At 41.5% G+C, this 115,343-nt stretch carries 113 protein-coding genes, 5 pseudogenes and 1 other annotated feature (1 of these 119 only partly in view); of the genes and pseudogenes, 34 read left to right on the top strand and 84 right to left on the bottom strand.

Annotation, left to right across the window (positions count from 1 at the left end):
* Positions 1 to 1,198, bottom strand: partial view of a sensor histidine kinase gene (locus A6755_RS06395; RefSeq protein ID WP_063592463.1) — the 5' portion only. 560 nt of this gene lie to the left of the window's left edge; 1,198 of the gene's 1,758 nt are visible here — the first part of the coding sequence; it begins with the start codon at positions 1,196 to 1,198; its stop codon lies beyond the left edge, outside the window.
* A 479-nt stretch (positions 1,199 to 1,677) separates the two neighbouring features.
* Between A6755_RS06395 and A6755_RS28225 the strand changes: the two genes are divergently transcribed.
* From A6755_RS28225 to A6755_RS06380, 3 genes are all read left to right on the top strand, one after another.
* Positions 1,678 to 1,890, top strand: coding sequence for a response regulator transcription factor (locus A6755_RS28225; protein WP_343929401.1), 213 nt, complete (start codon positions 1,678 to 1,680; stop codon positions 1,888 to 1,890).
* 251 nt (positions 1,891 to 2,141) lie between these two features.
* A complete protein-coding gene (locus A6755_RS06385) occupies positions 2,142 to 2,462 on the top strand; it encodes a YbjQ family protein (protein WP_034304199.1) in 321 nt (106 codons plus the stop codon).
* Complete coding sequence (locus A6755_RS06380; RefSeq protein WP_034304201.1) at positions 2,462 to 2,689, top strand: hypothetical protein; 228 nt, start codon at positions 2,462 to 2,464, stop codon at positions 2,687 to 2,689. The genes A6755_RS06385 and A6755_RS06380 overlap by 1 nt, the downstream gene beginning before the upstream one ends.
* Before the next feature lie 280 nt (positions 2,690 to 2,969).
* On the opposite strand, the gene A6755_RS06375 is transcribed toward A6755_RS06380, so the two are convergent.
* The 5 genes from A6755_RS06375 to A6755_RS06360 all read right to left on the bottom strand — a co-directional run bounded on the left by A6755_RS06375 (position 2,970) and on the right by A6755_RS06360 (position 7,092).
* A complete protein-coding gene (locus tag A6755_RS06375; protein ID WP_063590141.1) occupies positions 2,970 to 3,431 on the bottom strand; it encodes a carboxymuconolactone decarboxylase family protein in 462 nt (153 codons plus the stop codon).
* 83 nt (positions 3,432 to 3,514) lie between these two features.
* Positions 3,515 to 4,384 carry an RNA polymerase sigma-70 factor gene (locus A6755_RS06370; RefSeq protein ID WP_084737491.1) on the bottom strand — a complete coding sequence of 290 codons (870 nt, stop codon included), beginning with the start codon at positions 4,382 to 4,384 and terminating at the stop codon, positions 3,515 to 3,517.
* 232 nt (positions 4,385 to 4,616) lie between these two features.
* Entirely contained in the window at positions 4,617 to 5,321 is a 705-nt protein-coding gene (locus tag A6755_RS06365; protein ID WP_063590140.1) for a hypothetical protein, read from the bottom strand.
* 319 nt (positions 5,322 to 5,640) lie between these two features.
* On the bottom strand, positions 5,641 to 5,817 hold the full coding sequence (locus A6755_RS26950) for a hypothetical protein (RefSeq protein ID WP_164468801.1): 177 nt from the start codon (positions 5,815 to 5,817) through the stop codon (positions 5,641 to 5,643).
* Between the two features lie 378 nt (positions 5,818 to 6,195).
* Positions 6,196 to 7,092 carry a LysR family transcriptional regulator gene (locus A6755_RS06360; RefSeq protein ID WP_052137140.1) on the bottom strand — a complete coding sequence of 299 codons (897 nt, stop codon included), beginning with the start codon at positions 7,090 to 7,092 and terminating at the stop codon, positions 6,196 to 6,198.
* Between the two features lie 134 nt (positions 7,093 to 7,226).
* Between A6755_RS06360 and A6755_RS06355 the strand changes: the two genes are divergently transcribed.
* Together A6755_RS06355 and A6755_RS26560 are read left to right on the top strand one after the other, a co-directional pair.
* Positions 7,227 to 8,210 (top strand): DMT family transporter, encoded by a 984-nt coding sequence (locus A6755_RS06355; protein ID WP_063590139.1) that lies wholly within the window; start codon positions 7,227 to 7,229, stop codon positions 8,208 to 8,210.
* Between the two features lie 10 nt (positions 8,211 to 8,220).
* Positions 8,221 to 8,364 carry a YrzO family protein gene (locus A6755_RS26560; RefSeq protein ID WP_134402094.1) on the top strand — a complete coding sequence of 48 codons (144 nt, stop codon included), beginning with the start codon at positions 8,221 to 8,223 and terminating at the stop codon, positions 8,362 to 8,364.
* A gap of 440 nt (positions 8,365 to 8,804) precedes the next feature.
* Here the strand turns inward: A6755_RS26560 and A6755_RS06350 are convergent, their stop codons facing one another.
* The 4 genes from A6755_RS06350 to A6755_RS06335 all read right to left on the bottom strand — a co-directional run bounded on the left by A6755_RS06350 (position 8,805) and on the right by A6755_RS06335 (position 11,453).
* A complete protein-coding gene (locus A6755_RS06350; RefSeq protein WP_063590138.1) occupies positions 8,805 to 9,431 on the bottom strand; it encodes a class I SAM-dependent methyltransferase in 627 nt (208 codons plus the stop codon).
* A gap of 46 nt (positions 9,432 to 9,477) precedes the next feature.
* Positions 9,478 to 10,383 carry an NAD(P)/FAD-dependent oxidoreductase gene (locus A6755_RS06345; RefSeq protein WP_084737488.1) on the bottom strand — a complete coding sequence of 302 codons (906 nt, stop codon included), beginning with the start codon at positions 10,381 to 10,383 and terminating at the stop codon, positions 9,478 to 9,480.
* Between the two features lie 68 nt (positions 10,384 to 10,451).
* Positions 10,452 to 10,865 carry an Rrf2 family transcriptional regulator gene (locus A6755_RS06340; protein WP_063590137.1) on the bottom strand — a complete coding sequence of 138 codons (414 nt, stop codon included), beginning with the start codon at positions 10,863 to 10,865 and terminating at the stop codon, positions 10,452 to 10,454.
* Positions 10,866 to 11,207: 342 nt separating this feature from the next.
* On the bottom strand, positions 11,208 to 11,453 hold the full coding sequence (locus A6755_RS06335; RefSeq protein ID WP_063590136.1) for a hypothetical protein: 246 nt from the start codon (positions 11,451 to 11,453) through the stop codon (positions 11,208 to 11,210).
* Between the two features lie 165 nt (positions 11,454 to 11,618).
* Between A6755_RS06335 and A6755_RS06330 the strand changes: the two genes are divergently transcribed.
* Together A6755_RS06330 and A6755_RS06325 are read left to right on the top strand one after the other, a co-directional pair.
* A complete protein-coding gene (locus tag A6755_RS06330; RefSeq protein ID WP_063590135.1) occupies positions 11,619 to 11,960 on the top strand; it encodes a hypothetical protein in 342 nt (113 codons plus the stop codon).
* Entirely contained in the window at positions 11,911 to 12,426 is a 516-nt protein-coding gene (locus tag A6755_RS06325) for a hypothetical protein (RefSeq protein ID WP_244889639.1), read from the top strand. Before A6755_RS06330 ends, A6755_RS06325 begins: the two co-directional genes overlap by 50 nt.
* Before the next feature lie 490 nt (positions 12,427 to 12,916).
* Here A6755_RS06325 and A6755_RS06320 read toward each other — a convergent pair whose 3' ends face one another.
* The 4 genes and pseudogenes from A6755_RS06320 to A6755_RS06305 form a co-directional block, all read right to left on the bottom strand.
* Positions 12,917 to 14,821 carry an endonuclease MutS2 gene (locus A6755_RS06320; RefSeq protein WP_063590134.1) on the bottom strand — a complete coding sequence of 635 codons (1,905 nt, stop codon included), beginning with the start codon at positions 14,819 to 14,821 and terminating at the stop codon, positions 12,917 to 12,919.
* 1,020 nt (positions 14,822 to 15,841) lie between these two features.
* Positions 15,842 to 16,060 (bottom strand): annotated as a pseudogene (locus tag A6755_RS06315) (adenosine deaminase); the annotation flags it as partial.
* Between the two features lie 16 nt (positions 16,061 to 16,076).
* Entirely contained in the window at positions 16,077 to 17,141 is a 1,065-nt protein-coding gene (locus A6755_RS06310; protein ID WP_063590132.1) for an ABC transporter ATP-binding protein, read from the bottom strand.
* Positions 17,142 to 17,156: 15 nt separating this feature from the next.
* Positions 17,157 to 17,720, bottom strand: a pseudogene (locus tag A6755_RS06305) (ABC transporter permease); the annotation flags it as partial.
* Positions 17,721 to 17,887: 167 nt separating this feature from the next.
* Between A6755_RS06305 and A6755_RS06300 the strand changes: the two are divergent.
* The 3 genes from A6755_RS06300 to A6755_RS06290 all read left to right on the top strand — a co-directional run bounded on the left by A6755_RS06300 (position 17,888) and on the right by A6755_RS06290 (position 21,144).
* Positions 17,888 to 19,423, top strand: coding sequence for a maltose/glucose-specific PTS transporter subunit IIC (locus A6755_RS06300; protein ID WP_063590131.1), 1,536 nt, complete (start codon positions 17,888 to 17,890; stop codon positions 19,421 to 19,423).
* A 31-nt stretch (positions 19,424 to 19,454) separates the two neighbouring features.
* Complete coding sequence (locus A6755_RS06295; protein WP_063590130.1) at positions 19,455 to 20,147, top strand: N-acetylmannosamine-6-phosphate 2-epimerase; 693 nt, start codon at positions 19,455 to 19,457, stop codon at positions 20,145 to 20,147.
* A gap of 154 nt (positions 20,148 to 20,301) precedes the next feature.
* The gene (locus A6755_RS06290) at positions 20,302 to 21,144 is read left to right on the top strand and encodes a MurR/RpiR family transcriptional regulator (RefSeq protein ID WP_063592459.1); all 843 of its coding nucleotides are present in this window, start codon (positions 20,302 to 20,304) and stop codon (positions 21,142 to 21,144) included.
* Positions 21,145 to 21,261: 117 nt separating this feature from the next.
* Here the strand turns inward: A6755_RS06290 and A6755_RS06285 are convergent, their stop codons facing one another.
* From A6755_RS06285 to A6755_RS06205, 15 genes are all read right to left on the bottom strand, one after another.
* A complete protein-coding gene (locus tag A6755_RS06285; RefSeq protein WP_063590129.1) occupies positions 21,262 to 21,711 on the bottom strand; it encodes a YfmQ family protein in 450 nt (149 codons plus the stop codon).
* A 210-nt stretch (positions 21,712 to 21,921) separates the two neighbouring features.
* Entirely contained in the window at positions 21,922 to 22,116 is a 195-nt protein-coding gene (locus tag A6755_RS06280; protein ID WP_063590128.1) for a hypothetical protein, read from the bottom strand.
* A 1,098-nt stretch (positions 22,117 to 23,214) separates the two neighbouring features.
* The gene (gene pdxR / locus A6755_RS06270) at positions 23,215 to 24,645 is read right to left on the bottom strand and encodes a MocR-like pyridoxine biosynthesis transcription factor PdxR (protein WP_034304232.1); all 1,431 of its coding nucleotides are present in this window, start codon (positions 24,643 to 24,645) and stop codon (positions 23,215 to 23,217) included.
* A gap of 167 nt (positions 24,646 to 24,812) precedes the next feature.
* Complete coding sequence (locus A6755_RS06265) at positions 24,813 to 26,381, bottom strand: SagB family peptide dehydrogenase (protein ID WP_063590126.1); 1,569 nt, start codon at positions 26,379 to 26,381, stop codon at positions 24,813 to 24,815.
* A 23-nt stretch (positions 26,382 to 26,404) separates the two neighbouring features.
* Positions 26,405 to 28,348, bottom strand: coding sequence for a TOMM precursor leader peptide-binding protein (locus tag A6755_RS06260; RefSeq protein WP_063590125.1), 1,944 nt, complete (start codon positions 28,346 to 28,348; stop codon positions 26,405 to 26,407).
* Positions 28,345 to 30,288 (bottom strand): putative thiazole-containing bacteriocin maturation protein, encoded by a 1,944-nt coding sequence (locus A6755_RS06255; protein ID WP_063590124.1) that lies wholly within the window; start codon positions 30,286 to 30,288, stop codon positions 28,345 to 28,347. Before A6755_RS06255 ends, A6755_RS06260 begins: the two co-directional genes overlap by 4 nt.
* Before the next feature lie 152 nt (positions 30,289 to 30,440).
* A complete protein-coding gene (locus tag A6755_RS25890) occupies positions 30,441 to 30,704 on the bottom strand; it encodes a heterocycloanthracin/sonorensin family bacteriocin (RefSeq protein WP_082854532.1) in 264 nt (87 codons plus the stop codon).
* Between the two features lie 277 nt (positions 30,705 to 30,981).
* Positions 30,982 to 32,277 carry a uracil/xanthine transporter gene (locus A6755_RS06245; RefSeq protein WP_063590122.1) on the bottom strand — a complete coding sequence of 432 codons (1,296 nt, stop codon included), beginning with the start codon at positions 32,275 to 32,277 and terminating at the stop codon, positions 30,982 to 30,984.
* A gap of 424 nt (positions 32,278 to 32,701) precedes the next feature.
* Complete coding sequence (locus A6755_RS06240; RefSeq protein ID WP_063590121.1) at positions 32,702 to 33,949, bottom strand: amidohydrolase; 1,248 nt, start codon at positions 33,947 to 33,949, stop codon at positions 32,702 to 32,704.
* Positions 33,950 to 33,976: 27 nt separating this feature from the next.
* Complete coding sequence (locus A6755_RS06235; protein WP_063590120.1) at positions 33,977 to 35,227, bottom strand: amidohydrolase family protein; 1,251 nt, start codon at positions 35,225 to 35,227, stop codon at positions 33,977 to 33,979.
* Between the two features lie 24 nt (positions 35,228 to 35,251).
* On the bottom strand, positions 35,252 to 36,499 hold the full coding sequence (locus tag A6755_RS06230; RefSeq protein ID WP_084737482.1) for an amidohydrolase family protein: 1,248 nt from the start codon (positions 36,497 to 36,499) through the stop codon (positions 35,252 to 35,254).
* Positions 36,500 to 36,922: 423 nt separating this feature from the next.
* On the bottom strand, positions 36,923 to 38,488 hold the full coding sequence (locus tag A6755_RS06220) for a glutathione ABC transporter substrate-binding protein (RefSeq protein ID WP_063590117.1): 1,566 nt from the start codon (positions 38,486 to 38,488) through the stop codon (positions 36,923 to 36,925).
* 100 nt (positions 38,489 to 38,588) lie between these two features.
* Positions 38,589 to 40,088: a chlorohydrolase family protein gene (locus A6755_RS06215; RefSeq protein WP_063590116.1), complete on the bottom strand. Its 1,500-nt coding sequence runs from the start codon at positions 40,086 to 40,088 to the stop codon at positions 38,589 to 38,591.
* 1 nt (position 40,089) lies between these two features.
* On the bottom strand, positions 40,090 to 41,598 hold the full coding sequence (locus tag A6755_RS06210) for an amidohydrolase family protein (RefSeq protein ID WP_063590115.1): 1,509 nt from the start codon (positions 41,596 to 41,598) through the stop codon (positions 40,090 to 40,092).
* 65 nt (positions 41,599 to 41,663) lie between these two features.
* Positions 41,664 to 43,220 (bottom strand): glutathione ABC transporter substrate-binding protein, encoded by a 1,557-nt coding sequence (locus A6755_RS06205; protein WP_063590114.1) that lies wholly within the window; start codon positions 43,218 to 43,220, stop codon positions 41,664 to 41,666.
* 210 nt (positions 43,221 to 43,430) lie between these two features.
* Here A6755_RS06205 and nikC point away from each other — a divergent pair, with 210 nt between their 5' ends.
* The 7 genes from nikC to A6755_RS06170 all read left to right on the top strand — a co-directional run bounded on the left by nikC (position 43,431) and on the right by A6755_RS06170 (position 50,167).
* Complete coding sequence (gene nikC, locus A6755_RS06200; protein ID WP_063590113.1) at positions 43,431 to 44,333, top strand: nickel transporter permease; 903 nt, start codon at positions 43,431 to 43,433, stop codon at positions 44,331 to 44,333.
* Between the two features lie 12 nt (positions 44,334 to 44,345).
* Positions 44,346 to 45,266: a nickel ABC transporter permease gene (gene nikB / locus A6755_RS06195; protein WP_034304259.1), complete on the top strand. Its 921-nt coding sequence runs from the start codon at positions 44,346 to 44,348 to the stop codon at positions 45,264 to 45,266.
* A gap of 12 nt (positions 45,267 to 45,278) precedes the next feature.
* On the top strand, positions 45,279 to 46,301 hold the full coding sequence (locus A6755_RS06190) for an ABC transporter ATP-binding protein (RefSeq protein ID WP_034304261.1): 1,023 nt from the start codon (positions 45,279 to 45,281) through the stop codon (positions 46,299 to 46,301).
* Positions 46,301 to 47,290, top strand: coding sequence for an ABC transporter ATP-binding protein (locus tag A6755_RS06185; protein ID WP_063590112.1), 990 nt, complete (start codon positions 46,301 to 46,303; stop codon positions 47,288 to 47,290). The genes A6755_RS06190 and A6755_RS06185 overlap by 1 nt, the downstream gene beginning before the upstream one ends.
* A gap of 88 nt (positions 47,291 to 47,378) precedes the next feature.
* Complete coding sequence (locus tag A6755_RS06180) at positions 47,379 to 48,143, top strand: sensor histidine kinase (RefSeq protein WP_034304264.1); 765 nt, start codon at positions 47,379 to 47,381, stop codon at positions 48,141 to 48,143.
* Positions 48,140 to 48,838: a response regulator transcription factor gene (locus A6755_RS06175; RefSeq protein ID WP_063590111.1), complete on the top strand. Its 699-nt coding sequence runs from the start codon at positions 48,140 to 48,142 to the stop codon at positions 48,836 to 48,838. The genes A6755_RS06180 and A6755_RS06175 overlap by 4 nt, the downstream gene beginning before the upstream one ends.
* Positions 48,839 to 48,841: 3 nt before the next feature.
* Positions 48,842 to 50,167 carry an SLC5/6 family protein gene (locus A6755_RS06170; RefSeq protein WP_134402093.1) on the top strand — a complete coding sequence of 442 codons (1,326 nt, stop codon included), beginning with the start codon at positions 48,842 to 48,844 and terminating at the stop codon, positions 50,165 to 50,167.
* Positions 50,168 to 50,225: 58 nt separating this feature from the next.
* Here the strand turns inward: A6755_RS06170 and A6755_RS06165 are convergent, their stop codons facing one another.
* Positions 50,226 to 50,813: an NAD(P)H-dependent oxidoreductase gene (locus tag A6755_RS06165; protein ID WP_063590110.1), complete on the bottom strand. Its 588-nt coding sequence runs from the start codon at positions 50,811 to 50,813 to the stop codon at positions 50,226 to 50,228.
* Between the two features lie 122 nt (positions 50,814 to 50,935).
* Here A6755_RS06165 and A6755_RS06160 point away from each other — a divergent pair, with 122 nt between their 5' ends.
* Positions 50,936 to 51,364: a MarR family winged helix-turn-helix transcriptional regulator gene (locus A6755_RS06160; RefSeq protein ID WP_063590109.1), complete on the top strand. Its 429-nt coding sequence runs from the start codon at positions 50,936 to 50,938 to the stop codon at positions 51,362 to 51,364.
* A 91-nt stretch (positions 51,365 to 51,455) separates the two neighbouring features.
* Here the strand turns inward: A6755_RS06160 and A6755_RS06155 are convergent, their stop codons facing one another.
* Complete coding sequence (locus tag A6755_RS06155) at positions 51,456 to 52,913, bottom strand: protein adenylyltransferase SelO (RefSeq protein ID WP_063590108.1); 1,458 nt, start codon at positions 52,911 to 52,913, stop codon at positions 51,456 to 51,458.
* A 1,015-nt stretch (positions 52,914 to 53,928) separates the two neighbouring features.
* Between A6755_RS06155 and A6755_RS06150 the strand changes: the two genes are divergently transcribed.
* Positions 53,929 to 54,624 carry an FHA domain-containing protein gene (locus tag A6755_RS06150; protein ID WP_084737479.1) on the top strand — a complete coding sequence of 232 codons (696 nt, stop codon included), beginning with the start codon at positions 53,929 to 53,931 and terminating at the stop codon, positions 54,622 to 54,624.
* A 96-nt stretch (positions 54,625 to 54,720) separates the two neighbouring features.
* Here A6755_RS06150 and A6755_RS06145 read toward each other — a convergent pair whose 3' ends face one another.
* Entirely contained in the window at positions 54,721 to 56,523 is a 1,803-nt protein-coding gene (locus A6755_RS06145) for a hypothetical protein (RefSeq protein WP_063590107.1), read from the bottom strand.
* A 190-nt stretch (positions 56,524 to 56,713) separates the two neighbouring features.
* On the opposite strand from A6755_RS06145, the gene A6755_RS06140 reads away from it, so the two are divergent.
* Positions 56,714 to 58,102 carry a hypothetical protein gene (locus A6755_RS06140; protein ID WP_063590106.1) on the top strand — a complete coding sequence of 463 codons (1,389 nt, stop codon included), beginning with the start codon at positions 56,714 to 56,716 and terminating at the stop codon, positions 58,100 to 58,102.
* Positions 58,103 to 58,459: 357 nt separating this feature from the next.
* On the opposite strand, the gene A6755_RS06135 is transcribed toward A6755_RS06140, so the two are convergent.
* Both A6755_RS06135 and A6755_RS26555 read right to left on the bottom strand, forming a co-directional pair.
* Positions 58,460 to 59,425 carry a quinone oxidoreductase family protein gene (locus tag A6755_RS06135; RefSeq protein WP_063590105.1) on the bottom strand — a complete coding sequence of 322 codons (966 nt, stop codon included), beginning with the start codon at positions 59,423 to 59,425 and terminating at the stop codon, positions 58,460 to 58,462.
* Positions 59,426 to 59,541: 116 nt separating this feature from the next.
* Positions 59,542 to 59,688, bottom strand: a complete 147-nt coding sequence (locus tag A6755_RS26555; RefSeq protein WP_100298038.1) for a hypothetical protein — start codon at positions 59,686 to 59,688, stop codon at positions 59,542 to 59,544.
* A 158-nt stretch (positions 59,689 to 59,846) separates the two neighbouring features.
* On the opposite strand from A6755_RS26555, the gene A6755_RS06130 reads away from it, so the two are divergent.
* Positions 59,847 to 60,371 (top strand): GNAT family N-acetyltransferase, encoded by a 525-nt coding sequence (locus A6755_RS06130; RefSeq protein WP_063590104.1) that lies wholly within the window; start codon positions 59,847 to 59,849, stop codon positions 60,369 to 60,371.
* 208 nt (positions 60,372 to 60,579) lie between these two features.
* Here the strand turns inward: A6755_RS06130 and A6755_RS06125 are convergent, their stop codons facing one another.
* Together A6755_RS06125 and A6755_RS06120 are read right to left on the bottom strand one after the other, a co-directional pair.
* Complete coding sequence (locus A6755_RS06125; RefSeq protein WP_134402091.1) at positions 60,580 to 61,410, bottom strand: STAS domain-containing protein; 831 nt, start codon at positions 61,408 to 61,410, stop codon at positions 60,580 to 60,582.
* Between the two features lie 128 nt (positions 61,411 to 61,538).
* Positions 61,539 to 61,970: an Lrp/AsnC family transcriptional regulator gene (locus tag A6755_RS06120; RefSeq protein ID WP_034304284.1), complete on the bottom strand. Its 432-nt coding sequence runs from the start codon at positions 61,968 to 61,970 to the stop codon at positions 61,539 to 61,541.
* Positions 61,971 to 62,119: 149 nt separating this feature from the next.
* Between A6755_RS06120 and A6755_RS06115 the strand changes: the two genes are divergently transcribed.
* Complete coding sequence (locus A6755_RS06115) at positions 62,120 to 62,704, top strand: DJ-1/PfpI family protein (RefSeq protein WP_063590103.1); 585 nt, start codon at positions 62,120 to 62,122, stop codon at positions 62,702 to 62,704.
* Between the two features lie 512 nt (positions 62,705 to 63,216).
* Here the strand turns inward: A6755_RS06115 and A6755_RS26945 are convergent.
* Both A6755_RS26945 and A6755_RS26940 read right to left on the bottom strand, forming a co-directional pair.
* On the bottom strand, positions 63,217 to 63,363 hold the full coding sequence (locus tag A6755_RS26945; RefSeq protein ID WP_174878701.1) for a hypothetical protein: 147 nt from the start codon (positions 63,361 to 63,363) through the stop codon (positions 63,217 to 63,219).
* Between the two features lie 61 nt (positions 63,364 to 63,424).
* Positions 63,425 to 63,595, bottom strand: a complete 171-nt coding sequence (locus A6755_RS26940; protein ID WP_161784817.1) for a hypothetical protein — start codon at positions 63,593 to 63,595, stop codon at positions 63,425 to 63,427.
* 321 nt (positions 63,596 to 63,916) lie between these two features.
* Between A6755_RS26940 and A6755_RS06105 the strand changes: the two genes are divergently transcribed.
* Together A6755_RS06105 and A6755_RS06100 are read left to right on the top strand one after the other, a co-directional pair.
* Entirely contained in the window at positions 63,917 to 64,348 is a 432-nt protein-coding gene (locus A6755_RS06105) for a DUF1641 domain-containing protein (protein WP_063590101.1), read from the top strand.
* A gap of 39 nt (positions 64,349 to 64,387) precedes the next feature.
* Positions 64,388 to 65,569: an NAD(P)/FAD-dependent oxidoreductase gene (locus A6755_RS06100; RefSeq protein ID WP_063590100.1), complete on the top strand. Its 1,182-nt coding sequence runs from the start codon at positions 64,388 to 64,390 to the stop codon at positions 65,567 to 65,569.
* Positions 65,570 to 65,681: 112 nt separating this feature from the next.
* On the opposite strand, the gene hxlB is transcribed toward A6755_RS06100, so the two are convergent.
* The 10 genes from hxlB to A6755_RS06050 form a co-directional block, all read right to left on the bottom strand.
* Entirely contained in the window at positions 65,682 to 66,233 is a 552-nt protein-coding gene (hxlB, locus tag A6755_RS06095) for a 6-phospho-3-hexuloisomerase (RefSeq protein WP_244645310.1), read from the bottom strand.
* On the bottom strand, positions 66,230 to 66,862 hold the full coding sequence (hxlA, locus tag A6755_RS06090) for a 3-hexulose-6-phosphate synthase (RefSeq protein ID WP_063590099.1): 633 nt from the start codon (positions 66,860 to 66,862) through the stop codon (positions 66,230 to 66,232). Before hxlA ends, hxlB begins: the two co-directional genes overlap by 4 nt.
* On the bottom strand, positions 66,859 to 68,142 hold the full coding sequence (locus A6755_RS06085; RefSeq protein ID WP_063590098.1) for an MFS transporter: 1,284 nt from the start codon (positions 68,140 to 68,142) through the stop codon (positions 66,859 to 66,861). Before A6755_RS06085 ends, hxlA begins: the two co-directional genes overlap by 4 nt.
* A complete protein-coding gene (locus A6755_RS06080; RefSeq protein ID WP_063590097.1) occupies positions 68,124 to 69,095 on the bottom strand; it encodes a sugar kinase in 972 nt (323 codons plus the stop codon). The genes A6755_RS06085 and A6755_RS06080 overlap by 19 nt, the downstream gene beginning before the upstream one ends.
* Positions 69,082 to 69,852, bottom strand: a complete 771-nt coding sequence (locus A6755_RS06075; RefSeq protein WP_063590096.1) for a sugar phosphate isomerase/epimerase family protein — start codon at positions 69,850 to 69,852, stop codon at positions 69,082 to 69,084. The genes A6755_RS06080 and A6755_RS06075 overlap by 14 nt, the downstream gene beginning before the upstream one ends.
* Positions 69,853 to 69,924: 72 nt before the next feature.
* A complete protein-coding gene (locus A6755_RS06070; RefSeq protein ID WP_063590095.1) occupies positions 69,925 to 70,962 on the bottom strand; it encodes a LacI family DNA-binding transcriptional regulator in 1,038 nt (345 codons plus the stop codon).
* 588 nt (positions 70,963 to 71,550) lie between these two features.
* The gene (gene argS, locus A6755_RS06065) at positions 71,551 to 73,230 is read right to left on the bottom strand and encodes an arginine--tRNA ligase (protein WP_244889638.1); all 1,680 of its coding nucleotides are present in this window, start codon (positions 73,228 to 73,230) and stop codon (positions 71,551 to 71,553) included.
* Between the two features lie 35 nt (positions 73,231 to 73,265).
* Positions 73,266 to 73,484: a binding site (T-box leader), on the bottom strand.
* A 67-nt stretch (positions 73,485 to 73,551) separates the two neighbouring features.
* A complete protein-coding gene (locus A6755_RS06060; protein WP_063590094.1) occupies positions 73,552 to 74,094 on the bottom strand; it encodes a response regulator in 543 nt (180 codons plus the stop codon).
* Between the two features lie 93 nt (positions 74,095 to 74,187).
* Positions 74,188 to 75,219 carry a Delta(5) desaturase DesA gene (gene desA / locus A6755_RS06055; protein WP_063590093.1) on the bottom strand — a complete coding sequence of 344 codons (1,032 nt, stop codon included), beginning with the start codon at positions 75,217 to 75,219 and terminating at the stop codon, positions 74,188 to 74,190.
* Positions 75,220 to 75,484: 265 nt separating this feature from the next.
* A complete protein-coding gene (locus A6755_RS06050) occupies positions 75,485 to 75,994 on the bottom strand; it encodes a DinB family protein (RefSeq protein WP_063590092.1) in 510 nt (169 codons plus the stop codon).
* A 270-nt stretch (positions 75,995 to 76,264) separates the two neighbouring features.
* Here A6755_RS06050 and A6755_RS06045 point away from each other — a divergent pair, with 270 nt between their 5' ends.
* Complete coding sequence (locus A6755_RS06045; protein ID WP_244889637.1) at positions 76,265 to 77,674, top strand: LysM peptidoglycan-binding domain-containing protein; 1,410 nt, start codon at positions 76,265 to 76,267, stop codon at positions 77,672 to 77,674.
* 24 nt (positions 77,675 to 77,698) lie between these two features.
* Here the strand turns inward: A6755_RS06045 and A6755_RS06040 are convergent, their stop codons facing one another.
* The 9 genes from A6755_RS06040 to A6755_RS06000 all read right to left on the bottom strand — a co-directional run bounded on the left by A6755_RS06040 (position 77,699) and on the right by A6755_RS06000 (position 84,102).
* Positions 77,699 to 78,595 (bottom strand): DMT family transporter, encoded by an 897-nt coding sequence (locus A6755_RS06040; protein WP_063590091.1) that lies wholly within the window; start codon positions 78,593 to 78,595, stop codon positions 77,699 to 77,701.
* Between the two features lie 43 nt (positions 78,596 to 78,638).
* Positions 78,639 to 78,785 (bottom strand): hypothetical protein, encoded by a 147-nt coding sequence (locus tag A6755_RS26935; RefSeq protein ID WP_174878700.1) that lies wholly within the window; start codon positions 78,783 to 78,785, stop codon positions 78,639 to 78,641.
* Positions 78,786 to 78,858: 73 nt separating this feature from the next.
* Positions 78,859 to 79,062, bottom strand: coding sequence for a zinc ribbon domain-containing protein (locus A6755_RS06035; RefSeq protein ID WP_054399555.1), 204 nt, complete (start codon positions 79,060 to 79,062; stop codon positions 78,859 to 78,861).
* A 431-nt stretch (positions 79,063 to 79,493) separates the two neighbouring features.
* Complete coding sequence (locus tag A6755_RS06025) at positions 79,494 to 80,036, bottom strand: hypothetical protein (RefSeq protein WP_063590089.1); 543 nt, start codon at positions 80,034 to 80,036, stop codon at positions 79,494 to 79,496.
* A 370-nt stretch (positions 80,037 to 80,406) separates the two neighbouring features.
* Positions 80,407 to 81,360, bottom strand: coding sequence for an ABC transporter permease (locus tag A6755_RS06020; RefSeq protein ID WP_174878699.1), 954 nt, complete (start codon positions 81,358 to 81,360; stop codon positions 80,407 to 80,409).
* Complete coding sequence (locus A6755_RS06015; RefSeq protein ID WP_034304310.1) at positions 81,360 to 82,292, bottom strand: ABC transporter ATP-binding protein; 933 nt, start codon at positions 82,290 to 82,292, stop codon at positions 81,360 to 81,362. The genes A6755_RS06020 and A6755_RS06015 overlap by 1 nt, the downstream gene beginning before the upstream one ends.
* A gap of 265 nt (positions 82,293 to 82,557) precedes the next feature.
* Positions 82,558 to 82,791: a hypothetical protein gene (locus tag A6755_RS06010; protein WP_053536344.1), complete on the bottom strand. Its 234-nt coding sequence runs from the start codon at positions 82,789 to 82,791 to the stop codon at positions 82,558 to 82,560.
* A gap of 49 nt (positions 82,792 to 82,840) precedes the next feature.
* Positions 82,841 to 83,335 (bottom strand): GNAT family N-acetyltransferase, encoded by a 495-nt coding sequence (locus A6755_RS06005; RefSeq protein ID WP_063590087.1) that lies wholly within the window; start codon positions 83,333 to 83,335, stop codon positions 82,841 to 82,843.
* A 113-nt stretch (positions 83,336 to 83,448) separates the two neighbouring features.
* Positions 83,449 to 84,102 carry an HAD family hydrolase gene (locus tag A6755_RS06000; protein ID WP_063590086.1) on the bottom strand — a complete coding sequence of 218 codons (654 nt, stop codon included), beginning with the start codon at positions 84,100 to 84,102 and terminating at the stop codon, positions 83,449 to 83,451.
* 290 nt (positions 84,103 to 84,392) lie between these two features.
* Here A6755_RS06000 and A6755_RS27890 point away from each other — a divergent pair, with 290 nt between their 5' ends.
* Entirely contained in the window at positions 84,393 to 85,190 is a 798-nt protein-coding gene (locus tag A6755_RS27890) for a peptidoglycan-binding protein (protein WP_063590085.1), read from the top strand.
* A gap of 84 nt (positions 85,191 to 85,274) precedes the next feature.
* Here the strand turns inward: A6755_RS27890 and A6755_RS05990 are convergent, their stop codons facing one another.
* The 4 genes from A6755_RS05990 to A6755_RS05975 form a co-directional block, all read right to left on the bottom strand.
* Positions 85,275 to 85,808 (bottom strand): GNAT family N-acetyltransferase, encoded by a 534-nt coding sequence (locus tag A6755_RS05990; protein ID WP_063590084.1) that lies wholly within the window; start codon positions 85,806 to 85,808, stop codon positions 85,275 to 85,277.
* Between the two features lie 11 nt (positions 85,809 to 85,819).
* A complete protein-coding gene (locus tag A6755_RS05985) occupies positions 85,820 to 86,824 on the bottom strand; it encodes a phosphotransferase enzyme family protein (protein ID WP_063590083.1) in 1,005 nt (334 codons plus the stop codon).
* 419 nt (positions 86,825 to 87,243) lie between these two features.
* A complete protein-coding gene (locus A6755_RS05980) occupies positions 87,244 to 87,438 on the bottom strand; it encodes a hypothetical protein (protein WP_063590082.1) in 195 nt (64 codons plus the stop codon).
* A 63-nt stretch (positions 87,439 to 87,501) separates the two neighbouring features.
* Positions 87,502 to 87,765 carry a hypothetical protein gene (locus tag A6755_RS05975; RefSeq protein ID WP_063590081.1) on the bottom strand — a complete coding sequence of 88 codons (264 nt, stop codon included), beginning with the start codon at positions 87,763 to 87,765 and terminating at the stop codon, positions 87,502 to 87,504.
* Positions 87,766 to 88,234: 469 nt separating this feature from the next.
* Between A6755_RS05975 and A6755_RS25885 the strand changes: the two are divergent.
* Positions 88,235 to 88,465 (top strand): annotated as a pseudogene (locus A6755_RS25885) (SDR family oxidoreductase); the annotation flags it as partial.
* A gap of 3 nt (positions 88,466 to 88,468) precedes the next feature.
* On the opposite strand, the gene A6755_RS05970 reads toward A6755_RS25885, so the two are convergent.
* From A6755_RS05970 to A6755_RS05945, 6 genes and pseudogenes are all read right to left on the bottom strand, one after another.
* On the bottom strand, positions 88,469 to 88,888 hold the full coding sequence (locus A6755_RS05970) for a VOC family protein (protein ID WP_095679082.1): 420 nt from the start codon (positions 88,886 to 88,888) through the stop codon (positions 88,469 to 88,471).
* Positions 88,878 to 89,253 (bottom strand): annotated as a pseudogene (locus A6755_RS05965) (DMT family transporter); the annotation flags it as partial. The gene A6755_RS05970 and the pseudogene A6755_RS05965, both read right to left, overlap by 11 nt.
* A 97-nt stretch (positions 89,254 to 89,350) precedes the next feature.
* The gene (locus tag A6755_RS05960; RefSeq protein WP_063590079.1) at positions 89,351 to 89,848 is read right to left on the bottom strand and encodes an SRPBCC family protein; all 498 of its coding nucleotides are present in this window, start codon (positions 89,846 to 89,848) and stop codon (positions 89,351 to 89,353) included.
* A 16-nt stretch (positions 89,849 to 89,864) separates the two neighbouring features.
* Positions 89,865 to 90,182: a hypothetical protein gene (locus A6755_RS05955; protein WP_063590078.1), complete on the bottom strand. Its 318-nt coding sequence runs from the start codon at positions 90,180 to 90,182 to the stop codon at positions 89,865 to 89,867.
* 70 nt (positions 90,183 to 90,252) lie between these two features.
* Positions 90,253 to 90,897, bottom strand: coding sequence for a Type 1 glutamine amidotransferase-like domain-containing protein (locus A6755_RS05950; protein WP_063590077.1), 645 nt, complete (start codon positions 90,895 to 90,897; stop codon positions 90,253 to 90,255).
* Between the two features lie 92 nt (positions 90,898 to 90,989).
* The gene (locus A6755_RS05945; protein WP_063590076.1) at positions 90,990 to 92,192 is read right to left on the bottom strand and encodes a macrolide family glycosyltransferase; all 1,203 of its coding nucleotides are present in this window, start codon (positions 92,190 to 92,192) and stop codon (positions 90,990 to 90,992) included.
* A 289-nt stretch (positions 92,193 to 92,481) separates the two neighbouring features.
* On the opposite strand from A6755_RS05945, the gene A6755_RS05940 reads away from it, so the two are divergent.
* Positions 92,482 to 93,057 (top strand): pyridoxamine 5'-phosphate oxidase family protein, encoded by a 576-nt coding sequence (locus tag A6755_RS05940; protein ID WP_063590075.1) that lies wholly within the window; start codon positions 92,482 to 92,484, stop codon positions 93,055 to 93,057.
* A 669-nt stretch (positions 93,058 to 93,726) separates the two neighbouring features.
* Here A6755_RS05940 and map read toward each other — a convergent pair.
* From map to A6755_RS05915, 4 genes are all read right to left on the bottom strand, one after another.
* Positions 93,727 to 94,467, bottom strand: a complete 741-nt coding sequence (gene map, locus A6755_RS05935; protein WP_063590074.1) for a type I methionyl aminopeptidase — start codon at positions 94,465 to 94,467, stop codon at positions 93,727 to 93,729.
* Between the two features lie 169 nt (positions 94,468 to 94,636).
* Entirely contained in the window at positions 94,637 to 95,992 is a 1,356-nt protein-coding gene (locus A6755_RS05930) for a TrkH family potassium uptake protein (protein WP_063590073.1), read from the bottom strand.
* A 447-nt stretch (positions 95,993 to 96,439) separates the two neighbouring features.
* Positions 96,440 to 96,997, bottom strand: a complete 558-nt coding sequence (locus A6755_RS05920) for a cysteine hydrolase family protein (protein ID WP_063590071.1) — start codon at positions 96,995 to 96,997, stop codon at positions 96,440 to 96,442.
* Positions 96,998 to 97,196: 199 nt separating this feature from the next.
* Entirely contained in the window at positions 97,197 to 97,430 is a 234-nt protein-coding gene (locus A6755_RS05915) for a hypothetical protein (RefSeq protein WP_063590070.1), read from the bottom strand.
* 267 nt (positions 97,431 to 97,697) lie between these two features.
* Here A6755_RS05915 and A6755_RS05910 point away from each other — a divergent pair, with 267 nt between their 5' ends.
* Positions 97,698 to 99,155 carry a S8 family serine peptidase gene (locus tag A6755_RS05910; RefSeq protein WP_063590069.1) on the top strand — a complete coding sequence of 486 codons (1,458 nt, stop codon included), beginning with the start codon at positions 97,698 to 97,700 and terminating at the stop codon, positions 99,153 to 99,155.
* A 789-nt stretch (positions 99,156 to 99,944) separates the two neighbouring features.
* Here A6755_RS05910 and catA read toward each other — a convergent pair.
* On the bottom strand, positions 99,945 to 100,592 hold the full coding sequence (catA, locus tag A6755_RS05905; RefSeq protein ID WP_063590068.1) for a type A chloramphenicol O-acetyltransferase: 648 nt from the start codon (positions 100,590 to 100,592) through the stop codon (positions 99,945 to 99,947).
* Positions 100,593 to 101,395: 803 nt separating this feature from the next.
* Between catA and A6755_RS26930 the strand changes: the two genes are divergently transcribed.
* Positions 101,396 to 101,551: a hypothetical protein gene (locus A6755_RS26930; RefSeq protein ID WP_164468797.1), complete on the top strand. Its 156-nt coding sequence runs from the start codon at positions 101,396 to 101,398 to the stop codon at positions 101,549 to 101,551.
* Between the two features lie 204 nt (positions 101,552 to 101,755).
* Here the strand turns inward: A6755_RS26930 and A6755_RS05900 are convergent, their stop codons facing one another.
* Together A6755_RS05900 and A6755_RS05895 are read right to left on the bottom strand one after the other, a co-directional pair.
* Positions 101,756 to 102,139, bottom strand: a complete 384-nt coding sequence (locus A6755_RS05900) for a VOC family protein (protein ID WP_063590067.1) — start codon at positions 102,137 to 102,139, stop codon at positions 101,756 to 101,758.
* A 107-nt stretch (positions 102,140 to 102,246) separates the two neighbouring features.
* Complete coding sequence (locus tag A6755_RS05895; protein ID WP_048679554.1) at positions 102,247 to 102,522, bottom strand: ArsR/SmtB family transcription factor; 276 nt, start codon at positions 102,520 to 102,522, stop codon at positions 102,247 to 102,249.
* 295 nt (positions 102,523 to 102,817) lie between these two features.
* On the opposite strand from A6755_RS05895, the gene A6755_RS05890 reads away from it, so the two are divergent.
* Positions 102,818 to 104,233, top strand: a complete 1,416-nt coding sequence (locus A6755_RS05890; RefSeq protein ID WP_063590066.1) for a PQQ-dependent sugar dehydrogenase — start codon at positions 102,818 to 102,820, stop codon at positions 104,231 to 104,233.
* A gap of 59 nt (positions 104,234 to 104,292) precedes the next feature.
* Here A6755_RS05890 and A6755_RS05885 read toward each other — a convergent pair whose 3' ends face one another.
* From A6755_RS05885 to A6755_RS05870, 5 genes and pseudogenes are all read right to left on the bottom strand, one after another.
* Positions 104,293 to 104,847: a hypothetical protein gene (locus A6755_RS05885; RefSeq protein WP_063590065.1), complete on the bottom strand. Its 555-nt coding sequence runs from the start codon at positions 104,845 to 104,847 to the stop codon at positions 104,293 to 104,295.
* 159 nt (positions 104,848 to 105,006) lie between these two features.
* A complete protein-coding gene (locus A6755_RS05880; protein ID WP_063590064.1) occupies positions 105,007 to 105,390 on the bottom strand; it encodes a cupredoxin domain-containing protein in 384 nt (127 codons plus the stop codon).
* A gap of 135 nt (positions 105,391 to 105,525) precedes the next feature.
* Positions 105,526 to 105,729: pseudogene (locus A6755_RS26550) on the bottom strand (SAM-dependent methyltransferase); the annotation flags it as partial.
* Between the two features lie 210 nt (positions 105,730 to 105,939).
* Positions 105,940 to 106,935, bottom strand: a complete 996-nt coding sequence (locus A6755_RS05875; RefSeq protein WP_063590063.1) for an anti sigma factor C-terminal domain-containing protein — start codon at positions 106,933 to 106,935, stop codon at positions 105,940 to 105,942.
* Positions 106,925 to 107,428 carry an RNA polymerase sigma factor gene (locus A6755_RS05870; protein WP_063590062.1) on the bottom strand — a complete coding sequence of 168 codons (504 nt, stop codon included), beginning with the start codon at positions 107,426 to 107,428 and terminating at the stop codon, positions 106,925 to 106,927. Before A6755_RS05870 ends, A6755_RS05875 begins: the two co-directional genes overlap by 11 nt.
* A gap of 526 nt (positions 107,429 to 107,954) precedes the next feature.
* Between A6755_RS05870 and A6755_RS05865 the strand changes: the two genes are divergently transcribed.
* Entirely contained in the window at positions 107,955 to 108,725 is a 771-nt protein-coding gene (locus A6755_RS05865; RefSeq protein ID WP_063590061.1) for a sporulation protein, read from the top strand.
* 256 nt (positions 108,726 to 108,981) lie between these two features.
* Here A6755_RS05865 and A6755_RS05860 read toward each other — a convergent pair whose 3' ends face one another.
* From A6755_RS05860 to A6755_RS05840, 5 genes are all read right to left on the bottom strand, one after another.
* A complete protein-coding gene (locus A6755_RS05860; RefSeq protein WP_063590060.1) occupies positions 108,982 to 109,296 on the bottom strand; it encodes a hypothetical protein in 315 nt (104 codons plus the stop codon).
* 132 nt (positions 109,297 to 109,428) lie between these two features.
* The gene (locus A6755_RS05855; protein WP_063590059.1) at positions 109,429 to 110,517 is read right to left on the bottom strand and encodes a DUF4030 domain-containing protein; all 1,089 of its coding nucleotides are present in this window, start codon (positions 110,515 to 110,517) and stop codon (positions 109,429 to 109,431) included.
* On the bottom strand, positions 110,501 to 111,028 hold the full coding sequence (locus tag A6755_RS05850; protein ID WP_063590058.1) for an RNA polymerase sigma factor: 528 nt from the start codon (positions 111,026 to 111,028) through the stop codon (positions 110,501 to 110,503). The genes A6755_RS05855 and A6755_RS05850 overlap by 17 nt, the downstream gene beginning before the upstream one ends.
* A 288-nt stretch (positions 111,029 to 111,316) precedes the next feature.
* Positions 111,317 to 111,814 carry a hypothetical protein gene (locus tag A6755_RS05845; RefSeq protein WP_063590057.1) on the bottom strand — a complete coding sequence of 166 codons (498 nt, stop codon included), beginning with the start codon at positions 111,812 to 111,814 and terminating at the stop codon, positions 111,317 to 111,319.
* Positions 111,815 to 112,189: 375 nt separating this feature from the next.
* Positions 112,190 to 112,735, bottom strand: a complete 546-nt coding sequence (locus A6755_RS05840; RefSeq protein ID WP_063590056.1) for a hypothetical protein — start codon at positions 112,733 to 112,735, stop codon at positions 112,190 to 112,192.
* 286 nt (positions 112,736 to 113,021) lie between these two features.
* Here A6755_RS05840 and cotR point away from each other — a divergent pair, with 286 nt between their 5' ends.
* Both cotR and A6755_RS05830 read left to right on the top strand, forming a co-directional pair.
* Entirely contained in the window at positions 113,022 to 113,978 is a 957-nt protein-coding gene (gene cotR / locus A6755_RS05835; protein WP_063590055.1) for a sporulation hydrolase CotR, read from the top strand.
* A gap of 328 nt (positions 113,979 to 114,306) precedes the next feature.
* Positions 114,307 to 115,128, top strand: a complete 822-nt coding sequence (locus tag A6755_RS05830) for an STAS domain-containing protein (RefSeq protein ID WP_063590054.1) — start codon at positions 114,307 to 114,309, stop codon at positions 115,126 to 115,128.
* Positions 115,129 to 115,343 lie beyond the last annotated feature (215 nt).

The following is a 115,343-nucleotide window of genomic DNA, read 5'->3' as shown; positions in this document are numbered from 1 at the left end:
CGGATATTGTATTGATTGCATTGAATAAAAAATGAGGATGGACCTGTGCCTGCAAGGCCTTAATTTCAGCATCTTTCAATAATTTCGTTTGCATTTCCGCTTTAGCGAGTTCCAATTGAGTGGAGAATAGTTTGGCCAATCCTTCAGCTAACTCTTGTTCCACTTGGCTTAATTTATCCGGATGCTTGAAATACATCTTCAAAGTCCCGACCGTTTTCTGTTGGACCTGCAACGGCAGGACTACGGCCGCTTGCAATGGACATTGATCATGAAAGCAATAAATGTCCTTTTTTGTTTTGGCCACGATGATTTCCCCTTGTTCAAGGGCTTGTTTCGTTAAGCCTGTCGCTATCCCCACCTTAGGGACATGGTGATCTGACGCGGCTCCAACATGGGCAAGCACGCTATGTTCATTGGTAATGGCCACGGCGTCGGCTTCAGTCAGCCCCAAGATGATTTGGGCTATTCTCTTGCATGAAGTTTGATTCAGGCCTTGCCGGAAAAAGGGCAAAGTCTGATCCGCAATCAGGAACGCAAGATTGGTTTGTACGGCCCGAGTCCGGTCTTCGTCCCTTGTGATCGACTGAATGATGAGCATGAAAAGTAAAGTCCCGAATCCATTGATGATGATCATGGGAATCCCGATTACTTGTACGAGCTCCCACGCCCTTTCAAAGGGTTTGGCCGTCACCAGGATGATGCCCATTTGAATCGCTTCCAATGCCATGCAAATGGGCAGGGCAAACCAAGGGGTGATCATCCCGTGCTTTCGCCGACTTTTTCCCAAAAGACCCGATAAAACCCCAGCCAAAATCGCAGCGATCGCACAAGCCCCCGCCGTAAAGCCTCCGAGAAAATAACGGTGAAGCCCCGCAATCAAACCTACTCCCAACCCAACAAAAGGTCCTCCCAGCAGACCGCCGATAGCCACTCCCATAATTCTTGTGTTGGCAATCGCGTTATCGGGATCAATCTCAGCATGCCAATCACCCTCCGGCATGGCATGGTTTCCGATTTCGATCCCTGTATAGTTACTTATGATGCCGAATGTTCCAAAAAGTGCGATAAACATGATTTTCTTCGACATTTCATGTTCATGGCCTATCATTTGCCGAAAGGGTTTCATATAAGAAAGCAGGAAGGCAGCAATCACGATGATCCCCACTTTTTCAAACAGCGACGGTAATAAATCAACCAAAGCATTCACCCCATTTCTGGCTTTTTCATTCATCTTACACCAGCCATGAAATCCTTGTCGAATTTTGTTTTTACGATTTCAAGAACATGGAAAAAATGAGGGACCATATCGGAGAAAAAGCTAGATTATGATTCAATCTAAAAAAAAGCCTATAAATACCAAGGCTTTTTCAATAGAAAGAAATCATTTTATCCGGGTCATTTTCAAGGAATCGGACAACTGACGAGAGTAGATATTATATAGGAAATCCAGGCATCCTGCTTTGCCAAATTGACAAGCAGCGCAGGTACATTAAGTATAGAACCTCCTATCGTAAATATGATGATAGTGAAAATTTCAAAATGATTACTGAAATGCTCGCTAATCAAATCTCCTACGAGTTACATGTCTACCGTGAGAAATTATTAATTGAAGAAATAATAAAAACAGATAGATTATCTTTATTCACCAGGGAACCGCAACATAAAGTTGATTAGCGGATCATCCAGAATATAATGCAAGGGCTCAAAGATAAAGAAATAGCTGATAATCTGCATATTAGCGTTTCTACAGTTCGTAACCATATAAATAAACTGTTTGAAGAATTAGGCGTGGCCTCCAGATCACAATTAATCAGCTTGCATTATGAAAATAAATTGCATGAAATTCTTCATGAAGTGAAGATGGAAAACCGCAATTTAAAGTACTTTTAGAAATTCATCAGTGTTTTTACTGCTATTTTCTTTTCTGCGAAATGGGATTTTTTATGCTTACCCGAAATATGCTATCCATTGTTAAGAGGGATAAAGTTTATATTATGGTAAAATTTAAAGGAATGATTATTGCGCTTGATAAAAAAGTACCTAAAGGGAATATTTAAACTTCATGTGAACTTGGATCATTTGTTCATGCTTTCAGTTCAGGAAAATTTCATAATAAAGTAAATAAGTCGGAGGCGATTAATGTGTTGGTAGTTACCACAGAAAAAATTGAAGGATACAAAATTGTTGAGGTAAAAGGGCCTGCCTTCGGTCTAATTGTAAGAAGCAGAGGGATTGGCGGCGATATCATGGCAGGGTTAAAGTCCCTGGTAGGCGGAGAGATCAAGCAATATACAGCGATGCTTGAAGATTCAAGAAAAGAAGCTATGGACCGTATGATAAAAAATGCCAATGAAATGGGTGCAAACGCAATTATAATGATGAGATATGATTCTGGGGAAATCGGTACGAATATGAGCGAAATCGTTGCATATGGAACTGCCGTCATTGTGGAAAAAATATAATGAAATTCATCATAGGGTACTATATATTACAAATTATTATAGTTATCTTATGCATTTTACTTGGATACTTTATCTATGATAAACGGTTTAAACGCAATCACGGTGTAAAAGTTCCTGATGGATTTCAATCGACAGATGAAATAAATATAGACCCCGTGACAGGAGAAAAAACAAGGGTATATTATAATCCTGATACGGGTGAACGCTTTTATAAAAAAGAAAAATAATTTAAAAGCCACGTTTTTTCAAAAACGTGGTTTCAGTTTGTAGACAAAAGGAGTTCTATCCAAATTTTTAAACATAGTTGATTGGAACGGAAGGTGCGAGACTCCTGCGGGAATAGCGAGTCCAAGGGAGACCCCACAGGCGCAAGTGCGCCGAGGAGGCTCCCGGTCCGCCCGCGGAAAGCGAGTGCCTGAAGTGGAAATCAACGTCCAAATTTATACAAGCAAAAAAAAAAATGTAGACAAACCCCTTGTAATCATACAAGGGGTTTTGATAACGACATTATTTTTCCATTACAGGCTTATAGTGCCCTGGTATGTTTTGGGCTGAAATGGCCAATCGGTTCCAGCCGTTGATGGTGATGATTATGGTAACGAGATCGATATATTGTTTTTCATCAAAATGCAGGCGGACCCTCTCATACAGTTCATCAGGTACACCGTTTGCAGAAATGGCCGTGACCGCTTCCGTCAATTCCAGCGCTGCCCTTTCCGAATCAGAATAGAATGGTGTTTCACGCCAAGCACTCAAACAGTAAATTCTTTGTTCCGTTTCACCCATTGCCCGGGCATCCTTTGTGTGCATATCCAAGCAGTACGCACAGCCATTGATTTGGGAAGCGCGAATTTTAATCAATTCGATTAATGCGCTATCGATTTCCGTTGTTTTCTTGTACTCCTCCAAACCCATCATTAATTTGACCACTTCACGATTTGTCTTCATGTAGTAAATCCGTTGTTCCATGTCTATCTCCTCCATAATCTTTTTAGGTTCCACTTATAAGACAAAATAGAGGTTTGATTTGTGACATCCAAAAAAAAGACCCCTCAATCTATAACAGGAATATGATTTAATTTATCGGGATTGGTGACAATGAAGATTTTGCGGATATTTTTTTGTTTTGGATCTAATTCAAAGCAGATGACTTTGATAGGCTTTCCTTCTTTCATTTGCAAAATTCCCTCCTGGCCATTGACCATCACCGGAAGAAGTTCTCCTATGAAGCCTCCTTTAGCGGAAACGCCTTTAAGAAAGGCGGATACGCGCTGTCTGGTTACAATTGGGTTTAATGCAGAAAGCACTTTTCCTCCGCCGTCAGTAACAAGGACAACATCTTCTGTAAGAAGATCCAAAAACTCCTCAAAGTTTCCTGTCGCAGATGCTTTTATGAATTTTTTTGCCAAAAGATCGACATGTTTCGTATCCTCCGGATGGACTGGCCTATCATTCTGTAATTTCCGCTTAGCCCGGCTGTAGATCTTTCTGCAGTTCACTTCATTCTTTTCCAGAATCTCGGCGATATCTTCATAGCTGTAAGTGAATGCTTCCCTAAGCACGAAAACCGCTCTTTCAACAGGTGAAAGCTGTTCCAGCAAAACGAGGAAGGCATATGCAACCGTTTCATCCGTTACGACCTTATCTAGAGGCTGATCTGTTTCGTTTACCCGAGGTTCTGGCAGCCAAGGACCTGTGTAAACCTCTCTTCTCTTACGGGCTGACTTTAAAAAATTCAGACAGCTATTTGTCGTCATTTTCGCAAGATATGCTTTCATGTCCTTAATTTCGTCGGTATCAAGCTTAAGCTGCAGGAATAAATCATGAACGATATCTTCTGCATCGGTAACCGATCCGAGCATCCGGTATGCGATGGAAAAAAGAAAAGGTCGATATGTCTTATATAATGTATCCAACTCCACTTGCTTCACCTATTTTCTATCAAATTCGTTTTTCGAAAACCTATCACTAATTATTCTCTAACCCAATCATTTATCCTTCAGCATTCCATCCTATAATTCAAACAACCTAAAAAGAGCAGCAAAAAAGCTGCTCTCGGACTGTAGACAAACTAGCTCCCTACCGTTCAACAGTATTCCTTACCGGACAAAGATCTCTGTTAAAATGGCGTACCCAATTTCGGATACTCATTGATCAAGTTGCTTCATACCATACGATATCATCAAACATTTTTACAACCCGCGGTATGAAGCCTTCTTCATAATCTTCCGGGTATTGAACGATCGCATAGTAAACGCGGCCGCCATGCTGAAAAACGGACACTGTACCCAATATGGAGTAATTACTGCCATTCTGACTAATGTCAAATTCCACCTCAGACCAATCAAATCGGTTAGGCGAATTATCAGATCGCTGTTTTATCTCAAAGCCATTGCTTATCACAACTTCCCTCGCAAACTCCTTCTTTTCTTCTATTGTCGCATTCGCACCCTCACTTTTGGAAAAAATCTGAACTTTGGCATCCTCATTTCTCTTGCCTGCAAAATTTGCAAAAACAATCATTGCATCTCCTTCACCAGAACTAGCCTCTTCAACGACCATATCATCCACGATGTAGGTTGAGAATCCCAATGCCTGACTATGATGAAGCGTGAATTGGAATGGTTCTTCCATACCTTCCAATATGAGCATATCCGTTTTCGTATTTGGCAGACCTTTTGTCGGATCTTCAACCGATTCACCTGAAGGATCTTCATCTTGCCCGTCGGTTTGCTTAGGATTATCATTTGGCTTTTCTGAAATTGGCGGAGATTCCTCATTTCCCTCCTGGACTCCTTTACAAGCACTAACTCCTGTTACCAAAAAAACGGCTGCCAAAATCAACAATATCTTTTTCATTGGAACCCTCTTTTCTTGTGTTTTAACAAATTATTATACGGTCCCATACGGAAAAAAGTTACACTACGCTTCATTGAAATATCAGACTTTATCGACTAAAAAAGATCGATACTCCACTCGTTCCGAAAAAGAAAATATGAGATTGATTCACTTTGATGCGTCTATATCTTTATTTAACTAAACCATTCAATAGATAGTTTGAGTAGGAGCGCTTGAATGTATGATAATGTAAAGAGTCGCACGTTCAAAAGGCCGCCAATTGGCGGCCTTCATAACTTCCCTTGCCTTATATGTACTAATTGAAAAATATATGTTTTGGTTAAGATCCAATGCTATGTTCTACTGCAGTATCCCAATTAGGAAAATAATACAATGCATTCTTCATTAACTCCGGATCTGACTTCTTTACCTCTTTCTTGCGAGGTAGCTTCCCTTCTTTTTCTACTAAGTCGGAAATTTGATTCACGACTTCTTCAACACTCATATTCACTTCCATCTCTGTTCCCTCCTTCTTGTTCTTATTTATATTTTTTCCCAATTGAAGAAAAGTAATACAATTTTTCTTAAACTAAACTACCAGTTTAGTTTAAGAAGGTTACTTGAATGTATGATAAATGAAAAGATCCTACAAACAAAAAGCCAACGAAATCGTCGGCTTTTTGTCTAAATAATTCCCAAAATACTTTCTAGAAGTAACATGATCAATAAACGACAAGCATAAGGAACCGAAGCAATAATAAATGCCATACCATGCTATATCGCTGTCCCAGTTTCGCCATGTTTTTTATGTTTTACTTTTTATGAATAGTTTCTCAGCCTAAAATAATCGGTTTCAACGATCCTCTATCATTCTATGCGATTTGCTGCTCACCCTTCATATCACCTCAGGAGCTGTTTCTGGATTTTGCTTGAACCGGTCTTCATGATGAGCTTCAATCGTGTGCAGAAAGCTTTTCATGGAGTTTGTCATATAAGCATCTTTACGGTGAATGAAGACTGTCGAGATATTGCGGTATTCTTCCGGAATTGGATGCACGTGGACTTTTTCATTGGCTGTTAGGTGATTTACCGCCGATTGTGGTACGAGGGTAATGCCAAGGCCGAGTGTTACGCTGGTTAAGATCGTTTCCAATACATTGAACTCCATGATCCTTTTGGGCATCACCTCTTCTTCCCTCAGCCATTGTTCCAGTTTGGAGCGATAGCCACACCCCTGACTGAATACTAAAAATGGTTCTGTTATGATTTCTTCAAGGTTAAATGTTTCATTTCTTGTAACTAATACAAGTTTTTCTGTACAGACATCGTATGGCTGAATGAGCGGATGTTTGATCGGTCCTGTAACAAAAGCGCCATCCAGCCTGTGTTCAATGACATCTTTGATTAAGTCTTCCGTTAACCCCGCCTTTATGGATAAATCGACATTGGGATACTGTTTATGATAGGAGGCTAGAATCTTGGGAAGATCGCTGACCGTTTCAACTGTACCTATGTTCAATATCCCTGTAGGTGTTTCACTATCCAGGAATACTTGCTTGAGTTCTTCAACATCAAGCAAAATTTTGTTTACATACTCCAGCATCTTCCTAGCCTCCGCAGTTAGTGACATGCCACGTTTATGCCTATTGAATAAAGGCGTCCGTAACTCCTGCTCTAAATGCTTAATCCTCGCCGTTACATTGGATTGGACGTAATTCAACTCAACAGCCGCCTTACTTACGCTGCCATATTTAGCGACGCACTGGAATATTTGCAAATCCCTCATTTCCACAAAAGTGCCCCCCTTTCTCAACTATCATTAATAATGATGCTTATATTCATTTTAAGTCATTTTACATGATAATGACTTTATCATAAGGTGTGTATAGGAATTAAATCAATCATTATTTTTGAGGGGAAGCTTTTATGAAAAAAAATCAAATTTTAATCGGTGCACTTTTATGTTTGACTGCCAGCATTTCTTGGGGAGCGATGTTTCCAGTTGCAGAAAGGGCCTTAATGTATATTGATCCTTTTTATTTCGCTTTTTTGCGATATTTAGCTGTTAGCGTCATTTTAGGGATATTGCTTTTAATGAAAGAGGGTAAGAAGTCTTTTAGCCTGGAAGGACAAGGAAAGAAATTATTGTTTTTTGGAACGATGGCTTTCACTGTCTACAACTTTCTCATTTTCGCAGGTCAAGACTTACTGGGGCATAACGGGGTGATTGTTGCTTCCATCATGGAATCATTAATGCCCATGATTTCAATTTTAATTCTGTGGGTTTTCAAAAGTGCCAGACCCATGAAGTATACAATCGCCAGCATGTTCCTTGCCTTGATAGGGGCCATTCTTGTCATTACCAATGGCAGCTTATCATTCGTATTTTTATTGAAAGATAGTGTCATCCCTATCCTTTTCATTCTTATCGGGGTTATAGGGTGGGTTATTTATACGATGGGCGGCAACCAATTTAACGGATGGTCAACACTTCGCTATTCGACTTTAACGTGCATTTTAGGAACAGCCGTATCAGCCATCATAACATTCCTCGCAACGGCAATGGGCCTGTCCGTCCCTACGGCAGAGGTTATGCAATCCATTTATGGCGAGATGATTTTCATGATTATTTTCCCTGGTGCCATAGCCCTTTTAAGCTGGAATTCAGGCATTAAACTATTAACGCCGATCAATGGAATCCTATTTATCAATTTAGTTCCAATCACCACGTTGGCCATCGTTTTCATCCAAGGACGATCACTATCATCCTACGAATTACTCGGAACTTTTTTAGTGATATATGCTTTGATTCAAAACAATTATTATCAAAGAAAAAACTTACCTTTCCGGGTTGAGAAAATGAATCCAAGTGAGAAGAAACACTTAATTAAAGGTACACAACATCAATAGGAGGGCAACAATGGATTTACTAACGCTTATGCTAATCCTTGGATTGGCTGTACTTTGGGAATTGGCAACGATTAATAAGAATGTGAAAAAGATGAATGAGCAAAATGCAGAATTGATCAATCTGTATAATGAAAGAAGGAAAAGAATTCAATAAAGTGGACTTTTGGCAATACAACGCAAAAAAACCTCTCATTTAGAGAGGCTTCAGACTGTAGTCAAACTCGATACAAATCGAGTGTGTCTACAGTTTTTTTGCTTGCACAAATTTGGACGTTGATTGGAACGTAGGGCACTCGCTTTCCGTGGGCGGTCCGCCCTCGGCGCACTTGCGCCTATAGGGTCTCCCTTGGACTAGCTCTTTCCGCAGGATTCTCGTACACCCGCTCCAATCAACTATGTTTGAAAATTTGGATAGAACTCTTTTTGCCTACAGCCTTTTTTGCATTTTTGATGATTGTACTATTCACCAAGCTTAATCGTCGACCCTATATTCAAGCTCAGCCTTCACTTTGTCGGCGGACGAGAGCAAATAGAAAAGAGCATGTGTTGAAAAAATGATTGATCAAAACATGCCCTTTTATGAATAAAGCCATTCTAGTCCTTTTGACATTTTACCATTATAAATTTAAATGGAGGTTTATTTTCCATATTCTTATGCGGCTCAACAATTTCTGAAAACTCTATCAGTCCATAATTTCCAAATTCTTGTTTAATCGAGTCAGGATCATAAAAAAACATTTTCATCCCTTCCATTATCTCGAAATAGTCTTTACCTAGTTGTTTGCCCTTACCAAACATTGGGGCCTCTTTTGAAATAGTCGTGAAAATCATATATCCGTTTGGCTTTAACTGATTATAGCAATCTTTAATAAACTTATCTCTCTCACGATTATTCAATAAGTGAATAAGGGCATAACAAAATATACCATCATAAAGTTTATTATCAAAAGGCATATCGGTTACTGAACCATGAAAAATATTAAGATTAAGCCCATTTTGCCTTGCCAGTTCAATCGCGGTTTTTGAAACTTCGATACCTGTTACATGTATTCCGTTGTCAGTAAAAACCTGTGCATTTCTGCCATATCCAATACCAGGAATCAATATATCCTTAACTTTCTTTTCAAGGAAAAAATCCTTTGTCAAGATTGCGGAGTCTGAAGGTTCAAGTCCCCACATCATTTGATTTTCTATAAAACTTGATTCCCAGATTTCTGTCATACTTCAATCTCCTTTACAAATAGTCTCTTTCTTTAAAAAAAGGATTTTATGCCTCCAAAAGAAAGGCAGCTTCAACTAAATCCATGATGACTCCAGCCGCCGCTTTATTGCCCTCCGCCGCCGCAATCACTATCTGAGAAGGCGTGCTGAGTGATGTATCTCCGGATGCATATACCCCTTCAACCGTCGTTCGACCAAATGAATCCACTTTAATCCCGCCGTTCGGAGTGATCTCGCAGCCGAGCTGTTCCGCAAAAGGAGCGGACTGCACCAAGTCTGTCACCACAATACCTGCCTCCCTTTTGATTTCCTGTCCGTTTTGCAGCCGGATCGATGTCAGCTTCCCTCCTTTCGATTTAAGATCTTCAATCTTTTCTTTCACGACTGTCACGTGCTGCCTAGCCAAGATATCCTTCTCTTCATCAAGCACCTGATAGCCATTTGTAAACACCATTACATCACCGCTCCAGTTTGACAGCAGTTTTCCCATATGAAAAGCCCGTTCATTTTCTGCAATCACCGCCAATGCTTTGCCGCGCATTTCCCAGCCGTCACAAAAAGGACAGCTGAAAACACTCGTTCCGTATACATTCTGTATGCCTGGAATCTCCGGCAAAACATCCCGAAGACCTGTTGCGAGAAGCACTTTTTTCGCCATGTAATCCGTTCCGCCTTTCGTTTGAATCCGGAACACACCACTGGCTTTTTCAATAATCTCCACACGCTCCTCCTTAATGGAGACGGACGGATATTTCTGGACATCCGTTCTTGCCCGCTTCTTGAACTCTGACGGCTTTACGCCATCCTGTGTGATAAATCCGTGCGACTCCTGCGTCACCCGGTTACGGGGTTTATCCTCATCAAACAAAATTGTTTTCCGTCCAGCACGCCCCATGACCAATGCAGCATTCAGTCCTGCAGGTCCTCCGCCAATAATTACACAATCCAACACATGCAACACTCCTTCTTAAATAAAATCTATTAGAGACCCTTAATATCCTTAATTTGCGTAAAAAAATTTTATTTTTCTTTTTTTGTCTCCTTACTCTGCTCCGCAATGCTCTGAATGGTCCGTCCAGCAAGTTCTTTCTTCATGTTGCCTTCCGCCTCGATCATCACGCGCTCAATTAAACAATCGCTTTCTTCATGGTCAAACGCACAGTTGAAAAGCACCGACTGACCCTCCACCGCTTCAATAACATCCAGAAACGAAATGTCCTGCGCACGGCGTGAAATACTGTAGCCGCCTTTTGCCCCCGGCACTGATTCAATTAATCCAGCCTTCGCAAGCTTCGTCAAAATCTTCGACAAGTAAGTCGGGGACAAATCCTGCATACACGCCAGCTGATCCACGCTTACCGTCTGGCCTTTTGGTTCCATCGTTAAATGCACCATTGTATGTAGTGCATAATTGGTTGCCTTTGAATACTTCATTGATGCACCTCATAATTAAAACTATTACAGACATTTAATATCTGTAATTGATTATAACTCAAGCTGCAAAAAACCGCAAACTTTTTCACCTCACCTAACGATGATCATCTGCCGAAATCTTTTCTTATTATAATTCTAAACCTACATTTTTTAAACAACAGTACGCTCATATTATGTATCCCTTTTTAGAACGGGTATATCCACTCGAGAATGTAAGCCAAAAAAGTATGAGCCCTGTTAAAACAGAACTCATACCCTGCCGGTGTCATTTTTTCACAACCGCTATATTTCAATTTCATAAGTCATCAGGATTTGGTTTTTTCCGTTCAAAATCCACCCCGTCTATTCACCAAACTTCTTCCGGATATCCGCGGCTACGTTCTTTAGCGCCTTTTTCGATCCCCGCTCTAAGTCATGGTTCAATTTCCTTTCTTTGTAGCTGACAAATAAAGAATCGAGATCATAGCCTTCAGGATATAAATCGACGGCCTTTATATCAAGCTCGAACCTATTGGCATGAACTTCCTTGAAGGTATCTTCGAAAAGTACGACGACATCTATCCCGCTAAACAAGGAGAGCCGTATCATTTTTGGAACCTACCAACCAAAAAAATAGTTTATTTTGGAAACAAGGATTAGTAAACTGTGACTACTATTCTAGGCAGTTATGTTAGCAGTTTACCCCTGAACGCACCGTTAAAATATATTTCTGAGATTTTGTTGAGTTAATTAATTTATTAAAGGGGGAGTAAAATGTCGTTAATTAAGAAGGTAACAATACTGACAGTTTTAATGTTATTGTGCAGTTCACTAATATCTATAAGTAGTTTTGCAAGCGAAGAACCAATCCTTGAAAATGTTTTAGCTACAGAAAAAGTGGAGGGATTTTCAACTAAAGTTGATTTAGATGAATATGTCGTATCTAAAGATTTTGACCTAGAAGATGAAGTTGCAAATATGCCATCCATTGATAAAATGACTACTGAAGAAAAAGAATTATTTGATTCCATTGTAGAAGAACAAGTAGCCTTGGTTGGATTAGAAAATGAAGAAGAAGAAAAATTATTTGCTAATGCCATGGTTGATTTTTTTTGATAAAAATTCAGAAACATATAATGATCTTTCATTGGCACAAACTGAGTTAATAGAACAAGTTGAAGAAATTAACACAACAACTTATGAAAATGATGATGAAGTAGAAGTTTCTGCCAAAAAGATTTTTGACAAAACATTTGCCATTGAAAAGGCACATGCTGTACAGGTGAAAGTTGGTGTAAAGTTTGCTGGCGCGGTATTTAATGGAGCAATTGGCTTTGCTATAGGCGGCGGTGTTGGTGCCATTCAAGCATTTATTATTAAAAAAGGTAAAAAAGAAGCAGAAAAGTTATTCACAAAAACTGTGGTTAGTCGTTTAAAGGCATGGGGAGCTCCAAAATTAGCTTTAGCTACAGGTGCTTGTGTAACTATAGCTTTAAATTATTTAGATGTTGGCAATCAGATAGCAAAACAACTTGATAAAAGAGATAAAAGGCCTAATAATGGTTGGATAGATTTTTATTAAATTCAAAGGATGATTGATTAATAATGAAAAAATCAAAAAAATATATTGTCCTATTTCTCTGGGTAGTATTATTTTTATATTTCTTTGATATGTATATGCCCAAAGGAATTTATTATTTTGTTATAGGAATACCAGTACTTTTTCTAAGTTCAATTTTTATTTTAAAGATGTTTGATCATTCAAAAGATGTAAGAGGCTAAATATCTAGGTGATACTAACAACCTTTCAGATGATGTATGTATCCCTTTCTTATTATATCTTTCAACTCTAATTGATTTTTTGATTGTTTAATACCTTTTATATCTCCGTCTAGAGCCTAATCCTTCTTTCTCCACACGAGAAATTAAGACAAAATTAAAGGGTATGAGCCCTGTTAAAACAGAACTCATACCCTGCCGACGTCTAACTTTTTTTGTGGAAAACGGTTATCACAACCGCTTTATTAGAATTTCATAAATCATCCATTTTTCCCTTTCAAAATCCACCCCGTCTATTCACCAAGCTTCTTCCGGATATCCGCGGCTACGTTCTTTAGCGCCTTTTTCGATCCCCGCTCTAAGTCATGGTTCAATTTCCTTTCTTTGTAGCTGACAAATAAAGAATCGAGATCATAGCCTTCAGGATATAAATCGACGGCCTTTATTTCAAGCTCGAGCTTATTGGCATGAACCTCCCTGAAGGTATCTTCGAAAAGTACGACGACATTATTGAAGGAGTCCTTTTTCTTATAAACGATCGCGTATCCATTCAGTTCGCTTACCTTCACTTTGTCGCCGACTTCATATTCATAAGATGATTCTTTAGGAACGGCCGCTGGCTTCGCTTTTTTGATTTTACTTTCCTGGACACGCTCCAAGTCGTAGTCTTTATTTTCGATATAGAGCTTTGCCTTTTGCAGAACCTTTTCACGGACATTCATTTTTTTGGCTATCCAAAGGGCATTGCTTTCCCCGGATTGACCGATCAACAGCTTGTATTTTGGCTCAAGTGTTTCGCTGTTGAATTGCATGGCCGCATTCATGAAATCACTGTGTATTTCCGAATAGCGCTTGATTTCACCATAATGGGTCGTCGCAACGGTCATGCACCCTCTTTGATAAAACTCCTCAAGGATGCTAATCGCCAATGCGGCTCCTTCATTCGGTTCCGTTCCGCTCCCGATTTCATCGAACAGCAGCAAGGAGTTATTGGTTATTGCCCCCATGATTTCCGAGATGTTTTTCATATGCGATGAAAACGTGCTCAGTGCATTTTCCATGCTTTGATTATCACCGATATCGACGAATACCTGGTCAAAGACGGCAAGCTCCGTCCCCTCTTTCCCGGCAACATGCAGTCCTGACATGACAGCCAATGTAAGGATGCCGATCGTTTTCAGGACGACAGTTTTACCACCGGCATTAGGGCCTGTAATAATCAAGCTGCGATAGTCCTTACCGATTTCAAAATCCAAAGGTACGCTGTCTTGCGGCAATAGCGGATGTTTACAGCCGGTTAATTTAATATAACCGTGATCATTGATTTTCGGTTCGATGGCATCCATGCTTTTACTGAACTTGGCCTTTGCGAAGATCATGTCATATTGACTGATCAACTCGATGTTTATCTTGATCGGTTTCAGCTGTTCGAAAACCGTTCCGGATAATGTGGCCAAAAGTTGATACTCTTCCATCGATTCCTCCGCCTTTAAGCTTGCCAATTCTACATTCAATTTCGTAACAGAGGCAGGTTCAATGAACACGGTAGCCCCTTTTGCCGATACTTCCACGATTGTTCCGGCCACTTGATTTTTATAGGAGGCTTTGATCGGGATGGTGTAGCGATCATCCTTTTTACTGATGAAAAATTCCTGAATGAACTCTTTATTGGCTCCGCTCTTCAAGAACTTATTCAGCCGTTCCTCTATTTTACTTTCTGTCTTGATGATTTGGTTCCTGATCCGTTTCAGGTCCTTGCTTGCTTCGGAAACGACAGCATTTCCCTTTATGGTGAATTGGATTTCTTCTTCAATGCTCCTGAATTCAGTCATGGAGCGGGCGTAGGAATGCAATGTCGGTGCAAAGAACTCTTTATCGGTCATGAATTTCTTGATATTCCTGCAGCCTCTTAAGAAATCTGCTATCGCCACTAACTCTGACGGCTCCAAAATCATTCCTTTTTCCAGTTTGTCGATATGGAGGCCAATATGTGAAATGCCCTTCAAGGGAATATGGCTTTCCGCATTCAGTAAGTTCCTTGCCTCCGTGGTCTCGTTCAAACGACTTTTAACGACCTTCAAGGTGCCGCTCGGCTTAAGCCGATCCAATAACGCTTTTCCTAAACCGCTTACGCAATGGTTTTTGACCATTTCCTTGAGTTGGATATATTGTAATTTTTCATAAGTCATTGTATTCATCTAATGATCCTCCTTGAATGAGTGAGTGAATGAAATTCCCGAATCCAAAAAATGCCCGCAATGGTCCCCCTACCTTTACAAATGAACAAGCCATTTGAGTAGAAAGCTCCTGCCGGCATCGGCCTTATCCATGGATAAGTACCTGAAATCGATAACAAATAGGGCAGCTCGAATAGACCTGCGTACACAAAAAAGCATGATAGGACAAATCCCACCATGCTTTTCGCCGTAACACCTGCATGTTACACGAATTATGGAAAAGGAAGCAGTCTTAAGGTAGGTATCCACAATGCAGAATTGCACTGTGAAAAAAGGCATACGTAATCCACTGACATAACAGTGATTAAATACCTTATTCAACTAAATTAGTTGATACCTACTCCCGACATAAAACACCACACCTTTTCTTAGATTGGAATTAACATACCATATTAGTAAGAAAGAGTCAATTCATTTTTTGCCGTTTTCCAAAGTTTCATTAAAAGATTCAAGAAAAAAATACAGCCAAGCCCATGGTACTCCCCAATTCATTGTCTGAATATTTACTTTAAAATCGGGGTATGTTATCCTTATATTGACATAAACTAAAAACAGCCTCATGCGCTAACATGAGGCTGACAACTAGCAAGAGTGGTTGGTCACAACTAACTTAATTAATCGTCAGAAGAAGAACCATTGCCATCTTGGGAGGATGAGTGGTTCTTTTTCCGTTTCTTGGCGAACATAGACAGGATAAGACTGGTTGCTACTGCAACAAATATCTCTTTACCCATATCTGTTATCAAGTTCAATAAGAAATGAATCAAGCGGTCACCTCCTTTCCAATCTATCATTAGATGGAAAAGCAAAGCGTGACCTACCACTCTATCCTCAGTTGTTCCTCTATTTTATCATATATTTACCTTAATGGTAATTATATGAAAATAAACAGGTCCAGCTAATATTTGACGCCAGGTAAGTCATTAAGAAAAGGGGGTTATCCATTGGATAATCCCCTTTTTCGGTTTAAGCTTCATCACGCGTCACCACCGTACTTTCAATGTGGAGATGGATATCGATCAGACCTGGAACCATATACTTCCCCTGTCCATCGACGATTGTATCCGGCTCGAAGGCATCCAATTCACGTTCTCCAATATAATAGAACTTTCCATCCTTGATGGCTGCATTCCCTTTAATGAATCTTTTAAAATAGCTGTTAAACACGTTGATATCCCTTACAAGCATATCCATTCGCATAACTTACCCTCCTAAGCTAGTCAACAAGCACCATCTGGTTTCTCGGAATTTCAAGGATGATTTCCTGACCCGTCCGGTAGGATTCCGCCATTTCCTTGTTCACAGTGAAATCCCCTATTGGAGTTTCAACGACATATTGATAGCTTCTTCCAAGATACGTACTTACCTTGACCCGGCCAGGTAAACTATTTTCCTGAACAGCCCCCTTGTTATCTTTTTCCCTGATCAACAGATCGTCCGGCCTGATGCCGCCTATTTTTCCCGTTGAATTGCTCATCTGCGGATCCTTGTGCAGTACAAATGAGTATCCAGATTTGTTCAGTTCGATTTTACCGTCATGATCTTTCCGCTTATCGAAGTCAATGAAGTTCTTGAAGCCGATGAAGTCCGCGACAAATTTGGTTTCGGGATATTTGTAAATGGTCGCAGGGTCACTAAGCTGTTCGATGATCCCTTTATTCATGATCGCCACCTGGTCGGATATCGAAAAGCATTCTTCCTGGTCATGGGAAACATATACCGTTGTAATCCCCAGCTCTTGTTGGATACGGCGAATCTCGACTCTCATATTCACCCTTAAGTTGGCATCAAGATTACTCAATGGTTCGTCAAATAAGAGGATGTCCGGCTCAATCACCAGCGCCCTGGCAATCGCGACCCGCTGCTTTTGCCCTCCGGAAAGCTCTTGGGGATATCGTTTTTCAAAACCTTTCAAATTAACGATCTCGAGCACATTCATTACCTTTTTTTCGATTTCACTTTTAGCATTCTTTCTCAGACGGAGACCGAATGCAATATTATCGAATATCGACAAATGCGGAAATAATGCATAGTTTTGGAACACAAAGCCAAAGTTCCGCTTGTTGACGGGCACTTTCGTATAGTCCTTTTCCTTGAATAAAAACTTCCCTTCATTCGCCTGTAAAACCCCGGCAATTAAACGGAGGGTCGTCGTTTTCCCACAGCCGCTCGGGCCAAGAAGGGATACCAGTTTCCCTTTTTCAATCTCTAGATTGAAATCCTTTAATATATTCTGTTTGTTATAGGCTACAGATATATCTTGTAAAGTGAATAAAGCCACCCATCATTACCTCCTTTATCGTTTTGTGAAATAAGACAATCCCATGAGCCGTTCTACTATAAACATGAAGAAAGCGGTTATGAACATGAGCAATACGGAAATGGCCGAAATGGTGGGATCGAAGTAGTTCTCCACATACGTCAGCATCTGAATCGGAAACGTACTTACCCCAGGGCCTGTCATATAAACTGAAATGTCTACATTATTGAAGGATTCCAAGAAGGCGATCATGACTGCTGCCAGAATTCCTGATCTTATATTCGGGAGGACGACTGTAAAGAATGTGCCCAATTTACTCGCTCCGAGACTCTCGGCCGCTACTTCAATGGAAAAGTCAAAGTTTGATAAGCTTGAAGAAATCACACGGATGATGAAAGGCAGCATGATAACAGTATGTCCCACAAACAGGGCCGCATATATCGGAAGCTGATAAGTCCCCACAATAAAACGTAAAAACGCAAAGCCCAGCACAATTCCCGGTATTAATATCGGCGAAACGAAAAAGGCATTTATCACGCTTTCCCCTTTGAAATCAAACCGGCTTAATGCATAGGCGGCCGGCACTCCCAGTAACAGTGCCCATGATATTATTGAAAACTTTTTCAGAGAAATAAGCACAAGATTGAAAACAGTTGATATAACCTTGCATCGCATTGAAAACGCTCTCAATGGGATTTAATATAGCTAGTATAGAGCGATAAAAAATAAAGAGTATCAAAGGCTCGTTAAATGAGGGAGGAATCATTATGAAGAAAGCTTTCGAGAAAGCGCAGCAGTTCGGTAAATCTTTTATGCTCCCGATTGCCGTTTTGCCAGCGGCCGGTTTATTGCTGGGAATTGGCGGTGCTCTTTCCAATCCAAATACAGTTGAGGCTTATCCATTTTTAGACTTTGCTTGGCTGCAGGCCATTTTCACGATCATGAGTTCTGCGGGAAGCATCGTATTCGGAAACTTGCCGGTTATTTTTGCCGTAGGTGTTGCAGTAGGATTGGCACGTTCGGATAAAGGGACTGCTGCATTGGCAGCCATGATCGGCTATTTCGTCATGAACAGTTCAATAAATGCACTGCTTCAAATAACCGGGGAACTTGCCAAAGAGAATTTGGCAGGTGCCGGACAAGGAATGGCGGTCGGGATCCAAACACTGGAGACCGGTGTGTTCGGCGGTATCGTAGTAGGGATCGTTGCCGCACTTTTGCACAATAAATATAATAAAATCCAGCTTCCGCAAGTGTTAGGATTTTTCGGGGGTTCACGTTTCATTCCCATCATCGTTTCCTTCGCATCCATCTTGGTTGGAGCCGTGCTTTTTATCGTATGGCCTTATTTCCAACTTTTCATAAACCAATTAGGTGCACTGGTAACGAGCACAGGTACAATCGGGACTTTCTTTTACGGATTCATATTACGGATGCTCGGGCCGTTAGGGCTGCACCATATTTTCTACCTTCCCTTCTGGCAGACAGCTTTAGGCGGAACGATGGAAATTAAGGGGCAGCTTGTCAGCGGGACCCAGAATATCTTCTTTGCACAATTGGCCGACCCAACTACCGTCAAGTATTATGAGGGTGTTTCCCGCTTCATGTCGGGACGGTTCATCACGATGATGTTTGGTTTGCCTGGCGCGGCATTGGCCATTTACCATTGCGCTAAACCTAAAAATAAGAAAGTCGTGGCCGGTTTGCTGCTTTCAGCTGCCTTGACCTCTTTCTTAACAGGCATCACAGAACCGCTTGAATTCAGTTTCTTATTTGTCGCACCGATCCTTTATGTTTTTCATGCCTTGTTTGACGGACTTGCCTTCATGATGGCAGATATATTCAATATCACGATCGGTCAAACCTTTTCTGGAGGATTTATTGATTTTACTTTATTCGGGATACTCCAGGGCATCAGTAAAACAAACTGGATTTATGTACTTTTCGTCGGCATTCCGTGGTTTTTCCTATACTACTTCACTTTTAAATTCTTGATCAGGAAGAAGAATTTGAAAGTGGTTGGCCGTGAAGATGATGAACAGGCACCTGTTACACAAGTAACGGCATCAGAGAGAACCCAGACCATCGTTAACGGATTGGGCGGACAGGAAAATATCGAGATCGTCGATTGCTGTGCAACCCGTCTCCGTGTCACGGTAAAGGATGAAACATTGGTGAAAGAAGACGTCATAAAACAAACCGGTTCAAAAGGTGTCGTAAAAAAAGGAAACGGCATTCAAATAGTTTACGGTCCCCAAGTGACGATCATCAAAAATGAAGTGGAAGAATTCTTGGGACATTGAGAATATAGACAACGATAAGGACGTGTTAAACATGCAACAGGTGCTCGATAAAATTCACAAGGGCTTAATTGTATCATGTCAAGCATTGGAGAATGAGCCGCTGCACAGCTCTTTTATTATGGGACGCATGGCCATTGCTGCCAAAGAAGGCGGTGCGAAGTGCATTCGCGCAAACTCTGTAGGTGACATAATGGAAATCAAGAAAAATGTGGACCTTCCAGTCATAGGGATCATTAAACAGGTGTATGGACAAAACGATGTCTATATCACTCCCACCATGGCCGAAATCGATGCATTGATGGAAACCAAAGCGGAAATCATTGCGACGGATGCTACAGCCCGTGTAAGGCCGGACGGTAAAACGTTAAAGCAGTTTTATGGTGAAATAAGAGCAAAATATCCGGATGTCCTGCTAATGGCGGATGTATCCACCATTGAGGAAGCCAAATACGCTGACGATTTAGGATTCGATATTGTGGCGCCCACTTTATACGGCTATACGAACGAAACTCTCGGTGAGAAAATATATCAGGATGACTATGCTGTGCTCAAAGAAATAGTAAAAGCAGTGAAAAAAGCGAAAGTGATCGCGGAAGGAAATGTAATCACACCAGAAATCGCCCGCTCTGTATTGGATATGAACGTCCATGCAGTAGTGGTGGGCGGTGCCATTACCAGGCCGCAGCAAATCACCAAAAGATTCGTCGATGCCATCCAAGAATAAAAAATGGCACATAGTAATGAAAAGACCCAGACTGGCAACAACAGTTTGGGTCTTTTCTTTTTCATATTCCTGTTTCCGTTCCTCCGGTTATTGACGTCCCTGCTGGATACATTAAACTATAAATACAGATAAGAAATCCGAAATGGGTGATCAAATGGAATACCTAGCAGAAAACCTCATATATGGCATAGAATGCAGCATGGACAAGTTCACCAAAACAGAGGAAGAATTGGCCCATTATATTCTGCAGCGCCCTGAAGAAGTAAGTCAGTTAACGATCAGTCAAATAGCTAAAAAGCTTCATATTTCACCTGCAACCATTACGCGTTTCTGCCAGAAATTAGCCTTTTCTGGGTTTAATGAGTTCAGGCATGAGTTAAAAAGGTTCGTGGACCTCCGAAATACGCCGAAAAACATGAAGAATATCAAGCAGGTGGATTATTTCGCTAAACTGTATCAAGATCATTTAGGTATCATTGATAATACCTTTCATATAACGACATATGACAATATCCAAAAAGCTGTCTCTTTCCTTACAAAGGCAAATAAGATTCATGTATATGGAATAGGGAGTTCTGGTATAGCGGCCCAGGAGTTCAAGTCCAAGTTCTTTCGTATCGGCTTAACTGTCGAAGCCATCACAGACCCCCATCAGTCCATGATGGATGCAGCTTTAAGTAACGAGACTAGTGTTGTCATCGGCATTTCCATTTCCGGAACGACGAAAGAAGTGATTTCTGCAGTTAAAATCGCAAAGAAGCAAGGCGCATGCATCTTGGTCTTTACTGGAGATAAGAATTCCGAGCTCTCCCAGCTTGGCGACCTAACACTATTGGTCACAAGCAAAAACAGCATGCATATGGGACAAAACATCTCTCCATTGCTTCCGCTCCTTTTGCTTTTTGATTTATTATATACAGAGTTGGTAGCTAAAGATTATAAAAACCGGATAAGCATCAGGGAAAAGACTTTAAAGGTATTAACCGAGACCGACTGACTTTCGGCATCTGAAAGTTATCGTATTGCTTAGCTGAACCTGTGCGATAGTCCTTTTCGTTATTCTTCATAAAAAAAACTGCATCTCCAATTGGGGTGCAGTTCACTTTTATTCCTTTTAAACTAAATTCCTCATTACTGGCATGGAACGTTCTTGGAGGCTCTCGGAAAGAAGACTATACGCAACTACTTTATTCTTGTACTGTTTGACTACGTCCACATGGTCGTTGTACATGTACACATATAATCTAACCTCGTTCTTCCCTTTTTTTACATCCATTATAATGGGAGTCCCGCTGTTCTCTGGATGTAAAAACAATTTCTCGTTCCCGGGAAATATATGATTTTTTTTCAAAAACTTAGCTTCGTTAAAATAATTAAGCACTTGAACTTTATCTTCACCTTCCAAACGCTTTCCATCAAAGGTCACGATTGCATCCGCGTCACTAATTTCAGAATGTATTTTAAATTTACTCATAATCCAATTCACGGCATCGGTTGGAAGACAGGTAACCAATAATTTAAGCAAACTTAAGATAATTGTCAAAATCAATACAGGCCATGTCATATTTGATCATCTCCGCTACACTATTATTTAATGATTAATCTATATATTTTTCATCCATAATTATGTCGAAAGGATTGTTCACTCAGCTTACAAAGGTATTGTTTCCAGGTATCGATCAGATTCTTTTTGTTCATATTTTCGCCACATTTGTGAAAAAATTCACATTCCCAATCATTTTGATAGACAATTATAATAATCATTCACGGTATCTTAGGCTGATTTTATTACGAAGTAGATGATGCCCACAGCTAATACTAGGGCGAGACCGATATAAATATAACTAAGGTTCAACAAATTTCCTCTCGTTGCTGCAGAATAATCACTATCACTTTTCCCCGTTAATGAAAGGGTGCCTACCAGGGCAACTAAACAAATGACCACCACTGCTATTACACTTACCGTCATGAATCAACGCCTCCCAATATTATTTTCTATTTCCTTGAACCATTTAAAATCCTTCCGCTTCTCATCCTATTTCGCAGTGTAACTACAAAAAGAGATCGCAAAATTACAGGTAGTTCGCTCTTTGTGTTTACTGAGTAAATATATTAGTAAAACCCTTCCCCTCTATAATAAAAGAACAACCATTTTTAGGACCATCCAATTCAGTAAAATTTCCACCATCCACTTGTTGATTTCCACTTCAGGCACTCGCTTTCCGCGGGCGGGCGGGAGCCTCCTCGGCGCGCCTGCGGGGTCTCCCATGCCACGCTTTTCCCGCAGGAGTCTCGTACCTTCCGTTCCAATCACTGGAACTTCTTTTAAGAAATATTGTAGGGTCTGGCGGTCCATCAACTTTCCGGTAAAAGGAGTTCCGAATTCCTCTCGCCCAGAACCAAAATTTTAAAGGTAAACCTGCCGAATAACGGTTAGCCAAGACCCCACAGGCGCATGCTTTGATGAGCTTGGCAGACAGTCGGTGGAAAGGGAACGGGTTTCTGCAATAATCTGAAATGTTTTCTTGGAAAAACTGTAGGCTAGTCTCATCCCGAATTATGTTTATGACTAGATTATCCTTCATGTTTTTTCTCCTGTACTCCTTAATGGATGGAAGAAATTTGCGACACTCCTGCCGAATTACTGGCTTGCCGAGACCCCACAGACGCTTGCGTCGAGGAGGCTTGGCAGACAGTCGGCGGAAAGGGAGCGGATTTCTGAAATAAAGCTGGATATTTATTTAGATAAGAACGTATGAAACTGGTTTTCTTAAAGTTTGTTTACAAAAGGAGATTTCGGAATATCTCAGGATTTACCCTTCATGTTTTTTTCCTGTAACACTTATTGGATGGAAGAAATTTGCGACACTCCTGCCGAATTACTGGCTAGCCGAGACCCCACAGACGCTCGCGTCGAGGAGGCTTGGCAGACAGTCGGCGGAAAGGGAGCGGATTTCTGAAATCAACGGAACTTTTTAATAAAAAAAACTGCAGGCAAACTGATTTATCATCAAGTTTGTCTACAGTGGGAATCATCATGACTCTCTCTCATGAATATCGCATATGATTATAAACTTTTTACCGCCTCTGCAAACCTTTTGATGCCTTCGTGAATGGAATCCTCATTTTCCCTTCCAAATGTAAAGCGTACGTATTCCTTATTTGTACCTAGCGTTGAACCCGGAACATATATGACTCCTCTTTTGATGGATTCCTCTAGTAACTTTATTTCGTTCAATGGCACTTTCAGCTTACACCACAAATGAATTCCGCCATTTGGCGAATAATAATCTACTTCCTTTTGCAGGAGTTGTTGAAGACTCGAAACCATTGCATCCCTTCTTTTTTCCAGTTGCCTCCTTAAGCCGGCAAGATGGGCAGGAAAATATTCTGAATCCAAAAAATCATTTGCTATCCATTGAGTGAATGAGCCATGACCGAAGTCAACCTGCTGCTTAGCATCCGATAGTCTATCTATGACTGATTTCGGTCCAATGATCCACCCAATTCTTAAACCGGAAGCAACAATTTTTGACAAAGAGCTTATGTATAAAACATTTCCGTTGTTGTCCATCGATTTAAGAGTGGAAATTTCTTCCCCGGCAAAGGATGTTAAACTATAAGGATCGTCTTCAATGACCGGTATTCCATATTCGGATGAAAGCTCAAGAATCCTTTTACGGCGGTTGATATGAAGGACAGTTCCTGTAGGGTTTTGAAATATAGGGTTCAAAAAAATCATCCTGATCCGATGTTTTTTATGAAGTTCCAGTAAATCCTCTGGGTTGATGCCATCTTTATCAACCGGCAAAGGAAAGGTTCTTAGCCCTGCGGATTGAAAGATGGGAAGGTTGTAACTATATGATGGATCTTCCAATACAACGGCATCCCCTGGCTTTAACAGGCATTGGACCACCAGATGCAGGGCTTGCTGTGCACCAGAAGTAATGAGTATAGAAGATGGATCCGTGTCAATTCTCCTATACTGTTTAACATGATTGGCTATCGTTTCCCTTAAAACCGCATTGCCTTGAGGGTGATCATAACCTAAGCTACCAATGAAGGATCTATTGGAAATGATCTCACGTAAAGATTGGACTGGAAATAAATCTTCTGAAAGCTCCCCGCTAGCTAAGTTAATAAGGTTATGCCCTTCCGTTTCTTTACGTATTTTTTGGGTTACTGGCATATTGGGCAAAAAAGAACCCGCTTCGATATATCTATTCCAGCTAGGGATACGTTTTCGGGTAATTCCCCAGATATCTTTGCTGATCATCGTTCCGCTTCCTTTTTTTCGTTCAACCAGCCCATTTGCTTCCAATTCATCATAAGCCGCAACAACTGTGCTTCTGTTAACTCCCAGCTCACTTGCCAGGAAGCGTTCAGACGGTAACGGCTTATCCAATAGGAAGGTTCCATCAGCTATGCCACTCTCGATGTAAGCGGCTATTTGTTTATATAAAGGCTTCTTGGATTTTCTGTCCGTTTTCCATTCCATAAGCTACATCCTTTAAAATGTTTAGTTAAAAGCGTACTGCATTAATAACTTTATCTACTTATTCATTAAGTATAATCTCCAGCAGAGATTATTGCACTCTGCCATACTGCAATATAAATGAAAGCCTCCATTCCTTAAATGAAATGGAGGTTTTCGTTTCATCTTCTTCAACTATGCAGACTCCCCTTCAGCCAAGGGCGATTCAGATAGGATCCGATAGGGATTTGAATCAGGCTCGTTTTCCTTTGCGGACCGTCTATCTTATAAAGCTCATCACACATATTCACATCAAAGCCGAGCAGCGGGTGCCCATTCATTCCAAGGGCTGACGATGCCAGCAGTAATTTCTGAACGAGCATCCCCGCCTCCATTTGCTGGATGCGGTATCCTCTATATCCAAGTTGCGTTTTGGAATGGTCCCGCTCACCCACTACATGTATGCAGATCGGCACTTGCTGAAAGTTCATGATATCGAGGGACATTCCGTATTGCAATAGGAGCCGATGATCTCCTGGTTGTATCTGCCGTAATGAATGTGTGGTGCTGTCATAATGGTAGGCACCATCTTGTATGTCTTCCACATTATATAAACAAGCATAGAGGGAAACGCGATTTCCGTTGTTCCCGTTTGTTCCATCCAAGTCATTTCGATAGGAGAACGAAGCGGTTGCCTCCTGCAGGAGAGCGGCCAGTTGCGATTGACTGACTTTCCCGAGTACAAAGTCCATTTCAGGTGAAAATCGCTTCCGGCAAACTGATGCCAAGTCATAGGACAACCGTTTCACGATAGGAAGGGCTATAATTTTCCCTTCTGATTCCGCCCCATTCTTTGGATGGATCCGCCGGAATGATTGGGTGGATTCGATCATGGATGCTTCATTCATTTTGGTCAGCATCGGAAATTCCTTGATCCTTTGCGACCGAACATAGTGCTCAGGCTGAATTCCCTTCAATTCCAGCAATAATTCCGTCGAAGTGACAGGTCGGTCCATACTCCTTCCTTCCCTAAATCTCCAAGAAGGCTCTGATGATAAGGGGATCGCCGCATACGTGCTCTCTTCCTCCTCCGAAAGCCCGAGCAGATGATTGATGGCCCGATCAAGGAATTGGAAGCACACCCCGGCAGCGATTCCAAAGCGTTTCGCCACTTCGAGCAACTGTCCAAGAAGCACGCCTGCATCAAGACCTTGCAGACGGTATGAAAAGTTATTATATTTGTAGAAGTTTTTCCAAAACATCGTCGATACGAAAACCGTGCCAAAGCAAGCGGACATATCAATGGTTCCACCAAGAGCCTTTGTTACATATGAATCGAAATTCCCTTCCCGCAGCAAAACCAGCCGGTGGTGTGCCGCATCATAATGGTATACGCCAGCAGGTAATCCCTCGATCTTCAAATATACGTACAATTCGCTTGGATACAAAGCCCCCCCTGATGGCGGAAAGCGCCGGAATGACTGCATGAGGTCCTCAGATTCCGAGGATCTCGGTACCTGACTGACTTGGGTCAGGCCATAGGCATACCAGAGGAAATGACCGATTTCTTCGAGATCCTGCTTTGAAGGCCCGCTTCCCCCCTCGAGCGTCAGTGGCACCTCCAGTGATAGCGGAAAAACAGGCAAGTCACGGTAAAGCTTATACGTTAGCGGGGCATCATCCCAATCCACTTCCCAATCCGGCGGACTTGCCTTTTCGATATCAAAATGTAAATTGTGCAAAAATGCCTCTAGACTCATCCTCCAACCTCCTACGTCAACGCTTATGGAAAAGGATGCGGATGCGGATTGAGCTGTTCGAAATCAAGCGGCCGTTCAGCATATCCAAGTTCCATCGGAACCCTCAGTATTCTCTCAAGCCCCGTTATGCGGGTAAGATGATGGCCGAATGTCATCGGCAGCATCCCCGGGATCAGGACTTTCACACAATGTAATCCATTCCGTGCAATTTCCGGTGTCGTCTGATCCACCACAATCACCTCGAGTTGCAATCGGCGAAACGCCTGAAGGATTTCCTGCAAATCTTCCGTCAAGTCCGGATGGTTCACCTTTTCCCCGTATTCTTCAGCGAAAGTTCGCATCGGGCGGTCATCATCCAGCAGAAACTGCAGTCGCTCTTCGGCTTGCGGTAAACCGTACAGCATGCCATGATCATCCATTTTCCGTACCAGTGAGGAATCCTGCAGCATTTTCTCAACCTCATCCCGGTTCTCTTCCAATTTATCGTCAAGTGTCAGCATCATGCCGGCCAACTCGAAGACTGCGCTTTTCACAGCCCGGACCGGGTCGAGATGGGCCCCTGCCGCACAAATGATATTCAATCCTTTTTGTTTCCTGTTTTTCGCCAGCGCCCATACGCTCGGTATACCATGTTCCATTGTCGCATTAAACAAATGGATATCATATCCCGCTGCCGCCCTCGCCCTGTCAATCATCAGCTCAAGTTCTTTGTCATTTGCAGAATAAGGGTCAAGTCGTGTAAGCGGCAATTGCGCATACCAGGTCAGCAGGAACGAATCACGTTCGACCACTTCCATGATGCCGTAGAAAATGGCCTCCTCCATACTTCCCCCTAAAGCACAGCCATTGGAAGTTTCATAGACAAATCCATGACCGCAGCCCAAGCTGTAATACGAAAGCAACTCCGGGACCAAGATCGGCCTCTCTTGCAAGAATGAGTGGCCCCATACCCAATCTATCGAGCGGTCGGGATTAAACGGTTGAAACGGGAAATCATGCTGTGCGTAATTTTCCTTCGAATGCACCCCGATCCTGGTGGGATCGAGCGCAGAATCTTTCAGGTTGTTGTAGCTGTCATGTATGACTGTCCGTTTACCGCGGGGCTCCATTCCGCAATACCTTTCCAATCCTTCCAATATGGCCGTCATCTCACTGACCGCATATGAAAGAGTCCGGCCAGCCGCCCCCTCATCGCCTATGAATAAAGGTAAATTAACACTTACATCGGCAAATGGCGGCACAAGGTCTATCATTTTATTATTCAGGAAACCTGTGCGGTGGTCCAAGTAATCCTTGGCCAGCACTTCATTCAGCTCATCCATTGAACGTGTTCTGTAACTGTCGGGACTGATTTTCGGACTTGGCTGCAACGAAATCCTAGCACGCTCCTTCGAGTCATCAGGTAATGTTGAGCAAACCGGACACAATGGATCTGGTAAAAAAGAGTGCCACGAACCATTCAGCGTTTTCAGGCTGATTAAAGATACATGCCCCTCCGAACGGGCGCGCTCTCCTTTCATCACCTTCCTTACCTCTGCACAAATCAAGTGTGCCATCTGTAAAAGGCCAGTGCGGGATGCCGCCGGATCACGCTCCATCCCCCCATTTGCCTCCAGCTGCTGGCGGATTCCCCACATTTCTTTTCGATCACGCCCGGCCATGAGATGCCTTTGGTCCGCACACTGTGAACAGCCAGGAACACCCGGGCGCACCAACGGCCCTACCACTCCCTCTCCAAATGATACGAACCCCCGCAGCCATGGAATGCCCGCTTGCCCTATCACCTCTTCCGCCTTTACATGGACAGCGGGATTCCAAGCATCTTGCAGCAGAAGGACCATCGCCGTCGTTTGCGGAATTCCTGCCTCGAAATCGGTTTGGCGATTCACCTGATATTGGCCGGACAGGTCCCCATGAACATGGTCGGCCAACACTCCTTCCCCGACAACCAATACGTCAGTTTTCACCCTGATTCCCCCTCTCGCAAAAACACCCCGAACACTCCTGCCATTTCTTCCTTCAAGAGAGGTTCCAGATTTAATTCGAAAACACAAATTCGCTTACTGTTCTTCTTCAAGACTTGAATGGCGGACTGTACCAGTTCGGAATTCCCTTTCACCCCGCATGAAGGAATCACAAGATTCACCTTTTCTTCTTCAAGAACAGGCGATGCCACTAAACCGGGTGCTGTAAGGCAAACGGTCTGGTTTTGGACTTTCATGACAGCCTTTTGCAATGCATTCCGTAATGCGATCGTTACATTCAAACCGACAGCTCCGGACCAGCCATCGCTCGTTCCTGCCCAAACTACCGGGAAACCTGACACTCCCTCACCCAAGGCGATGATCGGATCTCCTTGCAGCCGGGTCAGTGCTTGTAAATAATACCTGCAGCGCTCATCTTCCACTTGAGCCAATTGCACCGTCACAAGTTTCTCCTGGTTGAACCGCTTATTTAAAAACTCCGTTTCCAAACTGCTTTGCAATCCACGGCAGACACATTCAGCAAATGTTTCCCCTGCTCCGACACCGATCGATTCCTTTATTTCGTCTGCTCCCTGAAGTTTCGGAAGAGTCGCAACGAGCTGGCTGAGTGTTCTGGATGCATATGCTTCGACTCCTGCAAGACCGGTTTCCCGCCTCGCTTCCTCATGCGTCAGATCTGAACGGATGATTTCGGGCAGGAGTCCGGCCGGGCCGGACGACAGCGGATCCACGACCTGAACGCGGCATTGAGCCAGCGGCAGCTGTTTTAAATCCCCCTCATCCCAACGATGAAAGATACCGGATTCCGCGGATGTCAACCGGGTGAAATACATAAATACTTTCCCCGGTTCAACCGGGTCCGAATTCTGTTCAAGCCGCCGTTCGAAATCTTCAACCCATGCAGCAGTCCCTTTACCCGTCACGCCAGGGTGGGGAATGAACGGATGCCATTTTCCCTCCAATGTATCCATATCCAACAGATAAAATTGATTGGCTTGTTCTGCTGTCGTAACGCCTGCAGCGTCTTTAAACCATTCGAATACCATTATATTGGCTAACATCGCTCCGGCTGTGGCGGAAAAAGAAGATGATGCCTGATTCTTTTCAAGCTCAGCTTGATGTAAACGATGCCACGCTGACTCCCAGCACCCTTTGGAATCCGGATGGACGAGCGGTCCAGCCATGCCTGCTTGATTGATGATCAACGCAGGGAACAGGATCTTTTCCCCTTGCCTGCAAACCGAATGAAGTTCTCTTAATTCCTCTATATCACCCTCCTGTGACACATATAAGATCGAGTCAAAAGGCCGCACGATCTCCCGCCATTCAATCTCTGTTCCCTTTTCAAGCATGACCTCCTCTATGGCAACCTCGTCGTCTGTCTTACGCGCATGTGCCACGATCTCCTTCAATCTTTTTCTATTGGTCGGTACCGCGTCCGTAATGAAGATATGGAAAGCAGGCAATCCGGATTCAATCAGCGAGGACACCAATGAAAGGAACAAGGGGCCAGAGCCTATGGCCAACGCCTTTTTCTTTCGATAAGTTTCAAAACGCTGAGCCCCGGAATCGCCGCAGCTTTCCAGGAATTCGATTTGCGAAGCATACCTTTCAAGAACATGTTCCCTTAATTGATGGGGACTGTCCTGGCTTATATCCCGAACAAACCCATTCCCGTACAAAACCTCGGCAATTTCCATCACCCGTTTCCGGTATGGGTCAGGCAATCCATCCGTCAACTCGCTTAATGTATGGTTCCCGTTGAACATCGGCAATAACTTTTCAATCCACTGAACGATCGAGGCGCCCTCCATACGGAACGAACTTACGTTATTCCTGAAATACACACCTCTGTTTGGTTCCGGAAGAAAAAACGTATCCCTTTTCACTTTCAAACGCATAGAAGGGGTTAAATTCACCATTCCGATCCTCCTAACCCGATGCATTCTAAGTACCGCTTTTAGCACAGTACTTCACTATCATCCTATGTACGACAATTTGTCTCTTATGTCTAATGCCATAAAGAAAAGTCCCTGCTGCACCGCAGGGACTTTTCTTTAGAAGACCTGAAACCTTAACCGCCGCAACGTCCGCAACGACCGGCGCACCCGCCGCAACGTCCGCATCCACCACAGCGTCCACAGCGTCCACAGCGACCGCCGCAACCAAAGCAACCGAAGCACAAGAAACAGCCAAAACAACCAAAGCAGCCGCCCACACCAATGAATTGCCGAGACGAATCATCCAAATTGTACTGGTTTTGTTCCCAAGGAACTGGCTGAGTCACCTGGAAATCATCTACATTCAGGTTTTGCAATTGATTTTGAAATTCATACATTTTATATAACCTCCGTTTATTATTTATAAGGTAGAGCTTAGATTAGAAAGGGAAGCCAGAACGAAATGGTCAGGGAATTAACACCACGTCAAGTATTCCCTCCAACAAAATATGTAAGGGGATTGGGTATTGCTACTGATTAAAAGGCCCATTTCCCATTAAAAGACCAATAAAAAACAGAAAACCGGAAGGGTAATACCCTTCCGGTTTTCATGATCGCCTCTTCAATTAGCATTGTCGTTTCCCTTTATGTATAGCCTTTTCAATCAAAGTCCCATTAGTTATGCAGTTGTTCATAACGAGTCCAGTTGACCGATTTTTCCAGCACGATTGATATCAATACTCCCATTATGAGCCCATTCGTCAAAAAGGGCTGTAATAGCGCGGGCAGGTTCGAAAATGCAGCAGGCAGGACATTCATCAAACTCACGCCAATCAATACTGGTACGGCAAGCCTGAATATCGTGTCTGAAGTGAAATTCTGACCCTTGACGCTGTTGAAAGCCGTACCGAACAGCTGAAGGTACGCAACGAACAATACTGCATTCCCGACTGTTATCGGCATCGTGGCCAGGAAAGAGATGAAAGGGGGAATGAGCCCGATTATGGTCAATAACATGCCTCCAAGCAAGAAGGGCTTCCGCTCATAGATTTGGGTGCTCTGCAAAAATCCAATCGATGAAGTAAAAGGTGTATATGGAACAAGGCCAAGCAGCGGAGCGAAAATGGTAAATCCGCCAGTCATGAATAGAGAATTTCGATACTGCTTGTGTTCAGCTTCATCACCGATTAATTCCGATGCAGCCTGAATGGAAGCGAACGTGTTGCACAAATTCAGCAATCCTGCAAAAAAGGAAATCGCTATGATCCCGAATTGAAGGTTTGGAGCACCTAATGGAAAAAATGAAAAAGCGGCACCCGTCAATCCCATTTCTCCCCCGGCCTCCGGAAATAGCAGCTCGTAAAAAATCCATCCCACTATAATCCCGATCAATATGGAGAAATTGCTTATTGTCCTTGGTCCTTTTATTTTTAATATACTGACTAGAAGTACAATCCCCACTGATAGGAAACTGACCGGGATGTTGATTTCGCCATTCTCCGTAATCCCCAGCATCCCCTTAAAGAAGACAAAAATGAGCTGGAACGTCAAAAGGAATAAATAAACCGTCATGACCATGGGAGTGAAAATCTTCTGGACATGAGATATCAGGTTGAAGGCAGAAATAATGAGGGTCACGACACCCGCAGCAATGAGGCCAGTAGCTATGCCCCCTCCTATCTCAGCATAACCGAGCCCTATGGATGGTGCAGATAAACCTAAATTAAGCATCACTCCCCACAATAGACCGGAGTGACCTTCCATAAGCGGATACTTATGCCCCTTCCACCCCTGAAACACGCAAGCGATCCCCGTGAAAATGAGCGAGCTTCTCATGGTCATTTCCGTAACATTGGGAGGAAGATCAAAAGCTGCGCCAATCGATATGGGCACAACTACCGTATTTGCAAAAATAAAAAACAACCATTGAAAAGAAGAAAATAGAGTCACAGAAGATCTCCAACTTTTCATAGATTCCATCTCCTTTGAACATGATACTTTTCAAACTCATGGTGAATTTCACTTGTCCTTCCCTTGAAAATGGCGAAAGGACAGCACCATGTTAATAGACGCGGTCCCGGATGGTCCGCTGCTGCATTGCTGGACACATGATTTATGTCATATGACCTTTGCAGATGCATGAGAAATGATAACGTTCCCATTAATAGTAACAAAGACTGCGGCTCCCCGCTAATTTGTTTGCTTGGATAAAGGATGCAAGGCACGCAAGCAGAGCGTTTTAAAATATAATAATGATAAAGACTGGGGGCCTAATTCATATAGCCAAAAAAATCACTTCCACAGCATATAACAGTTGTAAATAAAAGTACACGGAAGCCTCCAAAAACGAAAAAGGAAATCCGGAAATATCCAGAAATCCTTTTTTGGTTCAGTCCTACCGTTCAATGGACTGCTTTTGTTTATATAGTGAACCGGAAACCAAGTTCCCCTTGTAAATGACCGCTTTACGTTCCGAACGCCTGGCAACTGCCTCTGCAGAACAGCTTGCGTCAATTAACACCAGACTTCCGGCATCCCCAACTTTCGGCCATACCTGGTTACCCTTATCATCCAATGGGGTTTTTCCGCCAGTTATATATCCGAGTGTCCGGGAAAGCGAGACTTCATCAATCCATTTGAAACGTTCTGCGAGCCTTCCTGCCCTCTCCAAGATGTCACCATTCCCAAGAGGTGACCATACATCAAAGATATTATCATTTCCTACTGATACTTCAACCCCTCTTTCATGTAATAAATCAACAGGGGGCATCTGCCTGTTGATCGGGACACTGGTGACGATGGAAATCCCCGCCTCCCTAAGAATGTCAGCCAGTTCATAGGCTTCTTCCCTGGATACGTCCCCGATGCCGAACGCATGGCTTAATGCCACCCTTCCTTCCCAGCCCGCTTGCTTGGTCAGAGCTGCCAAACGTTTCATGGTGAACGTGCCCAGATGGCCGGGATCATGTAAATGCAAGTCCACATCAGCATTAGCTTCCACTGCTAAATCCATCAATTGCACGAGCGATGCTTCAATATTGTTATCGACTGTGGCCGGATCCACCGCCCCGACGATTCCTGCTCCGTTCCGCAATGCCTCCCTGACAGGCTTGACAGAGCCGGACCGCAGCAAACCGTGCTGCGCAAATGCGACGATTTCTGAACTGAGTCGATTGGAATAGCCAGCAAGCGCCTGCTGAACTTGCTCTAAGTTTTGCAAGCCCGCTTCCGGATAAATATCAACATGAGTCCGTATATGTGCAGATCCGGAAGCTAACAGGATTTCCAGTAAAGATTCTGCACGTTTACATGTGCTTGTTGCAATGGAAGGCAGAACCCTCTTCTCATTTTCAAAGCGTTCAATGACACTTGAAGAAGGAGTGCACGCTCTCCAAACATCCCCCATCAGTGTCTTATCAAGATGGACATGCTTTTCAATGAAGGATGGTACCGCCAGCAATCCTTTTGCATCTTCCACTGGTAAATCATCACGTATGGCTTCCCCATCTTTGATAATCTTCGTGATCCTGCCATCCTCCATCAACAGATGAAATAACCCGGTGATCGTTCCTGTAACTCTTTCATTCTCTTTCCGATACCCACATTCCAAACGAACATTCTTTAACCAATAGATTCTATTCATGATCTTCTCCCTTCTTGAACCATATCTTCAATTCGACTTCAAGGCAAATTCGCGATCAAGTCCGCCGTATACCAGGTTTCCATCGACCATGACCGCAGCCCGCGTCGATCTCCTGGCAATTGCCTCGGCAGCACATGATGCATCCACAAAAACCATAGTTGCGTCATTTCCCGCTTTCGGCCATAAACGATTTCCTTCATCGTCCAATGTCTTGACTCCGCCCGTAATGAATTGGAGCGATTGAGACAATGCATACTCGTCCTTCCAGTTGTACCTCTCAGCCAATCGGCCTGCCTTTTCCAGCATATCCCCAGTACCGAATGGGGACCAGGAGTCGTAAAAGCCATCGCAACCGAGAGCAACATGGACACCTTTCTCATGCAGTGAATCAATCGGGGGCATGACCCGGTTGATCGGAACTGTAGACATGATCGCTATCCCCAGGTTTGATAATTCACTGGCCAGTTCATTCGATTCTCCTATTGAAACATCACCAAGTGCAAAAGCATGACTGATGGCCGCTCTGTTCTTCCATCCTGCTTCATCGATCAAAGAAGCCAGTTTCTTGATCGTATATAAACCAAGGTGACCGGGATCATGTATATGAATATCAATATCTGCATCAAATTCAACAGCCAAATCGACCATTTCATACAGGGAAGCTTCTATATTATTATCCACCCCGCCAGGATCCAGGCCGCCCACCAAGGACGCCCCTTCTTTCATCGCTTGTCTCATCAACCCTTTTGAATTCGTTCTTAGCAGTCCGTGCTGCGGGAAAGCCACGATCTCGTATGTCATTTTCCCTTTGAAACGATATAGGGCACGTTGAATCTCTTCCAAGTTCTTCATTCCGATGTATGGATCGATATTTACATGCGTCCTTACATGCGTTGCCCCGCCGCTTAACAATAGTTGAAGCATCCGTTCAGCCCGGAGCTGTCCAGTTTCAGCCAGTTCTGCAAGCTCTTTTGCTTCTAATTTTAAGCGTTCGATTAAGTTCGGAACCGGAGTGCATGATTTCCATGGCAGTCCTAAATACGTCTTGTCCAGATGGTTATGCATCTCTTTAAAAGGAGGAAGTGCAAGCAGCTTTCTCGCGTCGTGAACAGGACCATCCGTTTTCAAAGGCATAGTTGAAGCCAATTGCAAATCCTCTATGATCCCATTTTTTATATACATGTTGTATGTAGCTGTTTTCGTCCGATCAATTCGTTCATTCTCAAAAACAAATCCACTATCAAGCGTAACGTTTGTAAGCCAGTATGCTTCATTCATCCAATCACTCTCTTTATTAAAAGATTAAACACCTGTCGTCTCAAAAGATGAAATGGATCCGCTAACAACATTGCCCCTGAAGATGACAGCAGCACGCTTCGCCCTTCTAGCCACCGCTTCCGCTGAACTGCTGGCTTCAAGCAAAACGATATTCGCCTCATCCCCGACATTAGGCCATGCCTTGACCCCGTCTTGGTTTAATGGGGTCTTCCCTCCTGTTATGAATTGCAGGCTTTTCGCTAAGGAACGTTCATCAATCATGCGAAACCTCTCTGCAAGGCGACCTGCCTTTTCCAGGTTGTCCCCGATGCCAAATGGTGTCCAATGATCAGTGATGCTGTCATTACCCAATTCCACTTTCACCCCTTTTTCATGAAGCAGGGGGATGGGGATCGTTCTGAAGATCGGCACTGTGGATGTAATCGATATTCCTGTTTCCGAAAACCTTTCGGCTATGCCCGTAGCCTCCGGGACTGAAAGATCTGCCAACCCGCTGGCGTGGCTAACCGTGACCCTTCCTTGCCAGCCTGCGTCTTCCGTAAGTGAAGCAAGTCGCTGCATGGTGAAGAGGCCAAGGTGATCCGGATCATGTAAATGAACATCGATATCGGAATTGGATTCAACCGCGATATCCATGATCGTTTCAAGTGACCGCTCTATGTTTTCATCAATGGTGGCGGGGTCCACGCCTCCTACCAGATTCGCCCCATTCTTCATTGCCTCCCTTATTAACCGAACGGAATCGCTGCGTAAAAGTCCATGCTGTGGGAATGCGACGATCTCATACGTCAATTTATCCTTATAGCCTTCCAGTGCCTGAATGGTCGCTTCCAAGTTCTTCAGTCCTATGACGGGGTCGATGTTGCAATGTGTACGTATATGGGTAGATCCGAAGTTCAATAATAAATCGAGCATTTTCTCTGCTCTGACTTTAGCGGTAGGCAATAATTCGGGCAGCAAGACCTGCTCTTCCTCTATCCTGGTTTTCACGCCATTAATGGCAGGCATGCAAGCCTTCCACGGACCGCCATAGTACGTTTTATCAATGTGGATATGCATTTCCTTAAACGAGGGAACCATCAGAAGGCCGTGAACATCATGCTGCGGATCCTGATCCGCTATCGATTCCTTCTCCGATAAAATGGAAGAAATTTTCCCACTTTCAATCTTGATGTGGTAATTGCCGGTTTCAGTGCCGGTGATCGTTTCATTTTCATTATAAGTAAAACCATTTTCCAAGCGGACATTCGTTAACCAATACGATTGAGACATTACACTCACCCTTTCATTCCAGATTGACTATGCATCACTTTCATTATAGTTTTAAAGATCAACAAATAATTTCAGTATTTTTACTCGTTTTTATGTTATTTTTACTTATTGTGCCAAAGAAAAAGGCTCACCCTAATGGATGAACCCTTTCAGACTGTAAAACAACTCGATGAAACTCAGTTTGCCTGCAGTATTTGAAACGTTCAATTGATTCCAGAGATCGACTGTCTTTCTTTTGTAGACGTTGATTTCCACTCTAGGCACTCGCTTTTCCGCGGGCGGTCCGCCCTCGGCGTTTGCGCCTGTGGGGTCTCGGCCAGCCAGTAATTCGGCAGGAGTGTCGCAAATCCCTTCCCATGAGGATTACAGGAATAATCCATTCCCCCCATTCGGACTCCTAACCCCTTTCCTCAACACACTGCATCACTTGATCGTTACGTCATTTATCTCCAGGTAACCTGAAGGGCTGATTGAAAATCCTTTTACTTCTTTGGCTACTGCAGCAACATTTTCTATGACCCTTACAGGAATGTACGGGGTGTCAGCCATTTCGATTTCCTGTGCCTCTGCGTATAGTTCTTTGCGTTTCCCTTCTTCTTTTTCCTTCCTGGCTGCATCTATTAAACGATCAACCTTTTGATTGCTGTAAAAGAATGTGTTACCTGCCGCTCCCTGTGATTCCGTATGAAAAAGGTTATATTGATTATAATCAGCATCCCCGGTCGCGTTTCTCCAACTGATGATGAACATTTCCGATTGTCCTTTATTCACTTGTTCCACGAATGAACCGTACTCCATGACCTGCACTTTCAAATTAATCCCGATCCCTTTCAGTTGGGATTGCAGGACCTCAGCCAAGTTGACTCTTTCTTTACTGTCCATTGTCAGGATGGTCGCATCCAAGCCTTTTGAATATCCAGCTTCGGCCATCAGTTTCTTCGCTTCCTTTAAGTTGTAATCATAGGCTTCGAGATCTTCGTTGTACCCGAATACTTTAGAGCCCATCAAGGAGTTCGCCTTTACTCCCACATTATTGAAGACACCCTTGATAATCGAGTCCATCTCAATGGCATGGGCAATGGCTTTACGGACCCTTTCATCATTGAACGGTTCATTATTGACATTAAAGCCTAAATATTCGGTACCATACCCTTCACTGCGGTAAACATCCATTGCCGGTGATGATTCCACCTGGTCCATGACCGCTACAGGAAGCGGCTCGGCGATATGCGCTTCACCGGTTTCTATCATCGATATCCTCGTGGAGTCTTCCGGGACGACCTTGAAGATGACCTTGTCCACTTTTGGCTCGTCTCCCCAATAGCTGTCGTTTTTCGTCAATGTGATTTCCTGGCCTGGGGACCATGAATCAAAAGCGAAAGGGCCGGTTCCATTCGGTTCCTGGATAATCTTTTTGCCGTACTTTTCAATCGTTTTCGGACTGATGATTCCGCCTTCGTGATTCGCCAATATGGAAAGGAGAGGGGAAAAAGGTTCCTTCAGGATGAATTGCACGGTAAATTCATCAACCGGTTTCACCTCTTTCACCATATCGAATACCACCGCTCTGGGAGAAGCGACCGCCGGATCCAATAGTCGATCAAACGTCTTCTTTACCGCCTCTGCATTAAATGGCGTGCCATCATGAAACTTTACATCTTCCCTAAGCTTGAATTCCCAGGTAGTGTCATTTATTTGCTTCCATTTTTCTGCCAGCATTGGCTGTATCTCACTATTCTCATCCCGCTGTACAAGACCTTCATAGATTTTATGGTGAGTGACGCTAGCGGCGTTAATCGTGGACATGAACTGCTGATCCAAGTTCTCAGCATCGGATAAGCGGGCAATGACCAATGTACCCCCTCCGTTTGATGCTTTGTTCGGATCACTTTCTGTTGTGCTTACGTCATTGTTAGAAGAACAGCCTGTAATGATGATAGCCATGATCATGACTAGAAAAAGCTTTCCTGCCCCACGTTTTACCCCCATGGTCTTCTACCTCCCAATTTCATTTTTTGAACATTTATCTAATTATAGGAAATATTCTGACTATTTTTTTCGATTATCTTTACTATGTTTTTCATTTTCTTTACTTGTTTTTACAAATGGCTTCTGTATCGCTTATCGATTCCACGACCTTGAATGATGGCTTAAACAATTCTTTCTCGGAAAGCTCCTGATAATCCCTTTCCATATAGCCTCTTCTCATCTTATTGAAATATAGCTGCCCCTTATATTTGATTTCCGTTAAATCAAGATCGGGGATTATTTGATCCTTCATGACCACCTTTCCATTGATGATCGATAATTTAACGTCCCTCCCGGATCCGCTTGCGAACATCGTTCGAATCGGATCATCGATTACCCCCATATGGAAACCGTCCAAGTCAATCGCGATGATATCCGCCTTGGCCCCCGTAGCGATGCGTCCTAGATCGTTCCTGCCAAGAAAAGCGGCCGCATCCAGTGTGGCTGACCGAAAGAAATCGGCATAGACAGAGCCTTCCGTTTCTCCTGCCGCCAGCCGTGAGAGCATGCTGCCTGTCCTGACGTTCTGGAACATATCCGGAGGGAATGTGTCCGTTCCAAGGGCTATATTGATCCCAGCCCGTTTATATTTGGCAAAAGATTCTAACGCCTCCCCATGCCTCCCGATGATCAGCGGGCAATGGATCACCGTTGTATTCGTTTCCGCAAGCAGCGCCAAGTCATCACCCTGGCCATATTTCGCTTTACTGTATCCTGAAATAAAGTGGGCATGCGGGATCCCTGTTCTTGTACCGAGAAAGCCAAGGTCATACAAATATCTGATCGGTGTAACATGATGGGCTTCCCAGATGGTTCTGAATTCAAAGCTTCCTTGTGCAGCATGAAGCTTTATGGGTACATTCAATTTTTCGCTGTAATATTTAATCTGTTTTAATTGATCGGCCGTTTGAGACTCAATTCGTTCTGGAGCAAGCATCCCCCTGACCATGCCTTCATGGGCTCCATCGAACTTTTCCACAAACTCGACCGCTTTCCGTAACCCCGCTTCACCGGCTTTTTCATCCCAATGCAGTTTGATTTTCCCGTCAGGCTGGACGGCTCTCATTCCTGATTGGAAACTTGGGCCAAGGTAAATCCTTAATCCCAAGCCAGCGGCATGCTCTGCGGCAGCTGCCAATTCATCATAGGTTTCAGCCCAGCTTTTATAAAAGACGGAAGTAATGGGCATCGCCGTCGTCACGCCATGCAGTATGAGCTGTGAATAAGCATATAGTGATTTAAACGCTTCTTCTTCCTTGGTCATTAATTCAGGATGTCCGCTTTTTATATAATTCTCCGACCAAAGAAGGTTTTTCTGTCTGTCGGCACCGGCTTCAAAATGTAAAATATCATGGTCAATGTCCCCTAATGCATTTAAATCTATGAACCCGGGACTGATAATCGCATTACCGGCATCCATTACCTCGTCCACTTCTTCTGGATAATTTTTTCCGACATACAAAATCGTGTCTTTTTCATAAACGATCTCCGCGTTTTCCAATATGACATGATCGCACCCGTCATACCCGATTACATATCTTCCTTTAAGTTTGGTTTTCATCTTATTCCCCTTTCACCATCGCGGCAGCGTCTTCGCGTTCGTCATATCGCTTTTCATCTACATAAGCCCTGGCATGGCCCCAGAAATATTTAGTCGGCTGCATATACTTTTCGAGCCCTGCACGCTTTATCGTTGAAAAGGCCTCCTCATTCGCTTCATCAAGCACTGTACTTTCATGGACCGTCCGTACATTCCTGCCTTCCATGATCAATTTCCCATCCACGATGACATGCTCCACATCATTCGCCACAGCTTGAAATACAAGCCGGTGAACATGCATGAATTCAGGGGTCAGGTGAGGCTGATGAAGATTGACCGTAATGACATCCGCTTTTTTCCCGATCTCGAGGGAGCCTATTTCATCATCCCAGCCAATGCATTTCGCAGCATCTATCGTGATCATTTCCAACAGCTTGCCTGGCGGTAAATAATAGTAGTCCCTAAGGGCGGCCTGGTGAACCAACTGTGTTTTCCTCATTGCCTGAAACATATCGAAACTTGTGGAAGGGGACGTCCCATCCGTGGAGATTGCCACAGTTGCACCCATTTCCAATAATTCAGTTATCGGGGTACGGGCATGAACCTGGCCAAATCCAGGTGATGCACTGACGTTGGTACCTGTTTCTGCCAGTATTCTTGCCTCATCGAAGGAAATGCCCCGACAGTGCTGTAAATGGACATCCGGACCCAATAGGGCATTTTCCTTATCCTGTATCGCTAAATGAATCATCCCGCCAAAGGCATCTGAGTGAATGCGTGTGTTATATTTCCTGGCAATCTCCCTTATTTTCTTCGCTTGATACAGGTCATGATCAGTAAGCCCATAAAGCCTGTCAGGAGATGTCGGATTGGAGGGATCCACCGATGTAACGATGACAAATGGTGTAATGAAGGCTCTCGTACGGTCCTCATTTGCATGGTTCAGCGCCTCGATTACCGCTTCCGCCCCCTGTAATACTTCTTCATAGGTAACTTCCTTTACCACTCTCTTTCCATCGATCCATCGGCTGAATGAATGGGGCCATGGAGGATTGCAAGGACCCGTGCATACCACTTCCCTGATTCCCACTTCGGCATATGCTTTTGCATGATTGATGGCGAAAATCGGTTCATCGGACCGCGGCATGGATCCTAACACGCTCACCCCAGTCGTCACGCCAGCCTTCAATCTCTCAAGGGCGGATAGCTTTCCTTCGTAATACCAAAACTCATCCGTTACAAAATGCTTGTACGTATTCGTCATGATCGGCATCCAAAAATCAATATTCTCCATGGCAATGGTTTTGAACATGGAATGTCCCCCATGCCCATGAACATCTATCAATCCGGGCAATATGCACTGATGGCTGCAATCGATGACTTTTACTGCCTCATACTTCCATTTAAGTTTTTCGGTCGCATCTACAGCTAAAACCCTTCCTTGATGTATGGCGACGGCGCCATCTTGCAGAACTCTCCTGTTTTGATCCATGGTAATGACGGTCCCATGGATTAGCAGTAAATCTATCATACTTTCCCTCCTAATTGAGAAGACAGCATAACATCCTTATGCTGCCTTCCTTTTGTGATGAATTCCTACTTCACGGTTACGTCATCAAGCATTAAATAATTTGCCGGATTCAGCCAAAGTCCTTTAACTGACCCGCCATATACGGCCAAGTGTTCATAGTTACGGATAGGAACATATGGAACTTCTTCTCTTTCAATTGCCTGTGCCTTCGAATATAGTTCCTTACGTTTATCGCCATCCGATTCTTTACGTGCATTTTCAATCAATTTATCCACTTCCGGATTGCTATAGAATGAACTATTTCCCGCAGCACCTTGGGATTTGCTATTGAAAAGGTTAAATTGATTATAATCTCCATCCCCGGTAGCATTGCCCCAGCCGCCTATCGATACCTGGTGCTCGCCCTTGGCTGTCGCGTCAATGTAAGCCCCATACTCAAGGACTTGAATCTTGACCTTAATTCCAATTCCTTTTAACTGGGATTGAATCACCTCGGCCATATTGATCCTTTCCTTACGGTCACTCGTCGTCAGGGTAAACTCCAAACCATCCTTGACCCCCGCTTCAGTCAAGAGCTTCTTCGATTCATTAATATCATAGTCATAGCCTTTTATATCCGGATCATAACCAAACACCTTTGGGCTCATTGTTGAATTTGCCCTCGTGCCGACATCGTTATAAACCCCTTTGATGATGGAATCGACCTCGATGGCATGAGCGACCGCCTTACGGACCCTTACATCATCAAAGGGCTTTTTCTTAACATTGAAGCTTAAGTATTCAACGGCAAGTCCCTCCGTGCGATATAAATCCATCGTGCCCGACGCTTCGATCCTATCAATCTCCGTCACTGGCACTTGATCGGTCACATGCGCTTCACCCGTTTCAATCATCGCAATCCTCGTGGCATCTTCAGGGACCACCTTGAATACCACCCCATCAATCTTAGGCTTATCCCCCCAATAGTCCTTGTTTTTCGAAAGGGCGATTTCTTCACCAGGCTTCCACGATTTAAAAACGAATGGACCTGTCCCAACGGGGTTTTGCCCGAGTTTGTCACTATTTTCCTTAATCGCTTTAGGGCTGATGATGCTTCCTTCATTACTCACTAAAATCGATAACAGCGGAGCATAAGGATATTTCAGCTTGAATTGTACGGTCGTTTCGTCAATCGCTTTAATTTCCTTGATCATTTCCAATTTACCAGCCTGCGGAGAAGCTGTTGCCGGATCCAGTATCCTGTCGAAATTGGTTTTCACCGCTTCGGCATTGAATGGAGCTCCATCATGGAATTTGACTCCCTCCTGCAATTTAAACTCCCAAGTGACATCATCCAGTTGTTTCCACTCTTTTGCGAGCAGCGGTTTAGGATCCATGTTCTTGTCAGGAACGACCAATGTTTGATAAACCTTTTCATAAACGACGTTTGCAGATGGAATGTCTGTTATGAAATGGGGGTCAAGTGTGGTCGCGTCAGATAAGCGCGCGACGATCAGCGTACCTCCTTCTTTCGCTTTTTCTACTGTTTCCTTACTGCCGGTTTCTTCTGATGCACACCCTGATAAAACGGATGAAATGCCCAATAAAGAAGCAAAAAGCAACCCAATCATACCTTTTCTCATTCTATTTCCTCCCTTTTCAACCTGCCTTTGTTTCTCCAAGTAACTTACAGCTATGAGTACATCGGGCTTACTGTAAATTATAAAAAAAAACCGAATTTTATATTTTCAGAATCTTTACTCTTTTTTTAATTATCTTTACTGCTTTTCCGCATCATATTTACTTCAATCCTTTTTTTGAATAAATTGAATGAAAGAAAAGGAGGAAATCCAATGAAGCCAGAGGTCGTCATCAATAATACCGAATTGAATGTAAAAGAAAGAAAATCTCCGAAACTAAGACACTGGAAAGCCTTTTATAAAAAATTCAAGCGAAATAAATTGGCATTGGTAGGCGGGTACATCGTACTTTTTTATATTTTATTGGCTATCTTTGCCCCTTTGATCTCACCGCAGGATCCCTATGAAATTGATTTGGTCAACAAACTCCAGCCTCCATCAGCCGAACATTTGATGGGTACGGATGATAAGGGAAGGGATATTTTAAGCAGATTGTTGTATGGAACACGGCTTTCATTAACGGTTGGGTTTGTCTCTGTTTTCTTCGGGGCGTTCATTGGTATACTCCTCGGGTTAGCAGCTGGTTATTACGGAAAATGGATCGATACCGTCATTATGAGGATTGTCGATGTTCTGCTGGCTTTCCCGGGAATACTGCTTGCTCTTGCGATCATTAGTGCCCTTGGTCCGAGTTTAATCAATGTTATGGTGGCGGTCGGAGTCTTTTCGATACCGATGTTTGCCCGGATTGTACGCGGTTCCACACTGTCAGTCAGGAAGCTGGAATATATCGATGCCATTCGTGCATTGGGAGCGACTGACTTCACGATCATATGCAAACATATTTTTCCGAATATTCTATCACCCGTCATCGTACAAGCTACATTACGTCTGGCAACGGCCATTCTGTCGGCAGCCGGATTGTCATTCCTTGGACTGGGAGCCCAGCCGCCTTCACCAGAATGGGGAGCGATGCTGAGCAGCGGACGGGATTATTTGTTCAGTGCCCCCCACATCGCATTGTTTCCAGGGATAGCGATATCAACACTGGTACTTGGTTTCAACATCTTCGGGGACGGACTTAGAGATGCCCTGGATCCAAGAATGAAAAAATAAGGAGGAGAGAAAATGTTCGTATTCATTATCCGGCGGGTACTTCAAACGATACCGGTATTACTGGGAGTAAGCCTTGTTGTTTTCCTCATCATGCAAATGGTCCCGGGAGATCCGGCAACACTGCTTGCAGGTGAAGGAGCGACTAAAGAAACGATTGAATCGCTGCGGCATGAGCTTGGCTTGGATCGTCCAATCCTCTATCAGTATGTTGACTATGTCCTTCATGCCGTTCAAGGTGACTTTGGGGAATCACTCCGCAGCAGCCGCCCTGTTTTGGACGAAATCATGGTCCGCTTGCCCATCACCCTTGAACTGGCACTTGCCAGCATATTCATAACCGTTGTGCTTGGAATGATCGCAGGAATCATCTCGGCCACCAAGCAATACTCGGCAGCTGACATTTCCATCATGATCGTTGCTTTATTGGGAATCTCGTTACCTAGTTTTTGGCTGGGCCTCATGCTTATCTACTTCTTTTCCGTGAACCTTCATTTGTTTCCGGTTTCAGGTTGGGGAACCTTCAGCCACATGATTCTACCAGCCATAACCCTCGGGGCCGGCGGAGCGGCCATCGTTGCCAGGATGACCAGGTCGAGCATGCTTGAAGTCGTTCGCCAGGACTATATCCGGACCGCGAGAGCCAAGGGATTGAAAGAATATATCATCATTTATAAACACGGCCTGAAAAATGCACTCATCCCCGTCATTACCGTCGTTGGCCTCCAGTTCGGTGCACTCCTTGGCGGCACGGTATTGACAGAGTCCGTTTTTGCCATCAATGGACTTGGAAGATTGATAGTCGATGCAATCAGGACGAGGGATTTGCCGATGGTCCAAGGCGGGGTCCTCATCGCTTCCGTCATCTTCGTATTCATGAACTTGGCAGTGGATGTCCTCTATCGGTACTTTAACAAAAGAATAGACTTGAACTAAGGAGGTATGATGATGAATCAGGATGCTGATAAAATACTGGAGGTAAAAAACCTGCAGACCCACTTTTTCACTGATGAAGGAACGAGTAAAGCAGTCAATGGGATCAGTTTCTCCCTCAATAAAGGGGAAACGCTTGGAATCGTCGGGGAGTCGGGAAGCGGGAAAAGCATAACATCGCTCTCATTGTTAAGGCTCATTCCATCGCCACCCGGCAAGATTGCCGGCGGCAGCATCCTTTTTAAAGGGGAAGATCTGCTTACGAAGTCTGAAAAACAGATGCGGTCCATACGCGGGAATGAAATTTCGATGATTTTTCAGGAGCCGATGACGTCATTGAATCCCGTATATTCAGCGGGCGAGCAAATTGCGGAAGCGATCCGGCTCCATCAAAAGCTGGGAAAAAAGGAAGCATGGGATAAAGCCGTCGACATGCTTCGGCTCGTCGGGATCCCTTCACCTGAAAAGAGGGCAAAACAGGAGCCGCATGAGCTAAGCGGCGGAATGAGGCAAAGGGTCATGATTGCCATGGCACTTGCCTGCCACCCTGAGGTTTTAATAGCCGATGAACCTACAACAGCACTGGATGTGACGATCCAAGCCCAAATCCTCGAACTGATCAAGACGCTGCAAAAGGATTTCGGGACGGCTGTCATTTTGATTACACATGATTTGGGTGTCGTATACGAAACCTGTGATCGGGTCGCTGTCATGTACGCAGGGAAAATCGTTGAATATACCTTGGCCAAGGAAATATTCACAAATCCTAAACATCCTTACACCATTGGTTTATTGAACTCCCTTCCCCGTCTGGACATGGACCAGGAAGAACTGACCACAATTCCAGGGACCGTTCCAAGTCCTTACAACATGCCCAAGGGATGCAGCTTCGCTCCCCGCTGTCCACATGCGAAAGGCATTTGTGAACAAGCCGTACCGGATCTCCAGGCCATCGGCCCAAGTACGGAGGTCAGCTGCTGGATGTTCACCCCCCAATGGGAGAAGGCATATGACGCTCAAGAAAAGGTGGGGATTTAATGATGGGTGTACCAGCTGCAGAGAAAAAGGTTCTACTTAAAGTGGATCAATTGAAGCAATATTTTCCGATCAAGGGAGGATTTTTCGGAAGGACCATCAATCATGTAAAAGCCGTTGATGACATTACCTTCGATATCAAACAGGGTGAAACCTTAAGCATCGTCGGCGAATCCGGCTGCGGGAAATCGACTACCGGAAGGGCCATCCTTCGATTGGATGAACCGACGAGCGGGAGCATTCACTTTCAGGATAGGGATTTACTGAGTTTAGGCAAAAAAGAAATGCGGCGTACCAGGAAGGATCTGCAGGTTATTTTTCAAGACCCCTTTGCCTCCCTCAACCCAAGACAGACGATCGGCAAAATTCTCGGGGAAGCTTTGGCGATCCAAAATGTAGTCCCTAAAGAAAACCGGAAGAGCCGGATTGAAGAATTATTGGGACATGTCGGGCTGAGACCTGAATCCATGGAAAGATACCCGCATGAATTCAGCGGCGGCCAAAGACAGCGGATCGGGATTGCGCGGGCTCTGGCCGTGGATCCCAAATTGATCATATGTGACGAAGCTGTATCTGCACTGGATGTCTCCATTCAAGCGCAAGTGCTGAATTTATTAAAATCCTTGCAGCGCCAGTTCGACCTTACCTTTCTTTTCATTTCGCATGATTTAGGTGTGGTCAGACATATCTCGGATCGGGTGATGGTCATGTATCTCGGAAAAATAGTCGAAATAGCCGATAAAAAGTCCATTTTCGAACAGCCGCAGCATCCATATACAAGGGCATTGCTATCGGCCATCCCAGTACCGAATCCTGTACATGAAAGAGAACGGATCCTATTGACGGGTGATGTCCCGTCACCCATCGACCCTCCAAACGGCTGCCGCTTCCATACACGGTGCCCGTTTGTACAGGATATCTGCAAAACACAGCTGCCCGAACTGAAACGATCGGCACAAAACCATCAAGTGGCTTGTCACATTGTGTCTTAAGCTGTAGATTTCCGGAGGGGTCTTTAGTATGATACTAATAAACAGAATCATTCAATTTATTTAAAAATATAACAAGCAGAGGTTCTCCATGCTAAGTTACGAGGGATTCACGTTAATTATCATGCTCTTCATTTTAGCTCCCATCATGGGAGCTATCGCTCTTTTATTTCTATTCATATTCGAGAAAAGGATCGATCTTCTTGAAAATAAAAACAAGGAGATCCGCCTGGAGCAAGCACTGCAAGAAGCACAATATAATAAATTGAACCAGCAGATCCAGCCGCACTTTTTGTTTAATACACTGAATGTCATTCTGGGCTTGGCCCGCCTGAACAGGACGGCAGAATTGATACGGGCCTTAGAGGCTTTTTCGCAATTCCTGAAATTCAAGTATAAAGCATCGGAACCATTGATCCCCCTTTCCCAGGAAATCCAGTATACCCAGCATTATCTCGACATCCAGACCCTTCGCTTCGGTGATCGGCTCAAGATTGATATGGAGTGCCCGGAACCGTTATCAACCGCACTTGTCCCGCCCTTTATTCTCCAGACCTTGGTGGAGAATTCATTTAAACACGGGTTGGAAAAAAAAGTGGGTGAAGCCCTGCTGCATATCCGGTTCTATCTGGAATCACAAATGGTGTATCTGGAAGTGGCGGACAATGGATTGATGGGAAATGAATCTTCCGTTACGGACGATGGCGGCCATGGCCTCGATAATATCCAAAAACGTTTATATTTGTATTTCAATGACCGTGCACAATTGCATATAGCTTCCAATGAATCGGGAACAAAGGTAGAGGTATCATGGCCGCTGGTTTTTGATAGGAAAATGGAGGAGGCGGAGGAATGAATGTATTATTAGTTGATGACGAACCATTGGTCCTTGAACAAATGGAATATATGATTCAGTCCATTTACCCTTTTTGGAAATTTCACAAAGCTGCTGATGCCTGTCAGGCACTGACCCTCAACCAAAATCATAAAATCAACCTCGCTTTCCTGGATATTAATCTGCCGGGGCGATCGGGCCTTGAATTTGGTGAAGACCTAAGGGCGCTGAACAAAGAAGTCGAAATCATCATGGTGACCGCCCATCAAAGCTTCGATTATGCCCAGCAATCCATCAGGATAGGCGTGGTTGATTATTTAACGAAACCTGTAATAGAAAGTGATTTGCATAAAGTCCTGGCCAAGTATGACAAAAGGGTATCTTCCCATAACTATTCAACACTCATTCACCATTCGCTTTCTTTCATTCATGAAAACTATGCCGAAAAACTCTCCCTTTCGGACATCGCCCGTGAAGTGCATACCAATCCGACTTATTTAAGCAGGAAATTCCATGAAGAAGTCGGCACTTCGTTTTCGGAATATTTAATGCACTATAGAATAAAGGCCGCAAAAAGGGCCTTGACCAATAACACCAGCTGGAGCATATCAGACGTCGCTGAAAAATCGGGTTTCAATAGCCAGCATTATTTCAGCACTTTATTCCGGAAGATAGAGGGAATCACGCCCAAGGAGTTCCGCGAGAAAGGAAAATGAACATTGCGATCACGTACATTTCAAGAATACGTACAAGGCCCCATTCAAATCGGGATGGGTTTGGGGATCATCTCCCTCCTGGCACGCTGGGTGACAGGCACCACAATATTATCCTCCCCTGAATCGATGGTGAAGTATGGAGTTTTCGGAGGGATCGGATACGCCCTGATGGGAGCGATCGCCCTGTTCATGTTCAGCTTCATCGGGAAGAGGGTCCGGCAGGATTTCCCCGAGGGCTTGACCATCGGGGACTATTTAAAAGCCCGGCTCCATCCCCTCGGATATTGGATATTGATCGTGATCCTGGTCATAACCAGCTTACACATTTTATTCATTCAGGGAATGGCCGCGTCCACTCTATGTCAGTTTCTTTTCGATACGCCCCTCTATGTCGGGCTGTTCTTTTTTTTCGCTTTCTGTATCCTTTATGCTGGATTCGGCGGGTTAAAGCTCATTCATGGATTCGCCGCTTTTCAGGTCATATCCATGTTTGCCGCAGTTATCTTGATTCCTTTATACTTTTTCGTCAAGGAAGGGATTCAGCCTGTTTATGATGGGATTCGTTTATACCATCCATACATGCTCGTAATCAATAAGTATGATCTATGGAGTTTTCTTTTTGCAGGACTTCTTGTCGGGTTCGGCCAGTTTTTCTTTGACCTGACTTCGTGGCAGCGATTATTCATGATAGAAATGAAAAAGGTAAGATTGACATTCTCTTTATCTGGCCTTATATGGATCATATTCCCGCTCTCCTTTTCATCCCTGTTCATCATGGTAATCTTTACGGGCGGCTTCACTGATATACACTCGATACTGGCTGGATTGGCAAATAAAATAACGACACCATTCTTTTTCATCCTTTTTGTGCTCTGCGCCATCAGTGCAATCACCTCAACATTCGGTGCCTGCCTGCACTCATTGGTAAGCCTGATCGTAGCCAATATTCTTGAACCATTACAAACAAAAAAAAGCGACCAGCAAAAAATAAGGATGGCCTGCCTGCTTTCGATCTGTATTGGAGGATTGGTTTTCGTTGCTACACTCTTCTATTCCCCAAACCTATTGGAGCTCTTATTTTATTCAGGCAATATATATTCGGCATTGCTGGCTCCAATCCTGGTTATCGTATTCAGTAAAGGAAAAGTCGCTGATTACATACCGATAAGCGCGGTCCTGGCGATTGTGGCTTCATACATCATCCAGCCTCATGTAAGTGAATTCCAAAGCATATGGTTCAGCGGATTGGCTTCATTGACGATCCTGGTGATTTGTACGATCCTTACCCTCATCAAGAACAAATGGAGGATCTTGAAAACAAAACCATGAATACGGCCACCCCCATTCATTATGCATGAATGGGGTTCTTCTTTAATCCCGTAAAAACTTAGCTAGCCACCTTCCTGAAATACCGATAAACCTTTTCTAGCTTTTGCGTTTGTTTCCCCTTTGGGCTTTCCATATTACCGAATTCGAAAAACTTCACTTTCTTGATCCCGACAAAATTGAATAATGCTCTTTTCATCAATATTTTATGCGCATCATTCAACCAGAGAAGCAGATACTTTGCAGGTCCCTTCATCGTGGACACACATACGACCGACTTTCCTTTCAGAAGGCCTTCCGGGAACAAGCCCTTTTTATCCCTGTAGGCAAAATTCGCCGAAAATAATTGATCGATGTATCCCATCAGCATGGCCGGTGGCCTCCCCCACCAGATTGGATAGACAAAGACAATCTTGTCGGCCCAAATAATTTGATTTCTATATTTTTCAAACTGGGGATCCCGATGCATATCACGCCTTCGTTTATGCTCATTGAACTCCAAGAGCGGATTGAAGCCCTCTTCATATAAATCCAAGACCTGCAGCCCCTTTATGTTCGGGTTCTCCTTACTTCCTTTGACGACTTTTTCTAAAAAAGCATGGCTTAGGCTTTTATGATTTGGATATGTGTAGATGACTAGCATGTTCATGACGTACCCCCTATTTACTTATCATTTGATAACAATCATACAATATCTTCTTTTTTGTTGTCAAATGATAATTGTATTTTGATAATATTTTTGATATCTTCTCAAGTAGAGAGGTGAAAGTTATGGACAAAAAAGCTCTTTTTGAAAAAATGGTCACATTTACAACTTCCGTACATCAAGTGACACACGAATTGACACAAAACGCCAAATCCGATTCCATCACGCCGGTACAATATAAAATCCTTGAATATATAACCGTCAGTCAGCCTGTCACACCAAGTGAAATCAGTGACTGTCATCATATCTCCATGCCTAACACGAGCCGTGAACTGAAAAAATTAAGCGAAAAGAATTTAATTGAAAAAATAAGTGATTCGGAAGATAGACGGAAACAATACATCCGCCTCTCCAAAGAAGGGGAAATGATGATGAAAGAGGCTTTTGCAATCGTGGAATCCCGTTTTCAAAGCCGGCTGCAACATGCATCAAAGGACGATTTAGCGGAGATTGACCGTGCCCTGGACATTCTTCAAACAAAACTTTTTTACTGATGAACACAAAAAGGGCTCCCGCAATTGAAGTTGACGAAGAATCGACTTCAATCGCGGGAGCTCTTACATTATCTCCATGCATGTTTTATGATCAGGTACCGCAAAAAGTCCGGTAAGGTTTTGTTGACTCAGGCAGTGCGGCGTATTCTGCTTGTTTTTCGCAGTGTGCATAAGGATTTGCAAGAACATCCAACAGCCGTTCCATCACGCTGTAGTCCTCTTGTTCCACTGCCGCCTCCAACGCCTCTTCCACCCGGTGGTTCCGCGGAATCACTGCAGGATTGCTGTTCTGCATCAACTGATTCGAAGACTCTTTCGATTCCTTCTGCCTCCCTAGCCTCGCCTGCCAAAGCTCCTGCCACTGAGCGAATTCCGGTGTCCCGAAAAGGACCGTATTCTCCTTTTTATCAAAGGTCAGAGCACGAAAAGTATTGGTATAGTCGGCACCATGCTTCTTCATCATACTGAGGATGCCATTTATTAGAGCCTCATCCTGAGTCTCTTCGTTGAATATCCCCAGTTTCGCCCTCATTCCCGCTAACCAATTGGAATGATACAGATCATTAAAAACGGAAATCTTATCTTGGGCCAGTGTAACGGCCTGATCATCGTCATCATGCAACAGCGGCAATAGGGATTCAGCGAACCGTGCAAGATTCCAACCCCCAATTACCGGCTGGTTACCATAGGCATAGCGGCCTTGCCTATCAATTGAACTGAATACGGTTGCAGGGTCATAGGCATCCATGAAGGCGCAAGGGCCATAATCGATGGTTTCCCCGCTGATCGTCATGTTGTCGGTGTTCATCACACCATGAATGAAGCCGATCAGCTGCCATTGGGCAATGAGCTCAGCCTGACGCTTGACCACTTCCTGCAGCAGCGAAAGATAACGGCTTTCATCTGCTTCAATGTCTGGAAAATGACGCTCAATGGCATAATCGGCAAGTGTCCGCAGTTCCTCGATCGTGCCCCATTTTGCAGCGAATTGAAAAGTTCCGACACGAAGATGACTCGAAGCCACACGGGTCATGATGGCACCAGGCAGCCCTGTTTCACGGATCACCGTTTCACCGGTCGTCACCACTGCCAGACTCCGGGTGGTAGGAATGCCGAGCCCGTGCATCGCCTCGCTGATGATGTATTCGCGCAGCATCGGTCCAAGTGCAGCCCGGCCATCGCCCCCGCGGGAATATGGCGTTCTTCCTGGACCCTTCAGCTGGATATCGACCCTCCCGCCTTCTGGCAACACCTGCTCGCCAAGCAATATCGCCCGGCCGTCCCCTAACATGTTAAAATGACCGAATTGATGCCCAGCATATGCTTGGGCAAGAGGAGAAGCACCTTGCGGGATCTCATTTCCGGCAAACACCGCCACACCATCTTCGCTTTGCAGCGACTTCACGTCCAAACCAAGAGAATCCGCCACACCCTCATTGAGAATGATCAACTCCGGTGAACGTACAGGAGTCGGGTTCGTGCTTGTGAAAAACTTTTCCGGTAGACGTGCATAGCTATTGTCTAAATTCCATCCTGTTTCATTAGTCATGGTTTCTCCTTTTCTTATTTTGACTTTTTTATAAAAGATATTTCGCTCAAGATTCAGTTAAAACACGCGATAAAACTAAGTTGCAGTCCATTTTTTAATATCTGCTTCTAACAATTAATTATACCTTTTTTGCATAAAAATGGCTCTTTTAAAGTCGTGTTAAATCCATTACGTCCCGGGATTTCATAAAACGATTGCGGTCCTTAGAATGAAAAGAAAGCAGGTACCCTTAATGGGTTCCTGCTTCAGACTGTTGATAACCCCGATGAAAATCATTCCACCCGAGGCACTCGCTTTACTTCTGCGGGGTCTTCCCTCGACGCGCTTATCCCGCAGAAGTCCCGCGCCTTCCGTTCCAATCAATTTTGTTCCATTTGCCTATAAACTCAAGTAGGCACCCTTTAGGTTCCTGCTTCTTTTCCTAAGATGCCAATAGTTACAATTCCATTATGAAACATTATGTATCAAAAAAGCCTGCCATTGATTCGGCAGGCTAGTTTCTTCTCCTATTATTGGTTCCATCCTCCACCCATTCAAAGGTAGTCTTAATTCAGTAAAGTCAGGCTGATAAAGGCAATGCCAAATATACAGTACAGAATGAGGGTAAAGGGCTGGGGAAAAATAATATATACGATCATACTGATGATCATCAGCAGGATGCTGAAGGCATTTATCCTATCTCTCCACATACTCACCTTTGGTCAACTCCTTTTCCACAAGCGTAAGGTACATTTTCATCGCAAACTTCTTCCGGTGCTGCCTGGCCGGCTTTGAGGAACCACTTCTCCCACAGTCAAAGCGAACATCAGCAAAAATAGAGTTTCTTCTTCATCCTTCGTCTCTCTTTGTTATAATGGCTGTGTGCCTAATTTGGATTTTTTTCATTTTTCGTTAGTAAGTAAGCGACTGATAATTTATAATTATAAAATTGAACCCACTAAACAGCCATGTAGCCAAAATGATAAATCCATGAAAATAATTTAAATTTTCAGATTTTTTAAGGGGTATGAAGTGAATGATCTATAAAACTTTCAAGGTTGTATTGAGGACCATGCACAAAGGCCAAACCGAGGAATTCGCCTATGTATATGAAGGGAACAGCCTGCTGATCGGCCGGGCAAGCCAGCACTCCAAAGCTGATTTCAGGCTTTACAATGACTTTGTTTCCAGGGAACATTGCCGGATTTATATGGAGGAAGGGCAGCTCCTCATTGAGGATTTGGCAAGCAAACACGGCACCTCCGTGAACCAGATGCCCCTCGTACCGGGCAATCCCTGTCACATTGAACCGGGGGATTCGATTACATTGGTCAATGGATTGATTGAATTCATAATCTCCATCGACAACGATTTAACAATGGATTTCACGCCGGTGAACCCCGAATTCCTGCAAACCGTCGCTATCAATGAGCACCTTCAGACCGTGATCATCAATGAAGAAGCACCCATTAAAATGCCGACCAAGGAATTCAATTGCTTTAAGCTGCTATATGAAAATTTGGACAATCTTATTTCAAAGGAAGAAATTGTCCAGCAAGTCTGGCCAGAGCGAGTCGGAGATCCCGAGCAAATCGTCACGGCAGAGGAAATCGCTTCACTGCTGTACCGGGTCCGGAAAAGGTTAAATGGGCACTTTGCGATAAAGGCCGTCATTCAAAAGGGATATTATATGGAATCCATCCATTCATTCAATTTATCGGACTTATCATGACAATCATTCGAAAACATGAAAAAAGCATTGTTGAAAACAATGCTTTTTTTCATGCTTATATTGGAGCTGGCAAGTGTACATGTCCACGGTCCATTATCATTTCTTTGGCAAATCCAGATTAGTGAATTCATCGACTGGAACGATGTCTTCTTCCATATCCATCACCTTCAGCACAACCCGGTCCCCTACATTCGTCAACACCACATCAGATAGCGCATTGACACCTGGGTCCACCGAGAACCTCTTGGCATTGCCTTCGACGATTAAATGGAATACGTATCCATTCGAGAGATTGGCATCATTGATCCTCATTACCTTCCCCTTTATTTCTTTCATCTCAAATCCTTTTTGAGGCGTCACACCGCTTACTTTCCCTAAAGAGGCAATCAGTTTTTTATAATTGCGGAAAGCTTCGTCTTTCGTTTTCCCAAAGACCACTTGGGGATTATCGCTATTGGCATAAACGATTGCCACACCCTGGAACTTGCTGCCCTTTGTAACCGGGATCACATATGTGGGAGCACTGTAAATCGTATAGAAAATTCCATTTGTGGCTTTCCAGCCTGGATATTTGGACAAAAACTCACTCGCATTGGCGTTGGATTTTGCTTCCTTTCCGGTCAGAACGGACGTGACGCCTTTGTAGTACGTCATTTCACCGGTTTTGGCATTGAAAACACCATAACCTACAAGGGTTTTGGAGTTGCCTTTTGATTTAGCCCGGGTAAAGTCCACTACATAAATCAATTCGCCTTTTTCGTTAAACGTAACCTGCATATTATCCTCATTAGGAATCAGGACATCTTTCTTCGGCCCAATCAGGGACTGGTTTTTCCAACCGTGAACATATTTTCCCCAGTAAGTCCAATATTCCAGGGCTGTTTCCAATGTGAATGTCCGATCTACCCATTTAGGTTCTTTTCCTTTTAGATAGTATTTCGTGTCCCCCGTTTCCGGATTCACCAATACCACCCCGTCCACCACGGGACCGCTGCGGTATTTCAAAAAATGTCCGACTGAAGCTACGAAGAAGGGCTTTCCATCTTCATTCGGTTCCAAATATGAATCATGGATGATTTTATTCGGATATGCCTTGCGGATGGTCCTTTCCAAATCATGATCAAGGTACTGTGAGGGAGCATACAGCATCTTCCCTTTGACAGTACTTGCCCCTTTATCCGTCGATATGGCGGAAATCAGATTATAACCTGGCGTGTATTCCGCTTTCCCGGCTTTTAAAAACCCGTCCATTTCAATGGGTGATGTATAAGCCAATTCATCATTGATATTGGTCAGACGGTATTCGCCTTCAGTGAAATATGATGCATTTTCTATTTTATTAATCGCCGCATCGCCTTTTGCATCAGCCATTTTCACTGTAACGAGCGGCATGGTTTTTATATCTTGAACTTCTTCCAGCTCTTTTTTCTTATCGACCTTCGCCAATCCATGCAGATCTGCGGCAAAAGTGAGCGGGTAAAACAGCATGATGACCCATGCGGCAATCAACACGACACCCAACAAACTGTTGAAATGTACGTTCCAAGGTGTTTTTGGCTGCTTTGCCGCTTCATTTCCCCTCCGATTCCGTCGGGTGCTTGAAGATTCAGTGGCCCTGTACATATACATGGTTGAATCGATGATGAGAATGAGCCCGAGAATAATGGCAAAACACGAAAAGAATGCAGCGGCAGTAAGATCCAGCAGCATGATATCGATAACGAAAAACAATATCGCAGCAGAAACTAAAAGTCTCAGCACTTGTTCTATGAAAAAAGGTATATCTTTTTTGGTGATGGCGTTCGTCCATCTCTGCGGAATCAAGGAAAGTCCCAATATGGCAAATGGTATTTTCATTAAAATTCCTTTTAAGATGAAACCGAGTAGTGAAAGTATCATGGTTTGAAAAATCTCTCCTTGTCATGTATGTTCCCATTTACCCATTTTACCACTTTTATGCAACTAATTTACTATTTTTTAAATCTAGCGGAATTACGTCAAAACTATTTGCCCCACCGATGCTACTTTTTCCGATTCAATGTTTATATAGACTCTAGATAAGAATCGATGCCAAAGGGGGCGAAGCCTTATGATTTATGAAGAAACATACCGATACCTATTAAGAAATGTATCCTCCACTGAATTCGATACGTGTTTGTATGCCTTGCTCCACAGTGATTGGGATGGGGTCATTCAGAGCCCGCTTCATATGATGGCCCGGGGAGTCGGAACGACAGAAAAGTACTTAAGGCAGATCATCCATAAATTCACCGTACCACAAGGATCACTAAAAAAAGTGTTTGTGCCTGTTCATCTAGGTGAAGATGTTTTGTACAAGTTTAACCTTGGTCCTGCAAGTAATCTTGGCTATAACAGGAAGACGGACCGTTATTGCAAAAAGTACCGTTTCTTTTATAGTGCTGCTTTCAAAGCCCTAACGATTCATGGAAAACGGCTGCTGCTTATGGGTGCCTTCCGAATGTCCGTTTTGAAGTCTGAAGAAGTACTGTTCGATTATGATGAAATCGTTCCTGATTCCCGCTCGCCATTCACAAGGCAGCGCTTATTGGATGCAGTCGCCGCAATCCATGACGCTTTAGGCCATATCGTAAAGATTTCTTTTGCGAGCAGGGCTTTTTCAAAAAAAGAAGTTCTGGTATTCACCTTTACCGATGGCGTCTTGGATGAGTATAAGGAAAATAGGGCGGAACGGACATTGTTGCGGAGAACGATTTTTAACTCTGGCTACCTTGGGCATATCAATGATTCTGTATGCAGGGAATTGGAACGGGTCGGCAAATATATTTTCCGTTCATTTCTGCAAGAAGCGATGAACATCTCCCATGATATCCAAAAGGAACTGCAGAAGTTAGCCCGTTTCATCTATTCTCATTCCCTTAAGAAATTTGGCCAGGCTCTACCTGCCAATAAGCAGTTGCTTCTTGCCCCAAAACAAGCCTCTGCTTATTTAAGCAAAATCATGTACAATGAAGCATTGGAACAAATGGTCAAGTATGCCCACCAGGCAGAATCCATCAAAAGCCTGCTTGAACGCGACCATTTTCATAGAAACATCTCCGAGAAAGCTCTCCGCTGGGAAGTGAATGATTTGGAAATGGATGAACATATCGAGCCCATTCTCCGTAAATACCATCAAGCGGATTTCATCCGCCATGTGCTGAACGACTGGTGCGAAACATGGCTCATTTCCCGTGTAAAGACAGTGACCGATGAATTCCGGGCGGAAGGAAAAGGGAAAAATACCGAAGATAAACAGGTCGCGGCCGAATATATGGCCCGCATTAGAAACGATGCATATGGCCAGTTGGACAGGCTGTTGACCTTGCTTCTCCAATTCGGCAATCATGCAGTGGCCCCGGACGTCCGGAACTTCCCTCTCACAAAGAAAAAGGAAACCCTCCAATCCTATTTCGCGATCCAAAAGGAGCGTCTCGATGTTCTCTCCATTTCGTCTTAAAATAATATGTTTTCCAAGAGAACGGATCCGTTCTCTTTTTTTTGCTTGTAACAAATGCCGACTGTGAATTGCAGAATGACGATTGTGGTTTGGTGATTGGCGCACTGTGGATTTCTCCTCTGGATTCGTGTATTGCATATGGCTTTTGTGGATAAGGCGACTTGGGAAGCAAGTTGTTTTGACGGCAGGCCATAACACTTGTAAGGGCAGGGGCATTTATTATGGAGTTATTCCAAGGGTCTAAGCATGGGTTTATATAAAGGAACTGAAAAAGGTTTTAATCATCAGTATGAATAAGGGGTTGAATCCCTGCAGACAAACAGGCCCCCATTTAAAATGGAAAGCCCTCATGATTTGTTATGGTATTAATAATAGTTTCCCCGAACTTTTCCGGCTTTCAAGAAGTCGATGTGCATCCGCCCCATTTTCCAACGAAAAAAGAGTCGGTTCTTTGATGTGGATTTCCCCTGACAGAATCCATTGGAACAGCTCTGCTGTTCTTCTTGTCCGTTCTTCATGGGTAGTCAGGACGTTCCAAAGGTCTCCGCCAATTAATGCCTTGGATGTATCCATTAACATCCTGGGATCGATTTTCTCTGGATCACCGCCTGCCATCCCAAAGAATACGACAGCTCCTCCAGTCTTGGTCGCACGGAAACTATCCATCAAGGTTTGGCCCACTGATTCATAAACGACATCAACGCCTTTACCGCCGGTAACATCCTTAATGGACTCCACCCAGTCCGATCCGTAAAGGAAAACATGATCCGCACCCATTTGTTTGGCAACAGCCGCTTTATCATTTGATGAGGTCAAGCCAAGGACCTGACCGCCCTTCATCCTGATCATCTGTGTCAGAAATTGACCGACTCCGCCTGCAGCGGCATGGACCAGAATGGTTTCCCCTTCTTTAACTCGATGGCTGTCATGCGTTAAATATTGGGCAGTCAATCCTTGAAGTAAAACGGAAGCAGCCGTTTCAAAGGTAATGCCCTCAGGCAGAGGCAATAGCTTGTCAGCTGGAACTGAAACCAGCTCCGCGTTGGCATGGGGAACATCAGCGAACCCGACACGATCTCCTGCTTTCACATGATGGACATCTTCCCCGGCATATTCGATGACCCCTGCCCCTTCATACCCTAGAATGAATGGGGGATCACCCACCAAATGATAATTCCCTTTCCTTCTATATACATCAGCAAAATTCAATCCAATTGCTTTCATTCGAACGATCACGGCTGATTTTGAACGTTCAGGCTCTGCAATTTCCCTTACAGACAGAACTTCCGGACCGCCGAAATCATCAAAGACAAGTGCTTTCATCATCCTAACTCCCTTCAATACTTCTTCATTCTTTAAGATATAGGATGGACCCTTTGATGGCAAGAAACACAAAAGACCGCCCAGCCATTAAAGGCAGGAGCGGTCACTACGTTTACTCAATCTGTATTGGAACCAGGACCGTTCTTTCGTTTATTTGCAGAATATTCCTTACCGTGTGCTTCATGTTCTGCAATGATATCCGCTTTCGGTATATGGTTATTCTTTTTTGGTGAAGCGATGCGGTTGCGATGTTTTTTTCCCATGATCTATCTCCCCTTCATCCAATGTTTTTTTAAATTGAACTAATGTTAGCTTGTCCGATTACCACCGAAAATACCGGCAAAATAAGCACTTCATAATAAAGGAAAAACCTTTGTGGGGACCGAATAGATAGAAAACTGATTTATGAGGAGGGAAAAAAATGTTTCCTGAATTGAACACGGAAAGGTTACGCTTACGGGAAATTCGTGAAAGTGATGCGGAAGCTCTTTTCCAATGCTTATCAAAAGATGAAGTCACCCGCTTTTATGGACAGGATTCATTGGAGAATGTCGAACAGGCCAAGGATATTGTAGCAGCCTTTGCGAAAAACTATCATGAAAAACGAGCCGTTCGATGGGGAATTGAAAGAAAAGATACACAGGAATTGATTGGCACCATTGGTTTTCATGCCCACAGTCCCAAATACAGACGGGCGGAAATCGGTTATGAAATCCATCCAGCGCATTGGCGTAAAGGATTTGCGTCAGAAGCGCTTAAGGAAGCTATCGCCTACGGTTTCACCGACCTTGATTTAACCCGTATCGGCGCGGTCGTTTTTCTGGAAAATCAGCCATCAAGTGAGCTCTTGCTTAAGCTGGGTTTCATCAAGGAAGGAATATTAAGAAGTTATATTTACCAAAACGGGATTCCTCATGATACATATGTCTATTCCTTGCTGAAGTGAAACCTTTGGAAGGTTGATCCTGAAGAAATTCGCGACAGTCGGCGGAAAGGGTGCGAATTTCCGAACCAAGATTCGGTTCTGTCCGGAGCATCCTTCCCTCATTCCATTTACTTATTTTGACAGGATAAAATCGCAAATAATATTCCTTTATATTCCAAATTACCCACAAAAAAAAGTCACCAAAACATGGCGACTCCCACTTCACGATTTAGGTAACTGCAAGATAGTCCTTCAAGGCCTGCTGCAGCGTACCCTTTGTTTCTGCTTTATTATCGAGCTGAATCCCTGAACGGATCATTTTCGTAACAACTTCTGGGCGTAATCCAGTCACCACAGCTTTACACCCCATCATTGCCGTTCCATCGAGGATTTTCATCAAATCAGTGATCATTTCAACTTCGATTTCGATGATACCGGACAAATCCAAGATCAAGGTCTGTATCCGCAGTTTACCTATCTCCATCAATACCTTTTCTTCGATTATCTGAATTCGTGAATAATCGATTGTCCCGATTAACGGAAGGACACAGGTGGTGGAAGTGACGGGAATGATCGGGACGGATAGATTTTCCACCAAGTTTTGCTGAGCGAGAATCAATTTGTCTTTGTAATCGGAGTAACTGACGAAAAAGGATTTAAGAAAATCATCAACCTTTTCATTCACTATTTTCTCTAAATCAAAAAAGACCTTGGAATCCTCAATGAACGCTTTCTTTTCTTGTTCGAACTTATAAAGAAAGGTCCAAAGCGTTCTGCGAAGGGCCTGAATCCATTCCAGCTTGAATGAAAGCGTCAAGGAGTGGGTTGCCCACGTAACTCCCTCTTGTTCGGCAAAGGCAATCAAATCCGTTTCATTCTGCTCCACTATATAACGGACAAGCTTATGTGCATTATTCAAAAGATCGACATTTCCAATCAGAAGGATTTCTTCGATTTTATCCCTGACATTGACCGCTGCTGATAAAAGATATTCTTCAAACTCACTCTTATTCTGCAAAAGGAATTCCATTATTTTATCTTCATCATAAACAAAACTCACTCTTCTCCACTCCCTTTTTGAACATCCAACTGTGATTTTTGTTACTATTTACTTTCTATATTGGTGGAGTTATTTCCTGCTAATCGCTCATATATTAAAGAGAAGGAAAGTAAATGTGTTGAAGCCGGTTAAATCTCTTCTCCTGAAAAAACATTTTTCGATGCGGAAGAAAAGATCAGATGGGTGGAAGATTTTCCGTATTTAATGGCTTCATCGACGAAGTCTTCCAGCGTTTCCATCGAATATGTACTTATTTTAATAAGATAACTGTATTGACCGGCTAACCGGTGGCATTCCAGAACCTCCGGATGGCTCAAGCTAAATTGATAAAAATCCTTGCATCTATCCGTTTCGAATAATATGAATGCCGTAATGCTCCTATCAAGTTTTTCAAGTGATATTTCCGTTTTATACCCCTTTATCACTCCGCTTTCCTCTAATTTATTCACACGTTCTTTCGTTGCTGGAGCCGTTAAGGACACTTCTTGTGCCAGTTCTTTCATGGACATGCGCCCATTATTCTCAAGCAAGGAAAGTATTTTTTTATCCGTTCGATCCATCTCAATCGCCCCACTTTTTATTATTAACAGAATCCTTTCAAATACATTATAAAATAAAAAGAAATGAGATGAATACGTAATTAATCACATGTATAAAGGAATTTGCTTTTTATATAATTAATTCAAATATAAATAAGGGGGATGCTGTTATGAAAAAAGTATTGATGCTGCTATCCAATGGATTCGAAGCGGTTGAAGCAAGTGTGTTTACAGATGTATTGGGGTGGAATAAATTAGAGGGTGATGGCACCACTGACCTGGTTACGGTGGGACTTCACGAACGATTGAAATGCACCTGGAATTTCATCGTGCAGCCCGAACTGACCCTCGATCAAGTGAACCTTGATGACTACGATGCCCTGGCCATTCCAGGAGGCTTTGAAGAAGCCGGTTTCTATGAGGATGCCTATGATCAGAGGTTTCTTGATGTAATCAAACATTTTCATAATAAGAACAAAATCATCGCAACCATTTGTGTAGGTTCCCTCCCACTAGGAAAAAGCGGGATATTGAATGGAAGAAAAGCCACAACATACAACCACCCAACCAGTAAGAGACAGGGGCAGCTAAAAGAGTTTGGGGCGATTGTAGTGAACGAACCGATTGTCGTCACGGACAATATCATTACATCCTACAATCCATCCACAGCATTCGATGTTGCCTTTACGCTCTTGGAAATGCTCACTTCACAAGATAATTGTAAACATGTGAAGGAATTGATGGGTTTCCATTAAGAATGACACGATTGGGATATTGGTTTCCGCTTCAGGCACCCGCTTATCCGCGGGCGGTCGGGGAACCTCCTCGTCTTGAGCCTGCGGGTCTCGTACCTTCCTCTCCAATCACTTTGTTACAAAATACAGTTGGAAATCATACTTGGAGTCGAAGGTAATACTTTAGGTCAGTTGGTTCAGGAACATTATTTAAATACGTTTTCCGAACTCTTTCTCCTACAGTCTTTTTAAAATAGAAGGATGAAAACTTGAAACATGGAAGAATTTTATACGGATGTAACCCTTAAAAGATTGAAGAAATTTGCGACACTCCTGCCGAATAACTGGCTAGCCGAGACCTCGCAGCCGCTTACGGTGAGGAGGCTTGGCAGACAGTCGGCGGAAAGGGATCGGATTTCTGAAATCAACTGGATCTTTTTTTCAAAAAAAACTGCAGGCAAACTCGTTTTTTTTCGAGTTGATCTGCAGTCTGGGGTTCCGAGTAATTCGGAACCTGTTTCACGTTATTTCCACTAAGCCAATGAACGGGTTTTCATGGATGCACGGAACTGTTTTGTTGATTCCGGCAAGGCTTTATTCGTTGCATAATCGATGATGACACCATACCGGCGAATGACATCGAGACTATCCAGCTCGCCATTGGCGAATTTATCTTCCACGCTTTATATGTTTTCCTCAAGCCTGTTGTTCCTGCTATTTAAGTATGCTTACACAACAATATTATTTATCAGGTGTTTCCGATGTACCTTCCTCGCTGTTTTTGAGGTAAACTTCAGAAATCCCATTCATACCTTCCATTAGTTGCGCTTTAGTATATTCCATACTGCCAACCAGTTTATGAAGCTTCTTACCATTATTCTCTTCTGTAAGTTTAGATTCTGAATCCGTCACATTTTTTCACCTCCATCATTTAGGATGGCAAATCAAGATGGAAATATGTATGACAGGCGTCGATGGCAGGCACCCTCTTACAGTACACTTTAGGTAAAGACAGGTAACTTTCATTAAAATCTGTACTTCAAATAAGCAGGAAAAGATGATTTTATGAATCTTTTTTAAAAAATCAGCTGTTTTCAAGCCACTAAAGGGATATACTATAGTTTAGCTTTTATTACATTTTTGTTAGTATTTTTTCTCGTCTCACATTGTGTAATATTTTACAAGTTTTTCTAATTACATCAACAAAATGCTTATTGCAAAGGAGAATTGGATATGTCAGAAACGATTACCCAATCACAAACTGAACAACTTAATGCCCGCCAAAAACAATTAGATGTACTGGACCAATTATTAAAGCCTGAGGTTCAGGAATCATTGAACACTTTAGTCGAGCAGTTACCAAAACTAACTGAGTTAGTGAATATTTTAACAAAGTCTTATGATTTCGCTCAATCGGTTGCGACTGATGATGTGTTGAAAAATGATACGGTCAGCGCCATTTCGGAGATCGCGACACCTGTGGTCCATTCAGTGAAAGGGCTTGCTGCTAATGCCATCGAGGCTAAGGATCGTGCAGAAGAGAATAATGATGTGATCGGCCTTTTTGGTCTGTTAAGGATGATGAAAGATCCGGAAGCACAAAAGCTTTTCCGTTTCGCCCAAGCTTTTCTTGAAGTCTCTGCAGAACGTAAAAACCAAAAATAATTTGATGAACTTTCAATCAGTAAGGACGGGGGATTAACTATGTCAAAACAAATCGTCATCTTAGGTGCAGGTTACGCAGGATTACTATCTGCCTTATCCGTACGTGAATATTACAAAAAGGATGAAGTGCAGGTTACAGTGGTGAACCAGTTTCCAACGCACCAAATCATCACCGAATTGCACCGTCTTGCAGGCGGATCCATTTCTGAACAAGCCGTTTCCATTCCTTTGGAAAAGCTTTTCAAAGGAAAAGATATCGACCTTGTCATTTCCAAAGTGGAGTCATTCTCGGTCGATAATAAAGAAGTGAAACTTGCCAATGGTTCCACATTATCTTATGATGCTCTGGTTGTTGCTTTGGGAAGCCAAACAGGATTCTTCGGCATTCCGGGACTTGAGGAAAACAGCATGGTCTTGAAATCCGTTAATGATGCTAACAAGATTTACAAACATATCGAAGATCGCATCCGCGAATATTCTCAAACGAATAATGAAGCGGACGCAACCATCGTGATCGGCGGCGGCGGATTGACGGGCGTTGAGTTAATCGGTGAAATCGTGGATCATTTCCCTAAAATCGCCAAAAAGTTCGGAGTGGACTTCAAGGACTTGAAAATCAAGCTTGTGGAAGCTGGTCCAAAAATCCTTCCGGTACTGCCTGACCACTTAATCGAACGTGCCATGACAAGCTTGGAAGCACGCGGCGTTGAATTCCTGACAGGTCTGCCTGTAACGGGTGTTAAAGGAAATCAAATCGAATTGAAAGACGGACAAACGATAACGGCCAATACGCTTGTTTGGACAGGCGGAGTTGCGGCTCTTCCTATCGTAGGCGAATCAGGCCTTGAAGTGGATCGCGGAAAAGCAACCGTCAATGAGTATTTGCAATCCAAATCCCATAAAGACGTATTCGTTGTCGGCGACAGTGCCGTTGCTTTCCCTCCAGAAGGCGGCCGTCCATATGCTCCTACTGCACAAAATGCTTGGCAAATGGGTGAGCTCGTTGGATACAACCTATATGCAGCATTTGAAGGCAAGAAACTTGAAGCATTCTCACCTGTAAACTCAGGTACACTTGCGAGCCTTGGCCGTAAGGATGCGGTGGCAACCGTCGGGGCCAATAACACGTCCCTTAAAGGCCTTCCGGCTACATTGATGAAAGAAGCAAGTAATGTTCGCTACCTATCACACATCAAAGCCCTATTCAGCCTGGCTTATTAATTCATTATCACCGTGACATGTTCACGGTGCATGCCCTTTATTCCCTTTTGGGAGTAAGGGCATTTTTCATATCAAAAAAGGCGGGCACCCGCTGAAAGGGTCCCGCCATATTTCACTCTACATTACTATGTTTGGAATAAGTAAGCTCGTGGCTGATGGACTCGGTTAATGAATAGTCCAAGCATACTGCATCACATAAAACATGTACACATTGATCAAACAAAGAACTTAACGGCTGGACGCTTTTCGTTTCATGTTCCAAGCGATTTTTCGTTGCTGCCGGTATCACCAAGACCTCATGAGAGACATTCGCCAATTCCGATTGGTCATTCGTCGTGATCGAAAACACCTTGCATCCCACTTCTCTGCCTTTTGCTGCAACTGATATCACACTTTTGGTCGAGCCGCTCCCGCTAATGGCTATGATCAGATCGCCTTTCGAAATAGAAGGGGTAATCGTTTCCCCGACTGCATAGACGTTTAAGCCAAGGTGCATCAATCTCATCGCAAAGGCTTTGGCCATGAAGCCCGATCTGCCTTCACCAACGATGAAGATCCTGGTGTCGGTCCGTAAATTTTTTAGGAGCACATCCGTTACCCCTCCGTCCATTTTGTGAAATACACCGTTCATTTCTTCTAAAATAACCCCAATTTCCTTCTTCAAACTTCCTTCACACCTTTCTTTCCATTCAACGTTTCCTTAAATAGACGGGCAGCTTCTGCTGGATCCTTTGCTTTTGTAATCGCCGAGCCAATGATGATGACATCCAGCCCCTTCCTGACCATTACAGGCAAGGACGAAAGAGTGATCCCTCCTGCTGCAGCCCTCATGGACCCAGCATGATTTCTCATATTGATCATGGCATGACCTGAATTCTCCTGGCTGTCCTTGCTTACATGCTCACAGAATATCGCCTGACGGTAAATCCGTAATTGCTCAAGCCGGGTATCGGATACATTCAATAAATCAATCATGATCTGCCCCTTGTATTCACGCGCTTTTTCCAGGCATTTTTGGATGGTTACATCCGATGCAGCCCCCATTACCGTAGCTATATCAGCCCCGCTTTGAAAGCAAAGATCCATTTCATAAGCCGCATTGTCCATCGTCTTCATGTCGGCAACGATTTTTTTATCCGGAAAGTGATTTTTCATTTCTATAATGCTATTCACTCCGAACTCTTTAATCAGGGAAGTCCCCACCTCAATCCAATCAATCGAGGCTTCCACGCTTCGTGCCATTTCAATGGCTTCCTCCATATTCATGCGATCCAACGCCAGCTGTATTTTCATGACGAAACTACCTTCATTTGCTTGACTGACGTAACCGCAGGCTTTTTAACCATCAATGTGAGTAACGCTGAAATCAGTAACGATCCCGCCATGAAAATATAGGATGCTCCAGGCCCGCCGGTCAATCCGTTTAAATATCCGACGAAATAAGCACCTACAAATGAGCCAAGCGCTCCCATGCTATTAATCAGGGCCATTGCTCCGCCAGCCACATTCCTTGGGAGGATTTCAGGAATGATGGCAAAGAACGGTCCATACGGTGCATACATCGCACCGCCTGCAATAACCAACAGGGCATATGAAAGCCAGAAATTCGATGTGCCGAGCATGAAGGACCCGAAGAATGCGATTGCCCCCACAAGCAGCGATGTCCAAACGAACGTTTTTCGATTCAATGTTTTATCCGAAAAATAGGATAGTGCCAGCATCGAAATGACCGCTAACAAATAAGGTCCGGCTGAAAGCCAGCCCGTTGCCACGATATCCATGCTCGACGCTTGTTTAATAATGGACGGCAGCCACATGACGAACCCATAAACCCCGATGCTCCACATGAAGTATTGGATACTGAGGACGATGACCTGCTTTGACTTAAAAGCTTCCCTATAATTTTTCACAGGTTTTAATGCAGCCTGTTCTTTCTGGAGGGTCGCTTCCATATCTTGCTTTTCCTGATCTGTAAGCCACTTGGCATCTTTGGGACGGTCATTGACGACCTTATACCAGATAAACGCCCACAGGACAGCCGGAAGTCCTTCAATGATGAACAGCCATCTCCAGTCGAATGCCTTCAATAGGTAGCCGGAAAGGATCGACATCCACAATACAGTAACTGGATTCCCCAGAATCAAAAAGGTATTGGCCCGGGAACGTTCTTCTTTTAGAAACCAGTGGCTTAAGAAGACGAGCATCGCGGGCATAACAGCGCTTTCAACAACACCAAGCAAGAAGCGAATCGGATAGAGCCATGCCACACTTGTCGCCATCCCCGTCAAGGTCGCCAGTCCTCCCCAGAGAATCAAGCTCCAAAAAATCAGGATTTTGGCACTTTTCTTTTCTGCGTAATGTGCACCTGGAACTTGAAAGAAGAAATAACCAAGGAAAAACAGCGCGGCCAGAAAGGAGGATACCCCGGCGGTGATATTAAGGTCTTCCCCCATTCCTCCCGCTACGCCAAACCCATAGTTCGCACGGTCGAGATAAGCGAGACTGTATGTGATGAACACCAAGGGGATCAATCTCATCCACCTTTTTCTCGAAGCTACTTGTAATTGAGACATGATTGAAGCACTCCTTTTTTCATAAAGTGTTCTAGCTCTTCCATATCAGGGAGGCCTTCGTGATCTCCGGAAGACATCACGGCCTTGGCCCCTATCGCATTTCCGCGTAAAACCGCTTCTTCATTCGATGCCCCTTCCAGTAAAGCGCTGATTACCCCGACAGCAAACCCGTCTCCTGCCCCTACGGTATCCACGACTTCCGTTACGGTAAAACCCGGTACCTCCTTCCTTCCATCTTGGGTTGCAAAGTAGGCTCCTTCTTCCCCGAGTTTAATCACCACAAGCTTAACACCGAGTTCGAGGTAGTAACTGGCGATATCCTCCTTGTTGCTGTATCCTGTAAGAATTTCACCTTCCTGAATTCCGGGAAGCAGCCAATCCGCCTCCTCCGCAAACATATTGACGATGCTGATCATCTCCCTTTCATTCGGCCAGAGTGATGGACGCAGATTTGGATCGAATGAAACGGTTACACCCTTTTGTTTCAGATGTTTCAAGACTTGCCATGACAGATCTCTGAAACTGCCGGAAATGGCAGGAGGTATCCCCGTTAAATGCAGGTGCTGAGTTGAAGGGAGTTTCTCCAGGGGAAAGTCCTCCAGGGAAATCTTACTGGCGCTTGAATTCTTCCTAAAGTATTCAACGACCGGATCTCCTTGTTCGACTTTGGATTTTAACTGGAACCCAGTTGGATTGAATGGATCCATCAAAACATGGGAGACATCCACCCCCTCATTTGTGAGCGTTTTCATAATCATGCGCCCGAACGAATCATCGCCCACCTTGCTCATCCATGCAGTTTTAATCCCTAACCTTGACAGGCCAATCGCTACATTGGTTTCAGCCCCTGCCACATAACGCTTATAACGCATGCAATCATCGAGGCTGCCCGAATCCTCAGCGATGAACATCGCCATTGCTTCTCCCATCGTCAGTACCTTAAGCTCGTTCATGGCTGACCTCCTGTTCCATTTTCATAAGTGAAATATAAGTCGCTGCATTTTCCAATGTTACCGGGAATTCAATCGCTACCGGACAAGCGCCATTAAACTTTTCCAATAACTCCATTACCTCAGGCAGCAGCGGCATCGATACCGGCTCAGTCACCCAACCCTCTTTCTCGCGTTTCACTTGCTTTAAATGAATATAGTCCACATATCCCGCTAAACCTTTCGCAGCTTCCATTGGAACTTCTTCTGTATACAGCCAATTGCCCGTATCAAATGTCAATCTTATCGGGATATCGAACTTTTCGGAGCAACTCAGGAAATGAGCGATCCGGTTTACGTTTCCACCGCCAAGCGTCTGATCATTCTCGATGGTGATTTTCATTTCACGGTTTTGCAGATTTTCCACCAAGGCTTCATTCATTCGAAACATATCTGTTTCAAAAAAATCGTAGTTTCCTAGAGGCATCTTCAGCAATTCCGCTCCCAATTCATCCGCTTCCCTTGCCAAGCGTTTAAAACCTAATTCATTCATTTGATGGTTCGAGCCGATCAGGAATTCAGGAGCGGAATAATAAATGTCCAAGTTAAGCTCCCTGCATAAGGCACCCAATTCTTCCAGAGAATCATCCGGCGTCAATAATTCTTTTCTGATTTCGATTCCATCAGCTCCAGCGGCTGCTACGAGTTTTATGATTTCAAGATGTCCGAGCGCTTGAAGCCTTTCGGCCGGTATTGAATTCATGCATACAAGTACTTTCATATTAATCCTCCTGACCCTAAAATGGTATCGGTACCATTTTGTGAGTTAATAAAGCCTTCAAGTTTAGAAGACTTATGATTTTTTTATAAATGGAGTCGTTTCCCTTATATTCAATTTCGCTTGATACGCCATTGTCTGCGCTGGGGAAGCCTGTCCATCAATGCGCCGTAGGATCATTTCCATAGCAGCGACCCCGATTTGGTATGTGGGCTGTTCAATCGTTGTAATGCCCGAATAAACGATGGTGCTCCAATCCGGATTATCAAATCCCATCATTGCTAAATCTTCCGGGACCGACAGTTTCTTTTCTTGTAAAAGTAAAATTAATTTTAATAGCACGACACTATTTGCCGTCAATATAGCTCTTGATACGCCTTTTGAGTCATCTAAAAAATGCTGGAGCTTGGACTCGACATCTTTTAAATCATCGACATTGACCTCATAAACATCTTCTGAACTCGGATGACTGAGGCTCATCAACGTTTGCTGAAAGGATAGCCGCCGCTCATGCCTGGTACTGACATTGCTGACAGGTTCGCTGAAAAATGCAATTCGTTCATAATTTTGACCAACCAAATAATTGACAGCTTGTGAAGTAGCCTGAAAATTATCCAATCCTACCGTATCTATTTCAAGATCCGGCACCTTCCGATCCAAAAGGATGACCGGGGTCTTTTGCTCTTGCATCTGTTTTAGCATGTCGTGATTACCGCCAGTCGTATGAATGATAAGCCCGTCGATGCGATGGGATAAAAGCATATCAAAATAGCCTCTTTCCTTCTCGGGGTTATTATCCGAATTGCAAATCATCAGATTATATCCATTCTGGCTGCATATATCCTCAGCCCCCCGAAGGATGGCCGTCGTATATGGATTGTTGATGTCCGCCACGATGATTCCAATCAAATAACTCTTATTGCTTTTGAGCCCTCTTGCCATCGTGTTTGGGCGGTACTCCATTTTGTTGATCGCCAGCTCGATTTTCTTACGGGTTTTGTCAGAGAGTTCATCAAATCTCCCCCCTAAATACCGGGAAACAGAGGTCTTTGAAACACCTGCTTCTCTAGCAACATCGTAAATTGTAACCTTTGCGTTTTCTTGTTTAACCATTACATTCATCCATTCGCGAATTTTGGAACCGGTTCCATTTTTATAAATATTAACACATTACCAATGAATGTCAATCCATTTTATTCAAATTCTTTTTCTTCCGCTGAAAATGGATAGTCGCATGGATCGACGCCAACTTCAAATGCCAAGCTGACAGCCCGCCTCCTTCATTTCCCCATATTAAAATACATTAACAAAATTGTATAATATAAACAGCTACAGAGAGGGGAAGGCTTTTTTTGATGAAAAATAAATATTCAAAATGGTTACTTGTTGTAGTTATATGTATGGGTGTTGCCATCGGAGGTTATTGGAATTATTCCAGTATAGCAATTGGAGGCACATCTGATAATGGTATGTGGAAAGCAAATTATAAGAAAAACTCTGATGAAACAGTTGGCGGATGGATTGGACATCTTCAACAAAAGTCTGGTGGCAAGGTCAAGATAAAAGTAGTAACCTTTACTGATAATGGAAAAATAGTAGTGGAACATAAGGGATTTACAGAAGGAAAAAGTGAAGATGGCCCTATATCTGATAAATTATGGAGCCATTTTGAAACAAAATGGCTCCTTTTATTGACATGCATTACATTTTATTCGGCGTTGAAATTCCCAATAAACTTAGCGCATCCTTCAATACGATCGCAACGGAAAAAGCGAATGAGAGCTTCATCTGTTTCCATTCATCTTCAACCAGGATTTTCGAATGTGCATAATACTTATTGAATGCACGAGATACATGCAAGCTGAATTTCGCGATTTGTGATGGATCGGCTTGTTCAAATGATTTTTGGACAATGATCGGGTATTGCTCCAGCAGCTGGATGACTGGCCACGCATATTCGCCTAAAGCTTCATATTGGATGGCCTGCTCTTTAAAATCACCTTTTTCAAGCAAGGAGGAAATTCGCGCATATGTGTACTGTACATATGGGCCCGTTTCTCCCTCAAAATTCATCATTTGCTCTAATGAAAAATCAATATCGTTCATGCGGTTATTTTTTAAATCATTAAAGATTACCGCTCCGACACCTACTTGTCTTGCAACCAGTTCTTTCTGTTCAAGCGCTTGATTTTTTTCTTCAATATTGCGCTTCGCAGTTTCGATCGCCTCTGCCAATACATCCGCAAGCAGCACGACTTTCCCTTTACGGGTCGACATTTTCTTACCGTCTTTTAGCATCATGCCAAATGCTACGTGCTGTAAGTCTTTTGACCACTCATACCCCATTTTTTCAATGACGTTAAAGAGTTGTTTAAAGTGCAGAGATTGTTCATTTCCGACCACATAAAATGTTTTCTTTGCCTCATACTGTTTTTTACGATACATGGCAGCAGCTAAATCACGTGTGGCATAAAGTGTTGCACCATCGGTTTTCGTAATCAAACAAGGCGGCATATCTTCCAATTGCACGACATAGGCACCTTCTGAAAGGGCAAGCAGGCCTTTTTCTTTTAGTTCCCCGACAACCGCATCCATTTTATCATTGTAAAATGCTTCGCCGGCATAGGAATCAAAACGGATGCCCAATAAATCATAAATCGTCTCGAATTCTTTTAAAGACGCATCCCTGAACCATTTCCACAATGCCAGTGCTTCCTCGTCCCCGTCTTCAAGCGACTTGAAGCTTGCGCGTGCTTGTTCATTCAACGATTCATCGGTTTCTGCTCTTTCATGGAACTTCACATAGATTTTCAATAATTCCTGAATCGGAGAAGCTTCGATTGCCTCTTTGTCCCCCCACAGCTTATACGCAACAATCAACTTACCGAATTGCGTGCCCCAATCTCCTAAATGATTGATACGAACGGCATTATAGCCGTTTTTTTCGGCAATGTTGGCCAGTGCATTCCCTATGACCGTAGAGCGTAAGTGCCCCATGGAAAAAGGCTTGGCAATATTCGGGGAGGAATAATCTATCACGACATTTCCCTGTCCAGTCTGCATCGAACCATACTGATCCTTTTCCCTTAATATCGTTTGCAGCACGTTTTCCGTCACCATCTGTTGATTGACGAAAATATTCAGATAACCTCCCACTACGTTCACTTCTTGAATCAATGTACTGTTTAATTGTTGAGCTATTTCCGACGCAATCACCTGAGGCGATTTTCTGAATTTTTTCGCAAGAGTAAAGCACGGAAAGGCTACATCACCTAACTCCATCAATTTCGGCTTTTCCATTAATTTTTCTATTTCACTTGCCGGCATTTCATTGTTCAAAGCAGTTGAAATCAATTCTGCAATTGGTTTATTCATCGACATTTTCCCCTCCTAAACAAAAAAGCCCCCGCCTCTAAATAAGAGACGAGAGCATAAATTCCCGTGGTACCACTCTAGTTGCCACAAATTGCGGCCACTTTCCATTGTTAACGAGGTGACTCCCCGATATTCCCTACTGAACGGTTCAAGAAATTTCTCCAAAGTGCGCTTCATTCATCCGACCTGCATTAGGCTCCCACCATCCCTAACTCGCTTTCCATTTCAAAATGAACTACTCTCTTCATCACAGAATTTTCAATATTATGATTTAATCCATCGTACACAATTTAAAAAAACGTGTCAACAGAATTTAAGAAACAAATCTTAACCAGCCGGTAACTTCATTTTATCCTTGATCGTCGAAAAATACTTCCTTACTGTCCCAATTGTGCCGCTTTGATTGGACGGCTCAATATTGGATGGACCATCGGCTAACAGCCCTAACACTCCCATTTCCCGGCCATTATGGCTGGAAGGCCCATCAATAAGCTCTGGGGAGTATATTCGCTTGCCATCCATTATGCAGCGAATCGAGCAGGCTAACTCTTCACCCGGGTTATCCTTCAATAAATAACCACTTACATCAGCCTTTAATGCGAGTTGAAAATAACCAGTCCTTCGAAATGTCGTTAAAATGACCACTTTGCATTCAAATGACCTTAATGCTTCTGCTGCCTCAAGTCCGCTCATTACAGGCATCTCCATATCCATGATACACACATCAGGCCGTAATTGCTGTACAAGAGCCATCGCTTCTTCTCCGTTACTGGCTTGCCCGACAATTTCTATATCTTCTTCAAGATTGAGTAGAGAACTTATTGCCTCTAAAAGCATTTGCTGATTCTCTGCAATGACAATTCGAATCATTTTTAAGTTCTCTCCTTTATCGAGTTCCTTATATGAAGCAAAGACTCCCCAAATCCGAGGATTATTAAGGGAGTCTGGAATGATACATGAACGTTACAGTTCAGATTTCACTTGAGTGGGAACACTTTTTTTCGTTAAATATTTTATGTCCTTGAAACCGACGAAATTCTTGGATTCCTCATCCCATAAACGGAAACGGAGTGAGCGCAAGCTTGTTGCAAGAGTGATCGTCGGAACGTTCTCTAAAGGCTGCGTATTATTATGCGCCATTTCCAATTTATAGTTAGGCACCCTTGGACTTAAATGATGAACATGATGGTAACCGATATTACCAGTAAGGAACTGCATCAGTTTTGGAAGCTTATAAAAAGAACTTCCCTCCACTGCTGCCAATACATATTCCCACTCTTCATTTTCTTCAAAATAAGAGTCCTCGAATGTGTGCTGGACGTAAAACAGCCAAATGCCGATTGAACCGGAAATCATGAAAATGGAACCTTGTACCAGAAGGAACGACTGCCAGCCTACTGCCAGGCAAAGCAATGCCGCAAAAACGACGATTAATACATTCGTCAAATACGTATTATTTTTTTCCTTCTTTCTAGCACCTTTACGGTTAAATCTATTTTTAAGAAGGAAAACATAAATCGGCCCCAAACCAAACATGACCAATGGATTACGATAAAAACGATAAGCAAAACGAAGTTTAAACGGTGCAGCCAAATACTCATCTACCGTAAGGGTCCAAATATCACCTGTACCCCGCTTATCCAAATTACCGCTTGTTGCGTGATGCACTGAATGCTCATGTCCCCATTGATCAAACGGGAATAAAGTCAAAACACCCATGATCGTACCGACGATTCTATTCGCACGGCGGTCTTTGAAAAATGAATGATGCGTACAATCATGAAAAATGATGAATATTCTCGTCAAGAATCCTGCAGCAAACACAGCTGGGATTAAAGCTAGCCAATAAGAAACGGAAAGACTTATATATGCTAGGTACCATAAAATGATGAACGGCCCCAAGGTATTGATGATCTGCCATATACTTTGCTTTGTCGTTGATTGTTCAAAAGGAGCAATTTGTTTTCTCAAGGATTTCGTATTTTGCAAGGTCATATTTCAATTGCACTTCCTTTTATTTGTCGTTATCCATAGTATAAAGAAACCAACCTGATTTTATTAGTACCAGGTGTCATGACTAGAAGATGACAAATGTCATGTACAAGTCAATTCCAGTGACAAACGTAAAAAAGGCCAACCAGGAAGAACCGGTTAACCTGTTCACATATATAGGATTTCGTTATCGTCAAAATAACAGGCGGACTTACTTTAACAGGACTGTCAATGCTTACATTCCCATCAGTAAGCAAATGAAGACCCGTTACTCTCCTTTTAAAAATAAATGCAGCCCATAATCCGTCGAAGTTGAGGCATAACCCATTTGGCGCAACATGGCCGTGATATTGCCGCGATGATAGGTTCCATGATTCACGACATGCGGTACCAATTCAGCTGCACTTGTTTTCATTTGTCCGCCAGCTGGATTCTCAATTATAAGAGGTTTATGTAAATTTTCTTTTTGGCCAAGCAGCGATTTGTACCGCTCGGACAACTCAAAAAACATGGCCTCCATTTCCTCCAATTCCTTTGACTCCATTTGTTCCTTCCGTTGTTCAGCCAGCTCTAATGCATGTTTCATGCTTTTACCGGAAAAAACCTCCGCCCACCCCAGATCGGAAAGATACACATGGGCCATCACACTCGATATTGATGAAAACACACTTTGAACTTCCTGATGGTAAACATCCTTTGGAAGCTCTTTTAAACGGTTGAAAATCTGATTATTTGCCCATATGTTGTAATCATAAAACTGTAATGCAAAATTTGACATATAAACCCTCCCCTTCTACTTACAAATCAATTGCCCTTCTTACGGATTAATTCGTCCCACACGATGGTTAGAAATGCCTTTCCACAATGTACCTCTATTTATATGGCTATTCTCCATAGTAAACTAGTAAAGTTAAATTTTACAAAGGGGAATAAAATCATTGTGAAAAAATTCTTTGGATGTTTTATTATGTTAAGCCTTCTTTGTATGTGTCTCTTTCCAACCAGTGGTCATTCATCAAGTAAAACCCAATCCATAGGTTTTGTTAAAGTGGACAATACAAAAGTTTTTAGTTCTCCTAAATTAGGTTCCACTCTATTAAAGACCTTAAAAAAGGGTGAAGAGTTTCCCATCATTTCTTCTTCCGTTGGGGATTCCGCGGGGCCCATCATTCATAAAGTGAAGTCTGGAAACACACTATGGAAAATAGCAAATCAATATGGTGTTTCAGTAAGTGAGCTGCAAAAAGTAAATAAATTAACCTCTTCCGAAATAACTGTTGGCCAAAACCTGAAGATTCCCCAGAAATATAAGATTCATAAGGTTGTATCAGGCGATACATTGTGGAAGATCTCTAATAAATACAAGGTAACCACAAATGATTTGACGAAATTAAATAACTTACGCACGGTTACCCTTAAAGTGGGCCAAAAATTGAAGGTTCCGGATTATTACTGCCAGGTTCAATTGCTTGGCGGAAAAAAGGGCTGGATAAAGAAATCCCAGCTTCAAAATAAGGCGCAAAACCGTATCGTCATGGGCTGGAAGCATAACGGATCGAAAGAAAACTATACCCAGCAACTTAAACACCCCAATTTGAATGTAGTATCTCCCCGTTCTTATACGCTGACGGATACCGGTAATTACGTTTCCGTTTCTGTAGATACAAAATACATCCAAGCTGCACATAAACAAGGAAAACAAGTTTGGCAGCTTATCGGGAATAAATTTGACCCTGTGTTAACGGGTTCTGTACTAGGCAATACAAAAAAACGCCAAAAATTAGTTTCAGCTTTACGCGATTCACTTGTTAAAACGAAAAGTGATGGAATAAATGTAGATTTTGAAAACATCGATCCAAAAAATAAGAAGGACTTTGTACTTTTCATAGGCGAACTGAAAAAGGCACTAAAACCGCATGGAATTATAGTGTCTGTGGATGTCACCCGAGAAAATGAAGACCCTTATTGGTCAAAAAGCCTAGATAGGAAAGCACTTGGCAAAATAGCGGACTATATAATCATAATGGGGTATGACGAGCATTGGGGAGGGAGCCCGGTAGCCGGGTCCGTTTCCTCGTTACCTTGGATCAAAGAAGGAACCAAGCTTTTAATGAAAGAAGTACCTGCTCATAAGATTATATTGGCTGTACCATTTTATACGAGAGAATGGGAAACCGATTTGTCGACCAAAAAAGTGAAAAGTCATGACCGTACCATGGCTGAGGTCAACAAAATCATTTCAACTCAAAAACTTAAAAAGGTATGGGATAAACAGACGCAACAAAATTACGTGGTGTATACTTCCAAAGGGAAAAAGCATCAAATTTGGATAGAAGATAAAAAATCGATGAAGCTCCGTATGGACCTGGTTAAACAAAATCATCTTGGCGGTGCAGCTGCTTGGTACATTGGATCAGAAACCCCTGACATTTGGGATGTCTATCATTTTAATCAATAGGTACATGCTTAAAGGAAAAAGGCCTCACATTGTGTGCGGCCTTTTCTGCATGACATCATTTTCAGTCGGTCCAGTCGTTTTAAGTGAATAGACCACCCCAATAAATATCAAGGAAATACCAAGAATTTGAATCCCGTCCGGTTTAAATCCTGAAAGCAGAATATCCAAAAGGATGGCAACTGCCGGATCGACAAAAATCATGAAAGATACTACATTTGTAGGCAAATGGCGAATACTATTAAAAAACAGCAAATACACGACACCTGTATGGATGATGCCGGTAAGCACCGTATAAAACCATTCGGAAGATTTTAACGTTGTATATACGGAATAATCGACAAAAGGAATCAGTAATAGAAATCCAATGAACATTTGCAGAAATGTGGTCGCATATACACTGGTCTTTGTAATGCTCTTTCCTAAAAGCATGGTTGCCGCATAGAAAAAGGCAGCAATGATCCCATACATGATGCCCTCCCATTCAGGAGATGATGATCGAAATCCATCTGTTCCCATAATGAGTAATGTGCCAATGAAGCAAAGGGAAATGGCCAAGATGGAGAATACATTCATTTTCTCCCTAAAAATGAGGCTCCCTATAATGAGTACAAGGATCGGCGCTAAATGATAAAGCGAAATGGCGATTGTCACCGATATCAGCTCAAAAGATTTAAAGAGGAATATCCAGTTCAACAAGTTGGCCACCGCGCAGAAAATGATGAGCATTACCTCCCTGCCATTCCATATTTCGTTCTTGAAATGTCCGGTAATCATCCAGGCTGCACATAAGAATACGGCAGCACAAATACAGCGAACAAAAACCAATTCCAATGCAGGAAGTCCTGATAGTTCCGAAAAGAAACCGACAGAACCAAAGATTGTCATGGCTAGAGACAGTTGAAGAAGTGCTATTTTATTCATTTAATTTCCCCTCATGAAATTTCCATTTTTTACATTTATACTATCATTTCTTGGGCATGCCGTCACGAGTAATGATATTCGCCCACATTTGTTCCGGAATACTTAATGTACACCTGCTATCGCGCGGCAAGGTCGTCATGATCTCGTCTTCCCTGCCTTCCATTATTTTGGCGGCCCAGTCCGGTTCCATCAGCAATTCCCTTCCTAAAATAAAAAAAAGAATCCCCTTTTCATGTAAAAGGGGATTCTTGTCGTGCCGATGGTCATCCCAAGAATAGATCCAGCAGATTACTTCCTGAAGATGATTGCCTATTATAAAACTCCGAATAACCGCACTGCTTGCAATACACAACCGTAAATTGATTATTCTGGACATCGAACATTTTTGACAAGCCTGTTCCTGTCATGGCTACATCCTTCTTGGCAGCATCATTGCTTCCGCATTTCATACAACCCTTTTCGCTCATGATCCTTCATCTCCCAAATTTATTAAAATGATAAAAGCTCATAAATACCGGAGCTTCCCGGCACCGTTCATACTTACATATACGGATAACGTGGATAAATGGTTTCGGAATTCATGCAAAAATATGTAAATTCCAATGAGTACTGTTTTATTGGCTGCCTTTTTTATTACGGTTAGACTTAATGGTAGGCAAAGCATTATACACACTAATTGCAAAATAATAGATTAAAATCATATGCATAGCATCTCTTATAGGAACGGGGGTATCATCAAGCTTAAAAGTAGCAAATAATGCATATACCCCAACAAAAGTGATCGGATAAATGATGTAATGATAGATGAAATTTTTTATGAACATATTATTTTATCGCATCGCTTACTTATTTACTTAAACGGCCAAAATCGATAATCGGGGACGCTGGTGAAAAATCATTAAATGACATCTGCATCATCCAATCGTATTTCTGCGACCCTTCCTCCTGGTACACACCAGAATTCCAAGGTAATATTTCGTTTATGGTCAATGTATCCGATAATATCGGCTCCCTGTTCATAACTTTTATAATAATGATCTCCGTACTTCGAAAGTACGTCCGCTTTCTTACTTCCTAATTTAATGCCTTTGCTTGTTTGAAGGGAGTTTTCAAATTGGTCATCGTCCGTACTTGAAATGATCAACCGCATGATTTTTCCTTTATCCTCGTCTGTATTGATAGAGGCCGTTTTCAACCCGCCCTTCCAATAATAATAATCATAAGCCTTATTATTATCTTGATCGATGGGTTCTCCATATTCCCTAATGAATTCCGGACTCGATATGTTATCCAACACTTTAAATCCCCCGATAGATTCATCAGACAAATCTGTTGATTTTGTCAATTTTTGAGAGAATGCCGAGTACACATAGAACCCTAACACTATTCCAATAATTGTAAATACAATGACTAACTTTCGTTTATAATGCATTTTCCCCATCTTTAAATCTGCTCCATCTCTATCAGATTATTTCCGCTAAGTCCGCAATTAACCAGTGTATTGTTCATATGTACATGGAGCTACTGACTAGCAAACTGGTAGGAACTGATCCCCATTACAATCACTACGCCAGCAACTGTCTATTGTGCTATCATCATGCCCATTGGAAATAAAGAAAATCCTATAAGTCCAATTAATAGAACCTTGTTTTCATTCATTTTACACCCCTAAAGCCAACTGAATATCCTCATATTATCTTATACGGATAATTTTGGATAAAGGTTTCACTTTATGTCAGATTCTAAGCAGCAACATTCCTGTTGCATAAGAAAAACCGAAATCAGCCACTGATTTCGGTTTTTCGCTCTATTTAATTAGTGATATCCTTTTTCTGGAAGAATAAGAAAGTTAGCGCTAAAAAGATAAGATAATAGATTCCCAGTACACCCATCGAGAATCCAAGTGTAGCTCCATCGAACATGTCTATCGTTCCGGAAATATAGCCCCTTAAATCGAGATGGGGGAATAGGACGAATTTTAACCACTCGTATTTTCCGATGAATGATTGAATGACCATATTTAATGTCGAAGAGGCAAATAGGATGAAAATGGATATACCTACTGCAAGTGCTTGGTTTTTAAATAATGTGCTTAACATGAAAGCGATGGTCGTGATGACCAGGAAACCTGGTATCCAGTACACGATCATGTCCACGAAATATTCGCCGACTACCACCGGACTGAATTCGAAAGATGCAGGATCCATGATTTTGTCTGAATACGAACCATTGCCAAAGAATATGATTCCGATTAGATAACTGAATATAAGCAGGCTCGCAAGTAGTAACGCTGCAAATAACAAGGAAGTAATATATTTGGAAAGAAGGATCTTCCAACGTTTATAAGGCCTGATCAACAGTTGTTTAATGGTACCATCGGAAAATTCCGAGGAAACGAGCGAGCTGCAAACAATGACGACGAATAAAGTGACAAATGATGTTAATGTTGTAGTCCATTCAGCCATATAGGTCCAATTCGTGTTTAAGTCAGGGTTTATATTATCAGCCAACAGTTGCTTGTTGTAATTAATGTCTTCCATGATGGCGGCTTTTTCTTCTTCACTGATTTCCTTAGCTTCCAAAGCCTTTTCCTGTTCTTGGATATCAGCGTTTAACTCTTGCTTCCAATCTTTATTCGTTTCGTCAGGACTTAGTTTATAATCGATGACCGCAGCCCCTAATGCTGCCAATAATAGAAAAGCGATGAATATATAAGTTGATACTTTTGAAAAGATTTTCATCCATTCATTTTTTACTAAGGACATCATACAGACTCCCTCATTTCCTGCTCAGTGATTTCGAAGAATTTATCTTCCAGCGATTTTCTGGTTATGCCAATTTCAAAGACATCCAGATCATTTGCATTAAAACTCCTGTTTATATGGGCCGTTTGTTCTTTGGTGGCCGATACGGAGATTTTCTTCGCTCCATTTTTTAGGATCGTGATATCCGCAAACTGTTCTTGAAGGATTTTTTTAGCTAGCTTCCCATCACTGACGGTGAATGACACTTCATTGATCGTTTCGGTTTTTTCATCAACAATATGTTCTTTCGTATGGATCAGTTTTCCCTTTTCGATAACGGCAAAACTATCACACATCAATTGCATTTCCGATAGTAAATGTGATGAAATCAATATCCCGACGCCTTCACTTGCCAGTACTTTCAAATAATCACGAAACTCGCGAATCCCTTGCGGATCCAAGCCGTTCGTCGGTTCATCAAAAATCAATAACGACGGTTTATGTAAAATGGCCTGTGCCACGCCAAGGCGCTGGCGCATTCCCAATGAATAGGTTTTAACCTTCTTATCGATGGCATGATCCAGTTTGACAAGCTTAATGACCTCTTCTATTCTCTCATTGGATATGTCATTGGATGACATCCGGGCATAATGCAGGATATTCTTTCTGCCTGTCATATATTTATAGAACTCCGGATTTTCAACAATGGCCCCCAATTCATGCATTGCACCTTCGAAATCATGATCGAGGTCACTGCCATTGATCATGACCGTACCGCCCGTACGATTGATGAGACCTGTGATCATACGGATGATCGTGGTCTTACCAGCACCATTGGGACCAAGTAAACCAAATATTTCATTGCTTTTTATTTCAAAGCTAACATTGTCTACGATGGTTGCTTTTCCAATTTTTTTAGTTAAGGATTGAACCTTAAGAACCGCTTCAGACATATAATACCTTCCTTTTTTATGAATTTCCAAAATCACACAAATTCAACATTACCATATTATGCATATTATTACTATACTGATATTCTTCTAATTGGGTATATTGAACCAATGCCTCCGCCGGCGTCAACTTCCCGCCCCCATTATCCTAAACACTGCCTTCACTTTTTTTCTTCGAAATAGCAACAACTCCTATAGATCGTTACCATTTTATACGATTTCGTAAGGAGAAAGTTTCAGGATTATTTTATCTAATAAGGAAAATTCACTATAATTTAAACAATATATAGGTAAATCCGATAGAAATAGCCAGACCCAATGCAAATAGAAGGATTTTTCTAAAAATGGAAGGTAAGAGCTTATATATCATCATTAAAATTACATCGATGAAATTCGTTGGTATGCCGATCTCTTTGATCTCTTTCTTTTTGCCAAATATGGCGAACCACATTATAAAAAGACCGCATAAAATAAAAATGATGGAAAAAATCTTATATCCCATTGAATGTCACCCGTTTCCTCATAGGCTAAACGATATTGTTATTATTATCTTAACTTTCAAGTTTCAAAATGAATTCTTCAACCTCTTTGCCTCTTGCATGGGAATATCCTTTGTCCTCATCGCATCTTTCAAATCCGCATTTTTCCAGCACCCGGATGGATGCAAAATTATCCTTGGCTGCGCGGGCATAAAGAGGGCGGATTTTTATTTCCGGCAAAAAATGGAGCAATGCACATGTAGCGATCCCTTTACCCCAAAATTGCTTCCCGATCCAATAACTCACTTCCGGGTTACCAAACTGTTCAAACTTGAGAATGCTGCCTGCCACACACCCGTTGCAGAGTATGGTCATTTTTTGAATATCACGGTTCGATAAGATGTTCTTCCAGTGTGTCAAAAAAGCCGCCTTGTCTGATGGATCCTTTGATGTGAAAGCAGCCATATAGTTTGCGGCAGGATCCAATCGCTGCTCGAAAAAGATAGGAAGATCACTCTCCTTGACCTCCCGCAGCCGGACTCCTTCGTCATTCGTTTGCAATCCCATAAACTCATCCCCCACACCAAAATATAACATTCATTAAAACTGGAAAAACCGAAGACTCTGCCATCTTCGGCGCGGTTTCATTCTTTCATCTTACTATAATTACCGTTGAACTGTTATTGCTCAATATGCTTGATAACGTCAGACAAGCTCTTATCCGCCATGGATCGGAGGCGTAAATGATGGTTTTCAAAAGCTAAAGCTTCCGTCACGGGATTTGGTACGATTACACACTTTAACCCAGCAGTCAGGGCCGCTTGAAGCCCATTTAACGAATCTTCAAATGCTGCGGCTTCTGTAGGCTGAATGCCTAGGACTTCAATTGCCTTTACATACAAATCAGGCGCTGGTTTAACTTTATCAACATCATCCCCTGTAATCATAACTTCAAAATAGTGTAACAGTCCGAGTTCCCCCAAATGATGAGTGACCCACTCTTTTGTCGAGCTTGAAGCGAGGGCGATTGTATATCCATTTCTCTTTGCTTCTTCTAGATAATCCTTCACACCTTCACGTGCCTGTGCTGTTTTCATCTTTACTTCATGGAGGCTTTTTGCTCTGGATTCAATTTCTTCAATATTACACCTTTCCCCCAGCTGATCTTTGAAGTACTGATTTAGCTCAGTGTTATCGGTTCCGATACATGTAACAAAATGTTCGAGAGGCAAATCAGATTCATAAAAAGCCATCGTTTCTTTATAGGCCTCATACCAAACCGTTTCCGTGTCTAAAATTAAGCCATCAAAGTCAAAAATAACTGCCTTAATCATATGATTTCCTCCTTCAACCTTGCAATAGGATTTCTATTAACTTAAACGTACATGAATGAATGCCCCTGTTCAACAAAACGGTTCCGTTAGTTTCATATGAAACTTGATTTTTTCCCATAATTCGACAATTAATAAGGATATGGTAACCCGATGTCCGCCTCATTTCTTTTCTTTCTGTTACATGTTTTAACAATTACTTAGTGCCTTCGCGGTGTTTTTCCTTAACTGCGCCTAAAAGAGTGATAGTTTAACGAATTGTTTAATTGCAGGAAACAACGAGGAGGATAAACATGAAGAAAATTTTATTAACGATCCTAACGGCTTCTGTATTCATTCTAGGAGTTTGCATGCCAACTAAAGGCGAAGCCGCAGCTTTGGATCGCACACTTTCATTTGGAATGAGTAATAGTGATGTTAAAGAATTACAAGAATTATTACTGACAAAAGGGGTTTTTCCCTATCATGAAGCAACAGGTTACTACGGACCGATTACAAAGGAATCCGTAAAGAAGTTTCAGGAAAAATCAGGGCTGAAAGTCGATGGAATATCAGGAACACAAACGAATAAGAAAATACAGACACTGAAAAGCGGGGATATGGGAAGACCTGTAGCTGAACTGCAAAGGCTATTGAAAGCTTGGGGTGTTTACTCATCAACGGTCGATGGCATTTATGGAACAGGTACAAAACAAGCAGTCATGAACTTTCAAAAGCAAAAGGGATTATCCGCTGACGGTATAGCCGGTGCACGGACCTTCAGTAAATTACAAGAAAGAGCCAGTTCAGCAAGCTCAGCCGTTAAAGAACTGACGGTTACAAGTACAGCTTATACAGCAAGCTGCGAAGGATGTTCAGGCACTACAAGAATGGGTGTCGATTTAGAAAAATATGATGATGCCAAACTGATAGCAGTCGATCCGAACGTGATTCCGCTAGGCTCCATCGTGGAAGTCGAAGGCTACGGACAAGCCATCGCTGCAGACACGGGCGGTGCGATCAAAGGAAACAGAATCGATGTATTCATCGCAAAAGAAGCGGATGCTTTAACGTGGGGAAGAAAGCAAGTGAAGGTAAGAGTAATTAGATAATGCATAACGTTTTACTATAAAAATAGATACATAACCAAACCGCAAAGAGCATGTATGGAATCCATTCATGCTCTTTCGGTCTGTTTAAACCAATTTGTACATGATAATGTCATCAACGTATTCACTTTCGCTCATCTTGAATTCTTTGATTTTACGGCCTTCTTCAACAAACCCCAGCCGTTTATACAATGATATTGCCCGATGATTTGTTGAAAAAACTCCTAAACTCACCTTTTCAATCAACGGATTGGCTTCTGCCCAATCCAATAACGCCTCAATAAGCTCTTTTCCCATTCCCATCCCTCTGAAATCTTTTCTGATCATCACCCCAAATGAGCCCTTGTGGGACATTCTCTTCCTATTTTCCGATTGAAAGGCAATCCATCCAACCACTTCATCATTCATTTCGGCCACGATGATGGTCTCCCGCTCATTTTCCAATAACCTTCGTAGCCAATCTCGTTGCTGTTCAGGTGTTTTATTGAACTCCTCCGATACGGCAATAAAATACTCGCCTTCGGAAATAACGGAATTCTGTACATCCAAAACCGCTTCCGCATCTTCCAATACACCAGTCCGGATCTTATATGCAAGCCGATTATTTTTCATTCCTGGCATTCCAATCCCCCTTAATGAACCATGTTCGGATCGAAGTGAACAATAGTCCGGCCTTCCATGATTCTTTGTTCAATTTTTTGAACGGTATTGGATAATGAACGATCCGCATTCTTCAAATCATACTTTTTATGGAAAAAGTTATATAACGTTAAATCCCTTAGCTTTAAAAATAGAGGAATCGTTTCGTATTCCACAGGTGCCAGGATATTTTCCGTCTCATACCCTTTTATGAATTCCCTCATGAACTTGGCAGCATATTCATCGAGCCCTTTTATCCCTTCACGTTCCAAACTCCACATCAGATAGTACAGAGGGATCGCCAAATCGCTGGCAAACCAGTGATAAGAACAGTCATCAAAGTCAAAAACATGAATCCTCCCCTCATGATAATGGAAATTGCCATTATGTATATCAGAATGAATCAAGCCAAAATTATCTTGATGAACGGGAAGGTCATTTAAATGCTTGTTGATTATTTCTTGTTGGCGGATCACTTGCTCCGGTACATCGGATTGATAGAGCTGGACATTCAATAATTCCTCTTCGAACCAATCCAGCCGTTTATATTTCGCTTCAGGCTTATAGCTTTTTGTTTGTTTATGCATTTGGCCAATGGTTCTTCCCCATTCAAAAAATAAAGGTCCATCGAAATTTTCATCAGTGACTTTCATCCTAACACCAGGAGCTTTTTCAAACAGGCAACAATAAAATTCCGTACCATCCGAGCCCTTTACAATTTCAACTAAATTCTTTTCCATCGAAAAGAGAACTTTAGGAATCTCACTCCCATTATTCTGTAAATGCTCAATCCACTTTAACTCCGCAAGCACTTGATCTCTTGTACGATGTGATTGATGGGTCATTCTTAAGATATATGGTGTCCCATCCCTGTAAACCTCAAAAACGTAGTTCTCTGCATCTCCAAGTTTAACCGGATTCCCAGCATTCACTTGGAAAAAATCCCCAGCCAATTTCACCAATTCATTAGAAAAAATTCGTTCTACCGCTGCTTCCATGATCTTCACTCCCATTGCCAACTTTATTAATTAAAACGATTTATACTATGCTTTATACGATACTAAGATGCCATTTCCCTTTATTTGTATATTATAAATCTGAAAAGTAAAGATATGTTCTTTTGCATAATCATTTATTAACGGCTCCTTCGTCTTTCTCAAAGGCTGTTTTCACATACTCTGTTGCTATTTACCAAGTAGTGAGGTGTGGTTGATTTCCCCTCCAGATGCTCGCTTTCCGCGGGGCGGGCGGTGAGCCCCCTCGGCGTAAACGCCTGTGGGGGCTCACCTGTACCGCCGCTCCCGCAGGAGTCTCGCACTTCCGCTCCAATCAACCTTAGATAGTTTCGTTTTAAAAACAACAACCTTTACGAAAAGAGCCTTCTCAAAAAAAAAACGCCCTATAGGGGCGTCCAAAATCAAGTTTCTTTTTCTTCTTCATTCGCTATTTTATTGAACTTCAAGATTGTTTCTTCGATTACCGGATTATTGAATTCCTCTTGGATGGCTGATTGTACAAATTTATCTTCACCATTCATTTTATCCCACTCATTAACTCTGTAATCTGGATCCCGACGATTTGTTTGACCGTTTTGTTCCTCATGATTTGACAACTATCTTCACCTCTTAACCATAGTAGAGTTCGAACCAGTCATAAGCAGAAAGAATATATCTTTTTAATAATCATCCTTGATTGAAATGGGTGAACCCGTTGAGGTATGTTGATTAACCCAGTCGAGCGATACTTTTGAAACGGCATCCCATTCAGGTATTTGGGCTTTATGTTGTTCCACCCAGCTCATGCAATATTGCGGGTCAATATTGCTTTCTTCAGATTTTGCCAAAAATGACTGAATTGTGGCTTCCGTACAATTTTCCCATGATCCACATGTATCCTGCCAAATATGTTCCATTTTCATTTGGATATTTTCGTTAGCCATTGGGTTTCCTCCTTAATTAAATGTTAGTTATTGATATCTTCATTAAGTATGTCCAAGGCTAAATAAATCATTACAAAAATTTGGGTTTTTCAGCGAAAGAATGAATTTACAGTCGTAAAAATGATGAATAAACTGATTACGATAAACAAAACCCGCCAAAACCAATAACTGCTTACGAAAGGAAAATCATTGCCTTCTTCAATCTCCTTTACACCTTTATACAGCCAATTGACCAGTTTTGGAGCATTTCCAGTGAGTTTGGGGCTATTATGCGTATATTGGGGCATATACTCGTGAATTTTTCACGCTTTTATTTGTCGAATCGGCGTTTACTCGTGAGTTTTAGCCATTTACTCGTGAGTTTCACGCTTTTACTCGTGAGTTTAGCCGATTTACTCGTGAATTTCAGCGTTTTACTCGTGAGTTTCACGCTTTCCCCATAGAATGGCACAAAAAAAAGCTGAATGCTTGGACTCCGCTGATCGCGGCGACGTTCGACGAACAATCCGTTGCCGGGTTCGGCACAGAGGCACCGCTTGGCCGCCCTGGGCAGCCGGCAGATCATGCGGGCGCCTATGTGCTGCTAGCATCTGATGAAGGTGCTTATATAACAGGACAGTGCATTCACATCAATGGCGGGATCACGAATAAACCCAAAACGACCGAAAAGCATGGTGCTTTTCGGTCGTTTCCTTTGTGAAATTTAATTTCCTATGCCGGGCGAATTCATCAATACAATTCTCCAACCATCCGGATCTTCAATGGTAACACCTGATTTTTCCCAATATGGATTCTCCGGAGAAACCGGTTCATAGCCCATACCTTTCAACCTATTCGTGATTTCCTCAATGGTTTTACGTTCAGGAATATAAAAGACAAGCAGATTATCTTTTGATGGGGCAGGACAAGGACTGCCATCTTTATGTTGAGTAAACTCCAGATGATAGCTGGAATCCGGAAGTCCGATCATGATGCCGTCATATCCTTCGTGCCCTTCGAAAGAACCGATTTTTTTCAATCCTAATCCTTCACAATAGAAGTTTACTACCTTTTTTAGTTGATCAGTAGGACGTGCAACCCGGATCTGCGCTACTTTCATTTCAGTTGGCCATTTACTTTCCATTGTCCCATCCCTCTCTGTAAATCGAATTACATTTCTCTTTCAAATTACTTTTACCAATATTCATGCCAAAACCTAATGCAATCGCCGCACTTAATCAACTGAAAAGACAGCCAGCTCCCAAGAAAATGGTTGGATCTGATTCACCAATCATCACTGAAGCTATACCTCCAATTGCCGGAAAAAGGGCAACCATGTATCCACTTTTCGCCCCCACCTATCTTTTCTACAAGCTTGAGGTAAAATAGCCAAGCTCCAAAGGAAGCGAATATAGTTAAATAGAACAAAGCAGATAAATATGTAATGGATGTCGGTATAGTGACTGCTTGTCCTTGGTTGAACACAATGGCCGCCAAAAGAATTCCTCCTGCTGCGTTCCAGCTGATTTCTTCAATCCATTCCAATCTTCAGGGTTAGGGATGCGATTCCGATTCCCTTTTGTCTAAAAACTGCGGCCAACGACTATTAGCCTTTATAGCTGACTTGTCCAGTTTCAACCAATTCTTTCAGTCCCATAAACATTAAATTCCAGCCGTGTTCAGATCCATCGTGATACTCTCCGAGTGCTTTTTCGATATCGGATTGTGTCCAATTATCTTCATGAGGAACGGTGATGTTTTGTAAAAATGTCATTTCACAGCCCTTTTGAAGTTCTTTCAGCTCAACTGTAATTGTATCTGCCGCTTCATTGAATTGCGGCATTTTAAAAGTGAACACTAATTTATTGGGACGGTCCATTTCAAGGTACTCCCCTATCGCCCGATAATCTTTTCCATCGCGATGATCAATAATCTCCCAAGTTCCTCCCACTTGAGGATCATTTCGTGCCACTTTATTTGTCCCCTCCAATGTAAAAAGCCATTTTCTCATCATCCCGGGGTTCAACCATGCATCAAATACCCTTTCAGGCATTACATCAAAATTTCTACTCATCTTTAAAGTGGTTGTCGAGTATTTTTCCATTTTCATACTCCTTATATCATTTTTGTATACTTTTCAATTCCTCTTTTGAGACAGCACGCCAACCGTGTGCTTCCAGTTTCTCCAAATAAGTTTCCATCCTGATTTCCTCGATTTCGATCGCAAGCGGGTGCAGGGATACCAAACATTCATTCGAAGCATAATTTATGGTAACCTTTACAACCTCATATCCATTATGAAATCGTGGATCGAACCCGGGATCATCGATTATATCCCCTGTAACAGGACGAATATCAGATTCAAATGTTTTCATCACTAACCTATTCTTTTCTTGTTCTTTTATTGATGTAATGAAGATCATTAAATTTACTTTCATTGCAGTCTCCTTTTCTCTATCCTTAACTTCCTGCGACCTTGCTCCAATTGGGATAAAGCGCCTGCCTGTTTTATAAGACTTTGGAATTCACTATTTTCTTTTTCATATATTGAAAGGAATAGATATCATTTATACCTTTATATAGTTCCCCGTTCTTGGAGAAAACTGCACTTCCATTTGGTATTGCATATATCTTTCGTTCATTTGATAGGGGAAATAATTCTCCATCTATATTATCCTCGTAATGGACCTCAACGCTAAACCCCACTAATCCTAAGCCCTTGATCACTATCGTTTCTGGACAGTCTTTATCTTTTGTGATTATGCAATCATGGCCGAAAGCTAATGAACCCGCACTATATCCAATGATTAAACCTTGAAAGTTTTTGATAATTGCGGTAAGTCCTTTTTCTTCAATTACATGGATTAACCTTTCTGGCTTTCCACCTATAAAATAAAGAATATCATGTTCCATTATAGACTTTTTCATTTCTTTGCCTGAAAGGTCTTCATTTAATAATTCAATACTTACATTCTCCATGATTGAAAAGGCTTGTGTAATACTTGCCATCCAACTTTCATACCTGGAATTGTCGGTTGCAAAAGGGATTATTAAAATCCTAGCTTCAGGTTTAATCATTTTTGAAAGTTCCAGGAACACTTCAACTAATTCATTATTCGTGTGACTTCCCCTACCAATTAAACAAATTTCCATATAAGTCCCCCATTTTATTTTTCTATGTAAAAAGGACAATACCTTTTTAGGTCAACGCTCTTCATGCCCAAAGAGTATCATAAGAAAAAGTTTTAAATATCGTATTGTCTTTTAAATTCAAAAATCTCATCAACAGCTTGGTGATATCCACCCGATTTTTGAAAGGATTCTTTTAATTTTGAAACAGTTTTATGGAAGGTTGGGTCGTTTAACACATGATCTGCGGCCTCACGCAGCTGATTTGCAGTCAAGCTTTGCATTTGTAATGTAATACCGGCTCCGATACTGGCAACTTGCCCTGCAATCATCGGCTGATCCGCGCTTTGAGGGATGACAATTAGCGGAACTCCATGGTAGAGACCCTCATTGGTACTATTCATTCCGCCATGTGTGATAAATAATTTAGTGTATTTTAGCACGTCCGTTTGTGGAACGTATTTTTTCACAATGAAGTTTTTGGGGATCTCTCCTAATTCAATTAGCGGGGTTTGTTGACCGACCGACATGACCACCGTGTGATCGCTTTTTCCAAATGCTTCAAAACAAAGCTTATAAAAATCAAGAGACCGGTTAAAAACTGTCCCAAGCGAAATGTAAAGGGGATTTTTTCCTTTGATATCAGCAAGGTCAAAGTTATCCTGCTTTATTCGTGAAGAGATGGACGGACCTACAAATTTGTAAGCTTGGTCGAATGCTTCTTTAAAAGGTTGAAACTCCCTAGTTGTATAAACGATTGAAAGTGGTGCAGGATTACAAAAAACTTCGTAAGCAGAATGGATCTCCACATCATATTTTTCCTTCACCATTGCGGTCAGTCTTTGAAATTCATCGTGTATAGGTTTACCTATTTCTGGAGGGATTTCTTTAGAAAGCTGTTCCAGCATTTTATCGAATGTTGCTTTTGTCTGTGCAAAAGAAGTACAAGAATTGATTGCGGGAAGCTTAAGGATTTGGGCAAGCATACGTCCACAGCCAAACATGGAATCATGGATGATGTAATCGAAATGCTCTCCTTTGATCTGTTCAAGCACGCTAGGTATGACGATATCTACCGTATGTAAAAGACCATTGATTCTTTCGAGTAAATAATTTCTTCCCCCTGAGAGAAAAGCTTCTATAAATTTTTCACCTTCAATTGTTCGTACAGTAGCTCCCGTCCTCTCTATACGTTCCCGAAAAGACTCTATCGTAAAGTACACTACCTCTTCTCCACGCGAAATAAGCTCCTGCACAACTCCAATAGTTGGATTGATATGTCCTTCTGATCCAGCATTAATAAATAAAACACGTGCCATTCTACCACTCCTTAAATGATTCTGTAAGAGTACGGTCACTCTCCCATACTCTTCCAAATTCAAACAATATAAATTTATCATAGTACAATACTGGAAAATCTCAAATTCTTAATCACCCTTGTAATCTAAAATTAATATCGTTCATAAAGGTCAGCCGGATTCTCAAAGGGAAAATGAGCGCTGTATGCAGCTATCGCTTTTTTCATCAGGGCAGTATAGCTGAAAAAGGTAATCCACTCATTAATAGAGAACTTATATTTTAAAATGGATTTCTTTGGAGGGAATAATGATGGCAAAGTATTTTCCGGAAATGTTGGCTGAGCATCAAAACTTCATAAAGAAACAGCATTTGTTTTTTATTGCAACGGCACCTTTGGATGCGGCGGGGCATGTAAACCTTTCTCCAAAAGGGTATGATACCCTTCGCATCCTATCATCTACCGAAATTGCGTATTTGGATCTAACCGGGAGTGGTAACGAAACAAGCGGACATATTAATGAAAATGCCCGGATCACCTTTATGTTTTGTGCATTTGAAGGTCCGCCGATGATCTTGCGCTTATATGGTTCAGGCAAGGTGATTCTGCCTGAAACAGAAGAATGGGATCGGATGATAGGTCATTTTGAAATGATGCCCGGTGCAAGACAAATCATTTTAGCCAAAATTCATAAAGTCCAAACCTCTTGCGGATATAGTGTCCCCTTCATGACCTACTCCAATGAACGTGAAACATTGAATCGGTCCAACATGAAAAAGGATGAAGCTGAACTGGAAAATTATTTGCGTGAAAAGAATTCCTCCACGATTGATGGCATTCTGACACCATTAGGGAAAAAATTATCGAATGACTCTAAAACCACCTAAAATTCTGCTTGTCACGTACAAACATATAAAGGAGTTAAAAAAGGTATGATGCAAGTGGATTTTAGTTATAGTTCCGGTTGGGATTATGATTCCTTTCATGATCCCCTATCTAACTTTAAATCCTGCTAACAGCCGTGTAGATATTACTTCGACAACACAATATTCTATACTGGTTACACATATTGGTACACCATTAATGGATTTATGCTTCCAGAAGGAAGAGATAAGATGATCGAGAAAGTTTTGAATGTGAACATTTGGGCAGGGCTCTTTCTCAACTTTGTCATAGTGGAGTGGATGATCCTTAATAAAAAAACGGGTAGAGAAATCAGCTAATTGACTTGTTTGGTGAAGATTCTTTGTAACTAAAAAAAGTAACTATTCGTTGCTAAGAATAGTTACTTCAAATGAACCGGATGGGAATAAATAGGACAGGAGAGAGTTGTCCTATCTACTTTCATTATATGGAGTTACGATTACAAGGTGAATAAATTATCTGTTAGAGAAACAGTTTGAAGAAACTTTGCTTAACCTGCCCCTTTAGTTCGATAAGAAAAGGAGCTGCAAAAGCAACTCCTTTAGATGCGAGAAACATTCTTTTAAACTGTTACGAGTTTATATGTTACTTCAGGCGAACTACTTATATCGTCTTTTCTGTCTATGTTTGAATTAAAGCGTGACAATGATCGGTCCATTTTTAGTAAGGATAATCGTATGTTCCACTTGAGCTACAAAGCTTTTTTCTGTAGCATAGGTCCAACCGTCTTCTTTTTGGAATACCTCTTCTTCAAAGGTTGAGATGAATGGTTCGAATGCGATAACCATCCCTTCCTTTAATATGTCATTATCCCATGGATCATAATAATTACAAATATGGTCAGGTGCTTCGTGTATTCTACGTCCAACACCATGTCCTGTAAGGTTTTTGATAACCGTGAATCCATGCTGTCTCGCTGTTTCGAACACCGCTTTTCCGATTCTGCTTTTTTTGGAACCGGGTTTTGCTTTCTTAAGGCCCGCTTCAAATGCCTTTTTGGCGACGTCGCATAATTTCGCTAATACTTCTTCTCCTTCGCCTACTACAAATGAGATTCCTGTATCTGCGAAATAACCGTTCTTTGAAGCAGATACATCTATATTTACTATATCCCCTTCACGAATAACCCGATCACCCGGAATGCCATGCGCCACTTCATCATTTAGGCTGATGCAAGTATAGCCAGGAAAATCATATTCACCTTTTGGAGCTGAAACTGCACCCGCTTGTTCTAAACGTTCCCCGGCTATATCATCAAGTTCTTTGGTCGTTATGCCCGGAATTGTTCTTTGTACCAATTCATCTCTAATGGAGGCAATAATTTTGCCAATTTCCTTCAAACCATTAAAATCATCTTCTGTTTTTGCAATCATTTTTTTCTACCTCATTATCTTTTATCATCAATAAACTATATAAGCATTCATTATACCTTTTATTTTAGCGAAAAATAAAAGCAATGTACATAATTGGGTACGATGCCCCTCAGCTTGAATTTTTCCTCGATCAAGAAAAAGACAACAACCTTTGCAGCAGTACCTTTTTTTATCCTATAATGATGCGCTCTTTAGGATAGTGATACGCATGTTTTAATGGTTTGCCCCCCATACTGAATAAGAAGGTAAACATCCCGATTTTCCCTATAAACATTAAAGTCATGATTACGACCTTCCCGGCAGTACTCAATTCCGGTGTAATGCCAAGCGAAAGGCCTACAGTGCCAAAAGCAGAGGAAACTTCGAATAAAATTTCCGTTAGGGAAAAGGCAGATTCAATGCATTCAAGAATGACAACTGCCACACTGCACAGGATCATACCTGTTGTGAAAACGATGAATGACTTGATGATATCTTCATCATCGATCTCCCTTTTGAATATTTTTATTGTTCTGTTCCCTTTCGCATAGTTGTAAATGGCAAGCAGCATCACAGCAAACGTGGTGGTTCTTATCCCGCCCCCAGCACTGCTGGGGGATGCCCCTATGAACATAAAAATACACAGTAACAAAATGGTAGGTACTGAAAATTGATTGACGTCGCTGATCGCCATTCCGCCAGTCCTTGAAGATGTCGAATAAAACAAAGAATGGACAAAGGATTGATGCCAAGTCGTTTCCACATAGTAATGACTGTACTCAAACAGATAAATGAGAATGGCTCCAATTACGATCAGTATGAAAAAAGTTGCGGTTGTAATTTTTGTGAACAAGGAGAACCGGAATGGCATCTTTCCCTTATGCCTGAGCCACTGACTTACCTCCATTAAAACAGGAAACCCAAGGGATCCGATAATAAAGAGTATTATATTAAGGGTCAGGACAAAATAATCGTTTGCAAACGGAATCAGTGATTTTCCAGTGATATCAAAACCGGCATTTGTCGTAGCAGACACAGAGGCGAAGAAACCCTGCAAATAAGCCTCTTGCCATGTTGGGAAATACTTCAAAAAATATGTACCGAAGACAATAGCCCCTAATAGCTCAATCATGACAAAGAAAAAGAAGATCATTCGTATGAATCGAACAATCCCGGAAAAAGTGGGGCTGTTTTGTTCTGTCGTCATGAGTATTCTTGCCCTGAGTCCTATTTTCCTTCCTGATACAAGCCATAGTATGGTTCCGAAAGCCATGACCCCAATTCCACCAAACTGGAGGATGATGGAAAAAATAAACGTACCGGGAACACTGAGCAGCTGGCTTACATCTTCCGTGGATAATCCCGTTACAGTTACCGCACTAATAGAAATGAATACTCCATCAATAAATGAGAGCTCTGCATTCTGCGTTTGAGTAATGGGAAGCAGCAATAAAATGGTTGAAACCACTACAGCTACCAGGTAATAAAAAACGATGATTTGAGCAGCAGATAGTCGGTTTGTTAAGTTCTCTATTTTACTATTCATTTCTCTCCAACTTCTATATGTTTTTTGACAAACATATACCTGATTTGAACGTACCATTGCATAACTTCAACTTATATTAATTTGTCCATTAAATTAGGAAAATAAACTACCCCGTTAAAGAAGACCGATCGAATGACTGCGTTATACAAATCTAGTTTGCATAAACAGCTAAAACCCCTTAAGGACCTCAAGGGGGTTAATCGTTCGTCAGTTCGACAAGAAAAAATGGCTGCCGAAGCAACCACACTCATTGAAGAAAGCATATCCTGGCTTAGCTTCTCAAATAAACAACACTGTTTCTTCGTTCTACTTGAAAATTTAAATCATCCTTACTATTAAACATATAACCAACATCTTTATTATTCTCCAAATCAAAAGATATGCCATATCCAGCTACCTTATAGGCAGCTCCGATCTTCAACTTACGAACCCGTTAGTTGAAGATGATTATCGATAATTATTGTGAACGGGTGTAAACAAATCCTCATTAGAATTTCTAACAAGTGAAAAATTGTCTACATTATAGTGACCGTGAAGGATTTCATTGTGATGAAGGATTATTTGATTTGCAGATAAGTTCTTGGAATCAGAAGTGGAATGACCATCACCAACTAATGTTACATCAAAATGATTGATTGTTGCTGTTCTAACGGCTGAATCAATACAATGTTCCGTCTTACATCCCATTATTACAATATGGTCTACATTGTTTTCACTTAAATGTTCGTGTAATGGAGTGCCATAAAACGAATTTGTGGCAGCTTTATCAAATATGATAGCAGTTGATGGTACCTTAATATCCCTGTGTATCTGGAATCCAGGTCCTTCACCATGTGAAACATCTAAATCTCTTATAAAAACAACAGGGATATCTTCCTTTATCGCTTTTTCAATGACAGTATTAATGTTAGTAACGATTTTTTCTTTTTCAAAGACTCCTTGTTCCTCCTTATTACCTTCTATTAATTCCTGTTGAGCATCGATTATCAGTAATGTTTGTTTCAATATTTTCCCCCCTAAAGTTATTGGCAGCTAGATTTTTCCTGTTTTTCATCAGAAGCCATTCTTACTAAGCTCTTTATATTTTCGTCAATGATTTACCAATACCTTCTTGAACGATCCTGCCCCTTTATCTCCAAAAGAAAAAGCTGCCTTATAGACAGCTCCGATCTTCACAAAGGCACTTGATAGCTGAAGAAGCCGGTTACTTTCCGGAGTTTTCATCAACAGGTTTTCGTTTATGTTTTTCATTAATGATCTTTTTATTAAATACCTTAACTCCTCCAACCATTAGTAACCTCATATCCTCTACAATATTCTTGGCTAACTCTTGGTCAGTGATGTCATCTCCATCAATATCAAGGCGGAATTCCTGCCCTTGAAGCCCACCGCCATTAGTAAACTTGATTTCAAAGTCAAATTGAACTCTTTTATCCATTTGAACCCTCCTCATATATTGATTGATACTGAATTGCATTGATAGGTTAGCCTTTTGGAACACACGGTTTTTACACCTTTCACAGTTCCCACTAGACATATTCCAGAAAAAAAAACCATTCCCTTCTTCAACTAACCGCCCCGATCATTTCATAAATAAAAGAGCTGCCAATTTCAATAATAGATTCATTAGAAAAACTTGGAATTTTAGTTGTTGTATATTAAGATAGTAAATGGTTAACATTTCCCATTATATAGGAGGAGACATATGAAAAAGAGAATTCTACATACGGTACTTTCGATTGCTGTAGGAGCAGGGATACTTTCCGTTGGTGATGTTCCTGCCCAAGCTAAGAGTCAAAATCAGGAGATGAATGACTCATACGCAATAGCTTTTAAAGGTGGATTACCAGAGAATTATCAAGAGGTAATACGGAAAGCCGGTGGTAAAGTAATCAAAGTCCTTCCCGAGGTTGGAGGAATAGAAGCTCAATCTGACGAGCCTTCTTTTCTTAAAAACCTAAAAGCTCATTCTTCAATAGAAGCTGCTAACAGAGAAATTCCCCTAACCTTAAACAAAACAGCAGTCAGCCCTTATAACTATGGGTCCAGTATCATCAGCCAGCAAAATTCTGATAGTTATTGGGACTCCCAATGGGATATACAAAGGGTGACCAACGACGGGAAATCATATGATTTAGAAACAGGCGGATATAAAAATAAAGATGGCAGCATTACTCATAAAGCAGTGGTGGGAGTGATTGATACCGGAATTGATGAGTCTCATCCTGACTTAAAGAATAATAATTTAGGCGGACGTAACCTTGTTCCTGCTGGAATGGATGAATCTGAAACAGGTGATCCCACTGATATTAAAGATCGCAATGGGCATGGCACTCACGTTGCCGGGATCATTGGAGCAAATGGTAAAGTAAAGGGTATAGGACCGGATTTAGGAATCAGATCCTATCGCGCATTATACTCAGAGCAAGCCCTTGGATTACCAACTTGGATTATAGATGGAATCATTGCAGCAACAAATGACAAGGTAGATGTTATTAATATGTCTCTACGTTTCTATAATAATAACAAAATGACAATTGAGGGAGAAAGTTATAAATCAATCGCTGAAACGTTACTTTGGAAGAGAGCCATTCAATATGCAGTAAAGAATGGGGTAACTGTAGTGGCCGGCAGTGGTAATGAAAGTTTAAATTTAGATGACAAGAAGGAAGTTAACGAATTTTTAAATAAATTGTATGAACCATATGGAATGAGCGTGAAAGGGCCTGCAACCGTAGTACCGGCACAGATGCCAGGAGTCATTAATGTGTCTGCCTCCACAAAATGGTCAACTCAACAGCTTGCTTTCTACTCTAATTATGGAAACAGTGCCATTGACGTGGCAGCTCCCGGAGGCGATTTCGGTCCTGAATATGCAGAAACCAATGACCCTGCGGCGGCTGATCCAAGTAACTTAATCCTAAGTACCTGGCCTACCTATTTAGGTACTTCATATGAGTTTAATGCTGGTACTTCCATGGCCACTCCTCAAGTTGCTGGAATTGCAGGGGTTATTAAGGCAGCTCATCCGGAATATAAACCAGCCCAAGTAACAGCACTCATTAAGCAAACAACTCTTGACTATGGAAAGAAAGGACAAGATGCTTTATTTGGCTCAGGAGAAGCAAATGCATATAGAGCATTAGAAAATATAAAGAAGTAGCCTATATTTCTGAAATATTAATAGTACAAGGAAAGGTTCTTGATCAGAATCTGTAACCCAAACAGTAATTGGGAAAAATATATCCATAACAACAAAGGCTATTTTCCCGAAATATAAAAAACGGAAACACATAAAATGCGTGAGGCCATATTCTAATTAACACAACTCACCAGTTAAAATTCATCCCCTGCTTAAATGCAGGGATTTTTTGTTTTATCGCTTAATTACAAATTCTAGTCCAAGTAAATATACATTTTCCAATTTGTGTTATGGTATTATCCTGCCCTTTATTTTCATAAGTAATGGCTGCCGGCTAGCCTCACCTTTTTATGATTTTGGCAATCTTGAAAATTCCAAATCCGCAAAGAATTATGAGACCCATTATAATAATTGGTATCAAAATATTAAATGACATTGAATCATCTCCCTTTAAATTATGTAAGTCATTCTTATATCCATATAATACCACCAAAAACATCTACTTATTGAGCTAGCGGTACACAAACCTTTAATTCTATAAAAAAAAGGAACTGCTTTCACAGTTCCCAATACTTTAGGCAAAAGGAGTTCCATCCAAATTTTTAAACATAGTTGATTGGAGCGGGTGTGCGAGACTCCTGCGGGAATAGCGAGTCCAAGGGAGACCCCACAGGCGCAAGTGCGCCGAGGGCGAACCGCCCGCGGAAAGCGAGTGCCCTACGTTCCAATCAACGTCCAAATTTGTACAAACAAAAAAATGTGGACAAACTCGATTTTCACAGTTCCCTTTTGTATTTTCCCAATGAACAACTAGAGCCAGTCTGCACTTTCATCAGCAAACCTTTGGAAGTCATTCATAAAAACACTTGCATGATAACCATCACAAACTGCATGATGAATTTGCAACGAAACAGGCAAGAACCATTCATCTTTTATTTGTGAATATTTCCCCCCGGTTATAATGGGTAAGAGAAAATCGCCACCATTATTAATATTTAAATTAAATGCTGTAAAAGAACTCCAAGGGATCATGGATATCGGAATATGATTATCTGGTATAGGGGTCTTTGGAAATAAACTACCCGTACCATTGTATTCTTCTACATCTTTTTCATACTGGGAATGGAATTCAGAAAACCTACTTGCATTTGGTGACCAGATGCTAGAAAATGTGTATGTCTTCTTATCGAAAATTGTATAAGAAGGCAAAATTTCTGACCAATAACCTAAATTCCCTTCTTGGTTAAAGCTGGTTCTAAATTCTCGATGGGAATTAACTATTTTTGTAACCATGAAAATAAACGCGGGATATAACTTATAATTTTTCTTCTTTAAGTTTTCCATTAGAACAGTAATATTCATTTCATTCGTTATACTGAATGTTGTTTGTTGTTGTAAATAGTGTTCAAAGTACTCTTTTCGAACCCAATTTTCACGATCAATTATATTGAATTTCATATACAACGCCCTCCTAATGTGTTTTACTTGATTATTTAGGAGGCTATTTCCTCTGCTTTTTTCATGACAGTCATCCTTTTTTAAAAGAATTTGTACCCCAATATTATTAAATATTCCCAGACTAAAATCAACTTACAGAGATTACTTTCTTTTACGATACTGCCCCGTTAGCCATCTATGCAGCGCAAAACCGGTGCTGCACCACAGAGAATGAAAATGGGGTTCGGGGTCAATAATGTTTAACGGCTGGCGAAGAAGGTCGTAGAACTATGGTGCCTTTGAGCCCATCCGTTAGTCTGACTCCGACGACCGCGGTATACCACCGACTGTCGCGCCCTTTATGGGTAGCACTCATGGGAGATTAATCCTTTTTTGGTCGTCGCGCTAGCCTCTACTTAATTTGCTATAAATTGGAGGTTTTTGTTTAACGATTTACCAAACTCAATCAGATCACTCATAAGGCTCAGCCCTTTTTTAAAAAGCGTTTTTACTGGGTCTGTTGTGGTTTTTTCTGGCCGCAAATTGGCGGCCCTCTATGGCGCTAAAGCACCCGTTCGTATAAGTACAATAATTACCAGACTTAAACTAATTTCTTCTTTTTTGATAAAAGAAGCTGCCGATTAGCAGCTAAATTCGCTGCAACTTCCTTCAAGTTAGACACCGAAGAAGAAAGAAAAAATTTCTAATATAATAAGAACTATTAATAAGTTACTTAAAAGAATTATTTTTTAAATAATAATACGTATTTTCCTTATACTTGCGCATATTAAAAACAATAATATCGAAAGCGAGATGGATACGTATTGTCTAAACAAGGGATGCAAAACAAGGATCAAACGAGAAAGCAAATCGAGAAACAGGATAAAAGAAATGATGTTGAATTAGGTAATGAATTTCAAATTGGAAACACAAGTTCACAGAGCTCAAAAAAAAGTGGACGTCAGGTAAATAAAAAATAACCCCGATCTTTCGGGGTTATTTTTTCGAATTTATGAACTTTTTTAAATGTTACATTTCTATTGGAGAATGACAACAATGTCATTTTTACACTCCAAAAATATAAAACCCTGTCCTAAGATTAGGACAGGGTTAACCTAAAGATGTTTAAGATGAACACACTTCCTCCAACTTAAAACATTCCAATAAAACTATTTCATATAAAATTACTGCTGCACTATCTGAATAAGGTTGCCGCATGTATCATCGAAGACCGCTATAGTGCTTTCTCCCATTTTTGTCGGCTCCATCGTAAACTTCACGCCGTTTTCCAATAGTCGTTTGTACTCATTATGAATATCTGCAACGCCAAACATTGTTGCTGGGATGCCTTCGGCTACTATCTTCTTTTGATATTCCTTTGCGGCAGGATGCTCATTCGGTTCGAGTAAAAGCTCGGTACCGTCAAGAGCCTCGGGAGAAACAAGCGTAATCCACCTGAATTTCCCCATGGGAACGTCATGCTTTTTTACAAATCCCAGCTTTTCTGAATAAAATTCCAGTGCCTTGTCTTGGTCTTGTACGAATAAACTGGTAACAATGATTTTCATAATCTTTTGCCTCCTTTAATATTTACCACGCTGGTGCTCTGCAAACAATTTGGCTCCAATCCGAAAAAACCACACATTCTTCAGTAGCCTGTTCCGATTTTATAAAATTACTCTATCCATCCTTTCAGCAAGTTTTTAAGTGGTTCGTTGTTGAACATTAGTACTCGATATTTTCCCTTTCGTTTTGATTTTACGAGTCCTGCATCTTCCAATGCAGCTAGATGTTTAGCGATTGCCTGTCGCGAAATGGCAAGGTCGTGCTTTGTAATGAGACGTACCGTAAGTTCATACAACGTCAGCTCGTTGCGTTCAGATAGTTCGTCCAATATCAGCCGCCGAGTCGAATCGCCGAGTGCTTTGAATATAGCGTCTTTATCCCACATACATCGATTATAAGCAACTCTGTGGTTGCATGTCAATAAGTATAAGCAACTTTATGGTTGCTTGTCAATAGCACCTATTCCTGATCGGGATTTCCAATAATTACAGACAATTTAAGTATTGGTTTTAGTTTTTCATCTTAAACAGTCCCGTTAAGTAACGCACCCCTTTAGATTACTTAGCTCGTGCGAAATTAGTGCATTGCCTTATCAGATTCCCCCTGCCTAATTTGGTACTAATGGACAGTTCTAATCATATTCTTATTAAAGAAAACAATAAGAAGGGGGGCAAAATCAGTTGATAAAAGTGAAGGTTGGTTTACGGCCCATTGTAAGTAAGATAAATTTACCTACTGTTTTGAAAACGACTATACTTCCGGGTGACTCCATTGAAAGATTATTTATTGCAACCCAGGTAGGAGAGATCTTTTACATAGGAAACGGAGAGATAAGGACTTTTTTAGATATTCGCTCGCGAATTCTAAAACTAGGTGCTTCTGGTGGCGGATATGATGAACGGGGATTGCTGGGGCTCGCGTTTCATCCCGAATTTTATTATAACGGCCTGTTTTACCTTCATTATTCAGTGGCAGGAACACAAGGTCCAGGTGCTCTTTCTGAATCTTTTAAGCCTGACCCGTGTGATCCCAAAACATTAAACCTAAGGTGGATGAATAGAGAAACTAAATATGATCATATTGATACAATTGAAGAATGGATTTTACAAGCGAATGGTCAACCCCAAAAACGACGGACATTACTTAACTTAAGACGGCCATTTAAAAATCATAATGGTTTCAATAGTTTAAACTTTTCACCCGAAACAGGAAAACTTGTTTTAACAACCGGAGATGGCGGATCAGGCTATGATCCATTTAACTTAAGCCAGAATGATCTCGAAATCGCCGGTAAAATAATCGAAATGGATGTAGGCAAGAATCTATACATCAATAATCCACCCATTGTCACACGTTTTAATGAACTTCCCACACCCATTCAGGAAACGCTCATGGTAATGGCCAAAGGGGTGCGCAATATACCAGGTATTTCATTTCAAAGATTTTATAATCAGTATATTAAGTATGCGGGAAATGTCGGACAGCGTTTGGTCGAATCGATTTTTTCATTCGTTCAGTATAAACCAATACCGGTTACTCAGCTTACTCAAGCTTATTCCATGAATTCTGAACCTGACAAAGAAGGATTTATTAACTTTGGCTGGCGAGGTTGGGAAGGTGCTTTTCCTGCTTCGATTATAAGAAAGTGCACGGAAAATTCGACTTTGAATGAAAAAATAACTGCTTATTACAATGAAGCAGCTGCGCTTTCAGGGAACCGTCTTCAGCCTTTGACTAGTTATTTTCATGAAGATACCAGACCCGATAAGTTTGGAGGAACTGCAATTACAGGAGTGCAAGCCTATATGGGGGAAAGAATCCCTGCTTTGACAGGAAGCGTTGTGTTTACCGATCTTGCCCGGAAAGAATCTCAACCTAAGGTAAGAGGGGCTTTAGCTTATACCACCGTAAGGCCAAATGGTCAACAAAATGATTTTAGTGTGATACAAACCGATTATGATTTTGGGTCTCAATCAGCTTATTATGTTAATTTGGGAACGAACCTGGATCAAACCAGACTCTATTTAGGGGTATATGGCTCTATGAAAGTGACTGATTTTAACCAAGGTACGATTTTTGAAATCGTTGAACCCTAACTATAAAATTCTACTTAATCATGAATGAATTGAAATTAAAAACGAGTGATGGAGACTCACTAAACTATAATCGTTTTTAATCTTTTATAAATGATTAAAGCCATTTCAACCCACAACCAGCTATAAATGAAGGCTAATAAAAAGCCAGTTATCAGAAATGAAAAGGAAACGGACACGGCTGGACCTAAAACCGGAAAGTGAAAAATAAATAGTAGACTCATAATTCCTGACATTAAAAGAATGGCACCAGCAGCAATAACACTTAATCTCTTCCTAAAAAAAGAAAAAGATGCCCCTATGCCAAGTCCCAACAATCCTGTTGTAAAAGGAAATACAATGAGTTCAGTTGGCTGTAGGATGAATAACAACATAATTGTCAAAAGGTAGGTCACCACTCCAAATGGAATGGAAAACATGGAACCTAACAGAATGGGTGCAGTGGCTAGCGGACTTATAAAGTATCCGATACCTGGTAAAAAGCCTGGAGCAGCCTGAAGTATGGCAGCAATGCAAGCAAAAATGGACACTAAAATGAGCTTCATCGTTCTATTATGTTTATTGAATAGGATTTGAGATAAACGAACCTCATCAGAAATAGGTTTAAAAAAATACACATTTCCACCTCATTCTAAATGGTTTATACGTTACCGTACATTATATTTGCCATTCATTAGAGGTGGAACCATTATTAATGACCCAACATCCATATCCTGAAATGAAAAATGTTTTTCCTTTGCCTAATAAAAAAACAAGGCCATATTTGGCCCTGCCTTTTATTCGACGATCACTTTCCCAACCATTCCTTCCTGGAAATGGTACCGGCATATCAGTTCATATGTACCCGGCTGTTTCGGTTGCACGGTAATGGTTTTTTCTTTACCTGCCTGGACTTCTGCGTCAATTCCGAGCTTTTCCACTGTGAAGGTGTGCTCTTTCTTACCTTTGTTTTTCAAAATCAACGTTGTGGCTGTTCCATTCGGAATAGTGATGACTTCCGGATTAAAGAAATCATCGTTCAACTCGACCTCAATCGATTTCACCGCAGGCTGAGTTACAACACGGGATTCGGCAAATACGCCGAATGATCCTAGAGTTGTCACAACTACAACCGTTGCAAGCATAACGACCAAACCTGTTACCCACTTTTTCACTGACATTCGCAATCCCTCCTTCCCTTACCCTATCTTTTTCTAATTCATAAAATATTATTACTATTAATTTGGTTACAGTGCGCGTTCAAATAGGTGAAAAGAAAAAGATCGCCACTAATGACGATCTTCTGGAGTCCAATCTTATGATTTTGCATCATAGTCTTTTTGACATTTTACCATTATAAATTTAAATGGAGGTTTATTTTCCGCATTCTTATGCGGCTCAACAATTTCGAAAACTCTATCAGTCCATAATTTCCAAATTCTTGTTTAATCGAGTCGGAATCATAAAAAAAACATTTTCATCCCTTCCATTATCTCGAAATAGTCTTTACCTACCCTTTGATCTGTTATCTTTTTAGCTCTTTGGACTCACCATGTATCTGCAAAATTACACCTCAACTTTATTTGATTTACCCATATTAATTATTCAATTCAACTTTATTAAAACCTTTAAAAGAATAAAAATCCTATTATGATTTTTCAAGAAACTTGGCACCGTTAGTTCCATAAAAAGGTTGCCGCAGTAACCCTTTGTTATTCTTTCCACTGCCTTCAATATTTATCTATCGTAGCACCAATGACGGAGGCACGAATGAAATCTTGTTTTTGGAAACGTCTAAGCTCCTCTGCCGTACCAGTCACGACGGCCCCGTTAAAGCGGATTTCCCCTTTTGAAGATTGGGTGTTTTCCTTGATTCCCTTCAGAGCTTCTTTAATAGAGCTTTTATGGCTGTCTGTTTTACTCAGTTGTTCCAAAGTCTGTATGAATCCATGCCCGCTTTCATCAAAAAAAGGAACTTCTTGAATGACTTCGAATCCAAAGGCACCGCCACCGCCCTTAGTTTTTAACCTATCAGAATCCAGTTCCTTTGTCATTCTGTCCATTTGGGCGACAGTTGTTGTATCGACCCATAGCCAATTGACATTTTCATAGCCAAGCTTCTCATCCAACGCTGCTAAAGTCATAGGCTTCTTAAAGGAAAGGGCAACCTCGATTAATGTATTTTTGTCCAAACCAACGGCAGTATCAAGTTCATCCGGTAAATAGTCATAGGACAAACCTGGATAATAAAAATCGATTTTCCTTTCATTATTGAAGTCATTATAACGGACCGTTCGTTTCTCTTTTTCGTTAAAAATATTGACTTCTACCATTCCACTTCCTCGTTCAATGGTGTTTATCCTTCCGAACAATGGGATTTTTTCGGTTTTCTTATCCCATACTATTGAACGGTCACCAATGCTTTTACGGTAGGTCGTTTCTTTTGTTACACTAAATAAATTGTAATTACGGCTGCTATCCCCAAATGATATATTTGCCCCATGAATCATCTCATATATACTACTACTCTGATTCTCTAGCCGTTTATTTAGGATATATCGACTGCCTGTGAAAAGTATGGTCATCAGGATGGTAGTTGTAAGTACAGCAATGAAAACATACTTGATCGTCTGCTTCCTTTTTGTTTTTTTGAGGGCCTTTTGCAAGGAAGGTGTGCTGATAAAGTCGATTTCTTCCTCTTTTTTTGATTCGTGATTATCGCTCATGGTTTGCCTCCTTATAAATCTTCGCTAATTGTTTCCTGGCTCTGAATAAATTCGTCTTAATAGAACTGATAGGTTTCTCTAATAACTTGGATATCTCTTCATACGATAAGCCTGATTGATACTTTAATAACAAAAGTTCTTGAAAGTGCGGCTTTACCTTTGATAGTGCATATCCAATCTCTTTATTCCTTTCTTTTTCAAGGAAAACCACCTCTGGAAGCTCCCTTTTATCCGTCTCTAAAAGTCCTTCATTTAAATTGAGGTCGTACCGCCGTTGCTTACGGCACTGATCATAATGAAAATTTAATGATACACGTATCAGCCAACTCCTTATCTTGGAAGTCTGAATCGTATCGTAATAAAGCAGATACTTATAGGCAGTTTCCTGAACAACATCCTCTGCATCGGCTTGTGAAATACCCAATTTCCTCAAGTATCTATATACGATATTAAGCTCTGAATTAAGCTCGTTATTCCTATTTATGTCATCCATCATCGTCCTCCTGCCTACTAGACGTATACCTTTAAGAAAAGTTTACAATTTTAATCACACAAAATAGTTTTTTAGTAAATAGTTTCGAATTTTAGTAAGAAACTATTGTTGTTCTGTATCTCTGAAACAACGATAGATAAAAACAAAACACCTTGGTAAATGAGCAAATAGAAAGAGCATGTCCTGACTAAAAGATAAATCAAAACATGCTCTTAACTATTCGATTGAATGTTAAGAAGAGGTGATCAGTTTCCATACTTCTAATTTCAACTATGCACCTGTTAGTTCATTAAGAATCCCTATTTAAATAGAAGGAGATACACTCTCCATTCTTTCCAAGCTTTAAGATAGCCACTTAAGTCATGCGGATGAACTCTAATACAAACGCCTATACGTGTGTTGGATATGCATAAATTTTTGTGGTTTCACTTTTTCATGGCCCATTAAACTTTGAACCCCTTCTAGAGGCGCCCATGAACCTATTATGCTATGCTATTTATAGACTTACAAAGGGGGAATTATGTACATGTCATTTTTTGATAAAATGAAAGCAAGCATCGGAATCGGTGCGGCGAAAGTGGATACAAAATTAGAAAAAGATTCATACAAACAAGGAGAAACGGTAAAAGGGAACGTGTTTGTCCTTGGCGGAAACACCCAACAGGAAATCAATGGGCTGTACATCCATGTGATGACACAGGTTTTGAGGGAACAGGATGACCGTAAGTATTTAGATGATGTTACCCTTTACAAAATAAAGGTTTCGGATGCATTCGTCATTGAAAAAGGCGAAGAAAAGGTGATTCCGTTTTCCTTGCAACTTCCGTACGAAACGCCAATCACGGTAGGGGACGTATCTGTGTGGATGAAGACGGAAATGGATGTGACGTTCGCATTGGACCCTAAAGATAACGATTATATAAACGTATTTGAAAATGAAACAGTCAGTAGCTTCCTAAAAGCAATCGAATCATTAGGGTTTTACTTGAACAAAGTGAAAAATGTACCCTTCAAACGTAGCAAAACGGGTGTCTTTCAGGAATTCGAATACAAGCCAAAGGGCGGTCCATTCCAAAGAAGCCTTGATGAGGTTGAAATCGGATTCGTCGCGGACGCTCAATCCGTAGATTTATTCATCGAAGTGGATAGAAAAGCAAGAGGACTTTCTGGATTTTTGGAAAGTGCAGCAGGAATGGATGAATCCAAGATCCGAGTGCAATACAAACATTTCCAAAAAGAAAGTGTAGAAACAGCCAAGCAAGAACTGATGGATATACTATCCCGTTATTCTCGATAAATTGGATTTGCTTTTCTGCCTTATATAAACCCCATACATCAGTTAAGGTCATACCTGTTTCTCTCCAATCTATACCATATTAATAGACAGTATAGACAAAAGAAGAACTATTATACTAGATTAGTAGATTTCCCATTAAACAATAACACCTGTTAGTTAAAGAAGAAAAACTGCCTTAAGACAGCTCCGATCTTCAGCTAACTCACGACGTTAAAGGAGTTGCCCTAACAACTCCTTTAAGAACAAAATTTATTTATTAATCACTAATCATACTGTTTTTATTTTTAAAGTAAAGAAACAAATTAAATATGCTTAACCCTAAAATTATAAGAAACAAATATGAGGAAATAACATCTCCTCCTAAATTTAATTCATCAGCTATGTATCCTATAATAATAAGATTAATACCAGAAACAATTATTGAAATTATTGAAGTAATACTAACTGTGAATCCATTAACGAGGTTGCTCCGTTTCTTTTGAACCAATAAAATAATGGTAATAACAATTAAACTAATTATAAAGGTTATAAAAACTAATCTTAAAAAATCGTATATTTCCAACCCTTCCATAGTCATCCCCCTTATTATCCTTTTCCTATTAATTTTACCACAAAAAACCATTATCCTTTTGCAACTAAACTGCCCCTTTTGTTCAAAAATAAAAAGGCTGCCGTAGCAACCCCAGTATAAATTTATTCTAGTTTAATTTATCTTCTTTTTATCCTTACTGTATACATTAATTTTGTATGAATCATTTTTAACCAATGGTTGCATTTCTTTAGAATTCAGATATTCTTTAAGGATCTTTTCGATATTATCACCATGTTCCTTTGAATCAGAATCCGGACTATTTAAAGAAGTCCATATATTAATCCTAGGTTCTGGGTTGATGGAATATCCAGTCAACGTAACTTTATAATCCCTTTTACCAATTAATTCATCAGTAATGGAATCTAAAATCGTCATCCATCTTTTGTCTCGATCTCTTTTATCCATGTCTACTTTATTAATTTTGACTGAGTATTTCTCCTTTGTTGTTTTCTGCAGTATATTATTAATTTCTTTTTTAATTTCCTCTGTATTTGTTTCGGTGTCCGGTAGGGCTATTTCTATTGTCTTATTGGGATTCACACCATACTGTAAGATGTGATACTTTTCAAAAACTTTATCAAGAGCCCTCGAAAGTACCATGTCCTTCTTATGCTGTTTTTCTAGCTCTTCAATGTGTTTCTTTTCTTCTTCGCTATAAGGAACATCCACGTATTTTTCTATTTTAACTTTATAAGCATCATAATTGTTTGATTGTAATATATCCTTCACAATACCTTCAATTTCACCTTTAACACTTTTATAATATTGATTAGAACCCTCAACAAATATAGCTATCGTTTTATTGGGATAGTTAATATTAGGACCACTAAATTTGTAGCCCCTCTCGCTTAATTCTTCATTAATAATAGTACCGACCGGTTTTTTATTAATAATTGAGTTTAAGAATGGAATTTTTGAGACCACTTCTGCCATTGCAGGGGAGATAAAAGCTGAGCCAATAAATAAACTAAATAATATGACCAACGCGATACCAGAGTATGTTATTTTCCTGATCAGACTTACTTTTTTGATACTAGTTGATAGGATAGGATTCTTATTTCTCTCTTGGGACTCCAACTTTTCAATATCAGAAATGATTCGTTTTTTCAGTTCTTGTTTTTGTTTGGTTTTCCACAGTAGATCGGCATTTAACTTCTTTAAGGAGATATCTAAATCAGTCTCTTCATATTGTTTTTTCATCCAAATACCCCTCCTTTATTAGTTGTTTTTTTAAGGCTGGAATAGCTCTAAAAAGAGTTGATTTAACTTTACTCTCAGTCCAACTCAATATCTTTGCTGTATCCTCAATCGAAAAACCTTTGATTTTTCTTAAAACGATCACCTTTCGATATGTATCTTTGATTTCCCCTAACGCTTTATATAGTTCAGATGATTCCTCTTTTATTCGAATCATTTCTTCAGGTAATGAGGTATTGTCCTTTTGAAAAAGAAATACTTCTTTAAAGAACCTGCTGGGTTTACGTTTTCTTAAAAAATCAACCGTTAAGTTGTGAGCGATACTGAATAGCCATGTTCTTTCACTGGAATGCTGTTTAAATGAATTATGATATAAGTACGCTTTTACAAAGGTATCGTGGGTCAAATCCTCTGCTTGTTGATAATCCTTAACCATCAATAAAATAAAGCTTAAAATGGATTTACTATGTTGGTCATACCAATCTGCAATTTCTAATTTTCTGTACTCCGACAAGTCTCCACCCCTCCTTTTCTTAAATTTTCAATACTTAGACGTACTAACTAAATAAAAGTTGTGTTTTTGCGTAAAAAAAATCTCTAAAAGTTTAGATTAGAGATCTTTTTGTTTTTATAGGACTGATGTTTATCAGTTGTCTTAGAAATAAGGTGAAAATCATGCTCTAAGCTCATGATGATCAAGGAACTATCCTGCCCCTATGGTTCCGTAAGAAAAAGCTGCCTTAAAGACAGCTCTGATCTCCAGCAAACGCACCCGTTACCTGCAGGATAACATGGTATAAAACTACCTCATTGCACTCCCCAACATAACCATGCCAATAAATCCATATACAACGGTAACTCCCAAACCATACAAAATTAAGTTATCTTTTTTAAATAGTCTGATCAGTTCAAAGAAAGAAATGACAATCCGTAAAACCAACAACAGTCCAAATATAGATAAAAATGACATCCCGAAAGCCATTGGAATCTCTGTCACTAACCTCATACCATCTGACTTATCATTTGAGATTACTCCAATTCCCATTCCAATATAAATCCACAAAAATGACCTCAATATCAATGTAAAGAATAAAATGTAGTAACGGTGAACATTAGGTGCTAAAGAAGAATCCACAGACGTCATCCATTTTATAAAATACTTGATACATAACCTACACGAAATAATAGGATGTAACCACGCAAATATAAAATCTGTTTCATCGTCCTTAACATAAGAATTCTTTCCAAATGTCATATTAATTATATTTGATTCGTTTTTCTTGTTTTTTTTCCTTTTCATCTTCAACAACCAATCTAATAGTCATAGTATAAATCGAAATTCTTCAATCGAAATTATAACATAAACAAGAGTAAAACCTTTTCTGTGTTAAAGAGTCATTTAGGTATAAAACAGCATTACACCAACTACGTTTCACCTTCCTCAGGAATACGAAATACTTAGTTCCGAATTTTTTTACATTTCATTGTTGTGGAGTTTATATAGAAAAGGTGCTGCAACAACCATTATGAAATAAATTTTCCATTCCTTACTTTAATGAATTGATTTAGTGCAAAATCCAATGCGTTAAATCTTTATAGTCCTCAACAAACATGGCGCTTTAATTAAATAAAACGAGAGCACACTTGCATAATATGACACTTCATTTATAAGCTCTTATAGGCCACCATCTAAACCGTCAATTTTCACCCCTCTACTCCAATCACGATCGATTTTTAATTCATTATTTGTAGTGGATATGGTTAATTCTCCTTCTTTTTCATAAATTTTAGATGAATTCTCGTCATAAACTTTAAATGTTGTTGTATATAAGTAATCTATTTTGCCATCACCATTTTTTCTTTGTTCTTCAAGTTTCACATCTTGTACTTCAATACTTTTATTAATTTGTTTGGATACCAATTCTGGTATTTGAAATTTACGGTTAGCGATTTCAGCATTATATTGTTCTTCTGTTAAATATAATTTAATCTTTTCTGCGATTTCATCAAAAGTTGGGGGATTGGATGGATCTTTAATAGTATATAGTTCTTTACTATAGTTATTAAATAGTATTTCTGCCTCTTCTACTTTGACCACATTTTCCTCTTTTAGGGGCTTTTCTTCACTGTTTTCTTTGATCACATCTTTGTTGCAAGCAACTGCACTAATAAACAATACAAACAAAAACAATAAACCAAGAATTTTCTTTATGATAGCCACCTCATTATCCTCAAATGAATCTACACTCTACATATTCTATACAAATTATGAATTACCCTTGTTACTTTCTGTCTTTCTCATCACCCATTACAAACAAAGTACGTGCATAATAATTCTGTTTGGCTTGCCCGTACTGCCACTCAAACCTAGTCTCCTCTATCCTCGTCGTAGTTTTTTATATACTCGGTGTAGTCTTTCCTTGGATGTTTAGCTACATAATCCGGCTCCTGAAAAATAAACATATACTGAGTGATATTTGTGACCAGATTAGAAAGGAGAAATAGCTTTGACAAAATATCGGATCATGTCCTTTGATGGAGGCGGCACTTTAGGTGCTTTAAGTTTACAACTTTTGAACAGACTGGCTCGGCAAAACCCAAAATTAATTAGTCGAACCAATGTTTTTTCGGGAAATTCAATCGGTTCATTCACTGCCCTTGCGTTAGCAAGTGGAAGATCACCGAAGGAGACACTCCAGTTTTTTAAGGATAAAATCCTGCCGGCTTTCAGCGTTTCCCGACCAGGTGGACCTGTTTTCAACCAACAATTGCCATATTCTGGTTTTATTAAAGCGGTTCAAACATTTTTCCCATCAGATCTTCTCCTCAAAGACTTAAAAAGACGAATTGTTGTACCTGCATTTCATTTATTCTCACCGGAGCTGAATCGTTGGACTCCTGTGTTATTCCACAACTTTCCTGGCTCTCCCTATTTAAATGAGAAAGCGAGTGATGTAATACTACGGAGCAGTGGTGCTCCCGCGACGCAACGAGCCTATCAAAACTACGTGGATGGGTATACAGTAGCAACCAACCCCAGTACAGCCAGTATCGCATTTGCAGTGGGGAAAGCCAAACAGCCGTTGGATCAAATTGCGGTATTATCCATTGGAACAGGTGAAGAGCCGACTCGATTAAGAAGAGATACGAAGGGGTGGGGGATGGTAAGTGCAGATAACATACGTCCCGAAAATATGAAGAACCTTCCCCCAAATTGGGGAGTTCTTTTGGACCGATCTCCCAATGAACCCTTACTGCCATTTCTTCAGATTGTCGCTAGTGGATCCGGTTACTATGAATCCATGGTCAGTTCTCAGCTTCTAGGAAATCGTTTTTTTCGGTTAAATCCACGGATCCCTAATTTTTCCAAAACGGACCCTTCTGTGGTTCCAGCTCTCATTTCAATTGCTAACAAAACAAATTTAAATCCTGCAGTTCAATTTATAGAGAAAAACTGGAATTAATAAAGTTATCCCAAAAATCTGATTGAATTTTGGTTTTTATTTCAAGCATTCGGATTTTTCACAATAAAAACAGCCAGAACCTGGCTGTTTTTATTTATTCAGTTCTTCTTCAACTAAACTCTCTGTTAATGTAAGGAAAATATGCCAATGTACATTTCTTTAATCGAACAACCTGCCCCGTTAGTTTAAGTAGAAATCTTCACAATATTAATTTACATAAATATCATCCATTTTCCTTTAAATTAGAAGTTTTTTGTGTAAATGGGTTTAGTAATTATAATAATAGGGTATTTATAATTTGGCATATTTTAAAAAAGGAGATTAAATTATGGATTTGTCACTTGATATATATAAATTAATGAAATTCATCGAAGAAAATAACGAGGATTTTGAAGATTCATTATTAAACGAAGCATCTAATGTGAAAGACAAAATTAAAGAAATATTAATGGTCGGTAATATTGACCTGATAAATAATGCCCGTAAGTTAGTTCGATACATTATTGAAGGTGAAGAACAAGAGCTTCAATCATTTGCTAAACAAGAAGGTATAGCTTGGGCGACACACGAAATACCATTAACTTTCAAATTAGAGTGGGTGCAAGCCATTCGAAGAACTTTGTGGAAGTTCCTACAAGGATATAACGAGGTAACGAATCGCGTTATAAATGAAGATTTTTTTTCGGTAGAAAAACAAATAAATAATCAAGTAGACAGGTTTTTAAATGTTTTTTTTATCACATATTCTCAATACAAAGATTCATTGATAATGGCTCAAAAAGAATTGGTCGAAAATCTTTCTGTGCCAATAATCCCAATAACACCCACTATATGTATTTTGCCTTTAATTGGTGCGGTTGATCTTTACCGAACGAATATTCTAGAGGAAAAGGTTTTAATAGAGATTGGAAAATTACGTATTCAAACATTGATTATGGACTTATCTGGAATTATGGAAATGGAGACTGAGGTAATTGACCATTTAATGAGGATTATTGACGGCACTTCATTAATGGGATGTACCACTGTGATTACCGGGTTAAGAGCTGAAGTGGCTAGCAATATGATACGCTTAGGAATGAGATTAAATGAAAAAGCACAAACATTAGGAACTTTACAACAAGCGTTGAATAAATACTTAATATGTTAAATACGGAGAATCTTAGAGGAGGGTCGCTTTGCCGACTCTTTTTCCTTATTCAATATATTCTGACCAACTGTCTAAATATTTTTCCTTCTAGCAGTTACATCTTTGTATGAAAAATATAGTTAGGCATTTAATTCAACACCAATCAATTCGTTTTCTTCTTCAACTAACCTGTCCTATAGTTCCATAAGAAAAACTGCCTTAAAGACAGCTCCGAT

The organism is Peribacillus frigoritolerans (assembly GCF_001636405.1).
Taxonomy (GTDB): Bacteria; Bacillota; Bacilli; order Bacillales; family DSM-1321; genus Peribacillus; species Peribacillus frigoritolerans.
Note: the sequence above shows the minus strand (reverse complement) of the source record. Positions and strands in the feature narration are given on the sequence as shown.

Bases quoted from the DNA above. Each gene is read 5' to 3' on its own strand.
- desA (WP_063590093.1), bottom strand. From the start codon at position 75,219: ATGACCTTGCAAAATACGAAATCCTTGAGAAAACAAATTGCTCCTTTT.
- A6755_RS05875 (WP_063590063.1), bottom strand. From the start codon at position 106,935: ATGAGCGATAATCACGAATCAAAAAAAGAGGAAGAAATCGACTTTATC.
- A6755_RS05970 (WP_095679082.1), bottom strand. From the start codon at position 88,888: ATGGAAAGTAAATGGCCAACTGAAATGAAAGTAGCGCAGATCCGGGTT.
- A6755_RS06330 (WP_063590135.1), top strand. From the start codon at position 11,619: ATGTCGTTAATTAAGAAGGTAACAATACTGACAGTTTTAATGTTATTG.
- A6755_RS06130 (WP_063590104.1), top strand. From the start codon at position 59,847: ATGTTTCCTGAATTGAACACGGAAAGGTTACGCTTACGGGAAATTCGT.
- A6755_RS06350 (WP_063590138.1), bottom strand. From the start codon at position 9,431: ATGACAGAAATCTGGGAATCAAGTTTTATAGAAAATCAAATGATGTGG.
- A6755_RS06245 (WP_063590122.1), bottom strand. From the start codon at position 32,277: ATGAAAAGTTGGAGATCTTCTGTGACTCTATTTTCTTCTTTTCAATGG.
- A6755_RS05870 (WP_063590062.1), bottom strand. From the start codon at position 107,428: ATGGATGACATAAATAGGAATAACGAGCTTAATTCAGAGCTTAATATC.
- A6755_RS05880 (WP_063590064.1), bottom strand. From the start codon at position 105,390: ATGTCAGTGAAAAAGTGGGTAACAGGTTTGGTCGTTATGCTTGCAACG.
- A6755_RS06285 (WP_063590129.1), bottom strand. From the start codon at position 21,711: ATGACATGGCCTGTATTGATTTTGACAATTATCTTAAGTTTGCTTAAA.
- A6755_RS06335 (WP_063590136.1), bottom strand. From the start codon at position 11,453: ATGATACGGCTCTCCTTGTTTAGCGGGATAGATGTCGTCGTACTTTTC.
- A6755_RS06190 (WP_034304261.1), top strand. From the start codon at position 45,279: ATGAATCAGGATGCTGATAAAATACTGGAGGTAAAAAACCTGCAGACC.
- nikC (WP_063590113.1), top strand. From the start codon at position 43,431: ATGAAGCCAGAGGTCGTCATCAATAATACCGAATTGAATGTAAAAGAA.
- A6755_RS06165 (WP_063590110.1), bottom strand. From the start codon at position 50,813: ATGAACATGCTAGTCATCTACACATATCCAAATCATAAAAGCCTAAGC.
- pdxR (WP_034304232.1), bottom strand. From the start codon at position 24,645: ATGGAATGGAAAACGGACAGAAAATCCAAGAAGCCTTTATATAAACAA.
- A6755_RS06005 (WP_063590087.1), bottom strand. From the start codon at position 83,335: ATGGGATTGCAAACGAATGACGAAGGAGTCCGGCTGCGGGAGGTCAAG.
- A6755_RS05895 (WP_048679554.1), bottom strand. From the start codon at position 102,522: ATGTGGGATAAAGACGCTATATTCAAAGCACTCGGCGATTCGACTCGG.
- A6755_RS06175 (WP_063590111.1), top strand. From the start codon at position 48,140: ATGAATGTATTATTAGTTGATGACGAACCATTGGTCCTTGAACAAATG.
- A6755_RS06025 (WP_063590089.1), bottom strand. From the start codon at position 80,036: ATGGGGAAAATGCATTATAAACGAAAGTTAGTCATTGTATTTACAATT.
- A6755_RS06020 (WP_174878699.1), bottom strand. From the start codon at position 81,360: ATGTCCTTAGTAAAAAATGAATGGATGAAAATCTTTTCAAAAGTATCA.
- A6755_RS06215 (WP_063590116.1), bottom strand. From the start codon at position 40,088: ATGAAAACCAAACTTAAAGGAAGATATGTAATCGGGTATGACGGGTGC.
- A6755_RS05865 (WP_063590061.1), top strand. From the start codon at position 107,955: ATGTCATTTTTTGATAAAATGAAAGCAAGCATCGGAATCGGTGCGGCG.
- A6755_RS06235 (WP_063590120.1), bottom strand. From the start codon at position 35,227: ATGAATGAAGCATACTGGCTTACAAACGTTACGCTTGATAGTGGATTT.
- A6755_RS05845 (WP_063590057.1), bottom strand. From the start codon at position 111,814: ATGAAAAGGAAAAAAAACAAGAAAAACGAATCAAATATAATTAATATG.
- A6755_RS06070 (WP_063590095.1), bottom strand. From the start codon at position 70,962: ATGGTTAAACAAGAAAACGCAAAGGTTACAATTTACGATGTTGCTAGA.
- A6755_RS06220 (WP_063590117.1), bottom strand. From the start codon at position 38,488: ATGGGGGTAAAACGTGGGGCAGGAAAGCTTTTTCTAGTCATGATCATG.
- A6755_RS06135 (WP_063590105.1), bottom strand. From the start codon at position 59,425: ATGAAAGCACTTGTCTTTGATGATTTCGGCGGTCCGGAAGTTCTGTCT.
- A6755_RS06115 (WP_063590103.1), top strand. From the start codon at position 62,120: ATGAAAAAAGTATTGATGCTGCTATCCAATGGATTCGAAGCGGTTGAA.
- A6755_RS06015 (WP_034304310.1), bottom strand. From the start codon at position 82,292: ATGTCTGAAGCGGTTCTTAAGGTTCAATCCTTAACTAAAAAAATTGGA.
- A6755_RS06295 (WP_063590130.1), top strand. From the start codon at position 19,455: ATGCAACAGGTGCTCGATAAAATTCACAAGGGCTTAATTGTATCATGT.
- A6755_RS05900 (WP_063590067.1), bottom strand. From the start codon at position 102,139: ATGAAAATCATTGTTACCAGTTTATTCGTACAAGACCAAGACAAGGCA.
- nikB (WP_034304259.1), top strand. From the start codon at position 44,346: ATGTTCGTATTCATTATCCGGCGGGTACTTCAAACGATACCGGTATTA.
- A6755_RS06205 (WP_063590114.1), bottom strand. From the start codon at position 43,220: ATGAGAAAAGGTATGATTGGGTTGCTTTTTGCTTCTTTATTGGGCATT.
- A6755_RS05910 (WP_063590069.1), top strand. From the start codon at position 97,698: ATGAAAAAGAGAATTCTACATACGGTACTTTCGATTGCTGTAGGAGCA.
- argS (WP_244889638.1), bottom strand. From the start codon at position 73,230: ATGTCGATGAATAAACCAATTGCAGAATTGATTTCAACTGCTTTGAAC.
- map (WP_063590074.1), bottom strand. From the start codon at position 94,467: ATGATTGCAAAAACAGAAGATGATTTTAATGGTTTGAAGGAAATTGGC.
- A6755_RS06120 (WP_034304284.1), bottom strand. From the start codon at position 61,970: ATGGATCGAACGGATAAAAAAATACTTTCCTTGCTTGAGAATAATGGG.
- A6755_RS06035 (WP_054399555.1), bottom strand. From the start codon at position 79,062: ATGAGCGAAAAGGGTTGTATGAAATGCGGAAGCAATGATGCTGCCAAG.
- A6755_RS06380 (WP_034304201.1), top strand. From the start codon at position 2,462: ATGAAATTCATCATAGGGTACTATATATTACAAATTATTATAGTTATC.
- A6755_RS06320 (WP_063590134.1), bottom strand. From the start codon at position 14,821: ATGAATACAATGACTTATGAAAAATTACAATATATCCAACTCAAGGAA.
- A6755_RS26950 (WP_164468801.1), bottom strand. From the start codon at position 5,817: ATGGAAGTGAATATGAGTGTTGAAGAAGTCGTGAATCAAATTTCCGAC.
- A6755_RS05985 (WP_063590083.1), bottom strand. From the start codon at position 86,824: ATGGAAGCAGCGGTAGAACGAATTTTTTCTAATGAATTGGTGAAATTG.
- A6755_RS26555 (WP_100298038.1), bottom strand. From the start codon at position 59,688: ATGGGAAAAAAACATCGCAACCGCATCGCTTCACCAAAAAAGAATAAC.
- A6755_RS25890 (WP_082854532.1), bottom strand. From the start codon at position 30,704: ATGTATGAATTTCAAAATCAATTGCAAAACCTGAATGTAGATGATTTC.
- A6755_RS06355 (WP_063590139.1), top strand. From the start codon at position 7,227: ATGAAAAAAAATCAAATTTTAATCGGTGCACTTTTATGTTTGACTGCC.
- A6755_RS06210 (WP_063590115.1), bottom strand. From the start codon at position 41,598: ATGATAGATTTACTGCTAATCCATGGGACCGTCATTACCATGGATCAA.
- A6755_RS06180 (WP_034304264.1), top strand. From the start codon at position 47,379: ATGCTAAGTTACGAGGGATTCACGTTAATTATCATGCTCTTCATTTTA.
- A6755_RS06290 (WP_063592459.1), top strand. From the start codon at position 20,302: ATGGAATACCTAGCAGAAAACCTCATATATGGCATAGAATGCAGCATG.
- A6755_RS05830 (WP_063590054.1), top strand. From the start codon at position 114,307: ATGGATTTGTCACTTGATATATATAAATTAATGAAATTCATCGAAGAA.
- A6755_RS06160 (WP_063590109.1), top strand. From the start codon at position 50,936: ATGGACAAAAAAGCTCTTTTTGAAAAAATGGTCACATTTACAACTTCC.
- A6755_RS05940 (WP_063590075.1), top strand. From the start codon at position 92,482: ATGGCAAAGTATTTTCCGGAAATGTTGGCTGAGCATCAAAACTTCATA.
- A6755_RS06080 (WP_063590097.1), bottom strand. From the start codon at position 69,095: ATGAACGAGCTTAAGGTACTGACGATGGGAGAAGCAATGGCGATGTTC.
- catA (WP_063590068.1), bottom strand. From the start codon at position 100,592: ATGAAATTCAATATAATTGATCGTGAAAATTGGGTTCGAAAAGAGTAC.
- A6755_RS05960 (WP_063590079.1), bottom strand. From the start codon at position 89,848: ATGGAAAAATACTCGACAACCACTTTAAAGATGAGTAGAAATTTTGAT.
- A6755_RS06150 (WP_084737479.1), top strand. From the start codon at position 53,929: ATGATCTATAAAACTTTCAAGGTTGTATTGAGGACCATGCACAAAGGC.
- A6755_RS05930 (WP_063590073.1), bottom strand. From the start codon at position 95,992: ATGAATAGTAAAATAGAGAACTTAACAAACCGACTATCTGCTGCTCAA.
- A6755_RS06010 (WP_053536344.1), bottom strand. From the start codon at position 82,791: ATGGGATATAAGATTTTTTCCATCATTTTTATTTTATGCGGTCTTTTT.
- A6755_RS06085 (WP_063590098.1), bottom strand. From the start codon at position 68,142: ATGTCTCAATTACAAGTAGCTTCGAGAAAAAGGTGGATGAGATTGATC.
- A6755_RS26935 (WP_174878700.1), bottom strand. From the start codon at position 78,785: ATGGAACCGGACTGGGCCGCCAAAATAATGGAAGGCAGGGAAGACGAG.
- A6755_RS26560 (WP_134402094.1), top strand. From the start codon at position 8,221: ATGGATTTACTAACGCTTATGCTAATCCTTGGATTGGCTGTACTTTGG.
- A6755_RS27890 (WP_063590085.1), top strand. From the start codon at position 84,393: ATGAAGAAAATTTTATTAACGATCCTAACGGCTTCTGTATTCATTCTA.
- A6755_RS06240 (WP_063590121.1), bottom strand. From the start codon at position 33,949: ATGAATAGAATCTATTGGTTAAAGAATGTTCGTTTGGAATGTGGGTAT.
- A6755_RS05855 (WP_063590059.1), bottom strand. From the start codon at position 110,517: ATGAAAAAACAATATGAAGAGACTGATTTAGATATCTCCTTAAAGAAG.
- A6755_RS05950 (WP_063590077.1), bottom strand. From the start codon at position 90,897: ATGGAAATTTGTTTAATTGGTAGGGGAAGTCACACGAATAATGAATTA.
- A6755_RS06340 (WP_063590137.1), bottom strand. From the start codon at position 10,865: ATGAAGTATTCAAAGGCAACCAATTATGCACTACATACAATGGTGCAT.
- A6755_RS06100 (WP_063590100.1), top strand. From the start codon at position 64,388: ATGTCAAAACAAATCGTCATCTTAGGTGCAGGTTACGCAGGATTACTA.
- A6755_RS06300 (WP_063590131.1), top strand. From the start codon at position 17,888: ATGAAGAAAGCTTTCGAGAAAGCGCAGCAGTTCGGTAAATCTTTTATG.
- A6755_RS06375 (WP_063590141.1), bottom strand. From the start codon at position 3,431: ATGGAACAACGGATTTACTACATGAAGACAAATCGTGAAGTGGTCAAA.
- A6755_RS05860 (WP_063590060.1), bottom strand. From the start codon at position 109,296: ATGGAAGGGTTGGAAATATACGATTTTTTAAGATTAGTTTTTATAACC.
- A6755_RS06000 (WP_063590086.1), bottom strand. From the start codon at position 84,102: ATGATTAAGGCAGTTATTTTTGACTTTGATGGCTTAATTTTAGACACG.
- hxlA (WP_063590099.1), bottom strand. From the start codon at position 66,862: ATGAAAATACAGCTGGCGTTGGATCGCATGAATATGGAGGAAGCCATT.
- A6755_RS06265 (WP_063590126.1), bottom strand. From the start codon at position 26,381: ATGAGTCTAGAGGCATTTTTGCACAATTTACATTTTGATATCGAAAAG.
- A6755_RS06155 (WP_063590108.1), bottom strand. From the start codon at position 52,913: ATGACTAATGAAACAGGATGGAATTTAGACAATAGCTATGCACGTCTA.
- A6755_RS05945 (WP_063590076.1), bottom strand. From the start codon at position 92,192: ATGGCACGTGTTTTATTTATTAATGCTGGATCAGAAGGACATATCAAT.
- A6755_RS05990 (WP_063590084.1), bottom strand. From the start codon at position 85,808: ATGCCAGGAATGAAAAATAATCGGCTTGCATATAAGATCCGGACTGGT.
- A6755_RS06050 (WP_063590092.1), bottom strand. From the start codon at position 75,994: ATGTCAAATTTTGCATTACAGTTTTATGATTACAACATATGGGCAAAT.
- A6755_RS05955 (WP_063590078.1), bottom strand. From the start codon at position 90,182: ATGAAAGTAAATTTAATGATCTTCATTACATCAATAAAAGAACAAGAA.
- A6755_RS06075 (WP_063590096.1), bottom strand. From the start codon at position 69,852: ATGAAAGTACTTGTATGCATGAATTCAATACCGGCCGAAAGGCTTCAA.
- A6755_RS05915 (WP_063590070.1), bottom strand. From the start codon at position 97,430: ATGGATAAAAGAGTTCAATTTGACTTTGAAATCAAGTTTACTAATGGC.
- A6755_RS06185 (WP_063590112.1), top strand. From the start codon at position 46,301: ATGATGGGTGTACCAGCTGCAGAGAAAAAGGTTCTACTTAAAGTGGAT.
- A6755_RS06105 (WP_063590101.1), top strand. From the start codon at position 63,917: ATGTCAGAAACGATTACCCAATCACAAACTGAACAACTTAATGCCCGC.
- A6755_RS06325 (WP_244889639.1), top strand. From the start codon at position 11,911: ATGAAGAAGAAGAAAAATTATTTGCTAATGCCATGGTTGATTTTTTTT.
- A6755_RS06230 (WP_084737482.1), bottom strand. From the start codon at position 36,499: ATGTCTCAATCGTATTGGTTAACGAATGTCCGCTTGGAAAATGGTTTT.
- A6755_RS06365 (WP_063590140.1), bottom strand. From the start codon at position 5,321: ATGAAAAAGATATTGTTGATTTTGGCAGCCGTTTTTTTGGTAACAGGA.
- A6755_RS06280 (WP_063590128.1), bottom strand. From the start codon at position 22,116: ATGACGGTAAGTGTAATAGCAGTGGTGGTCATTTGTTTAGTTGCCCTG.
- A6755_RS06040 (WP_063590091.1), bottom strand. From the start codon at position 78,595: ATGAATAAAATAGCACTTCTTCAACTGTCTCTAGCCATGACAATCTTT.
- A6755_RS06145 (WP_063590107.1), bottom strand. From the start codon at position 56,523: ATGATACTTTCACTACTCGGTTTCATCTTAAAAGGAATTTTAATGAAA.
- A6755_RS06060 (WP_063590094.1), bottom strand. From the start codon at position 74,094: ATGATTCGAATTGTCATTGCAGAGAATCAGCAAATGCTTTTAGAGGCA.
- A6755_RS06140 (WP_063590106.1), top strand. From the start codon at position 56,714: ATGATTTATGAAGAAACATACCGATACCTATTAAGAAATGTATCCTCC.
- A6755_RS06255 (WP_063590124.1), bottom strand. From the start codon at position 30,288: ATGGTGAATTTAACCCCTTCTATGCGTTTGAAAGTGAAAAGGGATACG.
- A6755_RS05975 (WP_063590081.1), bottom strand. From the start codon at position 87,765: ATGGCTAACGAAAATATCCAAATGAAAATGGAACATATTTGGCAGGAT.